At 41.4% G+C, this 115,343-nt stretch carries 102 protein-coding genes, 4 tRNA genes and 1 riboswitch (2 of these 107 running past the window's edge); of the genes, 34 read left to right on the forward strand and 72 right to left on the reverse strand.

What is annotated here, in order from left to right:
* The 5 genes from KJK34_RS00765 to KJK34_RS00785 form a co-directional block, all read right to left on the reverse strand.
* Positions 1-663, reverse strand: partial view of a choice-of-anchor I family protein gene (locus KJK34_RS00765; protein WP_223051938.1) — the 5' end (the start) only. The gene continues 3,825 nt to the left of window position 1, outside the view; only the first 663 of its 4,488 coding nucleotides appear in the window; its start codon is at positions 661-663; its stop codon lies beyond the left edge, outside the window.
* Positions 664-784: 121 nt separating this feature from the next.
* Entirely contained in the window at positions 785-1,501 is a 717-nt protein-coding gene (locus tag KJK34_RS00770; protein ID WP_223051939.1) for a hypothetical protein, read from the reverse strand.
* Complete coding sequence (locus KJK34_RS00775; RefSeq protein ID WP_223051940.1) at positions 1,498-3,234, reverse strand: M14 family metallopeptidase; 1,737 nt, start codon at positions 3,232-3,234, stop codon at positions 1,498-1,500. The genes KJK34_RS00770 and KJK34_RS00775 overlap by 4 nt, the downstream gene beginning before the upstream one ends.
* Positions 3,235-3,241: 7 nt before the next feature.
* A complete protein-coding gene (gene coaD, locus KJK34_RS00780) occupies positions 3,242-3,697 on the reverse strand; it encodes a pantetheine-phosphate adenylyltransferase (RefSeq protein WP_223051941.1) in 456 nt (151 codons plus the stop codon).
* Between the two features lie 3 nt (positions 3,698-3,700).
* Entirely contained in the window at positions 3,701-4,678 is a 978-nt protein-coding gene (locus KJK34_RS00785) for a D-alanine--D-alanine ligase (protein WP_223051942.1), read from the reverse strand.
* Positions 4,679-4,779: 101 nt separating this feature from the next.
* Here KJK34_RS00785 and KJK34_RS00790 point away from each other — a divergent pair, with 101 nt between their 5' ends.
* Genes KJK34_RS00790 through KJK34_RS00800 form a run of 3 tightly spaced genes read left to right on the forward strand, consistent with a single transcriptional unit; the run spans position 4,780 to position 7,616 of the window.
* Positions 4,780-5,394, forward strand: a complete 615-nt coding sequence (locus KJK34_RS00790) for a PASTA domain-containing protein (RefSeq protein WP_223051943.1) — start codon at positions 4,780-4,782, stop codon at positions 5,392-5,394.
* Complete coding sequence (locus tag KJK34_RS00795) at positions 5,363-6,427, forward strand: RluA family pseudouridine synthase (RefSeq protein ID WP_223052305.1); 1,065 nt, start codon at positions 5,363-5,365, stop codon at positions 6,425-6,427. Before KJK34_RS00790 ends, KJK34_RS00795 begins: the two co-directional genes overlap by 32 nt.
* Positions 6,428-6,482: 55 nt before the next feature.
* Entirely contained in the window at positions 6,483-7,616 is a 1,134-nt protein-coding gene (locus tag KJK34_RS00800) for a peptidoglycan DD-metalloendopeptidase family protein (protein ID WP_317196850.1), read from the forward strand.
* Between the two features lie 134 nt (positions 7,617-7,750).
* Here KJK34_RS00800 and KJK34_RS00805 read toward each other — a convergent pair whose 3' ends face one another.
* The 7 genes from KJK34_RS00805 to KJK34_RS00835 all read right to left on the reverse strand — a co-directional run bounded on the left by KJK34_RS00805 (position 7,751) and on the right by KJK34_RS00835 (position 14,354).
* Positions 7,751-8,281: a YceI family protein gene (locus KJK34_RS00805; protein WP_223051944.1), complete on the reverse strand. Its 531-nt coding sequence runs from the start codon at positions 8,279-8,281 to the stop codon at positions 7,751-7,753.
* A 38-nt stretch (positions 8,282-8,319) separates the two neighbouring features.
* Positions 8,320-9,048 (reverse strand): pirin family protein, encoded by a 729-nt coding sequence (locus KJK34_RS00810; RefSeq protein WP_223052307.1) that lies wholly within the window; start codon positions 9,046-9,048, stop codon positions 8,320-8,322.
* Between the two features lie 380 nt (positions 9,049-9,428).
* Positions 9,429-10,019, reverse strand: coding sequence for a Crp/Fnr family transcriptional regulator (locus KJK34_RS00815; protein WP_223051945.1), 591 nt, complete (start codon positions 10,017-10,019; stop codon positions 9,429-9,431).
* Positions 10,020-10,079: 60 nt separating this feature from the next.
* Positions 10,080-10,607 carry a DUF4199 domain-containing protein gene (locus KJK34_RS00820; RefSeq protein WP_223051946.1) on the reverse strand — a complete coding sequence of 176 codons (528 nt, stop codon included), beginning with the start codon at positions 10,605-10,607 and terminating at the stop codon, positions 10,080-10,082.
* Positions 10,608-10,714: 107 nt separating this feature from the next.
* Positions 10,715-11,170 carry a helix-turn-helix transcriptional regulator gene (locus KJK34_RS00825; RefSeq protein WP_236937555.1) on the reverse strand — a complete coding sequence of 152 codons (456 nt, stop codon included), beginning with the start codon at positions 11,168-11,170 and terminating at the stop codon, positions 10,715-10,717.
* 45 nt (positions 11,171-11,215) lie between these two features.
* Positions 11,216-13,423, reverse strand: a complete 2,208-nt coding sequence (locus KJK34_RS00830) for a redoxin family protein (RefSeq protein ID WP_223051948.1) — start codon at positions 13,421-13,423, stop codon at positions 11,216-11,218.
* Positions 13,424-13,448: 25 nt separating this feature from the next.
* Entirely contained in the window at positions 13,449-14,354 is a 906-nt protein-coding gene (locus tag KJK34_RS00835) for an ABC transporter ATP-binding protein (protein WP_223051949.1), read from the reverse strand.
* 100 nt (positions 14,355-14,454) lie between these two features.
* Between KJK34_RS00835 and yaaA the strand changes: the two genes are divergently transcribed.
* Entirely contained in the window at positions 14,455-15,213 is a 759-nt protein-coding gene (gene yaaA, locus KJK34_RS00840; RefSeq protein WP_223051950.1) for a peroxide stress protein YaaA, read from the forward strand.
* A 52-nt stretch (positions 15,214-15,265) separates the two neighbouring features.
* Here yaaA and KJK34_RS00845 read toward each other — a convergent pair whose 3' ends face one another.
* From KJK34_RS00845 to KJK34_RS00865, 5 genes are all read right to left on the reverse strand, one after another.
* Positions 15,266-16,861: an MDR family MFS transporter gene (locus tag KJK34_RS00845; RefSeq protein ID WP_223051951.1), complete on the reverse strand. Its 1,596-nt coding sequence runs from the start codon at positions 16,859-16,861 to the stop codon at positions 15,266-15,268.
* A 1-nt stretch (position 16,862) separates the two neighbouring features.
* Entirely contained in the window at positions 16,863-17,942 is a 1,080-nt protein-coding gene (locus tag KJK34_RS00850; RefSeq protein ID WP_223051952.1) for an HlyD family secretion protein, read from the reverse strand.
* Between the two features lie 7 nt (positions 17,943-17,949).
* On the reverse strand, positions 17,950-19,311 hold the full coding sequence (locus tag KJK34_RS00855; protein ID WP_223051953.1) for a TolC family protein: 1,362 nt from the start codon (positions 19,309-19,311) through the stop codon (positions 17,950-17,952).
* On the reverse strand, positions 19,301-19,924 hold the full coding sequence (locus KJK34_RS00860; protein ID WP_223051954.1) for a TetR family transcriptional regulator: 624 nt from the start codon (positions 19,922-19,924) through the stop codon (positions 19,301-19,303). The genes KJK34_RS00855 and KJK34_RS00860 overlap by 11 nt, the downstream gene beginning before the upstream one ends.
* Positions 19,925-20,080: 156 nt before the next feature.
* Positions 20,081-20,662: an anthranilate synthase component II gene (locus KJK34_RS00865; protein ID WP_223051955.1), complete on the reverse strand. Its 582-nt coding sequence runs from the start codon at positions 20,660-20,662 to the stop codon at positions 20,081-20,083.
* Positions 20,663-20,952: 290 nt separating this feature from the next.
* Here KJK34_RS00865 and epsC point away from each other — a divergent pair, with 290 nt between their 5' ends.
* The gene (gene epsC / locus KJK34_RS00870) at positions 20,953-21,768 is read left to right on the forward strand and encodes a serine O-acetyltransferase EpsC (protein WP_223051956.1); all 816 of its coding nucleotides are present in this window, start codon (positions 20,953-20,955) and stop codon (positions 21,766-21,768) included.
* A 14-nt stretch (positions 21,769-21,782) separates the two neighbouring features.
* A complete protein-coding gene (gene cysK, locus KJK34_RS00875; protein WP_223051957.1) occupies positions 21,783-22,691 on the forward strand; it encodes a cysteine synthase A in 909 nt (302 codons plus the stop codon).
* 69 nt (positions 22,692-22,760) lie between these two features.
* Here cysK and KJK34_RS00880 read toward each other — a convergent pair whose 3' ends face one another.
* The 3 genes from KJK34_RS00880 to KJK34_RS00890 are packed head-to-tail and all read right to left on the reverse strand — an operon-like array spanning position 22,761 to position 24,475.
* Positions 22,761-23,330 (reverse strand): YceI family protein, encoded by a 570-nt coding sequence (locus KJK34_RS00880; RefSeq protein ID WP_223051958.1) that lies wholly within the window; start codon positions 23,328-23,330, stop codon positions 22,761-22,763.
* Positions 23,331-23,365: 35 nt separating this feature from the next.
* Entirely contained in the window at positions 23,366-24,004 is a 639-nt protein-coding gene (locus KJK34_RS00885) for an NAD(P)H-dependent oxidoreductase (RefSeq protein WP_223051959.1), read from the reverse strand.
* 18 nt (positions 24,005-24,022) lie between these two features.
* Complete coding sequence (locus tag KJK34_RS00890) at positions 24,023-24,475, reverse strand: MarR family winged helix-turn-helix transcriptional regulator (protein WP_223051960.1); 453 nt, start codon at positions 24,473-24,475, stop codon at positions 24,023-24,025.
* A gap of 139 nt (positions 24,476-24,614) precedes the next feature.
* Between KJK34_RS00890 and KJK34_RS00895 the strand changes: the two genes are divergently transcribed.
* From KJK34_RS00895 to KJK34_RS00955, 13 genes are all read left to right on the forward strand, one after another.
* Positions 24,615-25,160, forward strand: coding sequence for a TlpA disulfide reductase family protein (locus KJK34_RS00895; RefSeq protein ID WP_223051961.1), 546 nt, complete (start codon positions 24,615-24,617; stop codon positions 25,158-25,160).
* Between the two features lie 34 nt (positions 25,161-25,194).
* On the forward strand, positions 25,195-25,806 hold the full coding sequence (locus KJK34_RS00900; RefSeq protein ID WP_223051962.1) for a thioredoxin family protein: 612 nt from the start codon (positions 25,195-25,197) through the stop codon (positions 25,804-25,806).
* Between the two features lie 14 nt (positions 25,807-25,820).
* On the forward strand, positions 25,821-26,132 hold the full coding sequence (locus tag KJK34_RS00905; protein WP_223051963.1) for a rhodanese-like domain-containing protein: 312 nt from the start codon (positions 25,821-25,823) through the stop codon (positions 26,130-26,132).
* A 272-nt stretch (positions 26,133-26,404) separates the two neighbouring features.
* Complete coding sequence (locus tag KJK34_RS00910; RefSeq protein WP_223051964.1) at positions 26,405-27,097, forward strand: Crp/Fnr family transcriptional regulator; 693 nt, start codon at positions 26,405-26,407, stop codon at positions 27,095-27,097.
* Between the two features lie 131 nt (positions 27,098-27,228).
* Positions 27,229-27,648, forward strand: a complete 420-nt coding sequence (locus KJK34_RS00915; RefSeq protein WP_223051965.1) for a DM13 domain-containing protein — start codon at positions 27,229-27,231, stop codon at positions 27,646-27,648.
* 2 nt (positions 27,649-27,650) lie between these two features.
* Positions 27,651-28,544, forward strand: a complete 894-nt coding sequence (locus KJK34_RS00920; protein ID WP_223051966.1) for a hypothetical protein — start codon at positions 27,651-27,653, stop codon at positions 28,542-28,544.
* Positions 28,545-28,549: 5 nt separating this feature from the next.
* Positions 28,550-28,984 carry a YHS domain-containing (seleno)protein gene (locus KJK34_RS00925; protein WP_223051967.1) on the forward strand — a complete coding sequence of 145 codons (435 nt, stop codon included), beginning with the start codon at positions 28,550-28,552 and terminating at the stop codon, positions 28,982-28,984.
* A 26-nt stretch (positions 28,985-29,010) separates the two neighbouring features.
* On the forward strand, positions 29,011-29,469 hold the full coding sequence (locus KJK34_RS00930) for a YHS domain-containing (seleno)protein (RefSeq protein ID WP_223051968.1): 459 nt from the start codon (positions 29,011-29,013) through the stop codon (positions 29,467-29,469).
* An 8-nt stretch (positions 29,470-29,477) separates the two neighbouring features.
* The gene (locus KJK34_RS00935; RefSeq protein ID WP_223051969.1) at positions 29,478-29,864 is read left to right on the forward strand and encodes a DoxX family membrane protein; all 387 of its coding nucleotides are present in this window, start codon (positions 29,478-29,480) and stop codon (positions 29,862-29,864) included.
* Positions 29,865-29,866: 2 nt separating this feature from the next.
* Entirely contained in the window at positions 29,867-30,355 is a 489-nt protein-coding gene (locus KJK34_RS00940; RefSeq protein ID WP_223051970.1) for a DinB family protein, read from the forward strand.
* Positions 30,342-31,052, forward strand: coding sequence for an NRDE family protein (locus KJK34_RS00945; RefSeq protein WP_223051971.1), 711 nt, complete (start codon positions 30,342-30,344; stop codon positions 31,050-31,052). The genes KJK34_RS00940 and KJK34_RS00945 overlap by 14 nt, the downstream gene beginning before the upstream one ends.
* 3 nt (positions 31,053-31,055) lie before the next feature.
* Entirely contained in the window at positions 31,056-32,090 is a 1,035-nt protein-coding gene (locus tag KJK34_RS00950) for a D-alanine--D-alanine ligase (RefSeq protein WP_223051972.1), read from the forward strand.
* Positions 32,087-32,737: a hypothetical protein gene (locus KJK34_RS00955; protein ID WP_223051973.1), complete on the forward strand. Its 651-nt coding sequence runs from the start codon at positions 32,087-32,089 to the stop codon at positions 32,735-32,737. Before KJK34_RS00950 ends, KJK34_RS00955 begins: the two co-directional genes overlap by 4 nt.
* Positions 32,738-32,793: 56 nt before the next feature.
* On the opposite strand, the gene KJK34_RS00960 is transcribed toward KJK34_RS00955, so the two are convergent.
* The 7 genes from KJK34_RS00960 to KJK34_RS00990 form a co-directional block, all read right to left on the reverse strand.
* The gene (locus KJK34_RS00960) at positions 32,794-33,213 is read right to left on the reverse strand and encodes a hypothetical protein (RefSeq protein ID WP_223051974.1); all 420 of its coding nucleotides are present in this window, start codon (positions 33,211-33,213) and stop codon (positions 32,794-32,796) included.
* Positions 33,214-33,219: 6 nt separating this feature from the next.
* On the reverse strand, positions 33,220-33,576 hold the full coding sequence (locus KJK34_RS00965; protein WP_223051975.1) for a YciI family protein: 357 nt from the start codon (positions 33,574-33,576) through the stop codon (positions 33,220-33,222).
* A 257-nt stretch (positions 33,577-33,833) separates the two neighbouring features.
* A complete protein-coding gene (locus KJK34_RS00970; RefSeq protein ID WP_223051976.1) occupies positions 33,834-34,220 on the reverse strand; it encodes a Crp/Fnr family transcriptional regulator in 387 nt (128 codons plus the stop codon).
* A gap of 156 nt (positions 34,221-34,376) precedes the next feature.
* A complete protein-coding gene (locus KJK34_RS00975; RefSeq protein WP_223051977.1) occupies positions 34,377-35,438 on the reverse strand; it encodes a WD40/YVTN/BNR-like repeat-containing protein in 1,062 nt (353 codons plus the stop codon).
* 13 nt (positions 35,439-35,451) lie between these two features.
* Positions 35,452-35,688 (reverse strand): hypothetical protein, encoded by a 237-nt coding sequence (locus tag KJK34_RS00980; RefSeq protein WP_223051978.1) that lies wholly within the window; start codon positions 35,686-35,688, stop codon positions 35,452-35,454.
* A 53-nt stretch (positions 35,689-35,741) separates the two neighbouring features.
* On the reverse strand, positions 35,742-36,590 hold the full coding sequence (locus KJK34_RS00985) for a helix-turn-helix domain-containing protein (protein ID WP_223051979.1): 849 nt from the start codon (positions 36,588-36,590) through the stop codon (positions 35,742-35,744).
* 60 nt (positions 36,591-36,650) lie between these two features.
* Positions 36,651-37,571, reverse strand: coding sequence for a LysR family transcriptional regulator (locus tag KJK34_RS00990; protein WP_223051980.1), 921 nt, complete (start codon positions 37,569-37,571; stop codon positions 36,651-36,653).
* Positions 37,572-37,666: 95 nt separating this feature from the next.
* On the opposite strand from KJK34_RS00990, the gene KJK34_RS00995 reads away from it, so the two are divergent.
* From KJK34_RS00995 to KJK34_RS01020, 6 genes are read left to right on the forward strand one after another with little or no spacing between them, the layout of a single operon-like run.
* On the forward strand, positions 37,667-39,109 hold the full coding sequence (locus KJK34_RS00995; protein ID WP_223051981.1) for an NADP-dependent isocitrate dehydrogenase: 1,443 nt from the start codon (positions 37,667-37,669) through the stop codon (positions 39,107-39,109).
* Positions 39,072-39,278 carry a hypothetical protein gene (locus tag KJK34_RS01000; protein WP_223051982.1) on the forward strand — a complete coding sequence of 69 codons (207 nt, stop codon included), beginning with the start codon at positions 39,072-39,074 and terminating at the stop codon, positions 39,276-39,278. The genes KJK34_RS00995 and KJK34_RS01000 overlap by 38 nt, the downstream gene beginning before the upstream one ends.
* On the forward strand, positions 39,268-39,528 hold the full coding sequence (locus KJK34_RS01005; protein WP_223051983.1) for a hypothetical protein: 261 nt from the start codon (positions 39,268-39,270) through the stop codon (positions 39,526-39,528). The genes KJK34_RS01000 and KJK34_RS01005 overlap by 11 nt, the downstream gene beginning before the upstream one ends.
* On the forward strand, positions 39,528-40,364 hold the full coding sequence (locus KJK34_RS01010) for a DUF6671 family protein (protein ID WP_223051984.1): 837 nt from the start codon (positions 39,528-39,530) through the stop codon (positions 40,362-40,364). The genes KJK34_RS01005 and KJK34_RS01010 overlap by 1 nt, the downstream gene beginning before the upstream one ends.
* Positions 40,365-40,370: 6 nt before the next feature.
* Positions 40,371-41,333, forward strand: coding sequence for an L-threonylcarbamoyladenylate synthase (locus KJK34_RS01015; RefSeq protein ID WP_223051985.1), 963 nt, complete (start codon positions 40,371-40,373; stop codon positions 41,331-41,333).
* Positions 41,334-41,357: 24 nt separating this feature from the next.
* Complete coding sequence (locus tag KJK34_RS01020) at positions 41,358-42,314, forward strand: sodium-dependent bicarbonate transport family permease (RefSeq protein WP_223051986.1); 957 nt, start codon at positions 41,358-41,360, stop codon at positions 42,312-42,314.
* A 57-nt stretch (positions 42,315-42,371) separates the two neighbouring features.
* Here the strand turns inward: KJK34_RS01020 and KJK34_RS01025 are convergent.
* Positions 42,372-42,445: transfer RNA gene (locus tag KJK34_RS01025), tRNA-Arg, on the reverse strand.
* Positions 42,446-42,560: 115 nt separating this feature from the next.
* On the opposite strand from KJK34_RS01025, the gene KJK34_RS01030 reads away from it, so the two are divergent.
* Complete coding sequence (locus KJK34_RS01030) at positions 42,561-43,073, forward strand: adenine phosphoribosyltransferase (protein ID WP_223051987.1); 513 nt, start codon at positions 42,561-42,563, stop codon at positions 43,071-43,073.
* Here the strand turns inward: KJK34_RS01030 and KJK34_RS01035 are convergent.
* From KJK34_RS01035 to KJK34_RS01050, 4 genes are all read right to left on the reverse strand, one after another.
* Positions 43,070-43,210: an SsrA-binding protein gene (locus KJK34_RS01035; RefSeq protein ID WP_223051988.1), complete on the reverse strand. Its 141-nt coding sequence runs from the start codon at positions 43,208-43,210 to the stop codon at positions 43,070-43,072. The genes KJK34_RS01030 and KJK34_RS01035 overlap by 4 nt on opposite strands.
* A gap of 95 nt (positions 43,211-43,305) precedes the next feature.
* The gene (locus KJK34_RS01040; RefSeq protein ID WP_223051989.1) at positions 43,306-45,363 is read right to left on the reverse strand and encodes a M56 family metallopeptidase; all 2,058 of its coding nucleotides are present in this window, start codon (positions 45,361-45,363) and stop codon (positions 43,306-43,308) included.
* Between the two features lies 1 nt (position 45,364).
* Positions 45,365-45,724, reverse strand: a complete 360-nt coding sequence (locus KJK34_RS01045) for a BlaI/MecI/CopY family transcriptional regulator (protein ID WP_223051990.1) — start codon at positions 45,722-45,724, stop codon at positions 45,365-45,367.
* 107 nt (positions 45,725-45,831) lie between these two features.
* The gene (locus tag KJK34_RS01050) at positions 45,832-47,049 is read right to left on the reverse strand and encodes an MFS transporter (protein ID WP_223051991.1); all 1,218 of its coding nucleotides are present in this window, start codon (positions 47,047-47,049) and stop codon (positions 45,832-45,834) included.
* 100 nt (positions 47,050-47,149) lie between these two features.
* Here KJK34_RS01050 and KJK34_RS01055 point away from each other — a divergent pair, with 100 nt between their 5' ends.
* Entirely contained in the window at positions 47,150-47,746 is a 597-nt protein-coding gene (locus KJK34_RS01055; RefSeq protein WP_223051992.1) for a DUF1684 domain-containing protein, read from the forward strand.
* Between the two features lie 53 nt (positions 47,747-47,799).
* Here the strand turns inward: KJK34_RS01055 and KJK34_RS01060 are convergent, their stop codons facing one another.
* From KJK34_RS01060 to KJK34_RS01070, 3 genes are all read right to left on the reverse strand, one after another.
* Positions 47,800-49,023: a homoserine dehydrogenase gene (locus KJK34_RS01060; protein WP_223051993.1), complete on the reverse strand. Its 1,224-nt coding sequence runs from the start codon at positions 49,021-49,023 to the stop codon at positions 47,800-47,802.
* Positions 49,024-49,030: 7 nt separating this feature from the next.
* The gene (locus KJK34_RS01065; RefSeq protein WP_223051994.1) at positions 49,031-50,218 is read right to left on the reverse strand and encodes a trans-sulfuration enzyme family protein; all 1,188 of its coding nucleotides are present in this window, start codon (positions 50,216-50,218) and stop codon (positions 49,031-49,033) included.
* Positions 50,219-50,373: 155 nt separating this feature from the next.
* Positions 50,374-50,484, reverse strand: a riboswitch (SAM riboswitch).
* 105 nt (positions 50,485-50,589) lie between these two features.
* Entirely contained in the window at positions 50,590-51,465 is an 876-nt protein-coding gene (locus KJK34_RS01070) for an EamA family transporter (RefSeq protein WP_317196851.1), read from the reverse strand.
* Positions 51,466-51,577: 112 nt separating this feature from the next.
* Between KJK34_RS01070 and KJK34_RS01075 the strand changes: the two genes are divergently transcribed.
* Complete coding sequence (locus KJK34_RS01075; protein ID WP_223051995.1) at positions 51,578-53,185, forward strand: S8 family serine peptidase; 1,608 nt, start codon at positions 51,578-51,580, stop codon at positions 53,183-53,185.
* 9 nt (positions 53,186-53,194) lie between these two features.
* Positions 53,195-54,133, forward strand: coding sequence for an NAD(P)H-dependent flavin oxidoreductase (locus KJK34_RS01080; RefSeq protein ID WP_223051996.1), 939 nt, complete (start codon positions 53,195-53,197; stop codon positions 54,131-54,133).
* Between the two features lie 32 nt (positions 54,134-54,165).
* Here the strand turns inward: KJK34_RS01080 and KJK34_RS01085 are convergent, their stop codons facing one another.
* The 3 genes from KJK34_RS01085 to KJK34_RS01095 form a co-directional block, all read right to left on the reverse strand.
* Positions 54,166-54,645 carry a hypothetical protein gene (locus tag KJK34_RS01085; RefSeq protein WP_223051997.1) on the reverse strand — a complete coding sequence of 160 codons (480 nt, stop codon included), beginning with the start codon at positions 54,643-54,645 and terminating at the stop codon, positions 54,166-54,168.
* Positions 54,646-54,705: 60 nt separating this feature from the next.
* Positions 54,706-56,124 carry an alkaline phosphatase gene (locus tag KJK34_RS01090; RefSeq protein WP_223051998.1) on the reverse strand — a complete coding sequence of 473 codons (1,419 nt, stop codon included), beginning with the start codon at positions 56,122-56,124 and terminating at the stop codon, positions 54,706-54,708.
* A 71-nt stretch (positions 56,125-56,195) separates the two neighbouring features.
* Positions 56,196-56,747 carry a hypothetical protein gene (locus KJK34_RS01095; protein WP_223051999.1) on the reverse strand — a complete coding sequence of 184 codons (552 nt, stop codon included), beginning with the start codon at positions 56,745-56,747 and terminating at the stop codon, positions 56,196-56,198.
* 36 nt (positions 56,748-56,783) lie between these two features.
* Here KJK34_RS01095 and KJK34_RS01100 point away from each other — a divergent pair, with 36 nt between their 5' ends.
* Entirely contained in the window at positions 56,784-57,281 is a 498-nt protein-coding gene (locus KJK34_RS01100; protein ID WP_223052000.1) for a hypothetical protein, read from the forward strand.
* A 144-nt stretch (positions 57,282-57,425) separates the two neighbouring features.
* Here KJK34_RS01100 and KJK34_RS01105 read toward each other — a convergent pair whose 3' ends face one another.
* The 4 genes from KJK34_RS01105 to KJK34_RS01120 all read right to left on the reverse strand — a co-directional run bounded on the left by KJK34_RS01105 (position 57,426) and on the right by KJK34_RS01120 (position 60,542).
* A complete protein-coding gene (locus tag KJK34_RS01105; RefSeq protein ID WP_223052001.1) occupies positions 57,426-58,253 on the reverse strand; it encodes an HAEPLYID family protein in 828 nt (275 codons plus the stop codon).
* A gap of 58 nt (positions 58,254-58,311) precedes the next feature.
* Positions 58,312-58,698 (reverse strand): hypothetical protein, encoded by a 387-nt coding sequence (locus tag KJK34_RS01110; RefSeq protein ID WP_223052002.1) that lies wholly within the window; start codon positions 58,696-58,698, stop codon positions 58,312-58,314.
* An 86-nt stretch (positions 58,699-58,784) separates the two neighbouring features.
* Positions 58,785-60,014 carry a diaminopimelate decarboxylase gene (gene lysA, locus KJK34_RS01115; protein ID WP_223052003.1) on the reverse strand — a complete coding sequence of 410 codons (1,230 nt, stop codon included), beginning with the start codon at positions 60,012-60,014 and terminating at the stop codon, positions 58,785-58,787.
* 105 nt (positions 60,015-60,119) lie between these two features.
* Entirely contained in the window at positions 60,120-60,542 is a 423-nt protein-coding gene (locus KJK34_RS01120; RefSeq protein ID WP_223052004.1) for a hypothetical protein, read from the reverse strand.
* 162 nt (positions 60,543-60,704) lie between these two features.
* Between KJK34_RS01120 and sucC the strand changes: the two genes are divergently transcribed.
* Complete coding sequence (sucC, locus tag KJK34_RS01125) at positions 60,705-61,898, forward strand: ADP-forming succinate--CoA ligase subunit beta (protein WP_223052005.1); 1,194 nt, start codon at positions 60,705-60,707, stop codon at positions 61,896-61,898.
* A gap of 179 nt (positions 61,899-62,077) precedes the next feature.
* On the opposite strand, the gene KJK34_RS01130 is transcribed toward sucC, so the two are convergent.
* The 4 genes from KJK34_RS01130 to KJK34_RS01145 all read right to left on the reverse strand — a co-directional run bounded on the left by KJK34_RS01130 (position 62,078) and on the right by KJK34_RS01145 (position 66,183).
* Positions 62,078-64,264, reverse strand: coding sequence for a bifunctional alpha,alpha-trehalose-phosphate synthase (UDP-forming)/trehalose-phosphatase (locus KJK34_RS01130; protein ID WP_223052006.1), 2,187 nt, complete (start codon positions 64,262-64,264; stop codon positions 62,078-62,080).
* Between the two features lie 131 nt (positions 64,265-64,395).
* Entirely contained in the window at positions 64,396-64,935 is a 540-nt protein-coding gene (locus KJK34_RS01135; protein WP_223052007.1) for a DUF4269 domain-containing protein, read from the reverse strand.
* 5 nt (positions 64,936-64,940) lie between these two features.
* Complete coding sequence (locus KJK34_RS01140; RefSeq protein ID WP_223052008.1) at positions 64,941-65,360, reverse strand: DUF1456 family protein; 420 nt, start codon at positions 65,358-65,360, stop codon at positions 64,941-64,943.
* Positions 65,361-65,388: 28 nt separating this feature from the next.
* Positions 65,389-66,183, reverse strand: coding sequence for an alpha/beta hydrolase (locus tag KJK34_RS01145; RefSeq protein WP_223052009.1), 795 nt, complete (start codon positions 66,181-66,183; stop codon positions 65,389-65,391).
* Between the two features lie 58 nt (positions 66,184-66,241).
* Between KJK34_RS01145 and KJK34_RS01150 the strand changes: the two genes are divergently transcribed.
* Positions 66,242-66,643, forward strand: a complete 402-nt coding sequence (locus KJK34_RS01150; RefSeq protein ID WP_223052010.1) for a TerB family tellurite resistance protein — start codon at positions 66,242-66,244, stop codon at positions 66,641-66,643.
* Here KJK34_RS01150 and KJK34_RS01155 read toward each other — a convergent pair.
* The 24 genes from KJK34_RS01155 to KJK34_RS01270 form a co-directional block, all read right to left on the reverse strand.
* Positions 66,640-67,560 (reverse strand): mechanosensitive ion channel family protein, encoded by a 921-nt coding sequence (locus KJK34_RS01155; RefSeq protein WP_223052011.1) that lies wholly within the window; start codon positions 67,558-67,560, stop codon positions 66,640-66,642. The genes KJK34_RS01150 and KJK34_RS01155 overlap by 4 nt on opposite strands.
* A gap of 10 nt (positions 67,561-67,570) precedes the next feature.
* The gene (locus tag KJK34_RS01160; RefSeq protein WP_223052012.1) at positions 67,571-68,338 is read right to left on the reverse strand and encodes an alpha/beta hydrolase; all 768 of its coding nucleotides are present in this window, start codon (positions 68,336-68,338) and stop codon (positions 67,571-67,573) included.
* Between the two features lie 47 nt (positions 68,339-68,385).
* Positions 68,386-68,973, reverse strand: coding sequence for a hypothetical protein (locus KJK34_RS01165; protein ID WP_223052013.1), 588 nt, complete (start codon positions 68,971-68,973; stop codon positions 68,386-68,388).
* Complete coding sequence (locus KJK34_RS01170) at positions 68,966-70,834, reverse strand: mechanosensitive ion channel family protein (protein ID WP_223052014.1); 1,869 nt, start codon at positions 70,832-70,834, stop codon at positions 68,966-68,968. Before KJK34_RS01170 ends, KJK34_RS01165 begins: the two co-directional genes overlap by 8 nt.
* A 124-nt stretch (positions 70,835-70,958) precedes the next feature.
* Entirely contained in the window at positions 70,959-71,546 is a 588-nt protein-coding gene (locus tag KJK34_RS01175; protein WP_223052015.1) for a hypothetical protein, read from the reverse strand.
* A gap of 36 nt (positions 71,547-71,582) precedes the next feature.
* Positions 71,583-73,571 carry an excinuclease ABC subunit UvrB gene (gene uvrB / locus KJK34_RS01180; protein WP_223052016.1) on the reverse strand — a complete coding sequence of 663 codons (1,989 nt, stop codon included), beginning with the start codon at positions 73,569-73,571 and terminating at the stop codon, positions 71,583-71,585.
* Between the two features lie 137 nt (positions 73,572-73,708).
* Entirely contained in the window at positions 73,709-74,371 is a 663-nt protein-coding gene (locus KJK34_RS01185) for a thiamine diphosphokinase (protein WP_223052017.1), read from the reverse strand.
* Between the two features lie 31 nt (positions 74,372-74,402).
* Positions 74,403-75,227 carry a DUF4249 domain-containing protein gene (locus KJK34_RS01190; RefSeq protein WP_223052018.1) on the reverse strand — a complete coding sequence of 275 codons (825 nt, stop codon included), beginning with the start codon at positions 75,225-75,227 and terminating at the stop codon, positions 74,403-74,405.
* A 38-nt stretch (positions 75,228-75,265) separates the two neighbouring features.
* Positions 75,266-76,093: a DUF4249 domain-containing protein gene (locus KJK34_RS01195; RefSeq protein ID WP_223052019.1), complete on the reverse strand. Its 828-nt coding sequence runs from the start codon at positions 76,091-76,093 to the stop codon at positions 75,266-75,268.
* 20 nt (positions 76,094-76,113) lie between these two features.
* Positions 76,114-78,489 carry a TonB-dependent receptor gene (locus KJK34_RS01200; protein ID WP_223052020.1) on the reverse strand — a complete coding sequence of 792 codons (2,376 nt, stop codon included), beginning with the start codon at positions 78,487-78,489 and terminating at the stop codon, positions 76,114-76,116.
* A 229-nt stretch (positions 78,490-78,718) separates the two neighbouring features.
* A complete protein-coding gene (locus KJK34_RS01205) occupies positions 78,719-80,941 on the reverse strand; it encodes an NADP-dependent isocitrate dehydrogenase (RefSeq protein WP_223052021.1) in 2,223 nt (740 codons plus the stop codon).
* 307 nt (positions 80,942-81,248) lie between these two features.
* Positions 81,249-87,407 carry a RemA C-terminal-like gliding motility protein gene (locus tag KJK34_RS01210; RefSeq protein ID WP_223052022.1) on the reverse strand — a complete coding sequence of 2,053 codons (6,159 nt, stop codon included), beginning with the start codon at positions 87,405-87,407 and terminating at the stop codon, positions 81,249-81,251.
* 222 nt (positions 87,408-87,629) lie between these two features.
* Positions 87,630-88,658 carry an endonuclease gene (locus KJK34_RS01215; protein WP_223052023.1) on the reverse strand — a complete coding sequence of 343 codons (1,029 nt, stop codon included), beginning with the start codon at positions 88,656-88,658 and terminating at the stop codon, positions 87,630-87,632.
* Between the two features lie 13 nt (positions 88,659-88,671).
* Positions 88,672-94,698, reverse strand: a complete 6,027-nt coding sequence (locus KJK34_RS01220) for a T9SS type B sorting domain-containing protein (RefSeq protein ID WP_223052024.1) — start codon at positions 94,696-94,698, stop codon at positions 88,672-88,674.
* Positions 94,699-94,919: 221 nt separating this feature from the next.
* On the reverse strand, positions 94,920-99,827 hold the full coding sequence (locus KJK34_RS01225) for a T9SS type B sorting domain-containing protein (RefSeq protein ID WP_223052025.1): 4,908 nt from the start codon (positions 99,825-99,827) through the stop codon (positions 94,920-94,922).
* Positions 99,828-100,103: 276 nt separating this feature from the next.
* Positions 100,104-103,172 carry a choice-of-anchor D domain-containing protein gene (locus tag KJK34_RS01230; RefSeq protein ID WP_223052026.1) on the reverse strand — a complete coding sequence of 1,023 codons (3,069 nt, stop codon included), beginning with the start codon at positions 103,170-103,172 and terminating at the stop codon, positions 100,104-100,106.
* 284 nt (positions 103,173-103,456) lie between these two features.
* Positions 103,457-105,016, reverse strand: a complete 1,560-nt coding sequence (locus KJK34_RS01235) for a T9SS type A sorting domain-containing protein (RefSeq protein WP_223052027.1) — start codon at positions 105,014-105,016, stop codon at positions 103,457-103,459.
* Between the two features lie 239 nt (positions 105,017-105,255).
* Positions 105,256-105,329: transfer RNA gene (locus KJK34_RS01240), tRNA-Arg, on the reverse strand.
* A gap of 56 nt (positions 105,330-105,385) precedes the next feature.
* Positions 105,386-105,460 (reverse strand) — tRNA-Pro (locus KJK34_RS01245).
* 7 nt (positions 105,461-105,467) lie between these two features.
* Positions 105,468-105,551 (reverse strand) — tRNA-Ser (locus tag KJK34_RS01250).
* A gap of 138 nt (positions 105,552-105,689) precedes the next feature.
* Complete coding sequence (locus KJK34_RS01255; RefSeq protein WP_223052028.1) at positions 105,690-106,271, reverse strand: hypothetical protein; 582 nt, start codon at positions 106,269-106,271, stop codon at positions 105,690-105,692.
* Between the two features lie 2 nt (positions 106,272-106,273).
* Positions 106,274-107,449, reverse strand: coding sequence for a THUMP-like domain-containing protein (locus KJK34_RS01260; RefSeq protein WP_223052029.1), 1,176 nt, complete (start codon positions 107,447-107,449; stop codon positions 106,274-106,276).
* Position 107,450: 1 nt separating this feature from the next.
* Positions 107,451-108,542 (reverse strand): AI-2E family transporter, encoded by a 1,092-nt coding sequence (locus tag KJK34_RS01265; protein WP_223052030.1) that lies wholly within the window; start codon positions 108,540-108,542, stop codon positions 107,451-107,453.
* Positions 108,543-108,660: 118 nt separating this feature from the next.
* Positions 108,661-109,299 (reverse strand): DUF4159 domain-containing protein, encoded by a 639-nt coding sequence (locus tag KJK34_RS01270; RefSeq protein WP_223052031.1) that lies wholly within the window; start codon positions 109,297-109,299, stop codon positions 108,661-108,663.
* Between the two features lie 81 nt (positions 109,300-109,380).
* Between KJK34_RS01270 and KJK34_RS01275 the strand changes: the two genes are divergently transcribed.
* Positions 109,381-109,992, forward strand: a complete 612-nt coding sequence (locus KJK34_RS01275; protein ID WP_223052032.1) for a hypothetical protein — start codon at positions 109,381-109,383, stop codon at positions 109,990-109,992.
* Here KJK34_RS01275 and KJK34_RS01280 read toward each other — a convergent pair.
* Together KJK34_RS01280 and tsaD are read right to left on the reverse strand one after the other, a co-directional pair.
* Positions 109,989-110,699 carry a 16S rRNA (uracil(1498)-N(3))-methyltransferase gene (locus KJK34_RS01280; RefSeq protein ID WP_223052033.1) on the reverse strand — a complete coding sequence of 237 codons (711 nt, stop codon included), beginning with the start codon at positions 110,697-110,699 and terminating at the stop codon, positions 109,989-109,991. The genes KJK34_RS01275 and KJK34_RS01280 overlap by 4 nt on opposite strands.
* Entirely contained in the window at positions 110,699-111,721 is a 1,023-nt protein-coding gene (tsaD, locus tag KJK34_RS01285; protein WP_223052034.1) for a tRNA (adenosine(37)-N6)-threonylcarbamoyltransferase complex transferase subunit TsaD, read from the reverse strand. Before tsaD ends, KJK34_RS01280 begins: the two co-directional genes overlap by 1 nt.
* Before the next feature lie 181 nt (positions 111,722-111,902).
* Here tsaD and KJK34_RS01290 point away from each other — a divergent pair, with 181 nt between their 5' ends.
* Positions 111,903-115,343: the 5' portion of a translocation/assembly module TamB domain-containing protein gene (locus KJK34_RS01290; protein ID WP_236937556.1), read on the forward strand. It continues 993 nt past the right edge of the window; the window shows 3,441 of its 4,434 coding nt (coding positions 1-3,441); it begins with the start codon at positions 111,903-111,905; its stop codon lies off the right edge, out of view.

Raw genomic sequence — 115,343 nt, forward strand, 5'->3', positions numbered from 1 at the left:
AACGCCATCCTGCACTGATGTGTTAAAGTTCCAGTAATGAATAAGCGTTTCAGATGGTACGGGTGTAGCCATAACTGCAAGGTTATCAAACCTGTTATTGCCGCTTGTACCGGCAGCGTTTGCACCGCCAAAGTTAATCTTGAAGATAAAATCTGGGTTGTTGGCAACACCTGCAATACCCGAAAAATCTACTGTTGAAAGTGTATAGCTTTCTGTAGGGTTAAATGTGGTTGTGGTTAAACCTGTAGTGCTGTAAGTAGCACCACCATCAATACTGTAACTATAGTATTGTTCGGTAGCGCCAGAGCCTGTTCTTGTTACAGCAAAAGTAACCATAACATTCTGGTAGCCCGTTGTTGGGAATGCAATAAGCAGGTCGCGCGTGTTGCTTGGGTTTCTTACCCTTAGCCCGTTTCCGGCTACGGCTCCCATTTGTGCATTAAGTATATCACCCGAAACATCGTCCATGTAACCGGCGCCTGTGCCCGGATAGGTTATAGATGTTTCCCCCGTAATAAGAGAATAATCAGCAGGTACATCTGTAAGGGTGCTGCTTACGGAATTAAAGTTCCAGTAATGCACCAAATCCTGCGCTGTAGCAGCGAATGTTACTAAGCAGAAAGCCAGTAACATAAGTGCTTTTTTTAGATAGTTGTTCAACATGATTTAGTAGTTTGTTAATAATAGCTACAAAAATCAGTGTCGTGTTTTAATTAAAGATTAACTAAAATGGAATGCTACATTAACTTAACCTGCAGTTGTGTTTTCTAAAAGTTAAGAATTCTTAAGGTAGTAATACAGGTCCAAATTTTATCAGCCAAAACCACCAACCTATTGCTGCGCCCAGCGGCCCGGCGAGCATAAAGGTGAGCCGTTCTTTTTTAGGGATGATGTAAAAAGTTACCCATAATAGTGTTACGGCACCCATAGATGCAAAAAGCAATGCTACCGACCAAGAAGGCCAGCCAAGCATTTTTGCAAGTTTTGGTTCGTCTCCGCGAAGGTTTGCGCCACGGCCACTTATATAAGCCGGAATTGAACCAAACAGGTTAAATACTTCACGAGACCAAAAGAAGGCAAGGAATATAAATATCCATTGCTTAAAGGAAATCCCCGTTGCTATGATGTCTTTTCGCCTGAACCATAAAAGTAGTGCACCTATGCTTCCTGTAAGCATAGTTTGCAACGGGCCCCCTAATGTTATTAAAAAAGATTCCCATCGTTTGGGATAATATTTATCTGTGAGTTTGTCAAAATGTTTTCGTTTATCCGAATCCTTGTCTTTTATTGCCTCTTTGTTGTCTTTATAATACTGTTTAACCTCCTCTATGCCTTCGCTATCTGAATAATTTACGTATGCATAGCCTAAGTGCGGATTAAAACCTAAAGATTTGGCAACAATATAATGCCCGCCTTCATGGCTTATTGTACCGATAACAGTTGCGAGTACAAAACCGAGTGTTAAGTAAAAGAATAATTTTGGATGGAATTCTAATTTCACAACATCTTCATTTTGCGATATACAGGATATTGCATATGAGATTTCTCATAATATTCAGAGTGGCGGTATATCCAGTCGAGTTGTGCTTCGGGACTGGCTGCAAATTTATTATCCTCTGCTTTCTTTTTTTCAAATTGTGCTTTTAAGGCTGCATTATCTTTAAGCAGTTGCGCTGCGGTATCCTCAAACACATAAGCAGAAAAATATTCTTTCTGTTGCAGGATGGCATCAAAAAAGTTCCAATTAAAGAAAGAATCAACACCCTGCGGTTCGAGCATTTCAACAATATATTTTACACCGGACTGGCTGGTGCTTACTATATAATCTCCTTTCCTGAACTTTACTGTTTCATAGCTTTTTTCTATCTGAACATTGCTGTGCGGGTAATGCCCTTCATAAGGATAAGGTGAGGTGTCATAGCTTTTAATGCGGTAGCTCTCCACTTTATATTCGGCATCTTTGGTTAATTGCTGCATTTTTATGCCGTTCAGCTTTAAAAGATCAATTACTTCCCACCATTGCTGCGGAATGATATATTCTCCCGGAATTTCAACTTTTATAACCGGTTTGTATTCGGTATAATAGGGGACATCCTTTTTAAATGGTTTGCTGCGGTCATAATACAGCCTGTCTGCACCTGTAACTTCACTCTTTTTATAACCGCCTTCATAACCCAGGAAAGGGAATTGTGTTACCTTTTCGCGGTCCGGCTGCCATTGTAGTGTATAGTTAAGCGAAGGCTTAAACTGTTGTAGGTTTTCGTTTCGCAGTGTTTTTATCTTTTTACTGTTCTTGTCTATGTACAGCAACGATTCCAGCATATACTCATATGTAACCTTTACCCGTGCCGGATACTCCTTTAGCATATGTGTTTCGGGCATAGAGCCCGGCACATTAAAAAGCGAAGCATAACCAGTAGAGTAGCGGGGATGATCCATAAACTTATCAAAACCACCATCCGGCTTGTCATCATGTACATTTACATAAGGCGTTGCCTCAATGCCTTTATTTTTAAGGGCAGCCAGTACTTCAGGCATCATTTCATCTGTAAAAAAATCGCCGAGTTTACTGCCCAGCTTTTGATGATGTGTTTCAATATAAGTTAGAGTATATTGGTAATCGGCACCATTGCTAACGTGATTATCTATAAAGATATCAGGTTGCACTTTATGGAAAATTTCTGCAAAGCTGCGTGCATTACGGGTGTCACACTTAACAAAATCACGGTTCAGGTCATAATTACGGGCGTTACCACGAAAGCCATAGCTTTCAGGACCGTTTTGGTTGGCGCGGGTATGCGAGTTGCGGTTAAGCGCACCGCCAATATTATAAACGGGAATATTCACAATTGCCGTGTTCTTTGGCGCTGCAATTTTACCTGTTGCCAAATCGCGGTACAGCATCATTGTAGCATCTATGCCATCGGGTTCGCCGGGGTGAATGCCATTATTAATGAGAAGTACTGCTTTTTCTTTATTTATCCTATCAAAGTCAAATACCTTATCAGGATTATAAATAACAATATGTAATGGCTCACCACTATCGGTAAGTCCCATTTCCTGCATACTGATGCTTTCAAAATCGTTATCCAGTTGCTTGAAATAATCAATAACCTCATTATAAGTGGCGGTTTGGTTACCGTTACCTTTTTCGTATGGCGTTAAATACATATTTTTTTGTGCAAAAAGGTTTGCCGTAACAATAAGCAGCAGGAGCAGGAGCAGGGTTCTCATTACTTTATTATTTTACCCTGACAGAATCAGGTACCAGTATGGTATAGTCGCCTCCATTGCGCAATACATCGCGTACTATGCTCGAGCTAATGTAAGATGTACGCGCAGCCGTAAGCAGGAATACCGTTTCTATTTTACTGAGTTCGCGGTTGGTGTGGGCAATAGCCTTTTCAAACTCAAAGTCGGCAGGGTTACGCAGCCCGCGCAATATAAATTTAGCGCCTACTTTCTGGCAAAGGTCTATTGTTAAGCCTTCATAGGTAATAACCTCAATTTTAGGCTCGTCTTTAAAGGCTTCCTCTATAAAACGCTTGCGCTCTTCTATGGGGAACATATATTTCTTTTCGGCATTTACCCCTATGGCCACAATTATCTTATCAAATAGCTTAACGCCTCTTTTTATAATATCATAGTGGCCTAATGTTATCGGGTCAAACGACCCAGGAAATACTGCTGTTTTCATAGTTTACTTATTCCTTAAAGCCAGTTGTATGGCGTTATCAAATAGTTCAGGCAGGGTAATACCCGCCTCGCGTGCCTGTTGCGGCAGTATACTTTCTTCGGTTAATCCCGGCACGGTGTTTACTTCCAAAAGGTGTGGTTCGCCATTTACAATTATATACTCACTACGCGAAAAACCATCCATTTTCAGTATCTGGTACACCTTTTTAGCTATTTCAGCTACTTTTGCGCTCATATCATCATCTATCCTTGCAGGGGTTATTTCCTGCGACTGCCCCAGATACTTCGCCTCATAATCAAAAAACTCATTTTCAGATACAATTTCTGTTATCGGCAGTACCTTAACTTCGCCCTTATAGTTAATAACACCTACCGAAACTTCTGTTCCGTCAAGAAAACTCTCAATTAATATCTCGCTGTCCTCTTTAAAAGCTTTCTCTATTGCAGGCATAAATTCTTCCTGCTCTTTAACTTTAGAAATACCAAAACTTGAACCTGATTTATTCGGCTTTACAAAACAGGGTAATCCTACTTTATCTAATATACTCTCAATATCTATTACATCACCCTGATTTATGTAATGCGAAACCGCAGTTTTTATGCCATAAGGTTTTAAAACACTAAGCAGGTCGCGCTTGTTAAAAGTAAGCCCTGCCTGGTAAAACCCGCATGATGTTTGCGGTATGCCCAGCAACTCCAGGTAGGCCTGTATAAGCCCGTCTTCGCCCGGTGTGCCGTGTATGGCGTTAAAAACCACATCAAAAGTTACCTTGTGCCCGTCATGGTCTACAGAAAAGTCGTGCCTGTTTACAGGGTATTCATTTTCATCATCATCAACCATTACCCACTTTTCTTTTAATATATGTACCCTGTATGGATGGTATTTAGACCTGTCGAGCGATTTATAAACAACATTACCGCTTTTAATTGATATTTGGTACTCGCTGGAGTACCCGCCCATAATGATGGCAACATTTTTCATTGGCCTGCGTTAGTGTTAGGTTTGTTAAACACAAAAATATCATTATTTATTCAAACTTATAAGTTTGGTATTATTTATATCTTTGCCAAAATTGTGGATACATGAGCCTAAAGAATTTCCTGAAGAGCAAAACTTTTGTCATACAGCTTGGCATAGCTGTCGGCATTATTATAATAGTAGTATTTGCAGCCCTTAAATGGCTGGACAGCACTACCAACCACGGACAGGAAATACCTGTGCCTAACCTTGCAAAGATGTCGGTTGATAAGGTAGGGACAACACTTGAAGCCATAGATCTTGAATATGTAGTACTTGACACTGTAGATTTTAATAAAGATTTTCCGCCTTACAGCGTAGTACAGCAGGACCCGCTGCCTAATGTTAACGTAAAGGAAAACAGGAAAGTGTATATAAAAGTAAATGCAGGAGGTTATAATGACATACGTGTACCTGACCTTGTACAGAAAACCTACAGGCAGGCTTTACCAACATTAAAAGCCGCCGGGCTGGATGAAGGTAAAATAACCTACAAGCCTTACCTGGCTAAAGATGTTGTGCTTGAAATGTCGCAGAACGGCAAAAAGCTGAAAGCAGGCGACATGGTAAAGAAAGCAAGTAAAATAGACCTTGTGCTCGGCGATGGTAAAACCGGCTATACCGAGGATGAAGAGGATACAGACAATAATGCACAAGACACAGAAACCGTTGAAGACTAATACCATTATAGAACAGCAGGAAGAAGATGAGCTGTACGAACATTTCCGTTTTGAAGCAGGCAAGGGGCAGGCACCCCTGCGTGTAGATAAATTCCTGATGAACCTTGTAGAGAACGCTACCCGCAATAAAATACAGCAGGCTGCGGCAGCAGGTAACATTTATGTTAATGATGTTCCTGTAAAATCGAATTATAAAGTTAAGGCTAATGATGTGGTGCGTGTGCTGCTATCGCACCCGCCTTATGAATACCTGCTTGAGCCGGAAAACATTCCGTTGGATATTGTATATGAAGATGACCAGCTGCTTGTGGTAAACAAACCGGCAGGTATGGTTGTGCATCCCGGGCACGGCAACTATTCCGGCACGCTGGTTAATGCACTGGCCTACCATTTTGAGAACCTGCCCATGAACAGCAGCGAAAGGCCGGGGCTTGTGCATCGTATCGATAAAGATACCTCAGGGCTTTTGGTTATTGCAAAAACCGAGCAGGCTATGGCTCACCTTACCCGCCAGTTTTCTGAAAAAACGAGCGAGAGGGAATATATAGCGCTCGTATGGGGCAATGTAGAGCAGGATAATGGTACTATTGAAGGCCATATAGGCCGCCACCCTAAAGACAGGATGCAAAATACTGTTTACCCCGATGGCAGCGAAGGCAAACCTGCTGTTACGCATTATAAAGTTATAGAACGTTTTGGTTATGTTACCCTTGTTTCGTGCAAGCTCGAAACAGGGCGCACACACCAGATACGCGTGCACATGAAGTACATTGGGCATACCCTTTTTAACGATGCCCGTTATGGCGGCGATATTATACTTAAAGGCACCACCTTTACTAAATACAAACAGTTTATAGAGAACTGCTTTAAAGTACTGCCACGACAGGCACTGCATGCCAAAACACTTGGTTTTGAACATCCTGTAACGAAAGAGTTTATACGCTTTGATACCGATATACCTGCTGATATGCAGGAGTGTATTGAAAAATGGCATGTATATTCTAAATCGCGTGAGTTTGAGGGGGATGATTAGCAACTAATTATTAACTTTTAACGATAACTGGCACAATTCCTGCTTTCTACTACGTGTGAAAAGCAGGATATACATATATATAGCAGGTACACTTCTTTTAATTTTTCTGGTATTGCAATGTTCGGGCTGTTCCGGGATACAGAAAGTTACTGATACCATTACAAACCCGACAGCAAGGGAAATCTATAAAAGGGAATTTAGAGATAACGAACAGGTATATAACAATTGGCAGGCTGCCTATCAGACTGCGCTTACTGACAGTACTACCGTAAGCCTACCTTATGTCGAAAAAGGAAAATTCAGTACGGATATTAATGAAGTTTATACGTATGACATCACGCTTGAAGAAGGCGAAGTACTCATTGCCGAGGTTATAAAAGACTCTTCAACACAACGGGTGTTTATAGAAGTATTAGGCTCTGATACAACCAAGCCAGAAAAAGCGGAAATCAACCGCACTCAAATTAAATATATTCCCGATGCTACAGGCACTTATAAAGTTATCATTCAGCCGGAAATTGCAGCCGATACACCTTTTACAATTAGTATTTACAAACGCCCGCAGTACAGCTTTCCTGTAGCGGGAAAGGGCAATGCGGATGTGGGCAGCTTTTGGGGTATGGAGCGCGACGGTGGAAAGCGTCGCCATGAGGGTATTGATATTTTTGCCAAAAAGGGTACACCTGTTGTAGCAGCTACAGATGGATTTATTACTTATACCGGCGAGCGGGGGCTTGGCGGCAAGCAGGTATGGCTACGGGATGGAATGTTTGGTAAATCACTATATTATGCCCATCTTGACAGTATTGCCGTACAGGGAAGTGCTACTGTAAAAACAGGCGACACACTTGGTTTTGTGGGCAACACAGGTAATGCAAGGTTTACGCCTCCACACCTTCACTTTGGTATTTACACCGGGCGGGGTGCTGTAAACCCTTTACCGTTTGTATTTAAGACCAATAAGCCTGAAGCTTCGGGATTTACATTTAATTACACTGCGCTGCAATTAAAAACAAAGGCAACAGCCAATTTAAGACAGGGGCCTTCAACTTCATTTAATACCATCGGGCAGCTTACCGCTAATGATACTATTCAGTTATTAGGGCAGCACCACGACTGGCTTCATATTATTACGAGAAACGGTAAAAAGGCATTCCTACACAAAAGCCTTGCCCGTGAAATAAAATAAAATAAAAAAGGGCTGCATAGGTTTCCATTTTGAGTGTAACAACGTGAAGCCGAGAAATCTCAATGTGTAAAGATTTCTCCACAAGGTCGAAATAGAATCCTGATACAGCCCTTAAATAATCAATAGCTTATATATTATTGCTTAACAAATTGCAGTTCAATATTAAGCTTTACTTCTTCGCCTACCAGTACACCGCCTGTTTCGAGCGCAGAATTCCAAATTAGGCCAAAGTCTTTACGATTTATTTTCCCGGTTACAGAAAGCCCGGCTTTTACATTACCCCACGGGTCTTTTGCTACACCGCCAAACTCAGCATCAAGCGTAACGCTTTTAGTTACACCACGCACAGTTAAATAGCCAGTAAGGGTATAATAATCGCCTTGGTTTTTACTGAAACCTGTAGAGGTAAAAGTTATTTCCGGATGGTTTTCAGCATCAAAAAAGTCAGCGCTTTTTAAATGCCCGTCCCTGTCGGCATTACCTGTGCTAACCGAATTTACCTGTGCGCTGAAAGTAAAAGATGCATTTTCAAAGTTTTCATCATTTGTTTCGGCAGCGGCTTCAAATGCTGTAAAATTGCCTGACAGGTTAGTAAACATCATGTGTTTTACTTTAAAACCTATTTCTGAATGTGAAGGGTCAATCGCCCATTTTGTTGTACTCATAATATTGTATTTTGAAGATTTGTTAATTTATTAGATCATTAAAACTGCCTTAGCGCCATTGGCACTTCCATCAGTAAAATTTCTGCATTTTCGGATGCTGCTGTAATATCCAGTTTTTTGGTATCCCAAACCCCTAAACCGTCTCGGCGGTTAAGGCTTATACCATTTATGGTAAAATCGCCTTCCAGTACAAAAGCATATACGCCGTTGCCTTCTTTCTTAATAGTGTAATCAGTGCTTACGCCATTATCAAACTTACCCATATGAAACCATGCATCCTGATGTATCCATACACCTTCATCATCAGCGTTAGGCGATAGTATCTGTTGCAGCTTGTTGTGCCTGTCGGCTTCATTCAGTGTTATCTGGTCATATCGCGGAGCAACATTACGCTTATTCGGGAATACCCATATCTGAAGGAATTTTGTAAGCTTGTCTTTATTACGGTTATACTCGCTGTGGGAAATTCCGGTACCGGCGCTCATAACCTGTATATCGCCTTTTTTAATTACGGCAGTATTACCCATGCTGTCCTGGTGCTCAAGGTCGCCTTCCAGCGGAATAGATATAATTTCCATATTATCGTGCGGGTGGGTGCCAAAACCCATACCTGCTTCTACACGGTCGTCGTTTAATACCCTAAGCACGCCAAAATGCATCCTTTCGGGGTTGTGGTAGTTGGCAAAACTAAAAGTATGATACGAATCAAGCCAGCCGTGGTTAGCATGCCCGCGTGTTGCCGCTTTATGCAAAACTGTATTTTCCATGATTAAAGATTTTGTGTTAGGTAAATGATTAAAACCGATTGGTTGCAAAGGTTCAATTTCATCAATGCTGTTCTTCAGGGCGCTGCCTGCCGCAGCAGTAGCAACAAACATACCTGTACCCATAAGTCCTTTTTTTATAAAATCTTTCCTGTTCATACCGTTGGTCTTTTAATATTATGGTACAAAGTTAGCATGCACAAAAAGCCTTCGCATTGAACTGGGACAAGAAAAGCAGCTGTCAGCAATTAGCTATCAGAAAATATTGACCAGGAATAGGGAAGAAGAATGAATTCCGCCTCTTATTTTTATAGATTAAAGTTATATTGATTGCCTGATTACTTTTGCCTAACACCTAATAGCTGAGGACTGACAGCTGTAAGCTAATGGCTTTTTGCCAGTTTGGCGCGTACTTTACTTAAAAATTCGGCTGAGATGCCAAGATAGGAAGCGATGTAATGCTGTGCCACACGTTGGGGCAGGGTAGGGTAGTGCTCTAAAAATTCGATATACTTTTCAGTTGCCGATTTTGCTATGGTATTAAAAAGCCTGTTCTGGGTAACGGCAAGGTGGCGTTGCAGCAGTATACGGAAAGCCCTTTCGAAGCGCGGTGCTTTTTCAAAAAGGGTTTCTTTAGCTTCGGGGGTAAAAATAAGGAATTCGCAATCTTCAAGGGTTTCTATAAATACGCGGCTTGGCTCATTTTCATAAATACTGAACGAAATATCGCTTATCCATGAATCTTCAACTGCAAATTGCAGTATCACTTCAGATCCGTTTTCATCAATATAGTATTTACGCACACAGCCTTTCACTACATAAGCCTCAAAATTGCATACCTCGCCTTCATGCAGCATTATTGTTTTTTTGGGCTCATTGCGGACTTGCAGCAGCGAATTGAAAATAGCAAGTTCTGCATCGCTAAAGGTAACATAGCGGCTTATGCTTTTATTGATACTGCTGTAGCTTTCCATATTGGTGCGGTTTCCTACAAATATAATGAAAGGCAACAAAAAAGTGCCCGAAGGCACTCATTATACATTTACTATTCTTTTCTTTTTGAGTATCGCAGCTACTAAAAGCGATATTACTATACCAATCGGCAGTATTTCGATATAAGTGTACAAAGCAGCAAATAGCGGATAATCGTCATAAAACTGTTCATATCCTTTTATCTGCGAAACTTCTGCGGCAATTTTCTCAGCAGGTTCGCCTGCCGCCGCAAGTGCCTGCCCATGCATCTCGGCCATTTTACCCCAAAAATCATCTAAGATGAAATAATATTCTATAAGCCATGTTACCACATAAATGGTAGAAGCAATAAGGCTTATATAAAGCCCCACAAGGAAGGCTTTTTTAAATGTGATTACCCCATTGTTGTATTTGTCGCGATAATTTTTAACCGCCACAAAAATAAGCGACAACCCAAGCAGCATAGAAGCGAAGCCGTAATACATGGCGCTCTGCATATCTATGGCTTCGGGAAAGATAGTGAATACGATAAAGCCGATAATACTGATAAACCCTGCAACGAGGCCAAAGGCCCATACATTTTTCTTCATAATAGTTTTGTTTAAGTTTTATACGGGCAAAGGTGCTTTAGTTGCAGTTTATATTGCTCATACTTTTGGGTGATTCTCTGCATTACAGGTATTTTCACACTAAAGTATCAGGCAATAATACCCATTTGCCTTGCCTTTTCCACCGCCTGCGTGCGGCGTTTAACTTCAAGCTTTTCATACAATTTAGAGGTGTGTGTCTTAACTGTGTTGAGCGATACAAACAGTTTACCCGCAATTTCGGCATTGCTTAATCCGGTAGCTAAAAGCTCAAGCACTTCTGTTTCGCGTGGGCTGAGGTTTAAAGCTGCAAGCGCTTCTTCATTGCGTACAAAATCATTTGTGTGTTTCACATAAACGGTTTTTTCTACCACTACCACCTCTTTTTTTGGCGTTGCAACTTTAAGGGCTACCCATATGCCAAGCGCGGTAAAGATAAGTGCTATTGCACCAAAGTATATATCCTGTGCATGGCTCATGATAAGCAGCCTTATTTCGAGCCAGCGCATAACAAACAGCAGTAGGGCAAGCGCACAGCCGTAAAGAATTACAAGTTTATGTTTCAAAAAAAATGCCCTGAACATTTTGAACTGTTTAGGGCAAAGATAAAATTATTTTTGTTCTTCAAGTCCCAGGGCCTGCCGCAGCAACTGCTCAAAAACAGGCTCTGATGGGTAAGGCATATCGGCATTAACCAAATTTCCTTCAGGATCTATAAGGATAAACCTCGGGATGCTTTCAGCATTGTAATCCTTGCTGAACTGTTTTTCATTTTTAATGTGCAATTGCAGTACCGATTTTGATTTTGTTTTGGCCTCTACCAGCCATTTGTCAACCCTTGCATCTACGCTGGCTGCAAGAAACTGTATGTTGTTATTTTTATATTTAACGGCCATTTTTTCAAAATAGGGCGACTGGTAAACACATGGCGCGCACCAGGTTGCCCAAACATCTATCGCTACATATTTACCACGGAAGTCGGCAAGGCTTACAGGCTGGTTATTCATTGTTACAGCATCAAACAATGGCGCTTCCATTCCTTTGGATAGCTTGTTTATAATTTCTTTTTTATAATTTATAATGTTGTTGTAACGCTCATTTTTAAACATTGGAGTATATACTACTGCAAGGCTGTCACGCTCTTTTTTATCAGAGGCTTCTTTTATACTTTTTTCCAGTTGCTTAAAAAGTATTTTGTCTTTAAAGTCGCCTACAGGCATTTTTGCAATAGCGCGCAAGGCTTTAGCGTTTTCACTTATATCCTCTGTATCCGCTTTAGTTATTTGAGACGAAACATAATTAAAATACTCATCGTTACTTAATAGCCCCTGCTCATTAAGCGGTACGGTTTTTCTTATCTCTGCTATTTCAGGGGTTTCTTTCGTTTCCTTGTCAGGATATAAAGCAGTCCTTTTTTTCAGGAAATCTTCCCATAAGTTAAGATAGGTAAGCGTGAGAATCTTTTTATTCTGCATTTTAAAATCGTCTCTCGGCACATAATTATCAACCGTTTTAAAGTTGTCAGACTCGTTCATCTTCTCCTTCCATTCGTCAACCAGTTCATTAATTATCTTTTCTTCATCATCCAGGCCAATATTTTCCTGAATATAATAGCTTACGCTGCTCCAACTGTATTTGTTATCTTTTTTATAGCGATTTTCAGCAAGGCGTGTTCCCGTTACTTCCGCATCGGCTGCCTGTCCGCGTTTTGTTACGGCAATGTGCAGACTGTCGTTGCTTGACATTACAACATTTATAGCTCCGGCTTCGCCTATCGCAACCTGGTATATATCCAGTGGCATATTCTTCTTTATCTCATAATGGAATTTATTGTCTTTAACATCTATTTCAGCAATAGTGTCGTTGATAAATGCGTCACGAACATAGAGTTTATTAATAGGCGTATCAGAGTCTATTATACCGGCAATTATAGTTTTGCCGTACGGTTGCATTACATCGGGCGTAAGGGTATAAGCCAGTAATCCGCCAAATACAGCAAGAACCCCAACAAGCATGCCTGCCCTTTTAGGCGTACCAAAAGCATATTTAAGCGTTTTGTGCCTGTACCACTGGAAACCGATATACAGCACTATTAAAGAACATAACAGGCTTACAATAGCCGAATAGGTAAACCAGTAGCCCAGTTCGCTGCCTTTTTTATAGGTTGATATTTTGCCAAGCACATCAATTGGGTACCACTCCGGAACGATGCCCATTGCGGTGAGGAAAAGATAGGCCAGCAACAGGAAAAAACCTACAAGTATAGACCATATAAAACTTGGCATTATTACCGATATCATATATTGGAATGCAGTAAGGTACAGCCCGGCAATAAACAGCCTTGCGGCAATAAGCAACGCGTCTGCAAGAGCAGGGGTAAGTGCTGCGTTTTCAGGTACCTCATTTACCATTGATATAATCCACCCGAAAAGATAGCAGCCTCCAATAAGAGATACTATACTGATCAGGTTCGCGGTAAGCACCACAGTGAATTTAGAAAAATAGATGGAGGCCTTAGTTAATGGCTGGGTTTCCATAAGCTGCCAACCACCGTTCTTATGGTCAAGCTGCGTTATCCTGCTTACGGTTATAATAATCATAAGCGGGAAAAAGAATGTAGCAAAAGGGTCGAGGCAGTTCTCTATAAACTTTATAAAGTAGTTATAAGGCAGCTGCTCGCGCTCATGCATTATATTTGTAAGGTTTACTATAGTTAATATAACAGGCGAAATAATACCTAAAATTGCTGCGGTTATATACAGCCCTGTACCTTTTTTCTTTATGTGTTCGGCTTTTAGTGCCGTTAGGAAATTTTGCATTGGTTTTGTTTTAGTTGGTTATACATTAACGGATGAGCGACATGAACCACTCTTCGAGCCCGTTGAGTATCTTAATTTCATAAATGCCCGCACCCGACTCTACAAGCTTTTTGGTAAACTGCGGAATTTCTTCCCTGTTAGGCAGTTCTAAAACAACTTGTGAGGTATTTTCCAGTACAGCCTCAGGATACTCTGCTAAAAGCCTTTCGTGCCATTCAGCAGCATTACTCAGTGTAAGCTGTATTTTACAAGCACCCGAAAACTTTGAAAGCTCTTCAATAGTGCCTTCAAACTTTAGCTTGCCGTGGCTTATAATACCCACGTGCGTACACATTTTTTCAATTTCCGCCAGCAGGTGGCTCGATACAAAAATGGTAATCCCTTTTTCTTTATTCAGCTTTACCAGCAGTTGCCTTATATCGCGCATCCCGTTTGGGTCTAAACCGTTAACGGGTTCGTCAAGCAACAGGATATCAGGTTCGTTTAGCAGGGTTATGGCTATTGCAAGCCTTTGCTTCATACCCAGAGAATAATACTTTACTTTTCGCTTTGCATCAGCAGCAAGATCAACCAGTTGCAGCACTTCCGCAATGCGGCTTTCAGGCACATTGCGCAGCTTTGCAATATATTTAAGGTTATTATACCCGCTAAGGTGCAGGTATAAGGCAGGGCTTTCTACAAGCGCGCCTACATTATTAAACACCTGTGGCAGCTGTTCTTTAAGCGGCTTACCGAAAATAGTTATAGCGTTTTCCTGTTCAGGCAAGATGCCTGTTAGCAGCCGCATAGTGGTGGATTTACCCGCGCCGTTAGGCCCTAAAAACCCGTAGATGGAACCTTTCGGGATGTTAAGCGAAACGTTGTCTAAAACTTTTTTGTGCCTTGAAAAACGGAAGTTAAGTGCATGTGTTTGTATTATGCAGTCTGTCATAGTAGTTAAGTTGGTGATTAGGTTTGCTAATATAATAAATTGCCGCCGTATGTTGTAATAGTTAACCTGCGGTAGTATATTTGAAGTATAAACGCAGAAAATGAAAATTGTTATATCTCCCGCCAAAACACTTGATTACGAAAGCAAACTGCCTACCCGAAAGCATACTATGCCCGCTTTCCTGGAGCAGTCTGAAACAATACAGGAAACCCTGAAAGAAAAGTCGCAACCGCAGCTTATGGAGCTTATGGATATATCTGATAAGCTTGCGGAGCTTAACTGGCAGCGCAACCAGGAATGGGCAACACCGTTTACAACCAAAAATGCCCGCCCCGCCGTTTATGCTTTTAACGGAGATGTTTATACAGGCCTTGATGCTTACACAATACCCACATCTAAACTGAATAAATTACAGGATACACTGCGGATACTTTCAGGGCTGTACGGGCTGCTGAAGCCATTAGACCTGATACAGCCTTACCGTTTGGAAATGGGCACTAAACTGGAAGTAGGGGAGCACAAAGATTTATATGATTTTTGGAGAAGCACTGTAACGGAAACGCTTAATAATGAGCTGAAGGATGATGAGTTGTTTTTAAACCTTGCCAGCCAGGAATATTTTAATGCCATTGATGAAAAAGCACTTAAAGTACCGGTTGTAACCTGCGAGTTTAAAGATTATAAAGACGGCAAGTTGCGTATGGTTAGCTTTTTTGCCAAAAAAGCAAGGGGGATGATGGTGCGCTACATTCTTGATAAGAACATCCGCTCACTAAAAGGCTTAAAAGGTTTTGACTATGACGGGTATCGTTACGACCCTAAGCTATCAGATAAAACAACGCTTGTTTTTACACGATAAAAAAAGGCTGTCTAAATTTAGACAGCCTTTTTTATGTAGTTATTGCACTTTTTTAATGCATTGCTTCGCTCATATCTACTTTGCTTTTGCCCCGCCTTACCAAAAGGATGAACGGTATGCACAACAGGAACAATATACCCAGGTAAAGAAATACATCCATGTAGGACAGTATGGTTGCCTGCTTGGTAACCGTACCATTCATAACGGCATAGGCTTTTTGCAATGCTTCATTTTCGGGTATGCCGCGCGACATGAACCCCATTTTTAATTGCTGCACACGCTGCTGTACCTCAAAGCTGGCCGTGTTAAGGTGTGATACAAGGTTAACCCGGTGCTCCTGAGAAAAACGTGCTATAAAAGTGGTAATGATAGCAATACCGAACGAGCCGCCAAGCTGGCGCATCATACCTGTAAACGCGGCACCTTCGCCAATACTTTTACCTTTAAGTGTTGATAGTGAAAGCGTAGTTATGGGCACGAACAGAAGCCCAAGCCCCATACCGCGAAGGATAAGCGGCCAGAACATATGTTCCTCTCCCGTATCATTAGTTATAATGTTATGCATCCAGAAAGTAAAGAAGAAAAATATAAGGAAACCTACAGCCACCATATAGGTTTGCGGTACGCCTTTCTGTATCAATTTACCGATAATAGGCATCATGAATGCTGTAGTAAGAGAGCTTGGTATCAGCAATAATCCTGTTTCTAAAGCTGTCCACCCCAGTATAGATTGTGTATATATGGGCACAATAAAAGTAGAACCATATAAACCGAATCCTAATATAAAGCACATTATCGTACCAATGCGCAGGTTACTGTCCTTTAATACGCTAAGGTTTACTATCGGGTACTTGTAAGTTAGCTCGCGCCATATAAACGCAAAGAACCCGAAAAACGAAACCAGGCTTAGTGTTATAATAGTACCGTCGGCAAACCAGTCATCCTGTTGCCCGTGTTCTAATACATACTGTAAAGAACCTATAAATGAAGCAAGGAAAACAATACCCCACCAGTCCACCTGGTTGGCTTTGAGTTTTTCGCCATACTTAGGGCTGCGCACATATATAAGTGTAAGAAAGGTAGCTATTATACCAATGGGTATGTTAATGTAAAATATGTAAGGCCACGAATAGTTATCTACTATATAACCACCAAGTGGTGGGCCTAATGTTGGCCCTACAATAACCCCCATGCCATATATGGCCTGAGCCATACCGCGTTTTGCAGCGGGGTAGCTTTCTGTAATAATAGTTTGCGCCGTTACCAACAGCGCACCGCCGCCCATACCCTGAATGAACCTGAAAAGGACAAGTTCCCAAATGTTGGTAGCATTACCGCATAAAAATGATGAAACCGTAAATATTATTATAGATGCCGCGAAGTAATTACGGCGCCCAAACTGCTGTGACAGCCAGCTTGTCATTGGTATAACAATAACGTTGGCAATGGCATAGGCAGTTATAACCCAGGCTACATCAGTTAGGGTAGCGCCAAGACTGCCGCGCATCTCGTTAAGGGCAACGTTAACAATGGTGGTATCTACAATTTCCAGAAGGGCGCAAAGCACCGCGGTAATGGTTATTATAACCCGCCGGAAACCATATTCTACCAAACTGTCGTCTGCTTGTACTGTTGGTGCTGCTGCCATATTATTTCAGGTGAACATCTACTTCCACGTTCATACCCGGGCGAAGCAGTTTCACTTTTTCTTTATCGTTACTTTCAGTTAAGTTTATCCTTACAGGCAGCCTTTGCACTGTTTTTACAAAGTTACCGGTAGCATTATCAGGCGGCAGCAACGAAAAGCGAGAACCTGTAGCAGGGGAGAATGAAGTTATAACGCCTTCAAATTCCGTATCAGGATAGGCGTCAGCCATGATACTTACTTTTTGGCCCTCGCGCATTTTATTTAACTGCGTTTCTTTAAAGTTAGCCACCACCCAGGCCTGCTCATTGTTTATGATATAAAAAACAGATTGCCCCGGCTGTACCAGTTGTCCCGGTTGAATATCTACTGTAGAGATCTGCCCGTTTACAGGGGCAGTAACCATAGTATAAGATAAGTTCAGTTTAGCCGCTTCAAGGGCTGCTTTGGCTTTGTCGATATTGGCTTTAGCCACTTCTGTCTGCTTACTGGAAACCGCCGAACGCGAAACGCTTATGCTGCGTTGCGACCTGCCTGCCGCTTCGGCCTGCTTCAGCACATTAAGCTGTGCTTCCGCTTCGCGTTTAGCGGCTTCAGCCTGCTCAAACTGCTGCTTGGTGATAGAACGGTTGTCATATAGGTTTTTGTAACGCTCATAATCGTTAGTAGCCCTCCAAAGCCTTACTTTAGCTGCTTCTATATTACCTTTGGTAGATTGTATGTTAGCATCAGAAACCGATACACCCGCACTTGCACTGCCAATATCGGCTTTGGCTACTTCATAGCCACCTTCTGCTGCGGCAAGTGCTGCCTCGGCCTCTTCCACACGCACCTGATAATCCTTATCGTCTATTACAAAGAGGGTATCGCCCTTTTTTACAAAGTCGTTATCTTTTACATACACCTTTGATATATAACCCGAAACCCTGGGTATAATTGGGCTCATGTTTTTTTCTACCTGTGCGTCATCTGTGGTTTCGTGTGCCAGCGAGTGTATGTATTTGTACGTTCCGTATGTTGCTCCTGCAAGTACCAGTACAATAAGTATGATAAGGAACTTTTTATTTGTTTTCTTCTTTTCCATTTTCCGATTAATTAGTTTGAGTAAGGTTAATTGTATTTGCAAGTTTTCCTGAAGCATTGAGCAGTTCATAATACCTTTGGGTTATATCTGCTTTAGAGAATGCTTCGTTAAGCTGTGCCTGTAACTTTTGCACGTCTGCTTCAAGCAGGTCGTTCGTGTCGCTAAGGCCATTGTCATATTTGTCTTTTACAATGCGGTAGTTTTCTTCTGCCTGTGTTACCGCCTGCGTGTAAACACTGTTTTGCTTTATGGCAAGGTTATAGTGTTCCAGTGCATCTTTAACCTGAACCTTAACACGGTCAGACATCAGCTCTACTGCCTGCCTTGCTTCCTCAGCACGGCTTTTTTCAGCAGCTACTTTTTTCCTGTTTTTAAATATTGATGAAATATCATATTTAAGCCCTACACCAAAGTTTACGGCATTATATACCTGTACTACATTCTGTATATCGAGCGCCACATACCCTGCCATAATTGAAACGGATGGATAGTAATCGGCCTGTGCCACTTTAATGTTGGCTTCAGCGGCTTTTTGCTGCCACCTGAGCGCTTCGAGGTCGTTGCGTTGGGCAACTGCCTCACGCTCGGTTAAAGTCGGTAACAGTGCTTTATTTTCCATAAAATAAGCATCGTCAGGAAGTATTTGTGTGTTCTCAGGTAGTTTCAGTAATATGGCGAGCTGGTAGTTTATAGTTGCCGCCTGCCTTTTGGCATCTTCCAGAGAGATCTCAATGTTGCTTGCCTGCAATTGCGCTTTTAATAAATCATTTCGCGCCAGCAGGCCGTTTTTTTCCATAGCGGTAAAATCAATAACCCTTTGGTTGGCACTGCGCAGGTTTTCCTGTATCAGCGTTACAGACTGCTCGGCTTTATACAGGTTTACATACAGCATTACTGCCTGTAATGCAAGTTGCTCTTTTGTGCTTGCCGCATTATACTGCTCTGCCTTGTGCAAATCTTCGGTAGCAGCAATGCTGTTCTTGAGCCTGAATCCGGAATACAAGGGCATTCCTAAACTGGCCTGTCCAAGCATAATCTGGTTTACTTCGGGCGATGATGTGGCTGTAGCGCCCTCTTCTGTTTCGCCTCCATTGTTTGCTACGGGTAATTTAAAGTTTACGGTAGGGCTTGTAAGCCTTTGGTACTGCCCTGAAATGGTAAACTCCGGGTAACGGTTGTTCTTTACATTATCAACAGCCAAAGCTGATGTTTCTACTCTTGTTTCTGCCATTGCAGCGGCTGTGCTGTTGTTTACCGCAAGGTTTATGGCTTCTTCAAGTGTAAGCGGTTTTCGTTCCTGCGCTGTCAGCGGTTGCTGTGCACCACAAAATGCCAGCAGTATGCTAAACAGAATTGTTTTAATTTTCATGTAATAGATATGCTTTAATAACTTGTTTGATGTGATTGGTAAGTTCTGTATTTATATAATTCTCATAGGCTTCATCAGTGGTTAACCCTAAAACCTCTTCATAAAAAGGCCTGTTCATCTGCAAATGGAAAAACGTACCGATTATGGTAGGGGGTATGAGAGGCGTATTGATATCTTTCCTAAAAATGCCCTGTTGCTGTCCTTCCTGTATTACCTTATTCAAAAAGTCCATGTTCTTTCTTTTTACTTCGGTATAAGCCTTAATGTCTATAGCGCGCTTTTTAATGGAAAGTTCAAAATGCAGTATCTGGTACATGCATTTGTTTTTGTTAATGCGGGCTATGTAAAGTTCAGTAAGCTTCATCATTTTTTCCAGAGGGGATATAGCTTCATGGGAAAGATTTTCAAGCTCCATCCGCATTCCTGAAATCCGGTAAATGATTAACGCTTCCAGCAGCTTTTCTTTCGAACCAAAGTAGTACGAAATCATAGCTACATTAACGTTTGCTTCTTTTGCAATATCCCTTACCGAAGCACCGTCAAAACCATCTTCGGCAAACCGTTTTTCGGCAGCCTGAAGTATGTCAATTTGCTTATCACTAAAATCTGTCATTGCTTATTCTGTAATTACATTACAAAATTAAACAATTGTTTAAATTAAGCGTTTGTTTAATTTTATTTTAACAAAAAAAGGTTTCGTAAATAGTGATAAGTAAAATTGATAGTGATATATTATGTTGCTTATTATGAATACTATAGGTTGAATAACCTAAAGTTGTTTTTTAAAACTCAACCAATTGCGTAGAATTCGTTTACCATGAGGCGTAAGCACAGATTCAGGATGAAACTGTACACCACGTACATCTAAAAAGCGGTGGCGTAATGACATGATATTGCCGTCTTCATCAACAGAAGTGGTTTCTAAAACATCAGGTAATGTGTAGGTATCGGCACACCACGAGTGATACCTCCCAACCGTTAACGGACTGTTTAACCCTGCATAAAGTGGTTCATCATTTACAGTAAAATCAATTTGTGAAGAAACCCCGTGATGCACCTGCTGAAGGTTTATCAAAGAGCCTCCAAACACCTCTGCTATTGCCTGCTGCCCCAGACAGATGCCCAGTATGCTTTTTGTGTCGGCAAACTCTTTAATTATTGGCTTTAACAATCCTGCCTCATCCGGTATGCCGGGGCCGGGTGAAAGCAGTATTTTAGAGAAGGGTTCTACATCGGCAAAAGTAATTTCGTTATTGCGTAAAACCGTTACATCACAATCCAGGTCTTCAAGGTAGTGCACAAGATTATAGGTGAAACTGTCATAATTATCAATAACAAGAATTTTTGCCATAGTAGTTTAAATTATATGCAAAAGTAAAAAACATTTAAGGCGGATATTAATAAAATTATAAATCTACTAATTTAGTAGAGTAATGTGTCGGCTCAATTACTTTTTTCTTTAAATTTGTTAGAAACTAATAACGTAATAAATGTTTTTAAGCCTTATGAACATGGCCTGCAACTGTTGTCCTCTTCAAACGAGAGGCTTTTGCCGTTATGTAAATGGAGTTTAAAAACCGGTACTTTAACAGCAAAGCTTCTCAGTAACGAGAGGCTTTTTTGTTTTTATAATCACAAATTATGCAACATCCCGTGTACACAGCTAACAAAAAGCAGCAGGCCAATCTTCCTGATAAAGAAGCAATGGCCGCTTGGATAGAAGACTTTTTTGAATGGCTTTTTTGTATTGGCAGTAAATACTGCGATTACAGCTATTTTGAAGCGAAACAGAAAACCCTCGAAGGTATTTTGAGAGAGCAGCTTGAGCTTTCGGGTTATCCAGAAGATAAAGTAAGCATTCTCATCCGTTTACTGAATGAGAAAACCATTGTGCTTCATCAAAAACTTGAAGATGACTTAAAAGCTATTTTTGAGTTTGACCCTGCTGCAAAGAGCAGGACGGAAGTATTGCTTACCTATCCGGGATTTTTTGCCATTGCCGTTTATCGGATAGCGCATGAGCTATGGCTAAATGCTGTGCCTGTGCTGCCACGCATGATGAGCGAATATGTGCACAGTAAAACGGGGATTGATATACACCCGGGGGCACAAATAGGCGAGCGGTTTTTTATAGACCACGGTACCGGTATTGTTATTGGCGAAACAACCGTTATAGGTAACGATGTAAAAATGTATCAGGGTGTAACGCTCGGTGCGCTAAGTGTGAGCAAAGCGGATGCCTCTGTAAAGCGGCAACCTACTATTGGCAATAATGTAACCATATATGCCAATGCCACTATACTGGGTGGTAATACGGCTATAGGCGACGACTCTGTTTTAGGAGGGAACGTATGGATAACCCACTCCGTTCCGCCGCACTCGCTGGTGTATCATAAAAGCGAGGTAGCCATAAAAACCCGTGAAACCTTTCCTGAACCTTTAAACTTTGTAATATAATTATCTGAATACATATGAAAGCAAATTCAATTTTAGAAGCCATAGGCAAAACGCCGCATGTAAAGATCAATAAACTTTTTGGCAACCATAATGTATGGATTAAACTGGAACGCAACAACCCCGGCAGTAGTATTAAAGACCGTATTGCGCTGGCAATGATAGAAGATGCAGAGGCCAAAGGTTTGCTAAAGCCTGATAGCGTTATAATAGAACCTACGTCTGGCAATACAGGCATAGGGCTTGCCTTAGTTGCTGCTGTTAAAGGCTATAAGCTTATTTTGGTGATGCCCGAATCTATGAGTGTTGAGCGCAGAAAGCTGATGTCTATTTACGGTGCAGAGTTTGAACTTACACCACGCGAGAAAGGTATGAAAGGTGCGATAGAAAAGGCTGCAGAGCTTACTGCAAATACACCAAATGCATGGTCGCCAAGCCAGTTTGATAACAATGCTAACGTTGAGATACACAAACGTACTACCGCCCAAGAAATTCTCGCTGACTTTCCGGATGGGATAGATTATATGATAACAGGTGTGGGTACCGGGGGGCACATAACAGGTGTTGCTGCTGTATTAAAAGAAAAGTTCCCTAACCTGAAGGTATTTGCAGTAGAGCCGGAAGCATCACCCGTATTGAGCGGGGGCGACCCGGGCCCGCATCCGTTGCAGGGCATTGGCGCAGGGTTTGTACCTTCAATTTATGAGAGCAGCCTGATAGATGGTGTTATAACCGTTAGCAGGGATGAAGCCTTTGACTATGCCCGCCAGCTTGCTGCTAAAGAAGGTATATTGGCCGGTATATCTACAGGGGCATCTTTAGCGGCACTGAATAAGAAAATAGCTGATATACCCGAGGGTGCAACTGTGCTTACATTTAATTATGACACGGGTGAGCGTTACCTTTCAGTAGAAGGTCTGTTTTAAAATCAGTTATATATAACAATAAAGCCCACCGCTTGCGGTGGGCTTATATTTCAACTTAAAATTCGGAAATTAAAACTGAAGGTTTACTGTCAGTTCAAAGTCATCATAAATTACATTGTCACCAAGTCCGTCAAAAATACTGCCTGATTTATACTCAATACCATACTTAGTCCTGTCTACTTTAAAAGATGTGGTAGCAGAGTTCTTGTTTACAGTAAGGTCAAAAGTTACAGGTTTGGTTATGCCTTTAATGGTTAGGTCGGCAGTTACGGTATAAACATTACCGCTTTTAGGCTTTACAGAAGTAAACACAAGGGTAGAAGTGCCATATTTATCAGTACCGAAGAAATCGGCTGCTTTAAGGTGGCCTTCAAGTTTTTCTTTACCTTCACCGGCTTTAAGGTCGGTTACTTCAATAGAGTTCATGTTAACGGTAAAGCTGCCGCCTGTAAGTTTGTTGTTTTTAAACTTAAGTACGCCATCTTTAAAGTCGATGGTACCACTGTGCTCTCCGGTAACTTTTTTACCTACCCATTCGATTTCGCTTTTGGCAGTGTTGATTTTTTTGTCCTGAGCCGAAGCGGTTATAGTGCCAAGGGCAACTACCAGTGCAAGTGCAATTGATTTTAAGTTTTTCATTGTTTTAACGTGTTAAAATTAATTTAGGTATTGAATTAAATAGTGATAAATAGTTCTTGTTTGGGTTTCCTAACCTTTTTAAGGTTCTGGAAGTTATCTTCGCTGTGGCGGTACCCCACTGCAGCAATTACAGATGTGGTAAGTCCTTTTTCATTCAGGTTAAGGATCTCATCTATCTTCTCACCGTCAAAGCCTTCCATAGGGGTGCTGTCTATTTTAAGGACAGCTGCTGCATTAATAAGGTTAGATAGTGCTATATAGGCCTGTTTACCTGCCCATGATTCATTTTCCTTATCATTCCGGCTGTCAATAGAACCTTTAATCATGCCCTCAAAATCTTTCAGGCTTTCTTTTTCTACATTACGTGTCTCGCTTATATTGTCCATATAGTCCTCAACATGCTCATCGCCCAGGTTTTTCTCCACAGCAAATATGAACAGGTGAGAAGCATCTGTAAAAACGTTCTTATTATTACCCATGGCACCTTCGGCAAGTTTCTTTTTGGCTTCGTCACTTTCTACCACTATAACCTTGTATGGCTGTAACCCGGCAGAAGACACACTTAGCTGAACCGCTTCTTTTAGTGTTTCAAGGTCGTTATTACTTACTTTTTTAGAAGCGTCATATTTTTTTGTGGCATAGCGCCAGTTAAGGCTTTCAATAAAATCAGTCATAAATTTTTTTGGTTTTAATTATCCCCTGTATTTTTCAAGGAGGTTATTTAATAAATGTAGTTCGTCAGTATCAAGATTAGCCGCATAGCTGTTTTCATGCGCTTCAACTTTAGGGTCAAGCTCTTTCAGCAGGGCAAGTCCTTTTTCCGTAATGGTAATATCCATTTTGCGCCTGTTGGCAGTACACACCTCACGTATTACAAGGTCTTTAAGCAACAGCTTATCAACCAGCCTTGTGGTATTGCTGGTCTTTGCAATCATACGTTCCTGTATTACACACATATTGGCAGGTTTGCCTTTTTGCCCGCGCAAAATGCGCAATACATTAAATTGCTCAGGAGAAAGGTCATAAGGCTTAAGCAGTTCATTAAAGCTTTCAGACAATATGTTTTGTGTGTATGTTATATTCAACAGCGTCTTTTTGCCTATTGGCATTTCCGTTGTTGATTTTATAGCATCTTCAATTTTCATAATTGTAAATACAAAATTTGTATGTACAAATGTAATGTATTTTATAGTTGTATATACAAATGTATTGTTAAAAAATATTTAAAATTTTTTAGCGCTCATTTTTTGGTTAATTTTATCATGCAGAATATAAAACATAAAAATGACGCATTATATAAAAAGAGCAGCTTTGGTATTGTTGATGCTTGGCTTTGCTGCCTGCAAAGGCGAGGAGGGATCAGCTACTGAAGAACCAGCGCCAAAACCAATGAAGGTTTATAAGAAAAATGGCATAAGTGTAAAATCATATGACTACTCCGGGCTTGAGTATTTCCTGACTAAGGATAACGATACTACCTATGTAGTTAATTTCTGGGCAACGTGGTGTGTGCCCTGCGTAGAAGAGCTTCCGCATTTTGAAAAACTCAACGCAAAGTATAAAGATGATAAAGTAAAGGTAATACTGGTGAGCCTTGATATGCCTAAGATGGTTGAGAACAAGTTGTTGCCTTTTATTAAAGAAAACCAGCTTAAAAGTGAAGTGCTGTATCTGCGCGACCCGGATGCTAACTCGTGGATACCCAAAGTAGATTCAACCTGGAGTGGTGCCATACCTGCCACACTAATTTATAACAGGGACACCCGCAGGTTTTTTGAAAAGTCTTTTAGCTATGAAGAGCTTGAAAAAGAGGTAAGCCTTATCAAATAGTAAATCAGAAACAATTAATCATAAGTATATAAAAATGAAAGCAGTAAAATTTTTAGGACTTTTTATAGCAGCAGGCCTGCTTGCAGCTTTTACCATTGCCAAACCTGCCGCAGGTTATAAGGTTGGCGATGTGGCTACCGATTTCAGCCTTAAAAACATTGACGGTAAAAAAGTATCTTTAAAAGATATGAAAGACGCCAAAGGCTATATCGTGATTTTTACCTGTAACCATTGCCCTTATGCCCAGGCGTATGAAGACAGGATTATAGCTCTTGACAAGAAATATAAAAAACTGGGTTACCCGGTAGTGGCTATTAACCCTAACAATCCTGCTAAGCAAAAAGACGACAGCTTTGAGAAAATGCAGGAGCGTGCCAAAGAAAAGAAGTTTACATTTCCGTACCTATTGGATGAAGGGCAAAAAATATACCCTCAGTATGGCGCTACTAAAACGCCCCACGTTTACATTCTGCAAAAAACTACAAAAGGCAACGTGGTTAAATACATAGGTGCTATTGATGATAATTATGAAGATGCATCTGCTGTAAAGGTTAAGTATGCCGAAGATGCTGTTAATGCATTACTTAAAGGCAAAGAAGCCCCTGTAAAGGAAACAAAGGCCATTGGCTGCTCTATTAAAGCATAAATAAGAAATTTTAAATGGATTTATCTCAAAACGAATGGTGGGAGCAGGCACAGCAGGATGAAAATGCCGTGATACTGGATGTGCGCACCGAAGACGAATGGAACCGTGGTATTATACCCGGTGCAATTAATATTGATATTTATAAAGGGCAGGGCTTTATTTACCAGGTAGAAGAGCTTGATAAAGATAAGAACTATTATGTGTATTGTGCCGCAGGCGCGCGTAGCGGGCAGGCGTGCAACATAATGAACGAGCTTGGCTTTAAAAATACTTATAATCTTGCCGGTGGTATTTCCCGGTGGAGCGGGCCTGTAACAATGCCCTGATATAATAAAGAAAGGGGCTGTCTCAAGTGCTTTTATCAGCATTTTGTCATTCCGACGATAGGAGGAATCTTAAAGAAATCAATCATTTAAGATTCTTCACTCGCTATCGCTTAGTTCAGAATGACACTTTTGAGACAGCTCTTTTTTGTTTATAGCTCTAAATAATTCTACAGAAACATCTCTCAACCAATAATTAACATATTTTTAATCGGAAATTTTACATTTAATATTAAATAAATGTATTTGTTGCTATTTTTGGTAAAAGCATTTTTATGTCAGCCGATTTAAAATTCTGGTACCTGAGAGACCATAAGCTTTTCAGGACACTCAGCTTTTCGCAGATAAAGCAGTTATGCATAATAACCGGCTATAAAAAGGCCGGCAAGGGCGATATTATTTATTTTTCCTCTACAGATGTGCCCCGGATCTTTTTCCTGAAAAAAGGAAACATAAAAATTGTTTCGGTGGATAAGTCGGGTAAGGAAATGATTAAAGATATTATCCAGAAAGGCGACCTTTTCGGGGAGCTTACCCTTGAAACAGACAGTGAGAGTTATGAATATGCACAGGCGCTTACCGATGAGATAATAATTTGCAGCTTCCTGCTCTCGGATTTTGAGAACCTATTGCTGAAACACCCTGAACTTGCCCTGTCTTATACAAAATTTGTAGGGCTGCGTATGCTGAAATGGAAAAATAATTACTCTAATCTTATCTCTAAAGATGCTAAGGCAAGGCTGCTGATGTTTATAAAAGACTGGGCAAAAAAAGAGGGCAGGGCCGAAGGGGATAAAGTATATATAGAAAACTACCTTACCCAAAATGATATTGCCCAGATTATATGCACCTCAAGGCAGACAGCCACACAACTGCTTAATGAGCTGGAAGAAAAACAGTTTATTACTTATACCCGTAAGCAAATAATAATCAATGATTTTACCGCTTTTGAAAAAATGGCAGGTTAATGATTGTGTCCATGCATTCTGCTTTACTGTACATTAAAATCAATTTTACTGACTTTTTTATACCGGATGTAAAGTAGCCGACAAATTGCTGTTTGCCGATGAAATAGCTTTGTATCATTAAACCGGATGATATGAAAAAAGCTGTTTTTTTATTTGCATGTATATTCACCCTCATATCATGTGAAGAAGAGGGCGAACTCACAGGGTCGCTTCCACCCGTTGCAATAGATGAAACTGCCACTCCGTTGTTTGAAGGCAGCTTTGAACCCACTTCTGGTATTAATGCAACTGGTAAAGTGAAGATTTATCTTGAAAACGGCGCACATAGGCTCGATTTTGAAGATTTAAACGTATCAAACGGCCCTGACCTTAAAGTGTACCTTTCTACGGCTGCTTATCCGCAACAGTTTGTAAACCTCGGTAACTTTAATGCTAATAATGTTTATACCATCCCGCAGGCAGTAAATGTTTCAGATTATTCCCATGTGCTTATACACTGCCAGCAATACAACCACCTGTTTGCTTATGCACCATTACAACCAATACAGTAATTATGAAACGCTTATTCCTGTTATTTGTTTTTATGGTTTTACAATCGGTAGCGGTTTTTGCTCAGGGTTGTAGTGATGCCGGTATCTGCTCTTTAGACAGTTACGTGCATGATAATGAAACGTTTAAAAATATTATTACGATAAGTCCGGGTTATGGCGTAGGAGATGCAGATGTAACTTATTTAACCGGAGCGTTGTCTTACACAAGGATTGTAAACCCGAAATGGACTTTAAACGGCAGGGTTACTTATTCTCAAGCTGATGGTAGTTTTGGTACCCGTGGGCAGTTTGGAGATGCTTTTGCAACCGCTGCTTACACATTTAAACAGAAAGAACTGAGCCGTTGGATAGTAAATTTTGGCGCTAAGTTTCCGTTTACACAGTCTAACCTCAAAATAAACGGATTCTCCTTACCGATGGACTATCAGGCAAGCCTCGGCACTTTTGATGCGCTTGCGGGGCTAAATTATGTATATGCTTCTTTAAGCCTTTCTGCTTCCGTGCAATACCCCGTAGTAAACATCAATAAAAACTCCTACATAGCTGAATTTTCAGGAACTGATGATTTTAATACGACCAACCTTTTCGAACGTAAGCCTGATGCGCTGCTTAAAGCGGAATATAATTACAACACAGGCAGGTTTAATGTAAGGCCATCTGCATTATTTATTTATCATTTGGGTGAAGATACCTATGAAGATATTTTCGGTAACAGACAGGATATATATGGTTCAGAGGGATTAACAGTAAACGGGGCTTTGGAACTTACATACAGTGCTGATAATAGAAACAGCATAGAGCTTTTGGCGGCTACACCTTTTGTGGTACGCGAAGAACGCCCTGACGGGCTTACAAGGGGTTTAGTACTAACCATTTCTTATAACTATAAATTTTAAAAAACATGAAAAAATTAATTGCACTAATGCTCCTGCTTGCAGCACTGCCGGTTGCAGCCCAACAAAAAGTAAATACCGATAAGCACGGTATAGCGGTTTCAGGTTATGATGTTGTCGCTTATTTTACAGAAAATACAGCCCGCAAAGGCAATAAAGACATTTCTTTTGAACACGAAGGGGCGACCTATCTTTTTGCTACTGAAGCTAACCGCAAGCTGTTTAGAGAGAATCCTGAAAAGTACCTGCCACGTTTTGGCGGCTGGTGTGCCTATGGTATGTCCGAAGGGTATAAAGCATCTGTAGACCCGAAAGCCTTTACAGTATATAATGGCGTACTCTACCTAAATTACAGTCTTGGGGTAAGGGAAGAATGGCAAAAAAATAAAGATGCCCGTATTAAAAAAGCCGAAGCCAACTGGCCTGCGGTATCACAAGAATAATTCTCACACTTTAAACTATTTATAAAATGAAAAAGTATATTTTTTTAATCGTGGCATTTTTATGTGCCTGTGCTGCCGAAGCACAAAACAAGGATGTTAAGCATTATAACCTGGAAAACAAATTAGCCATACAGGGCTATGACCCGGTTGCATATTTTACTGCGGGCAAAGCTGTAAAAGGTAAAAAAGAAATTACCGTTACACACAATGGCGTTTTTTATTATTTTTCATCTAAAGCTAATAAAGATGCATTTGTAAAGAACCCTGCTCAATATGAGCCACAATATGGAGGGTGGTGTGCCTATGCTATGGGCAGCAACGGCGAAAAGGTAGAAATAGACCCGGAGACCTTTAAAATAATTGATGGCAAGCTGTACCTGTTTTACAATGCCTACTTTAATAACACACTGAAAAGATGGAATAAGGACGAGAAGAACCTGAAAAAAAAGGCAGATGCTAACTGGAAAAAAATCACCGATAACTAACCTGCACCATGAAAAATATCTTTATTTGGGTATTAAGGCTTACAGCAGCCATAATACTATTGCAAACCCTTTTCTTTAAATTTAGCGGTGCACCCGAAAGTATCTACATTTTCAGTACGCTTGGTGCAGAGCCTTTCGGCAGGATAGCCTCGGGTATTATAGAACTTATAGCTGCTATTTTAATTTTAATACCAAGATATACCCTTTTTGGTGCACTTGCCGGGGCAGGAACTATGGCAGGGGCAATAATGGCACATTTATTTATCCTTGGAATATCGGTGCAGGGTGACGGCGGAGAGCTGTTTGCGCTGGCGCTTATAACTTTCTTTTGCTGTGCTGTGCTGGTTTACGTAAATAAGAATAAATTACTCACTATCTTTAAAATAAAAAAATAAGTATGCTTTTCCAGTCTGTTACACACAATCTTTCGCAACTTTCGGTGCTCCTGCAGCAAATGACCGATGAATTTTATACTATGCCCGTAACAGAATTAGGAGGGGCATCTGTAGGCGAACACATAAGGCATATTATAGAACTATATGAATGCCTGCTGAGCCGCTATGATGAAGGTGTAGTAAATTATGACGACCGTAAACGCGATAAAACCCTGCAAAGTAGTAAAACAGCTGCATCAGATCGTATCGATGTTGTATCAGTCGCTTTATTAAAACAGAATAAAAAGCTGATACTCCGGCAAATGGTTGGCGGCAGCATTATGGAGTTTGAAAGTAATTATTACAGGGAACTCCTGTATAATTTTGATCATACCATACACCATCAGGCATTAATAAAGGTAGCACTGATCAATATTAAAGATATTGCGATATCAGAAGATTTTGGTGTGGCTCCTTCAACTTTAGAATACAGGAAAAATGTGCACGGTTAGTTTTGTAAGGGCAAATAGTAAAGTAATCATTACTTCTAACCGCGATGAAAGGCGGGAGCGCCAGCCGTTGTTAATGCCACAAAGCGCACTTATAAATAACAAAAAAATATTTTTCCCGAAAGACCCTCAGTCAGGAGGCACATGGTATGCAATTGATGAGTTTGCCAATGTAGTGGTGTTGCTCAACGGGGCAGCCGGTAAGCATGAGCTAAAGGCACAGTACCGCAAAAGCAGGGGGCTTATTGTTTTAGAGATTATAAGTAAACCCTCGCCATTTGCTTATTGGAAAATTTTAAACCTTACAGATATCGAGCCTTTCACCATTGTTTTGTATGAAAAAGGAGATTTATTTCAGCTGCGCTGGGACGGACATATAAAAGAGGTCTATGTTCTAAATGCGGATAAAAGTTATATATGGTCATCGGCTACATTATATAATGATAAAGTAAGGCAGCAACGCGAAACATGGTTTCACGAATTTCTTGCTTCGGTAAAAGATATTAGCCCGGCTTTGGTAAGGGATTTTCACCAATTTACCAATGCAGAGGATAAACGGAATGGACTTGTTATAAACCGCGCCGAAGGACCTGTTACGCTCAGTATAACACAGACTGTTATAGAAGCCAATAAAGTAGATTTTGAATATACAGACCTGATTGAAGATCATAGTTATACCAAAACATTTATATCAGTTTAAAATTTGAGACTCTTTATACATAAAATACGGCATTGGGAATATTGGCCTTTTTGGGCGCTGTATTTTCCTGTTTTTTTTATCTGGGCCTGGTATTCATTAAAAGCGCGTAACCTGTTTTTCTTTAATGCAGCCAACCCTGCCATGCGCAACGGTGGTTTTATTATGGATAGCAAAATGCAGATATACAACCAAATGCCTGCGGGCTGCTATCCTAATACAGTACTAATTCCTGCAAATGCTGTTTTTAGCGAAGTAAAACAATTGCTGAGTCTGGAAAAAATAGTTTACCCCGTTATTGCAAAGCCCGATATGGGGCTAAGGGGCAGCGCTGTAAAAAAAGCTGACAATGAAGCGGTATTAGAAGCCTACCACCAAAAAGCAAGGTTTGACTATCTTGTGCAGGAATTTATACCTTATCCTAATGAGGCAGGGATATTTTTTGTGCGTTTTCCGGGCGAAGACAGGGGAAGGATTACAGGTATTGTTGCCAAAGAGCTGCTTACAGTTACAGGCGATGGTGCATCTACTATTATGCAACTCATAAAAAAAGACCCACGTTTTGAAATGCAGTTGAACACGCTTATGAAAGAAATGGGGTGGAGGCTAAACCAGATACCACAAACAGGTGAGAAGGTTAACCTTGTACCATTAGGCAACCATTGTCGCGGCGCAAAATTTACCGATGCAAGCCACCTTATTTCAGATAAGCTGAACGATGTAATTAATGCTATTGCTCTGCAAATGCCCGATTTTTACTTCGGTAGGTTTGATGTTATGTTTAATAGCTGGCAGGAGCTTGAAGGTGGTATAAACTTTAGTGTTGTAGAAGTTAACGGGGCCGCGAGCGAGCCCACTCACATTTACGACCCTGAACATAGTATTTTCTTCGCATGGAAAGAACTCATAAGGCATATTGGCTATATGTTTGAAATAAGCTCACAAAACAATCGTAGGGGCATACCTTACCTTTCCTTTTCTGAAGGGGTGGAGCAATACAGGCAGCACAAAAGGCTTGTAAAACAGTATGAAAAGCTATGAAGCCGAAGCTTAAAAATAGTATGGCAGGCTTTATGGTCAGTTTTATTGGCTCGATGCCATTAGGGTATCTTAATGTTATAGGTTACGGTATATATAAAGAGTACGGAGCTTTTGCACTTACAGAATACCTCTGCGGTATCCTTTTGGCTGAAGCCTTTTACCTTTATGGCATACTGTACCTGCTGAAAGACATAGGTTTAAAAAGCGGACTCATTAAAAAGCTTGGTATTGCAAGTATAATATTCCTTTTGTTACTGGCTTTCTTTTACTGGCCTTCATCGCAAAACTACCAAAATGATGAGTATGCCCCGGCAAAAATAATTGTAATACCTTTTTTGACGGGCTTAGTACTCAACGCTCTCAATTTTGCACAAGTACCGTTTTGGGCAGGATGGAACTTATATCTTTTAAGCAATAAATCGGTAGATTTTACGGCTAAGCTCAAACACTATTTTGTTGCCGGTGCAGTTACGGGTACCTTTTTGGGTATGCTGACGCTGGTTTTTTTACTAAGCGCAGTTCCCGAAAAAATTATAAGCCCTTCCGTCCTGCAATATACCTATCCATTTATTTTTATTGCGCTTGCGGCATACCAGTTATTTAAGCTCCTGCGATTGTTTTATAGCGGTAAAAATATTTCTGTATAATAAATAAAGGGTTGCCTCAATTTAGATAGGCATGCTAAATAATTGAGGCACTCTTTTTAATTTTTAAAATACCTTTTGTCTTTGGCAACATATGCTGCAAAGCCGAGCAAAGCTCCAAAAACCAGTATGTTCCTGAAGAAATTAACCATTTCGAGTTCCTGTTCTTTTGCAGTATTTCCTGTCATGGCAGTAGTAATGCTTTCCAGCCCGGTAGCCCGTGGCAGGTGTACCAGTAATGCCATCAGCAATACATAAAGCGCCATCAATGTATAGGCAAGCTTATCATATTTTGCTGTAACCGCACTTACTATAAATGCAAGGATGCAAACCATCGTAAAATAGTTCCAAAAGTATGGAAACGGCAGATAATCGGGAACAAAATCAGCACCAACATCCGGTTTGAATATATGCAGGCCTACGTATATCAGGAAGGATAACGGAAATATATACCTCCCCAGTTTTAAGACACGTTCCATTATACCTTAATTTAAAGGGAATTGTATAAGAGGCCTTATCTCTACGTTGCTTTCCGGATATTTGAGTATCGGGCAGTCTTTAGCCCAGCTTTGGGCTTCTTCTATATTTTCTGCCTTGCATATCAGGTAACCTGAAACTAATACGGTGTTCGCTTCTTTATGGGGTGTGTTGGTAATTTCACCATTATGATGAATTACTGTTGCATCATACTGTACAGGCGCTGTAGATATTAGTTTGCCCTGCAGGGCAATATTGCCTATCCAGGCTTGCCATTGGGGCATCTCTGCTGCCATGTCTTCGGGCTTTGCCAGATAACCGTTGTCGGCGCTCGCATTTCTGAAAATCAGGATAAATTCTTTCATCGTTACAAGAGTTTAAAGTTTATATAGCAAAATTGCATAAACCTTAAACCAAAAAAGATGACAAAAGTCTACACTTTACAGTTTGGATTTCAGCCTGCTGAAAACATCTTTATTGATACCGAGATATGAGGCGAGTGTTTTACTTGAAATCCGGTTTAAAAGATAAGGGCGGTTTTGCATCAGCCATTTAAGCCGCTCCAGCGCGCTCATTGAAACAAATGTATTTATCCTGTAAACCGAGTTTAGATATGACTGTTCTAGGATCTGCTGATAAGCAACATTAAATTGCTGCACTTTTTGCACCAGTAATGCAAAGTTATCTTTACTGATGCACAATAGCTGGCATGGTTCAATAGCCTTGATATTTTCATTAGCAGGGTTTCCGGTGGTAAGCTGTGCAGTTCGCTGCACCAGTTGTCTTCTATAATTAAATCCCTGATGTTTTCATTCATATCATCATCATGAACAAACACCTGCAGGCAGCCGCTAACAATAAAATAGATATGGCTACATGTTTTTCCGCTTGTAAGTATCAGCTCATTTTTAGCAACAGTTAAAGGTTCAAAATGGCCTAATACAAAATCAAGATTCTCCGGATTTTCACCCAGCCGTTTCCTTATGTGTGCCTCAAGAAATTCCTTCATGTTATACCAATTTTATAATCAATGGTTTGGCTGTTGTTGCATTTGGGAAAGGTAGCTAAAAATCTGGTTAAAATTTAGTTTGTATGCATAAATAAATACAGCAATAGCAGTCGCTATTGCTGTATACTAACTAAACTAATTTACACACACTGAAGTTTACTCCTCTAACTTAAAAACATTTACACCAATAGAGTATCCGTATATTTCCTTACCTTCTCTGTATATCCTTATTTTGTTGCAGGCAGTGCCCAAATCTATGGGTTTCCATGTTTTGCCGCCATCAAGTGTTTCATAACCGCTTCTCATTGTTCCCACATATCCGTGATTTTCGTCTATAAACCCTACACCAAACTCCCGTGCCCCGGCATCTTCCACAAGGTTTATTTCCTGCCATGTGTTGCCGCCATCAGTAGTTTTGGCAACACGCTGCTGTTTCACATCAGGGTTAGGGTTATACGATTGTATGGTAACATAACCTGTTTGGGGTGTTGGGAATGATACCTTCCAGGTAGTTTCAAAAGGCCTTTCCGACTGGTACACTTTTTTCCATGTCAACCCACCGTCAGTTGTTTTTAATATAAGCGCGTTAGATTGTGTGATGTCAGCATTGCTGGCAGCACAGGCGATACCGTTATTTTTATCAAACATTTTAATATCAAACAACATTTTGCAGTAATCGTCAAGGCTTTTAGATGTCCATGTCTCGCCTCCGTCATGCGATATCATAATGTTAGCAGGGCTGCCCACACGGCCAACAGCATAAACATGGTACTTATAATCTATTTTACCGTGGTTAATATACTGTTCCTTTACAATATCTATTGCACACAGTCCCTTTACATAGGGGCCTTTATAGGCTACAGGTTTCCATGTTTGGCCGCCATCAATAGTTTTATACAATGGTATTGTATCGGTAACATTAGGGAAATAATCAGTACCCACTGTTCCTGCAAAACCTGTTTTATTGTCTATAAAGGCAATAGTCCTGAAAAAGGAGCCTTTCTGTTCCAGTACTTTCTGCCAGGTTTGGCCACCGTTAGTGGTTTTAAATATTTTGCCATAACCGTTTACATACCAGCCTTCATTTTTGTTGATAAAACATATATCATCCTGCTTTCCGGCATAAGGTTCTGTATCAAGTTTTTTCCATTGCAGTTGCTGTGCAGCCAACAAGTTGCAGGATGCTAAAAATAATAATATAAATAATTTCTTTATCATGGTTTGTTATGGTTTATTTGAAAAAGTTGAGCAGGGATAAAACAATCAGTGTCATTGCGGTTATAACTTCTAAAAGTAATATAGCCTTTTGCCATAATGGCTTTTCACCCCATGCCTGTTTGGTATCAAAAGGATCAAAAGCAGGAGCAATTCCAAAATAAATGAGGGCATCCTCTTTTTCATCGCTAAATATAAGCTTGTAGCACCCAAAGAGGATAAAAGCAATGTGTAAAAATCTGTTATACATCATAATACATAAATATTATCGATGTAAAAGTACAGATGCCTGAGAGTGTTTATTTGTCAAAAATTGCTAATTTGTTTAAACCGGAAAGTTGGCGCCAAACCATATTGTTTTTTATATGCTTTGCTAAAGCTGGCAATATCGGCAAAGCCTGAAAGGTAGGCAGTATCAGTAACGCTGCTGCCTCCTTTAAGTAACTCATCGGCAAAAGAAAGCCGCTTTTTAAGGATGTACTGATAGGGTGAAAGCCCGAATGTTTTCTTGAACAGCCGAATAAAATGGTAGCTTGAGATATTTGCTTCTCCGGCAAGTGTGTGTAGTGTTATATCTTCTAGAAAATGGCTGTCGATATAATTACGTGCGTCATTTATAAAACTATACAGCCTTAGCCTGGTTTCCTCTTTTACTGCATCAAGTCTGTTAATGCGGGTGTAAATATCCATGCGGTCTTTCAGCATGCATTCTGCAAGCATATAAAACAGTTCTTCCGTTTTTGTAGCAGTATGGTTTAATAACGGCTGGAGGCGGCTGAATGCAATGCCCAGATTGGTACCGGCAGCATTATATTTTGTATAAGCTTCTTTACCCTTTAAAGTAAAGCTGTTTACATTATGATTAAAATGATAACCAGCCACTTCATCTATAAGTTCCGGAGCAAGGTCTATGCAAATTCCTTTTACGGGTATATAGCTGTCTATGGTTATAGATGATTCTGCCGCTGCATTACCTAAAAGGTACATGTTTCCGGTAACCTCTGTTTTTTTGCGTCCTGAATGATAAACCTCTTTGCCTGCTATTACAAACTTTGCAGAGAAAGGTGTAAAAGTCGTTGTACCCTCAAACTGTTGTACGTTAGAGAGGCGTATGTCACTATTGCCATATTTATAAATACTTTTAACTGAAAACATACTATAAATATACTACTGAATAAGTAGCAAACCTGTAAAGTTTGTTACAATAAGTAAAAATTAATACTGCTCATACCAGTTAAATTTATCGGCTATAATACGTTGGGTATGTTCGTTAAGATATTCAAGGTAGGCAGCAGCGGCAGGCGAATGGTTCTTGCCCTTCATCCATATAAGCGTCCATTGTGTGGTAATGGGTAATCCTTTTACATTAATAATCTGCAGGTCTTTATTCAGCAATTCGTTACGTAAGCCTATAAGCGGCATAACTGAATAACCCATACCGGAAATAATGGCCTGCTTAACCGCCTCGTTCGATTTTAGTTCCATCTTTTTAAGAAAGCGTATATTGTTGCGGCTAAGATAGTTCATCATGGTTTGCAGCGTGCCTGAGCCATCTTCCCTGAAAATAAGCGGAAGGTCTTTAAAAATAGTAGTAGTGTTCTCTTCAGGAAAAGCCCGCTCGGTATTACCTACAAGATATAGCTTGTTTTTAAGGAGTTCCATTTTCTCAATTTCCAGCTTGGGCGGCAATACCGACACCAGTGAAAAATCGACATCGTTACGGCTGAGGCTTTCTACAACATCACGTTTATTGGTAACATCCATTACCAGTTCTACCTCAGGGTGCAGTTTCAGGAAATCCGAAAGAAAATAAGGCATTACATATTTACCGGTTGATACTACAGATATTTTTATACTCCCCGTAAGTAACCCTTTATAGGCAGCCGTTTTATAGTTAATGGCATAAACCTGTTCTATTATCCTTTCGGCAGAAGCAGCGATTTCTTTTCCGAATTCGGTTATATAAATTTTTCTTCCAACAATCTCCGTCAGCGGCATATCAAACTGCGCCTGAAAATTTTTTAGCTGTATAGAAACTGCCGGTTGAGTAAGGTGCAGTTCTTCAGCCGCTTTTGTAATGCTAAGTGTTTCAGCTATTTTCAGGAAAATCTGCAACTGGTTTAGTGTATAATTCATAAAAATATTTAATGATTACTATATCAAATATAAATAAAAATTTATGAACATCGCCCTTTAACTTTGTCCCTGTACAAATCAAAAAATTTTCAATAATGAGTAAGAAAAAAATTACTGTAGCAAAAGGAGACGGCATTGGCCCGGAAATTATGGATGCAACTTTAAGCATAATTATGGCCGCCGGAGCCCAGATTGAAATTGAAGAGATTGAAGTAGGAGAAAAAGTTTATTTATCCGGTAATACCGCGGGTATTGCCAAAGAATCCTGGGATGTGATAAGGAGAAACAAAGTTTTCCTTAAAGCGCCTATAACCACGCCACAGGGCGGAGGCTATAAAAGCCTTAACGTTACAACCCGTAAATTTTTGGGGCTGTATGCAAACGTTCGCCCATGCATGAGTCTTTCACCATTTGTGAAAACCAAGCACCCTGACATGGATTTGGTAATTATCCGTGAAAATGAAGAAGACCTTTATGCCGGTATAGAGCACCAGCAGACGGATGAGGTGGTGCAGTGCCTTAAGCTTATAAGCAGACCCGGCTGCGAAAAAATAGTACGCTACGCTTTTGAATATGCAAAGCAGTACGGCCGTAAAAAAGTTACCTGTTTTACAAAAGACAACATCATGAAGCAGACAGATGGTTTGTTTCACCAGGTTTTTGATGAGATAGCAAAAGAATATCCTGAAATAGAGAACGAGCACTGGATTATAGATATAGGCGCAGCCAAAATGAGCGATACGCCCGAGGCTTTTGATGTAATTGTAATGCCTAACCTGTATGGCGATGTACTGTCTGACATTGCGGCTCAAATTGCGGGTTCTGTTGGTTTGGCGGGTTCTTCAAACATAGGCGAGGAGTGTGCCATGTTCGAGGCAATACACGGCTCTGCACCAAGAAGGGCAGGACAAAACATGGCAAACCCTTCAGGCTTGCTGCAGGGTGCAATTATGATGCTTAACCACATTGGCCAGCCTGAGGTTGCCGAGAAGGTACAGAACGCTTGGCTTAAAACAATAGAGGAAGGCATACATACTTATGACCTGTATAAAGAAGGCACAAGCACAAAGCTGGTTGGCACAAAAGAGTTTGCCGAAGCTGTAATAGCTAACCTGGGAGGTAAACCAAACCAGTTAAAGCCTGTGAGCTATAAAGTGGGCGACAGCATAAAACTGCCTAAGTATGTGCGCAGGCAGCCTGCCAAAAAAGACCTTAAGGGAGCCGACCTGTTCGTGCACTGGGGAGGTACTAATCCTGATGAGCTTGCAGCAATGCTAAAGCCGATTGAGAGCGAAGATGTTAAACTGACCATGATAACCAACAGGGGTATTAAAGTTTGGCCGGAAGGTTTTGAAGAAACTTTCTGTACAGACCACTGGCGTTGCCGCTTTAAAAACAAGAACGGCGAGAACATCAGCAAGCAGGATATTATCAGGCTGCTTGGCGAGGCAGATAATAAAAATATAGATGTGGTAAAAACTGAAAACCTGTACCAGTTCGATGGAAAAGATGCTTACTCTCTTGGGCAGGGCCAGTAAACAAATAAAAGTAACAGAAAGTGGGTTGTTAGTTTTGATTTCTTTTTTTATTGGGGCGGCAGCTTTGCTGCTGCCCTCTTTTAACCCGCTGGCAGCAGAGTTAAAGCCCGCTTTGCTGATTCTTGGTTGTTGTTTAATATTTAAAAATGTAACCACTAATGGAAAATAATTATAAACTCATAGAAGGAGATTTTTCAGTAAACGATGCCAGAGAGGTGGTATCGAGCCTATTGGAATATAAAATACAATTTCATAACAGGTTAAGCTTTAGCCACGAAATTAAAAAAGGTACACCCGATGAGCATTCTGTTAAGCGCAGGGAAGAGCTTATGCAGGAAAAAGAAAGGTTTTTGCAACACCTTGCCACCCTTGGCAGCGATGCTACTGTATCGATAAAAGCCGAAATCATTGTTAGCTGATGTTTAGCAACCGCACACTGCTTATTGTAACAAAACACCGCAAAGAACAGGTACTCGCCCCGCTTTTTGAAAAGGCGCTGGGCGTTAAGTGTATTGTTGCTGATAAGTATGATACGGATACATTAGGCACGTTTTCGGGCGAAACAGAGCGTAAAGACGATACCATTATTACGGCACGCAAAAAATGTAATGAAGCAATGGACTTATACGGCTGTGACCTTGCCGTGGCAAGCGAAGGATCTTTCGGGCCGCACCCTGCCATATTTATGGCTCCTGCCGATGATGAGCTGGTACTGTTTACCGACAGGAAAAACGGGCTCGAAATCTACGCAAGGGAACTTTCCTTGCATACAAACTTTAATGCATCAGAAATTAAGAGCAGGGAAGAACTGGATGCTTTTTTAAACCGTGTAAAGTTTCCTTCGCATGGAGTAATACTTAAAAAGGCACAGCAAAGCACAGAGGGAATGGTAAAAGGGATTACTGATCCTGACTTGCTTTATCCGCTGTTTGACAGCCTGCTGGCGCAAAACGGCAGTGCTTATATAGAAACCGATATGCGGGCCATGCATAACCCCACCCGTATGGAGGTTATTGCTACTGCCGCTGAAAAGCTGGTTGCTAAAATAAGTTCGCTCTGTCCGCAATGCGGTACTCCCGGCTTTGATATCACCGCAGCAGAACCCGGCCTGCCCTGTGGGCAGTGCAGGTATCCTACTGCATCCGTATTAAAATATGTTTACTCTTGCAGTAAGTGCAGCTATATAAAAGAAGCGCTTTATCCTCACAATAAGAAATTTGAAGACCCCATGTATTGTGATATGTGTAATCCATAATAGTTTATGACAACCAAGATAACAAAAAATATAGATACAGCCGCCGCAGCATTGCAATCAGGTAAGGTTGTGGCAATACCTACAGAAACGGTCTATGGGCTTGCAGGTGTTATATATCAACAGGAAGCCATTAGAGATATTTACAGCATAAAAGAAAGGCCAAAAGCAAACCCGCTTATTGTGCATACCTATTCTGCTGATACTTTACCGGAAATTGCCCATGATATTCCCGAAGCAGCTTACAAACTTGCAGACGTATTCTGGCCCGGGCCGCTCACACTCTTGCTGCGAAAGAAAAGCAACATACCCAATAATGTTACTTCAGGGCTTGATACGGTTGCTGTAAGGGTACCATCACACCCGGTAACGATCTCTTTACTCCGCACACTAAAGCAGCCGCTTGCTGCCCCCAGTGCCAACCCATTCGGGCGAATAAGCCCCACAAGTGCAAGGCATGTTTTTGATTATTTTGATGGTAAGATACCTTACATACTGGATGGCGGCACGTGCAGTGTGGGAATAGAATCTACCATTGTCGGGTTTGATGAGGGAGTTCCGGTAGTGTACAGGCATGGAGCCGTTACTGCAGCGCAGGTAAAAGACGTTACAGGAAATGTTACAATAAAAACAGCTTCAACCAATACGCCAAAGGCACCCGGAATGTACCCGAGGCATTATTCTCCGCGTACGCCACTTGTTGTTACCGATGATATACAAAAGGCTTTGGCAGGTTTTCGCGGATTAAGCACAGTAGTTATAGGGTACAGCAGGATGTGCAGGGACTTGATAGCTGAAAAAAAAATTGTGTTGCCCGAAAGCGGCAATTTCGAAGAGGCCGCCGCAAAGTTGTATGGAACCCTGCACTATGCCGACAGTATCAATACCGATATCATTATTGCTGAAAAGTTTCCTGAAAAAGGGCTTGGCAGCGCTATAAACGACAGGCTTATCAGAGCCTCAAAAAAATAGAAACATAACTCACCACAACCCAGTATGAACTTATCATTATTAGCAGAAAACCTCACCAACCCCGCTTTATTGTTTTTCTGCCTTGGCATTATTGCCGTTTATCTTAAAAGTGACCTTGAAATACCGCAAAATTCATCAAAATTTATATCGTTATACTTATTATTTTCTATTGGTTTTAAAGGAGGGCAGGAGCTTTCACACGAGCATTTCAGCAGCGAGATAGCCCTCTCCATGCTGTTCGGGATACTGCTTGCGCTTATAATTCCGTTCTACACTTTCTTTATCCTAAAAAAGAAATTCAGCATCGCTGACTCCGGTGCTATTGCTGCGGCATATGGCTCTGTTAGCGCGGTAACATTTGTAACGGCGGTAAGCTATCTCGAAATGCACGGGCTTAAGCTGGAAGGGCACATGGTAGCCATTATGGCACTTATGGAATCGCCCGCTATTATAGCCGGCCTTGTGTTGATATCGTTGTTTGACAGGGAGGGCAGCAGTGTAAGCAAGCGCAATGTTATAACACACTCGTTAACAAACGGCAGTGTGCTGCTTATTATGGGAAGCCTTATAATTGGCTATATGGCAAGCGCTGAGCAGGCGCAGGGCATTAAGCCTTTTACTAACGATATTTTTAAAGGTTTCCTTGCTATTTTCCTTCTGGATATGGGTATTGTAAGCGGGCGCAAGCTAAACACACTTTTCAGGGAAGGATGGTTCCCGTTTGCGTTTGGTATTGTGTTTCCGCTTGTTAACGGCTGTGCAGCGGCTTACCTGAGCGCTCTTGTTACGGATAATATTTCGAGCAGGTTTGTGTTTGCAGTGCTTGCAGCGAGTGCCTCTTATATTGCAGTACCCGCCGCTATGAAAATTGCAGCCCCAAAAGCTAACCCGGGCTTATACCTGCCTATGGCTCTTGGAGTTACCTTTCCGGTAAATATAACTTTAGGCTTCCCTTTATATTATCTGATTGCAGGATTGTAATATAGCTTAATGTATAAAAGCAAAAAACTCCCTAAAGATAATTAGGGAATTTTTTCGTGACCTCGACAGGATTCAAACCTGTAACCTTCTGAGCCGTAATCAGATGCGCTATTCAGTTGCGCCACGAGGCCGTTTGCTTAACAAAATCGGTTGTTTTTAATGAACTTCCGTGTTGTTGTTTGCGGGTGCAAATATAGAACAATAATGATTAACTTGCAAACGCATAACCAACAAAAACTTAAAAAAATGGATATACAAAACTATATACGTGAAATACAGGATTTTCCGAAACCGGGAATTGCTTTTAAAGATATCACACCTTTACTCGCTAACCCGGAAGCAACGAAAACCTGCCTTGACATGCTGCTTAAAAATCTGCGTGACGAAAAAATTGATAAGGTGGTAGGGGTAGAGAGCAGGGGTTTCTTTTTCGGGACACTAATTGCCAATGGGCTTAATGCAGGCTTTGTACCTGTGCGCAAGCCAAAGAAGTTGCCTTATGAAACCCTTACCGCGTCTTATGAGCTTGAATATGGGACAGATGTATTAGAAATACATACCGATGCTATAAAAGCAGGGGAGCGGGTTATTATTCATGATGATGTGCTTGCCACAGGCGGAACTGCCAAGGCTGTTTGTGAACTTGTAGAAAAGCTTGGTGGCACTATTGTGCAATGCAACTTTTTAATGGAGCTTTCGTTCCTCAATGGGCGCGAGAAGATTAAGCAATATAATGTTTTTGCTCCGCTTGTGTATTAGCTGAGTGCGCGGGTAGTTACATAATACTTCCAGGCAATAATTGCTTTCTGCAGTTTTGTAGCTTTTGCTAAATCCAACTGTTCTTTAGTATAATTGGGCAGCAGCCACTTGTTTAGTTTTGCTAGTAATTTAAACATAGCTATCTTATTGGGTTGTATAAAAATACAAAAAAAGCGGCTTTATTAAAGCCGCCTTAACTCATAATTAAGTATTTAAGATGAAGTAATCCGTTTTAAATTTTTCTCTGCCTTTCAGCTTCCTTTCTTTTTTCTTCTGCAGCTTTGCGCTTTTCTTCGGCCTGCTGCTTCTGCTCTTTAATAATTTGCTCCCTCCGCTCGTTAAGCATGTGCCTGCGGTCTTCCAGTTCACTTCTTCTTTCCTCTATAGCGGTACGGGCTTCTTCCATGGCTTCTTTTGCCGTTTCAAAATCTTCAAGTGAAAATTTAAAAGTCCTGAAATTTTCGTCTCCTAATTTGCGGATTTCAATTTGTGCTTTTTTCAGGTCTTCTTTTATCGTTTCTATTTCTTCAGGCGTCAGGTTACCCAAAGTTTTCAGCTGGTCGGCAAGTATAATTTCTGACGATTCAAAATTTACGTTTGCAAATTCTCGCATACGTGCAACTTCTGCCATCATTACATCATAATCAAGCCCTTCATTCCCAATATACATGTTCATGCGTGAAGGTACTGTTTCTGTAAAGGTATAGGTGGTAAAGCGGCCTGATTGCTCTCTTTTAGTAGTTACCTCCATAGCGCCGTTTTTACCTTCTTTACCATATTTCTTCCTGGCTTCTTTAGGTGTAAGCACTTTTACTTCGCTTAGTTCTTCATCAAGTGAAATTTTTATAGGCTCACCTTTCTCCTGCTTTACACCGTTTATAATTACAAGTGCATCTTTGTCGCCAAACTTCCAACTGCTTAATGACCAGTGTCCGTTAACGCCAGCCGGTTGCTGCACAGCCGTTTCTCCGAAGCCCTGCCTGTCCCTGATTGCGTTTCTGTCTTTCAGTATATCCTGCCTGTTAAGGAATAAGGTATCTTCATCAGTATTATTAACGTCAATACTGCCTGCACTGATTTTAAGCCCCTCCGTTACACCAAAGCCTGTTTTTACGTTACCGTTGTTGTCTGTAGTCAGTTCAACCGTAAAGGCTTTTATGGGCTTAGAGCCTTTAACTTGGTACACGCTCTCGTCAGTACCATCGTTAATGGTAACTTTTATGGCAGTTATCTCTCCTTTATCGTTACGGTTAATTGCGGAAAAATTAACATCAACATTATATTCCGACTTAAAGAAATTTTTCTCTGCTTCAAGCGCTTCGTCTTTACTATCCTTATTGACTTCAAGCGCAACTTTAGTGCTTTCAATATAAACAGATTTCTCTGCTTCTTCTGTTTGCTGTGCCCTTACTTCGAGCTGAAACAAAACCATAAAGGCAATAAGTACTGGTAGTACAGCGGCGTACTTCCACGAATTTCTCGTTTTAGATTGTTTTTTGTTAAGCATAACGATTCGTTTTTTGATTAATGATTGATAAAAGTGATTGATGATTGCAGTACATTCGGGCTGTACTGTTATTTTTAATAATGTTTTTTGATAGGCTTTTGTGTCGGCTATTTCTTTTATGGCTTGGGCATCGGCAATAAACTCAAGGTTTTGTGCCACTGCTTTTTTGTAAAGCCAGATAAAAGGGTTAAACCACAACAGTATGCAAAACAGGTTACTGATTATCATATCAGCAGAATGTTTTTGCCTGCTGTGTACTTTTTCATGGCTTAGCACATTTTCGAGTTCGTTATCTGTCAGTAACTTTGAATTATAAACAATGTAGCTGAAAAATGAGAACGGCGACTGTACAGTTTCGGAATCAATATATTTAAAGCCATTTTGCTTAATGATTTTTTCACCTTTTAGCATCTTCCTTACTAAATACAGCTGGTATAAAAACCTGAACAGGAAAAATACAGCCACTGCAACATAAATATAACCTGCTATATTGTACCAGTTAATGGGTTCCGGTTCGCTTTGCAGCGCTGCCATCTGCTGCATTTGCAGGTATTGTTGCAGTTCTTCAGGCGTTAGCTGCACCTGTGTTTTCTCTGTAGCCTCTATCCATACGGTATGCGTTAGTACCAGTAGCGGCATTACAGCTGATGTTACCAGCCCGGCCAGCAGAAAGCTGCGGTTAGAGGTAAAAAAAGTTTCTTTTCTCAGCAGGGTGTAGTAAGCTGTATAAAACACAGCCACCAGCCCTGATGCCTTTAGCAGATAGATGATAAGGTTTTCCATATCATTTCTTTTTTTCGATCATTTCGAGTATTTCGCGTAATTCTTCAGCACTTATCTTCTCTTCCTTCGCAAAAAAGGATACCATACTCTTGTAAGAGTTATTAAAGTAGTTTTGTATGGCGTTGTTCATAAACCCCTGCCTGTACTCTTCTTTCGTTATTACAGGATGATACTGGTGTGTGTTGCCATAAGCCGTATGCCCCACATAGCCTTTTTCTTCCAGGTTTCTTATAATGGTAGAAAGGGTATTGTAATGAGGCTTGTCGTCTTTAATTTCTGCAAGCACATCTTTTACAAAAGCTTTTTCCAGCTTCCATAAAATATGCATGATCTCTTCTTCCTTGTTTGTCAGTTTTTGCATGGTTGAGTATTTATACAAACAAAGCTAAAACTATTTTTTTAGTTTTCAAACTAAATTTGTAGTTAAATAACTAAACCGTTAGTTAAATATTGTATTGCAGAAGTAAATTATTTGTATTCAGTGCGTAAATTATATTGCAACAACACAATACATAACATGGCAAGCATACCTGCACTACCCATAACCACCCAGTTGGTGTTATAGCCCCATTCGTCTATTATACCCATACCCGCCTTTGCGCTGACTATATGTGCCATGCTGAACGTCATGGTATAAAATGCCATATACCTGCCTTCGTGGCCGCGTGGCGCCCTGCCCATAGCGAATGAGTTTGAAAAAGGAAAGCAAAACATTTCACCAAATGTCAGGAAAAGCAGCCCGACTATAAGCACACCCAGCCATACATTTAAAAGCAGTACATAAAAACTTAACCCCATTAAGAAAGAGCCCCACAGCACAATTTTAAGCTTTGCGACTTTTTTGCGCTCAAAGTAGCCTACAAAGGGCATTTCTAGCGCAAATACCAAAAGCCCGTTTAAAGACATAAGTAAACCGGTATGAAACTCTGTAAGCCCGTAAACCTCTTTATGGTATAGCGGCAGGGTGGTAAACAACTGAAAAAATGTTACAGCCGTTAAAAAGCTGCTGAGCAGGAAAAGCATATAAGGAAAGTCATGGAAAACGCTGTGATATCTATTGGTTACAACTGCATGGGCTGTATCTGTGGGTTGTTTCTTTTTCTCTTTTACCAAAAGCCAGAACAAGGTGATGGATATAATACAACTTGCACCATCTGCCCAAAAAAGTCCTTTATAGCCAATGCCAAGTATTATAAGCCCACCCAGTGCCGGGCCGGCGGCAAAGCCAAGATTAACGGCAAGCCTAACCAGCGTTAAGGCGCGGGTGCGGTTTTCGGGTTTGGCATAGGCGCCAAGCGATACAAACATAGCAGGGCGAAACATATCGGCTATAACCATAATCCCGAACATAGCGGCGCACATCCCCATAAAACTTGTAACGTGCTGAATAATAAAAAAAGCAATACCGGTAGTGAACAGACTAAAAACCATTATTTTGTAAAATCCGATTTTGTCTGAAAGTTTGCCGCCGAGCCACGAGCCAAGTAAAGAGCCTAAGCCAAAAAACACCATAACGGTACCTACCTCGTCATAATCAAAATGCAGATCTTCCTTCAGGTATTTAGAAAGGAAAGGGAGTACCATTGTGCCCGCCCTGTTGATAAAGGTAATGGCTGCAAGTATCCATATTTCGCGGCTAAAGCCCCTGAAGTTGTTAAGATAGCGGGTTATGGCAAGGCGAAACATGTTAAAAAAGTTAGAGTTGCAAAGTTACATATTTTGAACGCTAACCAATCGGGGTAATTAGCAGGTGAATTGTTATTTTTGTATTATTAAAATAAGAGCCATGAAATTAATCCTTATTATATTTTCCTTTTTATGTACTTTATCAGTGCAGGCACAATGCACTGAAGAGGCTGCTGTTGCTTTTCAGGAACAGCTTAATGCGAAATATGCTAATCCCATAGAATCGCCTCTTACTGAAAAAGACCTGAAAAAGTTCAAATCGCTTGATTTTTATCCGATAGATATGCAGTATTGCGTACAGGCAAAACTGGTACGTACCCCGGATGAAAAGCCATTTGAGATGCCCACCACTACAGAGCGAAAACCTATGTATGTTAAGTATGGCGAACTGCATTTTAAACTAATGGGTAAAGAATGCAAACTGGATGTGTTCCGCAATGTAGAACTGACTAAAAAAGAAGAGTATAAAGATCATCTTTTTCTGCCGTTTACAGATCTAACTTCAGGCAACGGCAGCTATGGCGGTGGCAGGTATATTGACCTTAAAGCGCCTGAAGGCGATATTATTTACATCGATTTTAATACAGCCTATAACCCTTATTGTGCTTATAACCACAAATATTCCTGCCCCATACCACCACAGCAAAATGATATTATGGTAGAAGTAAAGGCCGGGGTGAAGGAATATAAAAAGTAAAGCACCACTTAAAAGTATAAATGCCTTTTAGCGGTGCTCGTGCAAATAAAACATTAATCTACAAGTTCTGGCTGGTAATGTTGTGCCGCAACGGTTTCTATAAGGATGAAAGACGTTCCGCCAAACAATTCGCCAATTTGTTTCAGGTTAGTTAACGAAATAACTCCTGTAACATATGCTGAATGGTTATTGGTATATGATTCTTCAATAGTTACAAAATGGTCTTTAAGTACAATATTGTCTTCGTGCCTGTGCCTTAGCAATACCTTAAGGTAAACATCATGGGTTAAGCCGCTGCCTTCGCCGCGTTCTATCTTCTTATATTCATACTTATAATCATAGCTAAGCGCAGATATATCTGATAGTACTGCCGATGCGGTAGGGTGGGCGCCGGCGCCGCGCCCTACAAAAAAGTGGGTATCGGCAAATGCGGTTTTGGTAATTACCCCGTTAAACACATCATCTACATGATACAGCCTGTTTTCAGGGCCTACAAATTTGGGTAGTACAAAGGCAGTTATCTTACCATCCGGGTTTTTATACGCCTGTGCCACCAGTTTTATTTTAAGCCCTTTTTCTCGCGCATATTTAAGTTCAAGTTCTCCAATGTTATCTATACCAATATTTATAATTTCATCGGGTTTTGCTATATGTCCAAAAGCATGGGCTAGCAGTATTAGCAATTTATACTTGGCGTCAAACCCGCCTACATCCAGCAACGGGTTGCTTTCTGCAAAACCTTTATCCTGCGCCTGTTTTAGCGCTGTTTCATAAATCAGGTTTTCCTGTATGGTTTTGGTAAGTATGTAGTTGGTAGAGCCATTCACTATCCCTTCTATAGATTCTAAAAGGTCGTTATCATAATACTCTTCAAGGTTACGTATTATAGGCATACTCGCACAGGCAGCCGCTTCATACAGTAACGGCACATTATATTGCTTTTGCAATTGCAGCAGTTCTTCAAAATGTTCGGCAACCATTTTTTTATTGGCCGATACTACCGCTTTCCCTTTTTTAAGCGCTGCCGCCACTATTTCGAATGCTGCATCGGCATCATCTATAAGCTCTACCACTACATTAATGGTTGCATCGTTTAGTATTTCATTCTTATCATACGTAAAATGCTGTTTGTCAATTTCTCGCGGCTTATTTTTATCTTTAACGCATATCCTGCTGATATTAGCTTTTAGCCCCGGTGTTTTTTGCAGTACCTCATATAATCCAAAGCCTACGCAGCCAAACCCGAACAATCCTATATTTAAATTTTTTCTCGACATTTCCGGTTTAATTAGCTGTTACTACTGTGTTTTCAACTGCGTTCTTTTGCTGTAAAGCTGTTGCAAACGCCTGTTTTAAATCTTCAATAAGGTCATCTGCATCTTCAAGCCCTACCGATAAGCGTATAAGGCTGTCTGTAACCCCCGAGCTGTACCTTTTTTCTGCGGGGATAGATTTATGTGTCATTTCGCAGGGCAGGCAACACAGGCTTTTAACACCGCCCAGGCTTTCTGCCAGCTTAAAGAGTTTTGTTCCCGAAACAATGGCAGATGCCAGTTGTTTGTCATCTATAGCCAGGTCAAAAGCTATAACCCCGCCAAAATATTTTTGCTGCTTTTTGGCAATTTCATGGTTGTGGTGCGAAGGTAACCCTGGGTAATACACATTTTTTACCAGTTTTTCTTCCAGCATGTATTCTGCTATTTTTTGAGCATTTTCAGCGTGTTGCCTTATGCGTAGCGAAAGGGTTTCTATACCGCGTATAACCAGCCAGCTATCAAAAGGGGCCAGTATGGCTCCACTTGCATTTTGTATGAATTTTATCTTATCGCCAAGCTGTGGTGTTGCTGTAACCACAAGCCCGGCTATAAGGTCACTGTGGCCCGAAATGTATTTTGTGGCACTGTGTACCACAATATCGGCTCCCAGGTTTATGGGTTTTTGCGCCGCCGGAGATGCAAAGGTATTATCTACACACAGCACTATATTATGTGCTTTGGCTATCTGTGCAATAGCAGCAATATCAGATACTTTAAGGGTTGGGTTGGTAGGCGATTCTATCCAGATAAGCTTCGTTGCCGGAGTTACGGCGTTTGCTATATTGGCACTGTTGGTAGAATCTACATACTTAACGCTGATGCCAAATTTTTGGTATACGTGTGTAAACAGCCTGAACGCCCCGCCATAAATATCATCTACGGCTATAATTTCATCGCCTGTTTCAAGCAGCTTTACAACAGCATCTATAGCGGCAAGCCCGCTTGCAAACGCATAGCCATTACTGCCGTTTTCAAGTTGGGCAATGCAGTCTTCCAGCGCTTTGCGGGTGGGGTTGTTGCTGCGCGAATAGTCAAAGCCCTTATGTATGCCGGCCGCTTGCTGCACAAAGGTTGAAGTTTGGTAAATGGGCACCGATATGCTTCCGGTTAATGCATCTACAGGTATGCTGTGCAGTGTTAGTGTTTGCTCTTTCATTGTTCTTCAGATTTAGAAAATTTTTAAATAAAACATTTGAATCAGTCCGTAAAAAACTATCCAAATCCATTACCGGAAAGGGCATAAAACAAAAATGCCCTTCCGATAAGTCAGAAAGGCACATAATATCTCGAGCTATTATCTACTGGTTTCTAAACTTATCTTTCCACGCTTGTGCGCGGTTGAAAGTGGCACCTTATCCGCCGTATGCGGACAGGTTGCCAAGACGTCACAGGGTCAACTCCCTCGGTCTTTCTGGATAAGAATAATTTTCTAAAAGAACTTGCAGCAAAGTTAGAGCAGAAACTTTTAAATTTCCAAATAAAATTTTTAAAAATTTATATACTGCTGTAATTCAGTATTTTAAAATTCTAATAAACCTGTGATAGTGTTATGAAAAGTATTGCTGCAAGCGCAAGGAAGATACCTGCATAATTTAAAATCGACATCTTTTCCTTAAATATAAATACACCCGCAACGCTGCCTAAAACAATTACGCCAATATTCATACTGGCAAAAACGGTGGAAGGATTATCTGAAAAAGCACGGTGCGCTTTAAGGTAAAAAAGGATGTTACCAAAATTAAAAAGCCCGGTCAGTATCCCGAATAGGATGTTCCTGTAATTCAGCTTAGTATTGCAGGTGAGTACATCGTTAACTACAAATAGTACCGATATAAACAGTGCCCCCGCAAAAACAATGAATAGTGAGGTAGTGTAGGCTATTGTAGTATAAAGTGCAATTTGCTTAAAAAGTATATCTACTATACCAAAGCCGACAAGCACCACCGCAGGGAATATCCATTTTTTACTTTTAGCACCATCGCTTTTCATTAAAATAAGCCAGATAGCAGGAAACCCGATTATTAACCCCGTTATTTTTAAGATATTAAAATCTTCCCTGAAGATAAAGTAAGAAGCCAGTATAGGGATAATTAAAGAAAGCCGTTGTGCTGCGTCTGTTTTCACTATACCCATGTGCCTTATAGATGCAGCAAGGAATAAAAATATAGATGGCAACAGTATGGCAAGTGTGCCATATATAACCCAGGGCGCATCTCCATAGGCTTCTGCAACAGAAGGCTCAAAAACAAAATAGCAAAGCAACAGCGCAGCTACATAATTCCACATAACTACCTGCATAACAGAGACGGGGAACTTTCTTATCACTTTAAAGATAATTCCCACAGTAACACTGCATATTATGCTCAGTATGAGGTATAGCATCGGCAAAAAAATTTCGCGCAAAAATAACACGTTTTGGTGTAACAGCGGCAATTATATCGTTGTAATCTTTTGTATCTTTGGGTTTTTACACGTTAAGGTGTAAGAAACCCTTATGTTTATTTGCTGTAATGCTATGAAAAAAATTATCATATACCTGCTGTTATTTACAGCAGTTGTTGCCCGCGCGCAGGAAGACGCTTGGGTATATTTTACCGATAAGCCTGAGGCAGATTTTTATCTTTCCAACCCTTTGCAGATGCTATCTCAAAAAGCGCTGGACAGGCGTGCAGTGCAGGGTATAGCCTTAGATGTTACCGATGTTCCGCTGCATGAACCCTATATAACAGCAATATCTGGTGCCCCCGGCATTACGGTAATGGCGAAATCAAAATGGCTCAATGCTTTGCACATTCGAGGTACAGAGGAAGCCATAAATGCTCTTACGGAATTAGAATTTGTTGAATCCGTAGATTTTGCCAACAAACTGCTTAATACATCAGGGCGGCTGCAACAGCCGGAACAAAGGCAAACCGTAAACAAATTTTTAGAAACCCAGGCCGATTTTGATTATGGCGCCGCACAAAACCAGATAGTTATGCTGAACGGGCACCTGCTGCACCAGCAGGATTATGCAGGTACAGGTGTTACCATAGCGGTTATGGATTCAGGGTTTCCCGGGGTAGATACAGCAGCGCCCTTTCAGCGGCTGTTTGATAATGAGCAGGTGCTGGGTACTTATGATTTTGTAACGGAGTCGGAAGATGTTTACTCGGTTACCGATACACACGGCACACTGGTACTTTCTACTATGGGTGGCTACCTTGAGGGCGAATATGCAGGTACAGCACCGGATGCACTTTACTATTTATTCAGGACAGAGGATGCCGAAAGTGAAAACCCGGTTGAAGAATCCTATTGGGTGGAGGCGGCCGAGGTTGCCGATAGCCTGGGGGTTGATATTATTAATACATCGTTGGGTTATTTTAAATATGATAACCCCGCTTATGATTATACCTATGAAGATTTAAACGGGCAAACTTCTTTTATATCGCGCGGTGCTAATATTGCCTTTTCGCGCGGAATGGTTTGTGTAACATCTGCAGGAAACTCAGGCAACAGCGAAGATCCTTATGCAGCCATGCCTGCAGAGGCTACTACCACACTGGCAGTTGGGGCGGTAAACGCAGAAGAAATACGCTCTCCCTTCAGCTCTATTGGCCCGACTTTTGACGGACGCATAAAACCCGATGTAATGGCAAGGGGAGTTGCCTCGGCAGTGTCTAATACATCAGGATCAATTGTGGCGGCAAGCGGTACCTCTTTTTCAGGACCTATTACCTGCGGACTTGTGGCTTGCCTGTGGCAAGCGCTGCCGGAGCTTACCAATGCTGAAATTGTACAGCTTGTAAAGCAATCTGCAGACCGCTTTAATAATCCTGATAACGAATATGGCTATGGCATACCCGATTTTGCCCTTGCGCTTGATACGGCTTCGGCTCAGCAAATTGATAAAAAATCAATGCTAATAAGCCCTAATCCTGCAACAGATTTAGTACTAATTTCAGGTTTAGAAAGTGATGCCGAAATTCTTATTTATAACGGGCTTGGGCAGCAGGTGTATAAAGCCACAGTTGCAAAAAATAAACCTGCTTTTTCGGTACAGGCCTTGCCGGGCGGTATTTATACCTTTGTACTTCAGTCGGCAAAAAGCGCACAGTCAGGAAAATTAGTGAAACGATAATACATATAAATGAACAGAATAACACAACTTTTTAATATACAGTACCCTGTAATACAGGCAGGAATGATTTGGGCAAGCGGTTATAAACTGGCAAGCGCAGTGAGTAATGCAGGCGGACTTGGCATTATTGGTGCCGGTTCTATGTACCCCGAAGTTTTAAGGGAACACATAGAAAAATGCAAAAAAGCTACTGATAAGCCTTTTGCGGTTAATGTACCCATGCTGTACCCGGATATTGAAAAGATAATGGATATTATAGTAGAGGAGGGAGTAAAAATAGTATTTACCTCTGCGGGAAACCCCAAAACGTGGACAGCTTTCCTTAAAGAAAAAGGGATAACAGTTGTGCATGTTGTAAGCAGCGTTAAGTTTGCGCTGAAAGCCCAGGAAGCAGGAGTGGATGCTGTTGTAGCCGAAGGCTTTGAAGCAGGGGGGCATAACGGGCGTGAGGAAACCACCACCTTTACGCTGATACCTATGGTAAAGGAGCAGTTGCAAGTGCCTCTTATTGCTGCAGGGGGTATAGCCACAGGCAGGGGTATGCTGGCAGCCATGGTACTGGGAGCCGATGGCGTACAGATTGGCAGCCGTTTTGCCGCTTCGGTAGAGTCTTCCTCACACGAAAATTTTAAACGTGCCATAGTAGAGGCTAAAGACGGCGACACCCATGTAACCCTGAAAGAGCTTGCACCTGTAAGGCTTATAAAGAATAAGTTTTTTAATGACGTTACAGCGCTTTACGCCAAGTCGCCCACAGTAGATGACCTTAAAGCGCTTTTAGGCCGTGCACGTGCCAAAAAAGGCATGTTTGAAGGCGACCTTGAAGAGGGTGAGCTTGAAATAGGGCAGATAGCAGGGCTTATACATGACATTAAACCAGCCGCCCAGATACTACAGGAAATAATAGCTGATTTTGAACAGGCCAAAAGAGAGGCAGCGGGATTATAAATTCTTAGACTATCGATATACTATAAAAAGCATTACTTAGGTTTTTTTGTGATATTTAGCCCTGTTTTGTATCCTGTAAATATTGTTAGTAGTACTATTGTACCTAAAATAAAATATAAGTAAGAAGAGTCAATAAAAAATGGTTTGTACTCGATCTTGTTTGGCATTCTGCTTAAAGGAGGATGAACCGTCCAACTTGCTTGGGTATTTAGCATATCATTTAAAGATATAAACCAAGCCCATAAAAGTATAAATGCAGAGGCATAAATTAAAAAGTTTACATTTCTCAAATTGTTTTTAAATCCTGATATAATTACTCTTATCAGCATGATTATAAAACCTAAAAAGATAGCTCCGGTATATAAAATATCTATGTTTTTTATCACGAAGTAGCTATCATGTACATTTATATCAACAGTGCTTTCTTCAGATATATCAAATTTTAAAAAGACAATAGTCATTAATAACGGGAGACAAAACCATAAGACTTCTGCAACATATTTATTTCTCATACATCATAGTTTAAAAAAAGCCTGGAAATTCCAGGCTTAAAAATATATATAATATTTAATTTAAAACTTATTTTCCACTTCTGCGGCTTGTAGCATCAGGTAATGCAGGTCGGTATTTTTTACAAAAGGCTTAAGCAGGTCGCTGCCCGGGCCAAACATAGCCAACTCTACATAATCAGCAGAATGATCCATGCTTATCCAACCTACAGAGGTATATTCTTTCTGCATTTCGGCAAATGCTTTAAAAGGCAATTTTTTATAATTATAAAGCCCGTCTTCTTTGTCTAAATCGCCTGTGTAATGGCCTAAAATAAATTTAGCCTGCTCATCGGTAACGGTATGTGCGTTGGCATATTTAATTATTTCCTTTACTTTGGCAACTGTAAAATCAGGCTTTATTTCGTTAAGTACCCACTCGTTGGTTTGGGTAAAGTTTTGCAGGTTGTCAAAATTATCATTAGCCTCTTTGCCATAAATAATACCCGGGTTGGCGTTACCGTGGTCGGTGGTTATAATTACAAGTGTCTCACCATCTTTTTCGGCAAAATCCATTGCAGTTTTTACAGCCTCGTCAAAAGCAAGCTGGTCATAAAGCAAAGCGCCTAAGTCATTAGCATGCGCACCCCAGTCCACCTTACCTGCTTCCACCTGAAGCACAAACCCGTTTTTATGCCCTTTCATCTGGTCTATGGCTTTTTTTGCCATTTCTGCCAGCGTAGGTACTTTCTTTTCTGTTTCGTTGTTGCTTTTCCTGTCAAGGCTGTAAGGCATGCCTTCATCAGCAAAAACACCCAGTATTTTTTTACCAGCCTCAGCCTGCATCATTTCGTTGCGGCTGCGCACCACCTGCCAGCCTTTTGCTTTATAAGCGGCATACAGGTCTTTTTTATCTTTACGTTTGGCAGCATCAAAATAATTATTACCGCCACCCATCATCACATCAAAACCAAGCTCAAGGTAATCTTCTGCAATTTGCGGCATTGCATTCCTGCTGTCGCTGTTAACACAAAAGCCGGCAGGTGTAGCGTGGGTAATAGGCACAGTAGTAACACAGCCTGCCATTTTACCTGCTTTTTTAAACTTTTGCCATATCGGCAGGTGTTTTTCGCCTTTAGGCCCCACGTTTAATGAGCCATTGTTAACCCTTGCACCGCCACCCCAGGACGAACTTGCCGCAGCCGAATCGGTTACTATAGAACTCGCCGAAGCAGTATCCATAAGGGCACGTGCCACGCGGTTATCGCGATATAGCTGGAGCCAGTTAGAACCTTTACCGGTTTTACGGCTAAGGTACAAATCGGCCATGTTCAGCGTACCGCTGCTCATGCCGTCGCTTACAAGGAATATAATATTTTTAGCTTTTTTGTTTTTACCTGTAGTATCAAAATCTAATAGCCCTGTTGTTGTTTTAAAAGGCGCTGCAACGGTTGCCCCAAGTGTAAAAAGCGAGCCGTTCCTGAAAAACTTTCTCCTGTCCATTATAAAGTTCGTTATTTGCCAAATATAATAAACTCTGCCAAGAAGGTTTATTGCGGATTGTTATTTCTTGGTTATGTATTTTGTTCCGACCTTTTCCGGAAATTAAAGTATACAGCTATAATAAGCCCAGCCAGTGCGCCCATGTAGCTGAAGTTATGAATACTGCCTACAATTACAAAGCTGTTGATGTCTGTAACGCTTTCCGGTATATACCATCCTGCATATGGTTCAGGCTGATATATTATAATTATACTTCCATAAGTATAGCCTGCTATACCACTGATAATAGCAACGGCTATAGTTATTAGTATTGCCTTTACAGATGTTGTTATCATTGCTCTCAATAAGTTTTGCCTTAATGCCAGCATTGATAGGATAATACCAATAATAAACCCGACCCACCATGTAGCCATCCATCCTGTTACTGCTACCAAAAGGCGCAGATTTCGGATAGGTGTATCATTGCCTTCTAATAATCTGAACTGAATAAACTTGAATTTTGTATAATATTCAGGCGAAATGCTATACGTTATCTGGTCGTGTAAGATTCCGTATATGCCAGCAATCATAATACTTAATATAATAATGATAAAAATTGCAGCAATTTTTTTAGCAAGATTCATTGTACATTTTTTAAATTTGAAACAAACCATCCAAATATGAAAATTATTTTGAAAACCAAGGTATTGCTCATTGCTTTATTTTTATTACCACTTACAGGCAAAGCACAGGTAACGAACAATATGCCATCGGGCGATGGCAATAGCGATTACACATTTAAGTATATAAAATGCACTCCGGTATGCTGGAAAAATGCGTCAAATGAATTTAATATTTATCTAGAAAGAGAGGGCAGTGTGCACCTGTATACATTTCTGAGCGAAAAGGAAATTAATTTAGGTCGGTTACCTGAGTTTGAAATCCTGTGTTATTCAAAACATTTTTTTGTGTTGCACAGCTCTTCGGATATAAATTTTTACTTCATAGTTGGAAATAAAGCTGAAAAAGATTCAATAAATTTGGTAAGCAGTATTTATAAACCTACCCGTATTTATAGTGGCGCTGGTATAGCCCACCACACATGGACAAAAGATAAAGAAGGTAAGCCATCACTTGATAAACTAAAGGCAGCTAAAAGTATTTATGATGCTATGTAATTAAAGGGGCTATCTCAAAAGTGTCATTCTGAACGAAGCGATAGCAAAGTGAAGAATCTTAAGTGGTTGATTTTGTTAAGATTCCTCCTATCGTCGGAATGACAAAATGCTGGTAAAAGCACTTTTGAGACAGCTCCTTTTCTTTTAATGCTTAGGCTCATATATAAGCCTCAGAAATGAACTGAAGCGTTCGTTTTCACGGTTAACAGGGATGCCAGTTACAATGCCAATCATTAAATTATCGGCAAAGCCGACGCGCATCTGCGGCCTAATCGTCATGTCGAAATCACTGCCGTTTATTACCTTGTTAAACTCTATCCCTACAAAGTTTCTTGTACCGGGAATCATATAATGTATGTTAGAGTTTATCTCCCAATCGGTAACTGTTTCATTATGATTAAAATGATGCATTATTCTCGGGCCTGTATAAATGAGCGAGTGCAGATTATAGGGCCAGCTTTTGGCAATCACTAAAAAAGGATTATATACATTACCTGTAACCAACTGTGCGCTGTCATAACTGCTGAAATCAGTCAATTCAAATTCGTGTATGTACCCAATTGCCATAGATGTATTTATCTTATCGGATACAAAAAAAGAATATTGCCCTGCAAATTTAAAGCTCTGTAAGCGGTTGCCAGGTGCATTAGCATCGCTTCCGCTAACGGGATAATGAAACGAGAACGGAAGCTCCACTTCGAGCCCCAGTCTGTCGGCGGGCGCCCATTCATATTCCACTAAAGCAGTATATTCGTCATAAGTTGTTTTGTCGGTAAGACCGAGGCCGACGTTCCATTCCCGTTCGCCTTTTCGTGCCCCAAGGTCACGGATTAGGTCGATATAAAGTGGCTCTGCGTGCAGTACTTTAACAGGCAGCTTTTCTTCGCTATGTGTTATATTATCGGTTTGTGCAAAGGTTTGCAGGGTGGCAAAGCATAACGCAACGCCACCAAAAAATGGTTTAAGTTTCATGAGATTTTCCTGATTTATAAATTAATGATTTTGCGCTTTAGCAGCGCAGGCTAAAAATTTATATCAGGAAATCGGGAGGGGGAGAGGGTATTTCAAAGCAGTTTTCTGCCGTGTTTTCAATATAAAGATAAAACTTTTTACCTATTACTAAATCGTGCCCACCATTGTTTTGAAAGACAGCGGCAGGTATCAGGTAAAAAGTATTGCTTTTCTCTTTTTTAAATGAGCTTTCGGTATCATCATCGTCATATTCAGGAATAGCGTTGTCAAAATCCAGTACTTTTTCAACAATAAGCTCTATAACACTTTCCTGGTCGTTTATGCTTAGGTTGTCTTTTACCGCGTGAATATGTGCATCAGGAGCATCTACACTAAGGTTAAGGATGTACAGCGCCATAAAGAGGCTCATCCATCTTAACGTAAAGTGTACTGGCTTGTTTGGCATAGCGCAAAGCTAACCAATAAATTCAAAAAAAGAAAACCCGCCTGTATGACGGGTTTTCATAAAGTAAATATATAACCTGATTGTATTTACTCTGCAAGTGCAGGTACAGCATCAAAATCGAGCACTACCTGCCTGCGTATAATATCATCAAACGTTTCCCTTTCGCGTATAAGGTGGCCTTTGCCGTTTAGCCAAAGTACTTCTGCAGGGCGGGTACGCGAATTATAGTTGCTTGCCATGCTAAAGCAATATGCACCGGCATTACGAAAGCATAAAATATCTCCTTCTTTAATTTCCGCAATGCGGCGGTTGCTGCCAAAGGTGTCGGTTTCACATATATAGCCTACCACGCTGTAAAAACGTTCTTTGCCTTTAGGGTTGCTCAGGTTCTCGATATGGTGATATGAGCCATACAGCATTGGGCGAATCAGGTGGTTAAAGCCACTGTCAATCCCGGCAAAAACGGTAGATGTAGTTTGCTTAACCACGTTTACCCTTGCAAGGAAGTAACCTGCTTCACTAACAAGAAATTTACCGGGCTCAAAGCACAGGGTTAAGTCACGGCCGTATTCTTTACAGAAACTGTTAAAGCGCTTCGTCAGCTTTTTGCCCAGTTCTTCTACATTGGTTTGTATATCGTCTTTTTTGTAGGGTACTTTAAAGCCGCTTCCAAAGTCGATGAAATCCAGTTCTTTAAAGTTGGAAGCTGCTTTAAACAGTATTTCAGCAGCATATAGAAATACCTCTATATCCAGTATATCGCTGCCTGTGTGCATATGAATACCGTTTATGTGCATACCTGTATTTTCTACAATGCGCAGCAGGTGCGGCATCTGGTGTATGGATATACCGAACTTACTGTCAATATGGCCCACGGATATGTTGCTGTTGCCTCCAGCCATTACGTGCGGGTTAATACGTATGCAAACGGGCGTTGACGGATGCTTAGCCCCAAATTGTTCAAGGATGCTGAGGTTGTCTATATTTATCTGAACACCAAGTGCGGCTACCTCCTCGATTTCTTCCATAGATACACCATTGGGTGTATATATAATCTTTTCGGGGGCATAGCCTGCCATAAGACCTAATTGTACTTCCTGTATGGAAACGGTATCGAGCCCCGAGCCTAACTGTTTAAGGAACTTTAGCACCGATATATTACTAAGCGCCTTTACGGCATAATTGATACGCAGGCCATTTACTTTGCTAAATGCAGTTGTTAGCCTGTTATACTGCGCTTCTATTTTTGCAGCATCATATACATAAAGCGGACTCCCGAATTCTTCGGCAAGCTGCAATAAATGTGTAGTCTCCATTATTAATTGTTTGCAGCAAAATTAAACAGCAAAATCCTGCGGTACAAGATGCTGACAACTCTTTCACAAAATATAACAAAATGTTTTATTTATAACAATTATGTTTTATATCTTTTCAAAAGTCAGTATGTAACCATCAGCATAAGGCTGCGTAAAGCGCATGGTGTTTCCTGTCACATTTACACATCCAAAATCAATGTTGGAGATCTTTATTGTATTCTGGCAGGCTTCGGGCGAGTCTGTATTCTCCACATATCCGTAAGTATAATTACCCGAATCGAAGAAATCAGTCTTTGCCTCATCGGTATTATTATTTACTACGGTTACGGTATTATCCGTATTAAAAGTCCACTTCACTGCACCCGGTTCAAAATCGTCATCAATACCGGCTATAGAGCCGCTAACGTTTACAAGCTGCCATGTTGCCGGCTCTAACGGCTCACCAGAGTAGGGTAGCCTTCTGTCATCATCAGAGCATGATATAAACAAAAGGGCAAACAGCACAACGGAGAAAAGTTTTGTTTTCATGATTTAAGGTTTTTATTTATAAAGATGCAGCGCTTAAAGTTTGGTTGCGTTTAGTAATTGTTATCTATAGCTTTTTAGCAGTAAAATTTTTAAAAATACTTTCAGCCATTGGATGTATTTTGCTATTTTTGTTCCACTTTTAATAAGATAAACGCATTAATTATGAATTTACACGAATATCAGGGAAAAGAAATACTTGCCAGCCATGGCGTTCGCGTTCAGAAAGGTATTGTTGCTAACAATGCTGTTGAGGCTGTTGCCGCTGCAAAAGAACTTACAGCAGAAACAGGTACCCAGTGGCACGTTATTAAGGCACAGATACATGCCGGAGGACGCGGTAAAGGCGGTGGCGTTAAGCTTGCAAAAAACCTACAGCAGGTAGAAGAGATTGCCGAGCAGATTATAGGTATGGACCTTATTACGCCGCAAACTCCCCCTACAGGTAAAAAGGTACACAAAGTACTTATTGCCGAAGACGTTTACTATCCCGGAGAAAGTGAAACTTCAGAGTTTTATATGTCTATACTTCTTAACAGGGGTAAAGGCCGCAATATGATCATGTATTCTACCGAAGGTGGTATGGATATAGAGGAAGTTGCAGAAAAAACACCTCACCTGATATTTACAGAAGAAATAGACCCGGCTATAGGGCTACAGGGCTTCCAGTCAAGGAGGATTGCGTTTAACCTTGGCCTTTCGGGCAACGCTTTTAAAGAAATGGTACAGTTTGTACACGCGCTTTACAAAGCTTATACAGAAAGTGATGCTTCTCTTTTCGAGATAAACCCGGTTCTTAAAACTTCTGACAACAAGATACTTGCCGTAGATGCTAAAGTAGTACTTGATGACAACGCCCTTTACAGGCAGAAGAAATATGCCGATATGCGCGATGTGCGTGAAGAAAACCCGATTGAGGTTGAGGCAAAAGAAGTTGGGCTTAACTATGTTGACCTTGATGGTACAGTAGGCTGTATGGTTAACGGTGCCGGACTTGCCATGGCAACTATGGACCTTATTAAGTATGCAGGCTTTGAGCCGGCTAACTTCCTTGATGTGGGCGGTACTGCAGATGCAAAAAGGGTTGAAACGGCTTTCCGTATCATCCTTCGTGACCCGAACGTAAAAGCCATACTTATCAATATTTTTGGTGGTATTGTTCGTTGCGACCGTGTTGCCCAGGGTGTGGTTGACGCATACAAGAACATGGGTGATTCTATTAAAGTGCCGATTATTGTACGTTTACAGGGTACAAATGCCGAAATAGCAAAAGAACTTATAGATAATTCAGGCATGCCTATCCTTTCAGCTACCTTATTCCAGGAAGCTGCAGACCAGGTAAAAGCTGCTTTGAGCTAATACAATAATATTCTAAAATACAGGAAAGCCCTCACAATTTTGCGAGGGCTTTTTCGTTTTTTATACTGTTGGATTAAATAACTATGAAAAAGAATATTTATCGAAAATGCTCACGTTTTATTGATGAATGCTTCAGCTTCATTATTGAGTTTCTGTTTGACATTATTGAATTTTTACCTTCATTTTTCAAATTCTAAGCTCTTTTCGAGCTCTTTTAAAAAGCCCAGTACTTCCTCAACACTCTCCAGCCTGTATTTAGCGGCAGTATTGCCTTTACCCACTTTTACAGAATATTCATTTTCGCCTGTAAGCAATTCAAAAAGGTCTTCGTCTGTTTTATCATCGCCAAAGGCAATTACAAAATCATGCTCACCGCACAGAACGTTATTCTTGCAGGTAGTGCCTTTATGCGCCATATAGTGTTTTACCTCTATCACTTTGTTGCCGTCAATAATCTGTGTCGGTGTGTTGTGCATGTGGTTCTTGAGCAGCATTAACAACTCGCGGCTGGCGTTAAAGCCCTGCTTTTCATCTACATTGCGGTAGTGCCATGCCACACCAAACTCTTTAACCTCTACAAAGCTTTCAACATTGGTAGCTACATAGTCCTGCATAATGTCAATAACCTGCTCTTTCCATTCCGGTGTGCCGGCAATTACGGGTTCCCATTCTGTATTTTTAATATAGCCGCCGTGCTCGGCAATCATTCCAATGTTAAGGTGCCCCAAATGTTCCTGAAGGAACTCCCTGTTACGCCCGCTTACTATCCATACCTCATTTTTAGGGTCTGCCGAAAGGTGTGCCAGCGTTTCCAGCACATCCTGACCCGGTACTGCCATTTCCGGCCTTGCCTGCAGGTTTACCAGTGTGCCGTCAAAATCAAGCAGCAGCAGCCTTTTTTCTGAAGCTTCAAACTTTTGCAAAAGTATATTTCGTTCATCGCCGCTTAAAGTCTTAGCTTTGCTGTCGCGTTTGTGTATTTCTTCCGTTTCTTCCAGAAACCGTGACGCCCACCTGAAAACATCATGCTTTTGCAGGTAACGCTGCATGCGTTCCAGCCTTCGTGCCTGTTCTTCTTCTTCCATGTTCAGGGAGTAATAAAGCTTGTCGGCTATCATTTCGGCATCAAACGGGTTTATTGTGATAGCTTCCTTAAGTTCTTTCGCTGCACCTGCCATACTGCTTAAAATAAGCGCCCCACGCAGGTCTTTTCTTGATGCCACATACTCTTTTGCTACAAGGTTCATTCCGTCGCGCACAGGCGATATAAGCGCTACATCGGCACTTGTATAAAGTGCTATCAGCTTATCAAAATCAACCGATTGGTACTGGTACACAATAGGTGTCCATTTATAGTTGCCCATATTACCGTTAATGCGGCCTATGTTAAGCTCTATCATTCGTTTACGCTCGCCGTACTTCTTTATCTCTTCCCTCGATGGTACCAGCACCAGCAGGAATACTACTTTTTCTTTCCATTCAGGATATTTTTGCAGGAATTTCTCAAAAGCATTCAGCCTGTTGGTTATACCCTTGGTATAGTCGAGCCTGTCAACTGAAAATATGATCTTTTTATCGCCATACAGCTCTTTAATTTCATCGCGAAGGGTAACAACCCTTTCTCTGTCGAAAGCGTCGTAAAACTTATTAAAATCGATGCTGATAGGGAAGGAGCCCGCTTTGGTGCGGTGTGAATCCTGGCTGAAGAGGAAATTTTTATGCGGTATGCCCAGTATTTTTTCTACACATTCTGTAAAGTGAATGGTGTTGTCCCATGTATGGAAGCCTGCCACATTACTACCCAGTATTCCCTCTAAGATGTAACGCTTGGCCTTGTTAGGCAGTATCCTGAATATCTCAAAATTAGGGAACGGTATGTGCAGGAAGAAACCTATTTTGGCATCAGGATGATATTCCCTTACCAGCTTTGGCAGTCCTAAAAAGTGATAGTCGTGAATCCAGACAATATCGCCCGGTTCGTAAATACTGTTTATTTTTTCGGCAACAATTTCGTTTGCGGCTTTGTATGCTTCAAACCCATAGTCGGTATATTCCACAAAAGACGGGAAGTAATGAAAAAGCGCCCATAGCACCGAATTACTGAACACATTATAGAACTGGCGGTTAAGCTGCTTGTCTAAAAAAACAGGCTCAATGTCAAAATTCTTATCGTATTTATCTTTGTTTTCTTCCCATGTAGTTTTGTCAAAGTCGGCAACACCAACCCAGGTAAGGTTCACATTGCTTTTTTCTGAATAAGAAAGTACTGCCGTAGCAAGCCCTCCGGCACTTTGTGTAATTTTTACTTTTTGTTTCTGTTTTTTTATAGATAGTGGTAGCCTGTAAGATACTGTAATGATTTTCATGTAAGGTGTTTTGCCGCTGAGAATTAGCGGAACGGTTACCTTCAAAATTACAAAACCACGTCTTAACGCTTGTTTAACAAAGTGTTAGTTAACATTATTTTAGGAGGTTTTTATATATCTGTTAAAAACTGCTACTGTTTTTTATCAGACTCATAACGTAACAAGGCTTCATAAGGATTATCGCTTTTGAGCCCGAGTAAGTGGGCAAATGCAGGTTCTGTTTTGTAGCCTTGCTTTTTGAGCTTGATGATGCTGTTTTTAAAGTCGCTGCCTTTTTGTTGCAGTATGTCATATTCAATTATCATGTGCCGATAACCATATTGCCCGGTAACGGGAATATTCTGCCCGAAAATTTCAATTTCGAAATCTTCTATAACAAAGTTAGCTATGACAGAAGCGTGTCCGTTAATGTCAGCTTCACGCAAATTAAAATTTTTATATAATGAGAAGTAGTGACTGACAGTATTTATAAACAATTCTTTATCTTGCCAATAACAAACAATATCAAGGTCGCTGCTGTCGATATTTATTTCTAAAGGAATAGTACCTGCAAGTACCGGTGTGAAATTTTGTAAATAATGCATAACACTATAAGTCGTCAATATCCTGTAGGCTTTTTGCTGTACAGTATTACCTGACTTTAAATAGTTAATGTTATCCAGTTTATGCAACGGTTTTACAATTTTTTATTCTTACCATTATTAAACTTTACCTTTTGTACTACAGGCTCCTGTTTTTTAGGTTTAAAGGTTTTGCCTTTTGATGGTGCCTTACTTGCTGTTTGGCCTTTAGGCGCAGATGGTTTTTCTGTTGTAGCAGAAGATGTTTTGATTGCAGCTTTGTTTTTAGCCAGTATTTCCTGCGGATTTTTAGGATTTTCCTTTGTACCCCTCAGGTGTATAATAAGCCCGTTTAAAAAGTTACGCAACACCTGGTCACCGCACTCCATGTAATTTGGGTGGTCTGCATTACGGAAAAAAGCTCCGAGTTCAGCTTTGGAAATACGGAAATCTGCAAGTTGAAGTATTTCTACAATCTGGTCGTCCCTGAGCTGTAAAGCAACACGCAGCTTTTTAAAAATATCGTTGTTGTTCATATTCGTCTTTTTGCAAAGGTAGCTAATATTACCCGCCCTGTATCAGCCATAGGTAAGCTTCTGCAAATTGTTTGCTCCACAGGGCTTCGTTGTGCTTACCGCCCGGTATAATTTTCAGCTTTATGTTTTTGCCGTTTACCTTCCGCTTCAGCAGTTTTATCATTCTTTCAACATCACTTACCATTTGCTCACTTTCGCTGTCGCCTGCCATAAAGTATAGTTTGGCGTCCATCTTTTTTGTGTTCTCTGTCAGGCGATATATATCATCAGTAAACCAAAAAGAAGGCGAGAATATACCTGCTCCTGCAAAAACTTCAGGATATTTTATCAGGGCATAATAAGATAACAGCCCCCCGAGTGAGCTGCCGAAGATATAGGTATGCCTGCGGCCTGTCTTTACCCTGTAGGTAGTGTCTACATAAGGCTTAACTGTATGCACTAAAAAATCAACGTAATTATCTGCTTCGCCACCACCATATTCAGGGTTGGGGTAGGGCGTGAGTTCTTTTAGCCGGGTCTCATTACCGTGCATAATACCCACAACAATTACCTGTGCCTTCAGGCTGTCGAGTGTTTCATCTACGCGCCACTCTCCTGCAAACGCTGTTTCGTCATCAAACAGGTTTTGTGCATCGTGCATATAAATTACCGGGTATTTTTTATTGCTGCTATAGTAATTGTGTGGGAGGTAGATATAAATGCCTCTTTCTGCATTTAGTTGTGGTGACTGTAAGGTAATTTTAGTGATTGTACCGTTTGCTAAAGGCTGTTCACTTATGTTGCCGAAAGCTGCAAATGTTAATAACAAAATCAGAAGGCGCATATAAATAACTTTGATTTTTAACTTTAAAAAGATAAATTAGCTAAAAATACAAATTATCATGAGCACGTATGAAGAAAAATTAAGCCTGCTTTCAGAAATGATTGCGTTTGCCCAGATTGACGGGCAGGTGCATGAGCGGGAACACCAGTTTCTTTGTATTGTTGCTTCGCAGCTTAATGTCGATAAAAGTGATTTTGAAAATCTTTTTACGCACAAAGCTGAAAAAGTGATAATAAAATCGGAACACCAGCGTATTTTGCAGTTTTACAGGCTGGCGCTTTTAATGCATGCCGACGGTGTGTTGCATGAAAACGAGCAGATAGCCATAAGGGAAATGGGTGTTAACATGGGATTAAGCCCCTTTGCCATGCGCAGCGTACTTGCAGAAATGCAAAAATCGCCTTCAGGGCTTATAGACCCTGATATACTTTTGGCGCTTTTCCGTGCGCAGCATAACTAATTTTGCTGCGGAAAATCTCTGTTTCTTATATGCACATTCAGGTCTGAAGGCTCTACAAGCTGGAAGGTAGCCGATGCAAATTTTACCTCTCCATTGGTGGCATCAACCTCTTTAAGTATAAAAGTGAACATATCTGTTTTTGTAGCCCTTCTCCTTTTATAATCTACTACATACCGCAGTGTAAACTCAACCCAGTTATCATTGGCTATTATAGAGACCATAGGGTCGGTCTGGGCATCTTCAAGCCTGTATTTGCGTTGCAACTCCATCCACCTTTCGTGCGATTCATCAGAAAGCCCACCTGCTATAGCAAGCCCTGCCTTAAGTAATATCTGCTTTGCCTTATCATAATCACTGCCATACTGTACCGGTATTTTTACCTCATCCCACAGGAAAGGGAAATCGCCCGAATAATTAAAAACAGGTTCTTTAAAAACAAAGCTGTTGGCTATTAAAACAATACGCCCGTTATACAGGTCGCCATCTACCCATTGCCCGGTTTCCATAAGTGTGGTGCGCAGAACGCCTATATCCATAACATCACCTCTTATACCGCCAAGCTGTACCCTGTCGCCAGTTTTATAGAAGCCTCCGAACATTATGGCAAGCCACCCGGCAAAAGAGGCAATAACCTCCTGCAAAGCAAAGGCAATACCTGCGCCTGCCACCCCAAAAGCAACTGTGACACCGCCAAGCTTATCGCTAAAAACAATTGTAATGAGTATAATGGTGAGCACGTAGCCTAAAAAGTGCGAAAACTTGCGGGCACGGTAACGGTTATCGTTCTGCTTTATTTTTGAGAAAAGATTACGCTGTATAAGCCTGATGATAAACCATATAATACCTATACCTAATGCCAGGAAAACCACTTTGCCTACAACAGGGTTGTATAGTATATCGTTTAGAGTTTCGTCCATAGTTAGTGTTTTAGCTGTTACTTATCTCGTTTTGCATGAGCCACAGGTAAGCATCGGCAAACTGTTTGCGCCACGACTTTTCGTTGTGCCTGCCGTTGCGCACTATTTTTTTATAAACCTGCTCTTTATCCTGCACGCGCTCCAGTACAAGCTTTTCCATACGTTCAAGATCGGGCAACATATCTTTGCTTTCGTGGTCGCCTGCCATAAAGTAAATGCGTCCGCTTATAGTATTAGTATCTTGTATCAGCTTATAAATTTCCTCGCTGAACCAAAATGATGGCGAGAATACTCCTGCACTGCCAAATACTTCAGGGTGCTTTAAAAGCGCATAAAATGAAATGAGTCCTCCAACAGAGCTGCCAAAAATAGTAGTGTGTTCACTTTCAGGCATGGTACGATACGTACTGTCAATATGCGGTTTGAGCATGTTGATTAAAAAATTAAGGTAGTCATCAGCATGGCCCCCGCCATAGGCTTCGTTTTTGTATGGAGTAAGTTCGTCTATGCGGTGCACACTTCCGCCATGCTCAATACCTACAACTATAGCCTCGCTGTGCAGGTTGTTCAGTTTTTCTTCTACGTGCCATTCGCGTTTGTAGCTTTCTGCATGGTCAAAAACATTTTGCCCGTCATGCATGTAGATAACAGGGTAGTGCTTATCTGATTTATCATAGCCAAAGGGCAGGTACACCCATATTGTTTTGTCTGCATGCAGTTGTGGCGCATCAAGGTGCAGTTCTATTACTTTTCCTTTTTCAGGGTCTTTTTGTTTCATAAGATGAAGTTAAAGAATCACCGTGCAAATAGGAAATGCTTTAACTTTCATTTGACTGATTTGCAAAATGAATCTGTATCAATCTTAAGCGAATCACTCGTTGACTTTGAAATAAGATAACAGTTCTGCCGGTCTACAAAATAAACTTTGCTAAAAGTGCTATCGGTAACTGATACAATATCACTTCGGTTAAGTCTAAGGGTGTCAAGGCCGATAGTGTAATTACCGTTATAACACTCAACAATCTCGTGATGAACAATTTTAGCATAAAACTCACCATCGTCGTAAAGTGTAAGCATACCCATACGTTTGGTTGGATTTTGAACACTACACTCCGCAATCTTTTTTGCGAAAAATTTACCATCATCAAAACTCATCAGGAAGATAGTAGTGAATAGTGTAACTATCCAGATTATTAGTGGCTCGGGCTTAAAACGTTGATTGTACTTGTACTTATCATACATATTCTTTAATAAGGCAATAATGACGATTACAGTAAGAAGGAAAAATAGTCCTACTGTACCTGCAAGAGAGGCAACACCATCGGTATAATCTCCCATTTTTATTTGCGAACCAATAGTGCCAAACGCGAAAAGCAACAATAATATGTACTTAATTTTTGTGTTGCTATTCATCCTTATCCATCTTTACATTAAAAGACGGCGCTTTATAATCTTTATCAAGATAATCGGCAGGTATGGTTGTCATATTACCATCGCGTGCGGCACGGTAGTGCGGCGAAAGTATTTCTATACCTGCCTCGTTGCAGCAGTCCTGTATGTTTTGGTGGAGGTCGCTGTAAATGACAGCCTGCTTATTGGCATCTTTGGTATAGGCGTTAAGCTGGTAGGACACATAAAAATCGTCCAGGCTGGTTTGCAGCACAAATGGCTTCGGCTCTTTTAAAAGTAACGGTGTCCTGTCGGCTGCTGTGGTTAGCGCTCTATAAACATCCTGCCACGGAATATCATACCCCAGTGTTACGGTGGTATGAAGTATAAGCCCGCGCTCGGCAGTATCGCTGCTGTAGTTGATGGTGTGGCTGTTCATAACCGTTGAGTTGGGAATGCTAATAATCTCATTTTTAATAGTACGCACCCGTGTAACAAGCAAGGACTTTTCTATTACATCGCCCACTACATCGCCTATTTTAACCCTGTCGTTTATCTTGAAAAGCCGCATGTAGGTAAGTACCAATCCTGCAATAACATTTGACAGCGAGCCCATTGACCCAAATGTAAACAGGAACCCGAGAAACACCGATATGCCCTGGAATATCGGCGAGTCGCTGCCGGGCAGGTAAGGGTATATAAGTACCAGCATAAAAGCTATAATCAATACCCTTACTATCTGGAAAGTTGGGTTGGCCCAGTCAGGGTAAAAGCCGTTAATGGTGAGGTCGCCGCTTGCGATTTCGTTTTTAAGGAAGCGGGCAAACTTAAGCACGTACCTGAAAACAAAAACTATTACAATAATGGTTATCAGGTTGGGCAGGTAGTTCCACAGCCCGAAGGTTATCTTTTTGACAGGCGACAGGATATAGCTGAAAAGTGTTTCGGCAAAATTCTGCGTCCACGGGAAGATTCCGAAGAGTATAGGCAGCGCAATGTAAATAAGCAGAAGAATGACAAACCACTTTACTACTGTATTCAGCATTAGCAGCAATTGTATTTGCCTGCCTGCATCAAACAGGTTATAATTCTTTATATTAATGCCTTTAATACGCTTTCCCTCCTGGCTGTATATCTTTAATGCAGTCCACCTAAAAAGTTTGTTACAAAGCCTTATAATGAGTACCAATAGCAATATAACCAGTATGGCAAGGCCAATTTCCTTCGCGAGCGTAATAAAGCTGGTTTCTTTTTTATAGTGGGTTATGGCATCGCTTATAATTTTCCTGTAAGCCTGCGCCAGTGCTTCGGTTCCGGTATCATTCCAAAGGGCGTCATTTTCAGAAACGCTTACTATTATCGTTTCGCCCGCCATAACATCAAACGTATTTTCTGAAGGCACTACTTTAAGCGAATCACCGCTAAAGAGGTAATCGTCTCCCAGTACCTGTATGCGCTCGCTTATGGCATTGGCCCTGTCGCGGGCGGAAAAGCTGCCCAGTTTGCTGTATATGGTAAAGAGCGTATCTTTAAAAAAGCCGGTAACGGGATAGCCTTTAGCCGTAGCCCTTAGCGAATCAATACGTGCTTTTTTATCGGCAATGCGTTGTGCCTCGCGGCTGTTAAGCGCTTCTAGCTGTTGCTGTAGCTGCTCTTTTTTAAGGTTATCTGTAGTTTGTAACGATTGCAGTTGCTGCTGTAGCTGTACTTTTTTAACCGAATCGGCAAGGCGTTGCTGCTCCAGCGTTTCAAGCTGCAGTTTATAATTACGGATGCCGGCAGTGTTAACGGAATCAGCCTGCTTTATTGAGTCAGCCTGAGCCAATACGGGAAGGGCAGGGGCTATGAGCAGTAAAAGTAACAGAAAACGGAAAACTGGTTTCATTCCACACAAGGTTTAGTTTGCCTTAGCAAGATAGTGAAAAGTGGGTAAATATAAAGTCCTTAGCCGTTATTGGTATTTGGAACTTACTTGTAAGGATTAGTTCGTATAAGAATTGATTGAAAAACTAATAATTATCACCTATCAACCTGAGTTGCTCTAAAACAATATTTCCTTTATCAAAAAGAAATTGTACTTCGGATGTTCTGTTTTCAAGGTTTGTCATGTTATCATGTTTCATATACACACCTTTTTGAGTAATAAAGTAGAAAAAGACCTCATCTTTACCCGGCAAAGCAAATTTTTCAACCGTTGTATCATTACCCTTCAGATAATGATTGGCTTCATAAACCAGTCCTTTAGCGGCCACATCGATATTTTCATGGGAGCCTCCACCAATTATACCACCTCCGGAACTTAAGTATAAACTCGCATCTCCAGATGCGTAACTAACTACAGTAGCAACTTCATCATCTATACCCCAATCCATTATAAGCCCATATACTTCTAATGAATCTTTCAATGTGATACCAAGATTTTCGGTTGTTACAGTAAATGCCTGTTGCCTGAGCGCATTATATTTGTTTGTTGTTTCACCTGCCTTATCATTTACAATATCAGGTTTTTTCTCTTTATCATTAAATTTACAGCCTGCCACCATAAATATATTTATTAAGGCAGCGAATGATATTTTAAGTTTACTACTAATACTCATAACAATAATTTTTAAGGTTAATTAAAAAAAAATAATCTAAACCTTCTCCTGCAATACCTTAATTTCATCCCTTAGTTTGGCAGCCTGTAAAAAGTCCAGTTCTTTGGCGGCTTTCTCCATGCTTTTGCGCTTCTCGCGTATCAGCTTTTCTATATCGCCTTTTGCCATGTACGCAGTATCAGGTTCTGCTGCCGCTTTTACAGTATTATCATAATGGTAATCGCTAATCGGGCTGCGCGATAGTGCGCTTTCAATCTTCTTGTTCAGCGCCTGCGGTGTAATGCCATGCTGCACGTTATAATTGTGCTGCTTTTCGCGGCGGTAATTGGTTTCGTCTATCGTGCGCTGCATACTGTCGGTAATCTTGTCGGCATACATAATAGCCTTACCGTTTACGTTACGCGCGGCTCGTCCTACCGTTTGTATGAGTGAGCGGTTGCTTCGTAAAAAGCCTTCTTTGTCGGCATCCAGTATCGCTACGAGCGATACTTCCGGCAGGTCGAGCCCTTCACGCAACAGGTTAACGCCTATCAGCACATCAAAAAGCCCTTTGCGTAAATCCTGCATAATCTCCACACGTTCCAGCGTATCCACCTCACTGTGAATGTAACGGCAGCGTATCGATACTTTTGTGAGGTATTTGGCAAGCTCTTCTGCCATGCGTTTGGTAAGCGTTGTTACCAGTACACGCTCGTCAAGCTCCACGCGCTGCTGTATTTCTTCTATAAGGTCGTCTATCTGGTTCAAGCTCGGGCGTATTTCTATAACAGGGTCAAGCAGCCCGGTGGGGCGTATTACCTGCTCTACATAAACGCCGCCACATTTTTGCATTTCATAATCGGCAGGGGTGGCACTTACATATACCACCTGGTTTTGCAATGCCTCAAATTCTTCAAACTTCAGCGGGCGGTTATCCATCGCAGCCGGCAGTCGGAAGCCATACTCCACAAGGTTTTCCTTACGCGAACGGTCGCCGCCATACATAGCGTGCACCTGGCTCACGGTAACGTGGCTTTCGTCTATCACCATCAGGTAGTCTTTCGGGAAGTAATCCAACAGGCAGAACGGGCGCGTGCCGGGCAGCCTTCGGTCAAGGTATCGGGAGTAGTTCTCGATACCGCTGCAATAACCCAGTTCGCGAATCATTTCGAGATCAAAGTTAGTACGTTCCTCAAGCCGCTTTGCTTCAAGATGTTTGCCTATTTCCTTAAAATAATCTACCTGCTTAACCAAATCCTGTTGTATTTCCCAAATTGCACCCTGAAGCACATCGGGGCTGGTAACGAACATATTGGCAGGATAGATGTTAAGGCGGTCATACTTTTCCAGTACCTGGCTTGTTTTGGCATCGAAAGCTTCAATTTCTTCAATTTCATCACCAAAAAAGTGGATGCGGAAAGGCTCATCGGCATAGCTGGGGAACACCTCTACCGTGTCACCCTTAATACGGAAAGTACCGGGTGTAAAATCGGCTTCGGTTCGGCTGTACAGGCTCTGTACAAGGCGGTGCAACAGCTTGGTGCGGCTTATTACCTGGTCGCGTTCTACAGATACCACATTTTTTTGGAACTCTACAGGGTTACCGATACCGTAAAGGCACGATACGGAAGCTACTACTAACACATCGCGCCTGCCCGAAAGCAGGGAAGAGGTAGTGCTGAGACGCATTTTTTCAAGCTCCTCGTTAATAGAAAGGTCTTTTTCTATATAAAGCCCCGTTACGGGTATATAGGCTTCGGGCTGGTAGTAGTCGTAATACGAAACAAAATACTCAACGGCATTATTCGGGAAAAATTGCTTGAACTCGCTGTATAGCTGTGCCGCCAGTGTTTTGTTATGCGCCAGTACCAGCGTTGGCCGTTGCACCTCTTGTATAACATTGGCCATTGTAAACGTTTTACCGGAACCTGTTACACCTAAAAGTGTCTGGTACTTTTCGCCCGACTTTAAGCCTGCACTTAGTTGTTTTATTGCCTGTGGCTGATCGCCCGTAGGTTTATAATCACTTACTACCTGAAATTTCATTTTCTTAGCTTTACTACAAAGATAATGAATACTTGGTGCCTATTAAAACAAAGTCGGGTGTGGGATGTCCGGAGTCCGAAATTAATTATGTCAGTTTTAAATTGGTAATTCCTTCTTTGGGGTTTAGGGGGCTTAATCTAATCAAAACATTCCATTAGCAGCAGATCGCCTTCGCGGTGTTCTATAATCACCATTCCGTCATTAAGAGCTTCGTTGCTACTGCCGGTGCGGTAGCCTATGGTAAGCTCATCATCCGCCAGTTCATATTTAAGGTTTTTGCTGTGTATGCCCGATACTTTGCCTATTGGTATCAACGAAAGGGGAGTACCTGCGGGGTACCACTTTTGGTATTTTTGCGGCAGCAGGAAAATTTTACTATGGTCGTCAAGCACCACTATTTTTAGCTTATCGCGAAAGCGCACAATATTGGTAATATTGGTTATGGTGTGGTCGGCACGTTTACCGGTAGCCCATATAACATTTACGGCAGGAAATCCACGGTTTATTAAATACTCAAAAGCTTTTTCAAGGTCGGTTTTATCCTGGTCGGGGGTGTGCACAATTTCCAACGGGTATTGCAGGCTCAAAAACTGCTCGGGGTTAAAATCCCTGTCAAAGTCGCCAAGCAGTACATCTACTTTAATGCCCAGTTCAACAACGCGGTGCATAGCGCTGTCCAGCACTATAACCAGAGGCGACCATTCCAGCAACTGGCCCATCAATTCGCGGCTGCATTCGGCTCCGTTGGCAATAATTAAGGCAGGCTCCTGATCGTCGCGTACAATATGGTGTGAAGACATGTATATCTTTTAGCTGTAAAAATACAAAATACTATTGCACTATATATTCTAAAGATGATACTTCGGATAAGCGGAAGTATCCGTAAGCATAATTGTCGGGGTTATTTACGTTGATGATATTTCCTCTCAATTGTGCCGGGGCAACCTGAAACGGCCCTATATTCCCTTCGGAGGTTGTAGTGAAAATTTTACTCATGTAGTCGAAGTATCTTTCTGAAATGCCAAAAAGCCTTATGTTTAGCAATTCACCCCTGCGCAGGTTATCAAAAATACGTACGGTATTGGAGTTATTACCATCTGTAAAATTATCGTCAAAAACGGCATATTGCGGCCCTTTTTCATCACGGAAAAAGCCATGCATATAATAATTCTCTATACCGGGAGGGTCATCAAAATATGCTCTTATTACCTGCTGGCCTTCTAAAAAACCATCCTCTGTCTGTTCTGCATACTGTAAATCAGGCACCGGCATAAGGGTTTCTGTAGCAGCATAATGATTATCATCATAACCAATATGTAGTGTGTACGTTTCACCAATTACAGGCTGAAAGTTTTCGCAGGCATAAAACCCCGGGCTGTCGGGGCCTATTTCTGTAAACTCATAAAAGTTGCCGCTTTGTGAACGAATATACACATTGGCACCCTGCACCGCAGGTATTTCGGTGGCATAATAATTTGTAGATGTAGTAAGCTTTACAAGTTGCCAGTTACCCGAATCGCCTTTATGCCAATTGATGGAGGCATCAACCACAAGGCGCGGCTCTGAAGAAGGAAGGCCTACATCTACCACATCTTCGCATGCGGTAAAAAGCAGGCCTGCCATAAGTATTATCAAAGTAAAGTAGTTCTTTTTCATAGCAGTTGTTTGACTAACTGCCTCAAATACAGTGCCGATTATTGTATGGTATAATTGGTTTCAACCACTTCAGAAAGGCGGAAGTAACCCAACGGATAATTATCCTCATTTGTAGTGTTAATAACGTTACCCCTCACGGTAACAGGAGGTGTCTGGAAAGGACCTCCGCCCGAACCGCCTTCGGCAATGCTTATCAGGATGTTCATGTAGTTAAAATGCTTTTCAGATATTCCGTAAAACTTTATGCCTACATTCTGGCCTGCTTCAAAATCTTCATTCCAAATAAAATTAAACATTTCATTACCCTGGAAAAATTCATCGTCAAGCACATCATAATCAGGAAAAGGAAGTACTTCTGTATCAAAACGTACCATATAAAAATTGTCTTCGGCACCGTTATCCATCCACTTTATGCGGACTTCTATGTCTTCACCAAAAAAACCTGCATCATTTTCCTGTACAATGTCTGTTATATCCGGCACTGCATAAAGCGTTTCTGTTGCCGTATATTGCTGCTCCTGCCACGTAATATTCAGCGTATAGCTTTCGCCTATTACAGGTTCAAAGTTGGTACAGGTATATATCCCTGTGCCGGGTTCTTCGGCAAAATTAAAAATTGTACCCGTGCTGTTGGTTACCTGTACAACAGCGCCGCTTGCCACAGGAATTTCTTCTTCATAATAATAGCCTGTTGTAGTAGTCAGCTTTATGCTTTGTGTTGTGCCATCGGTACCTTTAACCCAGTTAATAGAGGCATCTACCACCAGGCGTGGTGGCGCGGTATTTAAATCTACATCTACCACATCTTCGCAGGACGCAGCAAAAGCAGTTATGAGTATAAGAAGTAAAAACTTTATATTTTTCATGATGATGTTAGAATTATGTATTAAAACCTGAAGTTATAGGTTACACTCGGAATTATACCGAATATACTTAGCCTTACCGCCTCGTTGGCACCCGAGTCTTCATTTTGCCTGAAGGTGATAGAGGCTGCGTTTCTCCTGTTGTACAGGTTATAGATGCTGAACACCCATTCGCCCTGCCATCCTTTTTTCTTTTCTGGTTCAGGAGTATAGGTAGCCGATACATCAAGGTGGTGGTAAGCCGGAAGGCGTTCTTCGTTACGTTGCCCAAAACTTGGTACAACAATGTCGCCATATACATACTGCCCGTTAGGGTAGGTTACCGGCTGTCCCGACTGTAATGCAAATATTGCCCCGAAAGACCATTTATTGTCAAGCTCATAAGAACTTGTAATGGATAGGTTGTGCAGCTTGTCATAACCGGTTTTATACCATTCGCCGTTATTAATACCTGTTTCTGTAGATGTGCGGCCCGGTGTCTGCTGCTCAGAGCGCGAAAGGGTATAAGATATCCAGCCTGTAAGCTTGCCTTCATTTTTACGGATAAGCATCTCAAGTCCGTAGGCGCGGGCGCGACCGTTAAGTATTACCTGCTCTATGGCGTTGTTGGCAATAAGGTCGGCGCCGTCTATATAGTCAATCCTGTTCTGTATCTTTTTATAAAATGATTCAACCTCAAGCGTGTAAGCATCGTTACTGAAGTTCCTGAAGTAGCCCACCGCAACCTGGTCTAGCAACTGCGGTTTTATGTATTTGCCGCTGGGCGCCCAAACATCAAGCGGGGTAGGCGATGCTGTGTTCGATATAAGGTGCAAATACTGCGCCATGCGGTTATAGCTTGCCTTTACCGACTGGTTATCATCTATTTTAAATGATATGGCTGCACGTGGCTCAAGGTTGTTAAAATCAGCAATGGTTTCGCCACTGCCATAACGCTGTGTGCCTATCGGGTCGGCCTTTTCGTAAATTTTCAGGTTCTCATCATAAGTAACCGGCTGGTTATTGGCATACAGGTTAAGGGTTTGAGAACCCAGCCTGTAAAACATACTGTACCTTAAGCCATAGTTTACCGAAACCGTTTCAGAAAGTTCGTGTTCTGCATCGATATACAATGCAGGCTCAAAAGCATATTTTTTGTCGAGCTTTTCAGGATTAACAGATGAGCTTTCATCTGATGGTGTTACCTCTCCCGGATTAAAATCATAATACAGCGCATTTAAGCCGTAGCTAAGTTTGAATTTATCAGATATATAGTGCTTTAAATCGTACTTCAGGTTGAAGTTCTTAATGCCTGAATCCCAGTTTAACCCTATAAAATCAAGTTCCAGGCCGTAGTAGTAATCGCTGTAAATCATAGACAGGTTAGCAAACAGCTTTTCGTTGAACAGGTGGTTCCACCTCAGGTTAACAAAAGAGTTACCGTATATGTTATTAAAGTTGTCGCTGATATTAAACAGGTCACGACCAAAATAGCCTGACAGGTAGAGGCTGTTGTTGTCATTAAGCTTATAGCTTAGTTTGGTGTTAAGGTCATAAAAATAAGCTGAGTTCTCATTATCTGCCAGCTTAAGGAACAGGTGCGCATAAGAAGCGCGCCCACCCACAAGAAATGAACTTTTGCCTTTTACAATAGGGCCTTCGGCAAGAAGCCTGCTTGATATAACGCCTATACCGCCGTTCATGTGGAATTCGTTGCTGTTACCTTCTTTTTGGTAAATATCCAATACAGATGATACCCTGCCGCCATAACGTGCCGGTATGCCGCCTTTATAAAGCTTCAGGTCTTTAATAGCATCTGAATTAAAAACGGAGAAAAACCCGAAAAGGTGGGAAGAGTTGAATATTGTGGCTTCGTCAAGCAATATAAGGTTCTGGTCGGCAGCGCCACCGCGCACGTTAAACCCCGAAGAGCCTTCGCCTGCATTGGTAACGCCCGGCAGTTGCAGGATGGACTTAAGTACATCTACTTCGCCAAGCACTACAGGCATTTTTTTTATTTCCTGTATAGAAAGTTTGTTAACGCTCATCTCGGGTTTTTTGATGTTGGCCCTGTTAACGTTTTCTGTAATAACCACTTCATTAAGTTCTTCGCCCGGATTGAGGGAAAAGTTTCTACGAATATCCTGGTTAAGCTCTATTGTTTCCTGTAGTGTACCGAAGCTGACAAAGCTTACCTGAACGGTATAAGTACCGGCAGGAAGTGAGATAGAGTAAAAACCATACTCGTTCGTGGCTACTGCAATATTCGCTTCAGGAATGTAAATAGATGCACCTATCAGGGTCTCGTTGCTTGAGGCATCGGATATGGTGCCGCTGATGGTAAACTTTTGCTGTGCATTTGCAAAAGCAAACAGCAACAAAGCTATTACCGTAAGGTAATTCCGCAAGGGTAAAATCATGATTGGAATGTGTTTGTTTTGATTTGATTGATGTTTGAACAAATTATATATAAAAGCACAAAAGCTTTTACGGCTCTTGTGAACGTATTTTAGACGACTCTTATTGTATCATGTTACAGTATTTAATGTTTTTTTAACAAACCAATACCTACTTTATATTTCATCCTTAGCATGATTAAATTATAAAATGTGTGCAATAAAAAAGCTGCCTCGCGGGGCAGCTTTTCTGTTAATTTAGTTTTGCAAGTATTTCGTTAAGCGTTGTGCTTGGCCTCATCGCGGCAAAAGTTTTTTCTTCTTCCGGGTGGTAATAGCCACCTATGTCCTGAGGTTTGCCTTGGGCATCAATAAGTTCCTGGTTTATTTTAGCCTCGTTAGCCGTGAGCGCCTCTGCTATTGGTGTAAAAGTGTTTTTCAGTTCAGTATCCTTATCCTGCGCTGCCAGTGCCTGCGCCCAGTACAGTGCAAGGTAAAAATGCGAACCCCTGTTATCTATACCACCCAGCCTGCGTGCAGGCGATTTATCATTTTCAAGGAACTTTTCATTTGCCTGGTCAAGTGTTTCAGAAAGCACAAGTGCTTTTTCGTTTCCGAATGTCTGCCCCAGATGCTCTAATGAAACGCCAAGTGCAAGGAATTCGCCTAAAGAATCCCAACGCAGGTAACCTTCTTCGATAAACTGCTCTATGTGCTTTGGCGCAGAGCCTCCCGCACCTGTTTCAAACAGGCCGCCACCGTTCATCAACGGAACAATAGAAAGCATTTTTGCTGAAGTACCAAGTTCGAGTATCGGGAAAAGGTCAGTAAGGTAATCCCTTAGCACGTTACCGGTAACTGATATGGTATCCTGTCCGTTTTTAATTCTTTCCAGAGTGAAGTTTGTAGCCTCAACAGGGTTCATAATCCTTATGTCAACACCTGTAAGGTCATACTCTTTAAGGTATTCATTAACTTTCGCGATTATTTCCCTGTCATGCGCCCTGTGCTCATCAAGCCAGAATACTGCCGGGGTATCGCTTAGCTTAGCCCTGTTAACGGCAAGCTTAACCCAGTCGCGGATTGGTGCATCTTTCGTCTGGCACATCCTGAAAATATCTCCGGCGCCAACTTTCTGCTCCATTACAGTTTCTCCGGCCTGGTTTATCACCCTAACCGTTCCTTCGCTCTTAAGCTGGAAGGTTTTGTCGTGAGAGCCGTACTCTTCCGCTTTTTGAGCCATAAGCCCAACGTTTGGCACGCTGCCCATTGTGGCAGGATCAAAAGCGCCGTTTTCTTTACAAAAATCTATAGTGGCAGTATAAACACCGGCATAACACCTGTCCGGTATTACTGCAAGTGTATCCTGCTGTTTGCCCTGTGCATTCCACATCTGGCCGGATGTGCGTATCATGGCAGGCATAGAGGCATCCACAATAACATCAGACGGAACGTGCAGGTTAGTAATACCCTTATCAGAGTTTACCATAGCTATGGCAGGGCCATTTTGCATGGCGGCATCCAACGCAGCTTTAACTTCGGCTTCCTGTGGTGTACCTGCAATTTTTGCATATACATCGCCAAGCCCGTTGCGGGTATCTACACCCAACTCGCGGAAAAGCCCGTCATACTTTTCAAAAACATCTTTAAAGAATACTTCTACTATGGCTCCGAAGATAATAGGGTCTGACACCTTCATCATCGTAGCTTTAAGATGCACTGAAAATAATATGCCCTGTTGTTTTGCTACTTCAACCTGTGCGGCAACAAACTCTTTAAGAGCGCTTATGCTCATTGCAGAAGTATCTATAACCTCTCCCGCTTTTAATGGAGTGCTTTGTTTTAAAACTGTTACACTACCGTTATTATCAACGAATTCTATCTTTACATCATCAGCATTTTGCATGGTAGCCGATTTCTCGCTGCCGTAAAAGTCGCCATGCTCCATACTCGCAACGTGGGTTTTAGAGCCTGAAGACCACGCACCCATGCTGTGCGGGTGTGCCTTTGCATAATTCTTAACGGCTTTAGGCGCCCTGCGGTCAGAGTTTCCTTCGCGCAGTACAGGGTTTACAGCCGAACCAAGCACTTTTGCATAACGTGCCTTTATCTCTTTTTCTTCATCTGTTTTCGGCTCTTCAGGATAGTTAGGCACTGCATAGCCCTGAGACTGTAATTCTTTAATGGCCTCTTTAAGCTGCGGCACAGATGCCGAGATGTTGGGCAGCTTTATAATATTGGCTTCCGGTGTTTTGGCAAGCTCACCAAGTTCTGCAAGCGCATCACCAATTTTCTGCTCATCTGTTAGATGGTCGGGAAAGTTTGCAAGTATCCTGCCTGCAAGCGATATATCGCGTGTTTCTACAGCAATACCGGCAGGTGCGGTAAAAGCTTTAATGATTGGAAGTAATGAATGGGTAGCCAGCATTGGGGCCTCATCAGTTATCGTGTAGATAATTTTTGATGCATCAAACATTTGTTAAAGGTTTTTATTGCGCTTGTATAATGCGCATAATTAACAGAAATAGTTGTTGTTTGTTCGGGTTGCTTAAAATATGGGTGTAGGGGCAGTATTATTAAGATAAAAGCCTTTAAACCTGCATTTAAAGCAAGGTTCGCAAATATAGGAAAATATAACAAGAATGAGTGATGACAATTTGGCAAAAAAACGTTGTAGTAATTTTACATTTCGCAATTTTCAGGATGTTGAAATGGCCCCCAGCGGTATATAAAAATAACCCCGGGACTCAGCCCGGGGTTATTTAGTTGGATGTATGGATGATTTAGAAAACAGTTTTCTTAGTAACTGTACCTTTATCGGTAGCAATACTTATTATAAGCATTTGGTCTTTGGCTTCTATTTCATTTAATGAAACTTCAGAAGCACTGTTGCCATTTTTGTTTAGCAGCACCCTGCCGTGAATATCATATACGGTTACTTTTTCTATAACAGTATTTACAGATGAAACGGTAAGTACATTTTTGTTATCATAAACTATAACATCTGTAGCTGCCTGCTCATGCTTGTCAGTATCAAGTGCGGCGAACTGGTAGCTAACGCTAAACCTTTCGTTAAACTGACCTGCTTCTGTAGTAAAGGTATAATCACTTTCGGTAATATCTGTTACTATGCCGGTTGTGTTATCGGTAAGATAGATCTGCTGGCCTTCGGCAAATAATCCGTCTGTATTATTAAGTGCAAAGGTATAAGTACCTGCTGCGGCAGTATTATAGCCTAACGGCACTACATCTGTTGCAGTAAATACTTCACGCGCCTGTATGTTAAGCAGGTTTTCTCCGGTTATAGAATAAACATTTAGAGGGCCATCGCCAATAAGGGCTTTACCATCCCAGCCATAGTCAATTCCGTTTGTGGTTACGTTGCTGTATGCTATAGCCATTTGGCTGAACAACCCGTTATCATCAGTCAGGTTTAACCAGAAGCGTGAAATATCGACAGGATTGTTTTCCTGATTTGTCCTGAAGAACTGGCCGTTGTTTACATTTCTCCTCATGCTGTTGTTAAATACTACCGAGCCGCCGGTTGCCTGAACAAAGAAGCCCTGGCCAACGTTGATTACCCATTCTGAAGGGTCTCCTGTAAAGGTATCAGAACCTGTATCGCCGCCCGGTGCCTGATTTGCTGTATAGGCTGCCATGGTTATGGTTGCATACGTACTTGTGGTAGCACTGGTATCGTTACGCTTGCGGAAGAAATACAGTGCAGATGACTCCTGTAGTGTAGTCTCGTTAGCAGCATAAAAATCATAAATGTTGATTGGCGAAGGGTAGGGGTTACCTACAAGGTTATAACCATTTGCGGTAACCGACATTTCTACTGCATAATCACCATTGTTAAGTGTACCTTCAAATGTGCCTGTCCACTGTACACCCGGTGTACCATCTACATAAGCAGGGTGGTTGTTTGGCATACGTATCAGGTAAGAAAGCCCGGGCTCGAAATCATTTGTCATTGGGTCTATACCTGTATAAATGTCAAGTGTTTCGCTGTAATCGTAAAAACGTGTAGGAACCGTCATTGGAGAAAAATCGTGCAGGTTTTGCCCTTCTACCGGTGCCGACCATAGAGTGTAATCAAGCCTGTATAGCGGTGAACTGGCTTTAAGCGCCCTCACTTCACCAATATTGGCAACATCATTTACCTGTATTACGTTGGCATTATCTTCTATGATAAAGTTTTCTGCAGCGGCGTTGTTTATAATCTGGTTTACAACTGTTATAGAAGTACCCGTAGCCACTGTAAATGTACCGCTGTTAACGGTTATGCTCTCAGGAGCAAATTCTCCGTCGGTAGCTGTATTATAATCTGTTGCAATCACTACACCTACTGTATTGTCAATTTCTATCGGCGTTACACCGTCAGATTTAAATTCAGGTATCCACTTTGCAGTACCATCTACTATTGTCCATGTAATGTCTCCGGTAGTTGTAACAGGTATTACGTTAGAATTTGCTGTAACACAGCCATCGGTGTACGCACGAACCCTGTAGTAATATGTTGTAAACTGATCAAGGCCTGTTACATCAAATGAAGTAACATTATCCACGTCAAGGTTTTGATAACCGGCTACAAAATCGGGTACAAAACCGCCGTCAAAATCATGCATACCCAGGTTACCAACATAATCCTGATCGTACAGATCCCATTCAGTAGTAAGAGTGGTAAAGGCATCAGCACCTGTACCTGTAGGGTTTTGTGTAACACCTCCAAAAACGTTGCTCCTTCTTACCAGTGTCCTTTCAGATGTACTATAGCCGTTAGCCCCTGTCCAAGCAGAACCGGGATCGTTTCCAATGCGGCCTATAATATCAACGTAAGAATTAGTAGAGATTTTGAAGAGCGCAACGGCATCATCCCCATTATAGTTTGCTATGCTTGATGCAATAGCACTGCCTCCATATATAGCTGCCTGTGCATTTTTATATATAATAGTTGCACCATCTTCTAATGTACCTGAAAGCGTTACGTCACCAAAAGTATCATTTGGCGTACTACTACCATTAGAGAACAGCAGTAATTTGTAATCAGACAGGTTTACAATACTACCTGTACCATTATAAATTTCCAGGTATTTATTATTGCTGCTGCCTTCTATATACTCTGATATAAAAAGGTCGTCAGCATATTCATATCCTCCAAAATCAGGATTAGTACTTACTTCAATAATATATCCGTCGGCATTTTCAACCGGCTCCCATGTTGCAGTAAAGCCAGACTTGGTTATTGCCTCCCCCGCTGTGGCAACAGGGGCGCTTATAGCTGTTGTGGTAAACTGCTGCTGTGCACTGTAAACAGTTATGTTATCTGCATTGGTAGTATAAGCTTTGTAATAGTAAACTGTACATGGTGCCAAGCCTGTTACAGATACACTGAAGTTACCTCCGGCATCTATACCATCTCCAATAATTTGTGTACCTGAACCATTACTAAAGTTATTTACCGGGCTGTACTCAATGCCGTAAGTTGCGATAGCACTACATGCACCCTCGGTAATTTGCGCAGCAAGTGTTGCTGAAACCATTGTAATATCTGTAGCGGCTCCGGCTGTTGCTACCGCAGGTGTATTAATACCATTGGCTGTAGTGTTAAGTTCTAAGAATGCAGCTTGGTACGGAGCTTCTCCGGTAATTGTAAGCACATCGGCATAAGCCTGAGCCAAAGCCGGGGTAAATTTTACGTAAACGGTAGTTTCTTCTCCGTTATAATTGGTAATCTGTAATGTTGGGGTATAAGATCCACCTTCTGTAAGCGAGAAGCTGTACCCTTCAAAAGCAGGAATGTTTAGCACTGCATTGCTCATATTCGAGCCACTGAATGTAAAGTAGCCTTCACCTTCGCCATTTAAGCAAATGTCGCCAAAATCAAGCATGGCATCAACAAGGGTAAGGTAAGCCAGTGTTTCTGTCTGTACAGTATTTGAATTTTCTGATGTACACGCGGCAACCGCCCTGACCCTGTAATAATATTGGGTGGCAGGAGTAAGCCCCGTTACCTCCTGAGATGTACCTGCTACTGCAAGGTTGCTGTAACCTTCCACTAACTGCGAGTGTGAAATCTTAAAATTATCAAGCTGGTACCTTTGGTTATTGGCAGTAGGCGAAGTAGTTTGTATGCGTATTTTTGAGTTGGCGGTACCATTTGTTATGGTTACTGAATAAGTAACAAAATTATCCGTCAGTGTTATGTTGCTGCCCACCTGAGTGAAAGATACACCGTTAGCGGCATGTAATACCTGTAATACAGGAGCATTACCATTATAAACTTTCGCATCAAAGGTAAACGTGGCTACACCTCCGTTACCTGATATATCAATTGTAGGAGTGGTTATATCTCCGGCACCGCTGCCGTTACTTAGCCTTATCTGTCCGTTCTCCCTGTATATTCTTGAACCTGACCATCCTGATACAGTTGTATAATTATTAAGCGTGTTGTTAGCTGCAATGTCGCTGTCTGTTTCACCTCCTGTAGGTGCGCTGAAACCTGAGAAGTTTTCTTGAAGCACTGTAGTTTCAAACTGCGGAGATGTACCCACATCTAGCCTGTACCCTGTAGCACCTGTTATAGCATTCCAGTTGGCAGTAAAGCCAGTTTCGGTAACACCGGTAGCTGCTGTTGCCAGCGGAGCGCTTATTACTTCAGTACTAAATGTCTGCTCGCTGCCATTGTGAGTGCCTGCGTTATCTGTCGCAAAAGCCCTGTAGTAGTATGTTGTACAGGCATTTAATCCGGTAATTTCTACAGAATAATCAGAACCGGTAAAGTTACTGCCTGCTACCTGCGTTCCGGTGCCTGCTGTAAAGCCCTGTGTAGTGCTGTATTCTATACCGTAAGCTGTAATTTCAGAGCAGGCTTCTGTTGCCTGTCCTGCAACGGTTGCTGTAAACTGAGTAACATCTGTTGCAATGCCTGTAGTAACTGTTGCAGGGGTATTGATTCCTGTTGCAGAAGTGATATCAAATGTAAGCAGTTCTGTTACTGTACCGCCGTTATTATAGCTTATCAGAATATCTGTTGCACTGTAATCTGTAGCTGACGTTGGTGTAAAATGCACCTCGATGGTAACCTCTGCACCACTAAAACTGTTAAGTGTGTAGGTACCGTTTGTAAAGCTGCCGCCGTTAAGGCCAAAGCTAAAACCATTTAATGGTAAATATCCGCCTGCGCCATCAGGCGTTGCAGAGCTTACTGTAAGTGTTACAGGGCTGTCAAAATTTTCTCCGCTAAATATTATAAAGCCAGATGCGTTTGTGTCATTAAGACAAACTTCGCCAAAAGTAAGGCTGCTGTTTACAGGTACAAGGTAAGGATCTGTAGCTTCACTTGTAGAAGCAGTTGTTACAGGACCAAAACCTGTTTGCACACCCGAACCGTTTTGTGCATTCACCGCAAAATCATAGCTTGTAGATGGTGTAAGCCCGTTAACTGTAACATTAGCCCAGTTAGTAACATTAGCCCAAACAGGTGTTGCTGATATGGTGCCATCTGTATTTAAAAATCCTGATATCACACCTCCGTTTATACTTACAGCATATAATGTAGCGCCGTTACCATTAACTGTTACCTGCAATGAAGATGTTGTTGCACCGTTAACCGTTGGAGCTAAAGGTGTTGCTGCAAGCGTCCAGAAGCTGGCGTTGCTACCGGTTGCCGAACCTCCGACAGCCCTGAAGTTGTAAAGTGTGTTAACTGACAGGCCGGTTACTACAGCACTGATGTTTTGAGTGCCTGTAACTGAAGATGGCGTTGCAGATATAGTAGAGCCATAACCTGTTGTTAAACCGTATTGGAAAGATGCTGCGGTTGCATTACCGTTAGTTACACTGCCATTTAAGGTTGCCCCGGTTGTAGTTATGGCTGTTGCTGCATTTGTAGTAACTGTAGTTACAAGTCCTGTACCTGAAACGGCTACGTTTTGAGTGGCGCTTCCTGAACTTAAAGTAACGTTACCGGATTTTGCTCCTCCGCTTTGAGGACTAAAGCGCACATAAACAGGAACGTTTGTTATAGTGCCTGAGCCAAAGTTGATAGACACTGATGCAGCGTAACCTGAAGACTGGCTTAAACTAACCTGAAAGTTAGTGTTAGGCGCACTTACTGTAACATTAGAGGTAAGGCCGCTACCCGAAACAGTAAAAGAACTGCCTGTGCTGTTAGCACCAACCACTACAGAACCAAAATTTGATGTAAAACCTGTAGTATTTACCGAAAGTGATTGACCACCCAGTTCAACATTATCTATATAAACCCTCCTTGATGTAGAAGTGTTAGCAAAAGATTGATAAATACCAAAATAAGAAGATGTTGTGTAAGAGTTATCTGTTAGGGTACCGCCGGCAATGGCAGGTGTTGAAGCATAAGTGAATCCTGCAGAGGTATATAGTTGCCATACGCCGCTTGAACTCCTTGTTATCCTTATATTAAGGCCATTTTGTAAAGCTCCGGTGGCATATGTTGCTGTAGAAAAATCTCCCACTTTTGTACCTGTTCCAGTGCCGGTTTTTTTCCAAAGCTCAATTTTATCACCAGAACCATTTGTACCAAGCTTTAAGAAGTATCCGGTCCAGCTGCTGGTTATATTACCTGTTACAGCAGTATTAGACATTAATATAACCCCAAAATGGTTAGTACTTGACGGATCAAAATCCGGTGATGCAAGAGAAAACTTCCATTCGCTTACTTCAGTACTTGGTGTAGTTAATGCGATATTACCCTGATTTGAATTTGAAGCAAGATAATTACCATCGGTTGCTGCATTACCACTTGGTACAGGTGAATTTGTTATAACTGAAAAGCCGGAGTCTCCAGACCAAACCGGATTTGCTGTAAAGTTTCCATCAGTGAAGTCATCAGTCTGCCCCCACGAGAAACAAGACAGAAAAACGAATAATACAGTGAAAATTTTTTGATGTAATCTTTTCATCATAAAGGTTTAAATTAATATTTGGATAATTTGAGGAAGGTTGGTAATCAACCGGATACAAATATTAACTTCCTGTATTAACTAAAGCTGTTATTTATGTGAAAAGACCGTTATTATACTGTTAAGTGGTTTAATGTTAATAAATTAGAAATATTTTGGAAGAATTTTGTTAAACAATATAAGATTACATTATAAATAATAGATTCTGTAAAAAATACAGCATCAGTTTAGAATAATTTTATATGATTTTACATTTTTGCCATTACCTATATTTAATATATAAATACCTTTTGTGTTACCTGCAATGTTAATTGAATTTATTGCAGTACCCGATTTTACTTTTTGCCCTACCATATTATATACTTCATATTCGTAATTACTGCTGGTGGTATTATCAATATATATAGTTCCGGTTGTAACAGTAGGATATACAATTAGTTTTTCTTTATCAAATGTATCAGCGTGTAAAGCCCAAGGATTTTCCGCCTCCGGGCCACCCCATATCTGCGTGGCAAGGTGCGGGTTGTCAATAAACGGATTGCGGTTCCCCTGCATTTCCTCCAGTACACTGTTACGGTTCAGTTCATAAGCACTTACAGGGTCTTCGGCATTCCACTCTAAAAAAATATCGGGCATATCCATATTATAGGTAGCATCATCAAAACCAACCACAACTGCAAGGCAGCGCGACTGGTAGCGCACATACATATACATCATCATGCGTGCAATATCACCCTTCCATTCGTCGCCGGGGTAAAAATAACTTCCGTTAACCACTGCCGCATTACCGGAACCTTCGGTAAAACGTTTATTGCTCCTCATGTTGTTCATATAATAATCTATAGCCCTGAGGTGGTGTGCGTCAGACCCCGGCCCGTCAAACTCAAGGTTCGGGTTGCCGAGTGAACGCGGATAAACATGTTCCCTTACCCACAGGCCTTCGCAGCTTGTGGTGTGGCAGCTAAAGTCTTTATCGCGTGTCCTGTCGTTATCAGGGTCATCATCCGTATCATTATACCCGTAAATAAGGAATACATTTTCCGGATTTTCCGGGTCAAGATCGGCTAATTTAAGTGCTGTCCATACTTCGGGAGTATAAACCAGCTCATTGGTATGTGTATCTGTTATTAAATCGGCCAGTTCATTTTTCAGTGCATTACCACTAAGTTCAAAGTTTATTGTATTGTAATATTCCGGTATCTGTGCAAGTGCACAAAAAGGCAGTAATAATAAAACGTAAATCCTTTTCATTAGTTATTTTATTTTATCGTAGCAGTGAGAAGTGGGCTTTAAACTCCCTGTTACTGCCATCTGAAGATGTATATAATAGTTTGAACCAGTAGTCGGTTGCCGGAAGCTGTTCGCCGTTAAAGCTACCATCCCAACCGTTAGCTCCAGGTTTCACAACCGATACCACCTTACCATACCTGTCAAAAATATAAATTATTGCATTATCCTGTCCGCTAAGCCCTTTGATGTTCCAGGTGTCACGTATACCGTCACCGTTGGGGCTGAAAAAGCGGGGATAATCAAGTGCATATACTTCCAAAACTACCGGGTTACATCCGTTTTTATCATTTACTATTATTGTATAGAATCCTTCTGTAATTCCTGTAAACACATTATCATCCTGAAAAGGCCTTCCGTTAAGGCTGTATTCATAGTCGCCTGAACCGCCTGTTACATCAACTGTAATCGTTTGCCTGAACTGGAAATCGGTTTCCACTATTGCAGTAGCTACCGCAGGTGAAGAAACACGTACAGTTGCTTCAGCGCTTGCTGTACAACCATTGGCATTGGTTACAGTTACCGTATAATCGCCCGGTTCTATAACAATAAGAGTGTTTGTAGTGTTAGGCAATGTTTCACCATCTTTCGTCCATACAAAACTATTAACGCCTAAAGGCAGTCCTGTGTTGATAATAATTGCATTGTTCTCACCGGTTTCTAAGTCACGGCACAGGTAATAAATATCCTCAAGTTCAGGCTCAGGTAATGCAATTACATTTACCGTAAACTCGGCTGAAGCAGTACATTCGGCACCTACCGTATAGCTGATAGTGACCGTACCATCTGTAATACTTGTAACAAGTCCGTTTTCATCTACTGTGGCTATATTGTCATTGCTGCTTGTCCATATTCCATCCAGTACAAGGTTTTCAAGTTGAGTAGTATCGCCTGCACAGATAGTGCCATTTCCTGTAATTATACCCGGATCAGGCGCTGGCGCTGGAGGGTTATTAATAGTTATGGGTTCTGAGTCTTCAGTACAACCGGCAGCATTCCTTACGGTTATGATATATGTTCCCGGTACTACATCAGGGAAGGTTGCATTAGCCTGATAGGTTACACCCGAATCTATACTATAACTAAAGCCGGGGCCTCTTGGCGAGTTGACTTCAATTTTACCAAAGGGGTTGTCACAATCCGGCTGTAGTGCTGTAACTACAGGTAGTGCAGGAAAAGAAGGCTGTGGCGGTACTACTTTTGTTACCGGTAATGAAACGCAACCATCAGCATTCTGTACCCTTATCACATAAGAACCCGGTGTCAGGTTAGTAAATTCGTTGCTGGTTTGGTAGGTTGCACCATTATCTATACTGTACTGCAAGCCTGTACCTGTAGGTGATGTAACAGTAATACTGCCTGTAGTTGTTGTACAGTCGGGGTTTACAACATCTGCAACGGGTACTCCTGGTGTTTGTGGTGCAAGGTTTATGGTTACAGGTGTAGGGTTTGCCGATATACAACCTGCTGCGTTACGCACATATACATTATATGTTGCAGGAGCCAAACCAGTAAATGTTGCAGATGATTGATAGTTGATACCGTTGATACTGTATTGTATTCCTGCACCGGTTGGCGACAGTACGGTTATACTGCCCGTAGTGCTTCCGCATGATGGTTGGTTAGCGAGCACTACTGCATCGGCAGGAATATTTGGCACGGTAGTTATAGTTACATTTACCGGTGCTGAGGTACAGCCCGACTGGTTACGTACTACAAGTTGGTACTGACCCGGAGTAAGGTTAGTAAATATGTTACTGTTGCTATATGTACTTCCGTTGTTTATACTGTATTCCAACCCTGTGCCGACAGGTGAAGTAATTGTGATACTTCCGAAAGGATTGGTACAGGTGGGATTAGTTTGTGTATAACCTGCCTGCTGAGGCACGGCAGGAGCAGCGTTAATGGTAGCTGTTGCCGGATTTTCTGATATACAACCTGCACTGTTTTTCACAAATACGCTGTAGGTGCCGGGAGTAAGCCCGCTAAATAGGGTGCTGCTCTGGTAGTTAATGCCGTTTATACTATAGGTTAATCCGGTTCCTGTAGGTGCAGTTACCGTTAGGCTTCCAAATGGTGTAGTACAGGTAGGTTGTACAGCTGTTACAATAGCATCAGCAGGTATAGCAGGTGCAGGGGCAATGGTTACCGAAATTGGCTGCGAGGTACATCCTTCAGCATTCTGAACTACTAAGCTATAGTTATCAGGTACTAAACCGTTGAATTCAGCTTGCGGAACAAAGGTAGTACCACCGTCTATACTGTATAAAGTGCCTGCTCCAGTTGGCGAATTAAAAGTAATAGCTCCTGTTGTGTCATCACATCCTAAAGCTGTAACAGAATAGGTTGGCTGTGCTATTCCCGGTGCCGGGTTTACCGTAAAACTTACAGGTGTAGACATACAGCCATCTGAATTTTGCACGGTTACATTATAGGTGTTTGGCGTAAGTCCGCTGAATACTGGCGAGCTTTGGTAAGCCCCGCCGATGCTGTATTGCAGCCCTGTACCTGTTGGTGATGTAATGGTGATGGTTCCCGTAGCAGTAGTACAGGTAGGCTGCGTTATGGTAGAAACGGCCTGAGCCGGAGCAGCAGGTGCAGGGTTTACTGTAACGCTTACAGGCGTAGAGATACAGCCATCAGAATTTTGTACAGTTACAGAATATGTGTTAGGCGTAAGCCCGCTGAATACAGGTGAGGTTTGATATGCCCCACCGATGCTGTATTGCAAGCCCGTTCCGGTTGGAGATGTAATGGTGATGGTTCCCGTAACAGTAGTACAGGTTGGTTGCGTTACATTAGTAACAGCCTGAACCGGAGCAGCAGGTGCAGGGTTTACCGTAACGCTTACAGGTGTAGAAATACACCCTTGGGCGTTTTGTACAGTAACGGAGTATGTATTAGGCGCAAGCCCGGTAAATATAGCCGAGCTTTGGTAAGCACCGCCGATGCTGTACTGTAGCCCTGTTCCTGTTGGTGATGTTATGGTGATGGTTCCCGTAGCTGTCGTACAGGTTGGTTGCGTTACTGTAGCAACGGCCTGAGCCGGAGCAGCAGGAGCAGGGTTTACCGTAACGCTGGCAGGAGTAGAGATACAGCCATCAGAATTTTGTACAGTTACAGAATACGTATTAGGCGCAAGTCCGCTGAATATAGCAGAACTTTGGTAAGCACCCCCGATGCTGTACTGTAGCCCTGTTCCGGTTGGCGATGTTATAGTGATGGTTCCCGTAGCTGAAGTGCAAGTTGGTTGCGTTACTGTGGCAACGGCCTGAGCCGGAGCAGCGGGGGCAGGGTTCACTGTAACGCTGACAGGTGTTGAAATACACCCTTGGGCGTTTTGCACAGTTACGTTATATGTATTCGGCACAAGTCCACTAAATATAGGAGAACTTTGATATGCCCCGCCAATGCTGTATTGCAAGCCCGTTCCGGTTGGTGATGTTATGGTGATGGTTCCAGTAACAGTAGTACAGGTTGGTTGCGTTACAGTAGCAACAGCCTGAGCCGGAGCAGCAGGCGCAGGGTTTACCGTTATGTTGACAGGCGCAGAGATACACCCATCCGCATTTTGAACGGTTACGTTATACGTATTCGGCGCAAGCCCGTTAAATACTACCGAACTTTGGTATGCCCCGCCGATGCTGTATTGCAAGCCCGTTCCGGTTGGTGATGTAATCGTAATAGTTCCCGTAGCAGTAGTACAGGTTGGTTGCGTTACAGTAGCAACAGCCTGAGCCGGAGCAGCAGGTGCTGGGTTTACTGTAACACTTAACGGAGTAGAGATACAACCTTGGGCGTTTTGTACCGTTACGTTATAGGTATTCGGCGTAAGTCCGCTGAATACTGCCGAAGTTTGATACGCCCCGCCAATGCTATATTGCAGTCCTGTTCCTGTTGGAGATGTGATGGTAATGGTTCCCGTAGCAGTAGTACAGGTTGGCTGCGTTACTGTGGCAACGGCCTGAGCCGGAGCAGCAGGCGCAGGGTTTACCGTAACACTTACAGGAGTAGAGATACAGCCTTGGGCGTTTTGTACGGTAACGGAATATGTATTCGGCGTAAGCCCGCTGAATACTGCTGAACTTTGGTAAGCCCCTCCGATGCTGTATTGTAGCCCTGTTCCGGTTGGTGATGTAATGGCGATGGTTCCCGTAGCTGTCGTACAGGTAGGTTGCGTTACTGTAGCGACTGCCTGAGCAGGTGTGGCACTATTTATTATTGTTATGTTTACAGGCTCTGAAATACAACCTGAAAGATTTTTAACGGTTAATGGGTAAGTACCCGGAGCTAAATTATTGAATGTGGTCGTAAACTGGTATGTACTGCTATTGATACTATAGGAAAGCCCAAATTCCAACGGTGCTGTTACAGTAATACTTCCTGTAGCCGATGCACAGCCGGGCTGTGTAACATTTACCTGTGCAGCATCGGGTGCTTCAGTAATATTAAGCTGTGCGGCATTGCTGATAAGTTCGCAGGTAGTAGAGGTGAGCACACAATAATACTGGTTTCCGTTAAAGCTGAAAGGCGCGTCCAGCACATTAAGTGTAGCCGTTGTTGCACCCGAATAGTTAGTACCATTGGTAACATTTACCCAGTTGCCGGCGCTGTTAAGTACCCTCCATTGGTAGGTATAACCTGTACCTGGAGGCACAACCGTAAAGGATGCATCTTCGTTTTCGCAGATATATTCAGATGCAGGGCCTGTAAAATCAGGTGTTGGTGCACTTACAGGGTTAGCAGTGTGCTGGTCAAGGTCTGTACAAAATTCTTCACCATATACAAACCAGTCATTTACATTAAACTGAACTTTTGGCGCAATTGCATCGGGTTTGCGTATCAGGGTATAACCCCTTCCGGATAAATCACCTGAACCTAATGGTATTTCAACATTATCAATAAGAGTTCCATTTTTAAGCAGCTCAAATTCATCATTTGCATTTATACCATTAGTTAACGGAAAATCAGTAGGAATGCCCGGACATGCTGTGGTTATCTGGATAGCAACTATAAAAGTGTCTCCGGGTGCTATTGTACCCGTTAGGCTCATGTTATAGCTTGGTGGGCCTATGCCAATATCACCATATCGCAGTAATGTATAGCCGTTAAGATTAATAGGGTTTGATGTTGGGTTGTATAATTCTATGGCACCCGGCACTCCGTTATATGCATCAAATATTTCTGAAATGTAAACATCGCTTTCACATTCAGACGCTAAAACTGTAAAACTGCCTGCCGTGTCATTACAGCCGGAGCCGTTTACTACTATTACTCCTGTAGAAGCACCTTCGGGTACAAGGGCAATCAGTTCTGTATCTGATAGTGCGGCAAATGTTGAGGTAATGCCGTCAAAAGTAACCGATGTAGCTTCATTAAATCCGGTTCCCGTTAAGGTAACCAATGTATTTTCAGGCCCTGAAACAGGAGTATAGGAGGTAACATCAACAGGGCAGAGTGGGGCAGAGGCATTTGAAATAACACCGTTTAAAGTAAAATCATCCAGCACCACATTACCACTACCTGTTGGAGAGTTATTAAAGCTTACGGTAACAGTAACTGTGCCCGTTAAACCTGTTACAGGTGTACTAACAGCTGTATTTCCTGTAGATGCCCCTGTTGTGGGTACTGACCCATTACCAACCTGTGTACCATTTATAAAAAGATTCCATGTTTGGGCAGCTGAAGGTGACCTCTTTCTCCAAAAATTGAATGAGGTTATGTCTAACTGCTTACCTGCCGCTACATTAAATGTTAGTGTAATTTGTGTTGTTGGGGTAGTACCCGCATTTGGCGAAGTAACTGAAAGTGCTATACTGTTAGATGCCCCGTTAATGTTAAGCCAGTTTCCGGTATTGTTGGTCCATGAGGAGCCGGAAAGGTTTGGGTTTAAGATATTTGGTGTACCTGTATAGGGGTTATTGGTTATAACCGTATTGCCAAAGTTATGCTGGTAAACCTGTCCGTAAAAAGCAACAGGCAGCATAAAGGCAAAAAAAAACAAAGCGAGGGTGCTTTTAATAAGTAACGTATTGTTTTTCAATACCATTTTAGTTTGAGTTAAGACTTTATTAACAGGCCAAAATTAAAAGTTTTTGATAGCCGACTTATTATCAAAACATTATTTAACTATCGTTCAAATGTAAATAAATTATTAACTCAATATATATAAAAAGTAAAGCCGCTAAATTTTAGCGGCTTTACTTACATTATAGTTGTACTTTGTTATTGTTCTCTGTTTATATATACCCAACCGGTTTTAGAATCGCTTGCAGTTTCAACAACATAGAAATAAGTTCCTGTAGGCAGCTCATCACCACTATCAGATTGACCCATCCACTCATTTATATAATTGCTCCTGCTGTACACTTCTTTACCGTAACGGTTAAATATGGTTACTTTGGTAGCACCTAAACCTGTAAGGTCAAATGTGTCATTATCACCGTCGTTGTTAGGAGAAATACCTCTTGGTATCATACAGAATGTATGCTCAACACTAAAAGTATATGTTGCTTCGCAACCTGCTGCATTTGTAACCGTAACAGTAAACTCAAGCGGATACTGTGAAGCGTCTATATTATTGTTTAGGGTATATGCGCTTGCATCAAAGGTTTCTTCGCTGCCCACAACATTGTTACCCCTTCTCCAGGTGTAGCTAACTATTTCAGAAGCACTGCCTGTAACAGCTGTTTCCAGCAGGTAAGTAGTACCAAAAGTGGTTTCAGTACAACCCTGTACACCTGTTACTACCGGTGGGGTAGGCACTTCATCAATAATGATAACCTCAGTTTCAGATGTACAGCCATCAGGATTTTGTACTGTTATAGTGTAGCTGCCGGGTGCAAGGTTATCGAAAAAGCGTGTTGGCTGATAGTTAGCACCGCCATCAATGCTGTAGCTAAATCCGGCTCCTGCAGGGGCAATCACTTCAATCATACCTGTTGTTATAGTACAGGTAGGTTGTGTTTCTATATAAGTAGCTACTTCTGCGCCTGTAGGCTCGTCTATTATAACATCTACTGTAGAGGTACATCCGTCAGCATTACGAACAGTTACGGTATAAATATCCGGTGCTAAACCTGTAAATAAAGTTCCGCTCTGGAATGTTGTGCCGTCTATACTATATGTAAATGTAGGATCTATAGGTGCTGTAATTTCTATTGTTCCTGTTGCAAGGGCACATGTTGGCTGTGTAACAGTAGTTACAGCAACGGCAGGGCCGGCAGGAATATTATTAATTATAATGTCTGAAGTTACAGATGTACACCCTCCGGCATTCTGAACGGTAACTGTGTAAGTCTGTCCCGGTGTTAAGCCGGAGAAAGTAGTAGCCGACTGGAATGTAGTACCATCTATACTATAAGTCAGTCCGGCTCCTGTTGGTGCGGTAACTTCTATAATACCCGCTGTTGTACAGGTAGGTTGCGTAACTGTTACGGCTGCCACATCCGGTGTTGTTGGCGCAGGCTCAACAACTATACCTGATGTCGAGGCAGTACAATCCATAGAGATCATAACAGTAACAGTATAAGTACCCGGAGCTACATTAAATATATTGCTCAACTGGAAGTCAGTACCATTAATACTGTACATGGTAGTTGCCCCTATAGGTGAAGTAACCTCTATAGTTCCTGAAGTTTCGCCGCACGCAGGGTTAGTAACGGTTACAACAGGTGCATCAGGCAACACAGGAGCTTCGTTAATGATGATAGCATCTGTAACAGATGTACATCCGCCCGCGTTTTGTACAGTTATAGTATAACTACCTTCTGTAAGTCCGCTAAATGTGGTTCCTGTCTGGAAATCGGTTCCGTTAATGCTGTATTCCAGTCCTGCACCCAGTGGTGCTGTAACTTCTATTATACCCGCTGTAGTACAGGTTGGCTGTGTTACAGTAGTTGTTGCAACAGCAGGTGCTGTTGGTGTAGCATCAATTGTTATGTTTGCAGTAACCGATGTACAACCGTCTGTATTTTGCACTGTAACTGTATAGGTTCCCTGAGTAAGCCCGCTAAATGTAGTACCTGTCTGGAAATCTGTACCGTTAATGCTGTATTCAAGCCCTGCCCCAAGTGGTGCGGTAACTTCTATTATACCTGCTGTAGTACAGGTTGGCTGCGTTACAGTAGTTGTTGCAACAGCCGGTGCGGCAGGAGCGGCATTAATAGTTATGTTGGAAGTAACCGATGTACATCCCTCTGCATTTTGAACTGTTACAGTATATGTTCCCTGAGTAAGTCCGCTAAATGTAGTTCCTGTCTGGAAATCTGTACCGTTGATGCTGTATTCAAGTCCTGCCCCAAGCGGTGCGGTAACTTGTATAATACCTGCTGTAGTACAGGTTGGCTGTGTAACTGTGGTTGTAGCTACTGCAGGAGTAGAAACAGGAGTAAGGATTATATCCGTAGTTTCAGAAATACATCCGTCAGCATTCATTACCGTTACGGTATAAGTACCTGCTGCAAGTCCGCTGAAAGTAGTTCCTGTCTGGAAATCTGTTCCGTTAATGCTGTACTCAAGACCTGCGCCAAGAGGTGCTGTAACCTGTATTGTACCTGTAGTTGTGGTACAGTTTGGTTGTGTTACGGTAGTTGTTGCTACTGCAGGTGCATTAGGTGCAGGGTCTATAACAATATCAGCAGTTTCAGATGTACATCCGTCTGCGTTTTGTACTGTTACTGTATATGTACCTGCAATCACATTATTAAATGTAGTTCCTGTCTGGAAATCAGTACCATTAATGCTGTACTCTAAACCTGCCCCAAGCGGTGCAGTTACTACTATGCTGCCTCCTGTAGTACAGGTAGCCTGTGTAACAGTAGTGGTAGCTATTGCAGGGCCTGCAGGTGTAGGGTTGATGATTATATCAGAAGTTTCAGATGTACATCCGTCTATATGGCTAACAATTACCGTATAGGTACCCGGTGCAAGGCCTGAGAATGTTGTTGTGGCCTGAAAGTCGAGCCCGTCTATGCTGTATGTATAATCAGCGCCAAGCGGAGCGGTAACCTCTATAATGCCTCCTGTTGTACAGGTTGGCTGTGTTACAGTTGTTGTGGCAACAGCCGGAATTACCGGAGCATCATCAATAACTATTGGTGCTGTTACAGATACACATCCTAAAGCGTTTTGAACGGTTACTGTATAAGTACCTCCTGCAAGGTTCTCAAATAACGGGCTTGTCTGAAAATCTGTTCCGTTAATGCTGTATTCTAAACCGGCCTCTAACGGAGCCGTTATCTCTATACTTCCCGAAGCTACTGTACAGCTTGGCTGGGTTACCGTAGTAATGGCTACATCGGGCGCAAGCGGCGACGGAGGCACTATAACCGGCATAGTTGATAAACATCCTGTAGAGGACTGTATATATAAAGTATATGTACCCGGATTTAATCCTGTAATGGTAGTATTGGCGCTAAAATCAGTTCCGTTAAGGCTATAAGTTAAATCATCACCTATAGAAGCTGTAATTTGTATGCTTCCGCTGTTTGGCGTACAGGTTGGCGCGGTAGGTATAACTACTGCAACAGGCAGCGGAGAAACAGTTAATTGAGCCGCATCGCTTATTAGTGTACACGAAGCAGATTCTATTTCGCAATAGTACTGGCTGCCGTTAAGCGACATCATTGCATCCAGTACAGTTAGTGTATTGGTAGTAGCTCCTGAAAAGTCGGCTCCGTCAGTAACGTTAACCCAAACGCCTGAAGCATTAAGTGTTTTCCACTGGTAAGTAAAACCTGTTGGGTTGGTTATCTGAACTGTAAATACCGCTTCTTCACCTTCGCAAACGCTTTGGCTTACCGGCTCTTGTACTATTACATTAGAAAGCTGAATATTATGGATACCCAGGTTTGTGCAGTTGTCAATATTAGGATCAAAGTCAATAAAGTTCCAGTCTCCTGTATTATAAGTAACATTAGGTGCCTGAGCATTTGGTATTCTTATAACATCATAGCCTGTATCGTTAGGAGCTCTTGCTATATCTATAATTACACCGCTTTTGCGAAGTTTTATCTCATCATTAGCATTGATACCTGTTGAAATACTTGCCTGTGGTGTGTTAGAACATCCCGGAGTATCTCCAAAATTACTTATAACAAGATAAGTAGAAAATGGCGCTATAGAGCCAGGAAGTGTTACCGTTGAAGATGGTGCTGCATCGCCAATTGTACCATACCTTTCCAAAACATATTGTCCGCCAAAGGTAATTGTGTTAGGTGTAGGGTTGTATAGCTCAATCATGCCATAACTACCGGGGGTATGGTCATATAGTTCTGATATAAATACTTCCGTAGAGTTGCCAAGATCAGGGCAGTCTGAAGCTAAAATGGTAAATGAAGCTGTATCTGCCTCACAGCCATTACTTGTAATTGTTATAGGGCCAGAAGTTGCATTATGCGGAACTACCGCTTTAAGCATTTCATTAGAAACAACGGTAAAACCAGCAGCAGGGGTACCGTTAAAAGACACGGCTGTTGTGCCTGTGCCTGCTGTAAAGCCACTACCGTTTATGGTTACCACTGTTTCAGCCGGACCGCTTGCAGGGCTTATAGAGGCTACTGTTGGCGGCACACACGCATCGGTTACTGTACCGTTAAGTGTAAAGTTATCTAAAGCGAAAGAACCGTTTCCTAAAGGATTGGTAAGGGTAATAACAACATTTACAGTGCCAGTAAGCCCGGTAACAGGGTTTGTAACGGCTGTAGTACCTATTGCAGCACCCGTAGAGGGTACTGTACCACTACCTACTGCTGTGCCATTAATGGCCATGCTCCAGTTTTGAGGGCCTACCGTAGAGCGTTGCCTCCAGAAGTTATATGATGCTATACTTAATTCTTTACCCGGTGCCACATTAAATGTAAGTGTCATTGTGGCTCCCGCAGTAGCAGCCGGATGCCCAAGTGCCTGGCCTGACTGGCCTGTATAGCTTACCCAGATGCCTAAATTATTTGTCCATTCAGAATTTGAGATATCCGGACTTGAAACTGTTGGCGCAACTGTATACGGATAGCTCGTTATTGGCGTAGTGCCAAAATCGTGCTGGTAAATTTGTGCAGTAGCGCTAAGGCACAACATGAGCATGAGTGCCTGCAACAATCCCGATAATTTTAGTCGCGATGTAGTTTTTTTCATAGATGATTCTTTTTTGTTTACTATTGCTGAAAATGCCGCGCAAGTTACAAGAACAAATTAATAAGTTTATTATGACAGCCTTATTTTATTGTTATGTATTTTGCGGAACCTGATTATATTGGGCTAAAGTACCACATTAAAAGCCAAAATTGTGATAAAGAAAACATTATGAAAGCATAAAGTTTTATAAAAGGTAATGTTAAGTGTCTTAAAATCAGATAAATAAAAAAACGGGAGGCATGCCTCCCGTTCCTTTTAAATTTATGTTGTAAGCAATTATTTTATAACCACTTTTTTAGTAACAACATTTTCACCAGATGTTATAACCACCATGTAAACACCTTGTACGGCATTTTCCATTTTTAGGCTTTCCCTTCCGGTTATTTTTTTAGAAAGTACTTTTTTGCCAAGTGCATCAAATACAGTTACATCAGCGTTAGCTTCTGTAGACGGAAGCTCTACCATAAACTCACCGTTGTTAGGGTTAGGATAAAGCATTACTTCTGAAGAACCGGCAGTAAAGTTGTTTTCTTTGGCATCTTTAGTATCTTCTGCAGGAAGCATTGCCTGCCTTGCTGAAGAACCAGAATAACAATCCCAAGCTATATCATCTATGAGAGTCCTGTTACCACTGTTCTCTATTTCAATAGTAACATCGCCTGTTACATTGATTACTTCAGAGAACTGGGTAGGAGTAGTGCTTGATACTGTAATATCGCCACCAAACTGAACACCGTTTACAAATACCTTAAGCGTAGAGTTGTTGCTGAATACCCTTGCATAGTTAAATGTAAGTGTACCGATACCGCCTGATACAGCAGTTACGTTAGTTAAAGAACCATTCCTTACACAGATAGCATCATCATTAAGGTTTTGGTCAGTCCTTGCGTCTGTAGCAGTCCAAACAACACCATTGTCACCAGTCCAGGTCCTTGTAGTATAGTTACTTTGGTTTGTACCCATGTTGCTGAAAGATTCAGAACCACCAATACACGGAGCTTCAGTAGTCTGTAGTTCATCTATAATACTTGTTGCAGAATATACCGGGCCGCCAAAGCAGTCAACAGAGTTGTAAGTAAAGATGTATACAGGGTAAGCAGTTGAAGCAGCAAGATCAGCTACAGAGAAGCTTGCGCTGCTGCCTGAATATACTACAGTAGCATCTCCAAGAGTACTTCCGGCAGTATAAGTTGTACCATCTACAGGCGTACCAACAGTTGTACCTGATATAAGTACTAAAGCAAGGTATCCGTCAGCGGCAGAGTTACCTGTAACAGTTACATCAGCAGATGTATCAGTAACATTAGCATAGTCAACAGATCCGTCAGCATCAGGAGCAACACATGCAACCTGTGCAGTAGCATTAAGGTTAACAACACAGTTAGACTCGTCAGCGTCATCGCTAACTATTGTAAGTGTAGCAGGATATACCGCAGCGGCAGCGCTGTTAAACCTTACAGTAACATCCTGAGTTCCCTGAGGAGCTATAACAAAAGATGTATTTACCGGGCTAACAACAGCATAAGTACTGTCGCTAACAATCAGATCGCTAATAGTAAGATCTAAAGCACCCCTGTTTTGTATTGTAAATGTACGCTCGTTATCTACACCTGCAAGTACGTTACCGAACTCAAGGTTAAAGTTGCCACACTGTTGGGCAGAAAGGTTGCTGTCAAGAAGTTGTATTTCCTGAGTAGTTGGTACCTGGTAGCAGTTCCAAACCACGTCATCAATAATAGTCCTGTTGCCACTGTTTTCTATTTCTACAGTAACATCTCCGGCTACGTCAACAACAACTGAATATTCAGAAGGTGTAGTTTCTGAAACTGTTACGTCAGAACCGTACTGAACACCGTTTACGAATACCTTAAGTGTAGAGTTACCAGTAAATACTCTTGCATAGCTAAAAGTAAGTGTACCTATACCGCCTGTTACCGGTGTAGTGTTAGTAAGAGAACCTGTCCTTATGGCAATAGCATCGCCGTTAAGTTCCTGGTCTGTCCTTGCGTCAGTAGCTTCCCACTCAACGCCGTTATCGCCTGTCCATGTCCTTACAGCATAGCTGCTAAGGTTGCTTCCCATGTTAGAGAACGTTTCGTTAGCGCCAATACATGGAGCAACAGGAGTAGTAAATCCGATTATTGCAGGGTTGGCAGCATAAAGCGGTCCACCTGTACAGTCAACATTATTGAAAGGGAAAACAAACACATTGTAGTCGCTGTCCTCTTCAAGGCCAGATAGTGTAAATTCAGCAGCAGCACCAACATAAGCTACAACACCTCCACCAAGAGTATCGTTAACAGCATAGTTAACAGTATCTGAAGGGTTAGCAGTAAGAGAGCTGTTAAAGCTGATTACAGCAAGATAGTTATCAGCTACTGTACCTGTTACAGTAATATCAGCAGATGCAGCAGTAACGTTGGTTGCATCTATCTCATCAGTATCAGCAGGAGCAACACATGCACCAAGAGCTGTACCGGTAAGATTAACTACACACTCAGCCTCGTTGGCATCATTGCTTGCAATTGTAAGGGTAGCCGGTTTTTGGCCTGCTGTAGTACCTTCAAAACGAACAAGTACTATAGAAGAATTGGATGGAGCAACAGAGAATGAGCCTGTTGGAGAAACAACTGAATAGTTGATGGTGTCACTTAGTGTAAGGCTGCTTACATTCAGGTTTTGTGTACCTGTATTTTTGATGTAAAATATAGCATCATTGTAAGAGTTTACCGGGTGAGAACCAAAGTTTACAGTAAGGCTCTCGCAGTCAAAGTTATTGTTACCTGCATCAGCTATCTGTAATTCAGGTGCAGAAACGGCAGAATAGCAGTTCCACTGTACGTTATCAATTACAGTCCTGTTACCGCTGTTTTGAAGTTCTATAACAACATTGCCAGAAACATTTACTAACTGGGTAAAAGTAGTTGGAGTCTCTGAAGAAACAGTAATATTACCACCATACTGAACACCGTTTACAAAAAGTTTTAAAGTTGAGTTTCCTGAAAAAACCCTTTTATAGTCGAAACTGATAGTACCTACACCGCCTGTAATTGTAGAGGTAGTTTTTACAGTACCTGTGCGCACTGCAATTGCCTTACCTATTAAAGTCTGGTCGGTCCTTGCATCAGTAGCCTGCCAGCTAACACCGTTATCACCTGTCCAGGTGCGTGTAGCGTAGTTTGTTGCGGCAGTGCCAATGTTAGTAAATGATTCTGAACCACCTCCTGTACATTCTACAATGGCAGAAGATGCCCCGAAAATTCCCGTTATGGTATTCAGGTTACCAAAAGAAAGCCCGGTAATACCAGCGAAGGCAAGGGCTATTAATAATCTTTTTTTAAACATAATAATTAAGATTAAGAGTTGGATAAATAGTTGTTTTAAAGCTTTTTATACCTGCAGGGTTTGTTGCTTTAGTATCCAAAATTAATCTTAAAGCCATTTACTAAAACGTTTTTTTAGCTAAGAATTTATTATGTTAATGTTACTAAAAAACTGATTATTAACTATTTAATAAATATTAATTAGCTTCATAACTACATTATTACGGCAACATTAATAATTGTTAATAAAAAAAGCAGCGGGCCAAATTAAGGCACACTGCTAAATTTTTTTATGGAGTAAAAAACTTATTTTTTTATAAATTTTACCGACTCAAATCCGTTTATTATAATTGTATAAACACCTGAAGGTAATTCTTTTACAGCCAAAGGCTCACCCTGCTGTACGGTTACTTGCTTAACCATCTGCCCTAAAGTATTATAAACAGTACATTGCATATTGTCTGTACCGGTAGCAGATAAGTAAATAATATCGGTTGCAGGATTAGGGTAAACATGCGGCTTTACCGATTTTGGAGTTTGCACATCCATTGTTGCAGCGGCTATTTTAGCTAAAAACGGATAATATTGCCCTGTTGCTGATGTATGTGTTATACTTCCGAATGTAATATCGCCAAAGGCCATACCTGTCATATATACGTCTCCGTTATTGTTTACTGAAACTGCATCTGCACGATTAAAACCGTCTCCTGTGGCTGTAAAGGCTTTAACTATTTCGCCGTCAGGGTTATACTTTAATACAAGTACATCCCTTCCTGTAGTGCCGCTGTTAGTGCTTATACCATTGCCCCAGTTAATGTCTATTGCAGTTGAGCCTGAAAAATAAACATTCCCCTGGCTGTCTATATCCAGAAAGTTTCTGTGTCCCGGAACTGCTATACCACTGCCCGGCACTTCGCGCACCCACACAAAATTACCCTCTGCATTTAGCCTTGCAACAAAAAAGTCTTCAAAACCGGACACCGGCCCTTCCGCCTGTATAGTATCAAACAGTATATTTTCAAAGAGGTTACCGCTTAAATAGACTTCATCAGGCGATTTGGTTACCACCTGCATAGCGGGGCAGGTTATATCTTCTAAGAACTTTACCCACTGGTAAACACCTGTGTTGGAATATTTGGCTATATAGGTATCATAAGCAAATCCTGAGTCTTCAGTGACACCTGCAAAAGTAGCATTAAAGTTACTACAGGAGCCGGCGCTGTATATGTTGCCTTCACTGTCAACACTTAAAGACGTTATCCTGCCTACATTTAACTGCTCAATTGTGTAAAGAAAATTATTGAATTTAGAATATGCTGAAATATAGGAATTCATGAAGTTACCATATCCTATATATATGGTGTCGTTTTCATCAACTGCAATTGCACTGAATTCATTCACATCGCTGCCTTCTGTTTCGTTCAGCTCAATAGGCTCATACCATACTAAATCTCCCTCTGCATTAAACTTAGCCAGCAGCCATTTTTCTCCGTTTGTTGTAGTGAGCGTTACATCATCTACTGTAATGGTTTCTATATAGCTTAAAGCCATAATGGTATTGCCTTCCGAATCTGCCGCTATGCAGTGAGATGCTGCCTTACCCGTAATTTCTTTAATAAAAGCAGGCTCGCCATCGGCTGTATATTTTATAAAGTGGAGCTTGCCCATTATACTGTTATAGGGCACAGCATCATCTTTAAACCCTAAAAAATATACATTGCCCTGTGCATCAGTAGTGGTAGAATAGCCTACCATTTGAGGGTTCATGCTGAGGTTTATAGCAGGTGTTTTTATCCAAGCAGCTTCCTGGCTATATACTGCTGCTCCAAAAAGTAAAGTAAGTGCTAAAGAAGTAATTTTTTTCATGATACTATTTTACTTCAAAAGTATAATGTCATTACGTTATATGTATTGCTTCTTTATTATTTGCTACCTGAAAATTAGTATAAAGGGATTGTGGATGAGTATTTGTTATCAGTAGGCAGCGTAATAAGTAAAGAAAAAGTAAAAAGTAAGTAAGAGAACTGACACTAAATGTATAGAAAAGTCTATTTGTGTGCTGCTATAAAATAGAAAAAGCCCTGTAAAACAGGGCTTTAAGGTAGTGATCGCGACAGGATTCGAACCTGTGACCGCCTGCTTAGAAGGCAGGTGCTCTATCCAGCTGAGCTACGCGACCCTAATACGTTACACGCATTAAAAATAAATCCCGCCTTAAGCGGGATATGCAACTTGTCGGGGTGGCAGGATTCGAACCTGCGACCTCCTGGTCCCAAACCAGGCGCGATGACCGGGCTACGCTACACCCCGAAAGAAGCGGAGAGACAGGGATTCGAACCCTGGCGACGATTGCTCGCCGACAGATTAGCAATCTGCTCCGTTACCACTCCGGCACCTCTCCTTAAGCATCAAGGCTTAGCCTTTTTGCGGTTGCAAATGTAACTTTTTTATTCTAATAAGTGCAACAATTATGGTAAGTTTTTTTAATTTTTTTACAACCTAAATTTAAAGTGTTTAACACTCAATATACTACATATTTTTATTTTAGGCATTTCAGGTAATTTTTAAAATACACTTCAGGAAAATATTCCCTTTTCATAGTTTCACTGTCAATCTCAGAACGTATAGGGTAATCAACTGTCTCTGTAGTGTATTTAACCCTGATAAAAGTAATATTAGCTGACTCTAAGTCTTCTATAGAGCCTTTTGTAAAGAGAAACGTACCTGACAATACCCTTAGGTTATTTTTTTCGGCTGCGTCATATATAAGCCCTGCACAACTGTCGTCAACAGCACTTATAAATGTTACTACTTTACCATTAGTAAGCTGCACATATATTTTAGAATTTTTATCCAGGCAATAAAGTTTCGGGAAATCTTTGCTTTTTGCCAGCAACTGAAAGTTAAGCAACGGTGTACCGCCACTGTTGGTAAGCGAAAAGAACATGAACTGTGCACTGCCGCCAAACACTTTTTCATACATCAGGTATTCGCGGGTGGTTTTAAGTTCTGTGCCGTCTTCATTATTTTCTACAGTAAATTCACAATCCTTGTTATCTGTCTGGGCAGTTGCGTTAATTGTATAAGTAATAAGCAGTAAAAGCAGTAGCAGTTTCTTCATTATTAAATTTTGCTGCAAAGTAACACAATTTTATCATTATTAAGATTAGTGGTAAAGAAAGCATACCTGTCGCCACCATCTTTAAGTTTCCATTTCTTTCGCAGTTCGGCCACTGCGACAGGAAAGTTCCGGGTGGTAATGTTGAGTTTTTGCCCTTCAAGGCTCTTCATCTCTTTTTTGCCATAGTGCAGCACTCCATCAATTATAAACCGCCTCCCGGGAAAACCAATTAATTTATCAGAGGTAAAAAGCTGGGTATGTTTATGCAGCTTATTAATCTCAAAATGCTTACCAACAGCATCAAAAGCCCCTGATTTCATAACGGCACTGTTAGGCTCATACAAATAATGTTGAGGGAGGCTGTAAATGGCAATACCATCATCATCATTATGCAGCACATTAAAAACTTCATTACCCTCTTTTGTAATATTGATGGTCTCGGCTATTACATCTCCGGCATAACCTTTTTCAAGTATCCAGAGTAATTCTTTTACTTCATTATCTAAAGCAATAATATGTACTTGCTTTACGCTGTGCAGTTCATTAAGCCCGGCAGTAATATCAAGTAACGGTGCTGTCTTAATTATAATATTTTTGCTATAGCTGAAATAATAGTCAAGCAGCTCCGGCACGTTGGGCAGGCAGTCTTTCAGCAAAAAGACTTTACCTTTTATGTCATTCCTGCGCGACGGATCTATATAAATATAATCCCACTGCTCATTCAGCATTTTTAATGTTTCGGTACTGTCGCCGGGTATGCATTCTATATTGTCAGCTTCCAGCATTTTAAAATTATGCTGTGCTATTGCAGAGAGCTCAAGACTCATTTCGCAGTGCGCTACCTTTTTAAAGTTTTTGGAAAAGTAAAAATCGTCTATCCCAAACCCACCGGTTAAATCTATAAGGCTGTCGCCACTTACAAGAGAGGCTTTATACTGTGCCGCCTTTTCTGAAGATGTTTGCTCTACTGAAACTTTGGTAGGATATATGATATGGTCTGTATTGAACCAAAGCGGCAGCTTGTCTTTTGCTTTTTGTCGTGCTGCAACCTGGTTGAGAACCTCTGCCCACTCTAAAAAAGGGAATGGGTTCTTTTGCAGGGCAAGCGCTGTTACATCTGAGGTTGTATTTTCTCTTATAAAACGTTGTACTTCCGGTTCGAGTAATTTCGGGTTCAAATTACAGGTCTTTGGTTAACATTTTTACGACACGGTTATGTGGGAAAAACTCTTTCGCAATAACCTTTAATACGGTATAAAGCGGTACGGCAACTATCATCCCCAATATACCGAAAACAAAACCGCTTGCCAGTATAACAAGGAATATTTCCAGCGGGTGTGAGTTTACACTGTTCGAGAAGATAAGCGGTGCGCTCACGTTGTTATCTATTACCTGTGCTATGCTGTAGCCTATAACTACATAAAGGGTGGTAGACAGCATTTCGCCCTGTGTTTCGGGCCCCATAAGGCCAAGCATGGTTAGTACTATTACCAGCGCGGTAGCAATAAGCGGCCCTACATAAGGTATAATATTAAGGAAGGCAGTTATAAATGCAATTATAAATGCATTTTCTACCCCAAAAATAAGCAGCACTATAAGGTATAATACGAACAATATGCCCATTTGCAATATAAGCCCAATAAAATAACGGCTCAACAAGTAGTCAATTTTGCGCAGTGAGCTTAAAATCCTGTCGGCGTGGTCCATGGGTAGAAGCTTTCTGAAGCCTTTATCCATCTGCTTGTAATCTTTAAGGAAGAAAAATGTGATAAAAAGTACAGAAGCAAAGCCGATACCAAACCCGCTTAATATGCCCAGGAGTGAGTTAATAAACTCAGGGATGAAATTAAAATTCAGCTTAGATGTAAGGTTAGAATCACTAATTATTTTTTGGGTATCAATATCATATCCGGAAAAATAGTCATTAACCTGGTTAACAAGGTTAACTACATCCTGCTCAAGTTTTGCAGTATCTAATAAAGAAAGGTTTTCACTTTGAGAAATAATGAGTGGCACGAACAGCATAATAAACCCTGCCATGAGCAGTATAAAAAATGCAAGCGTGGTTATAACAGCCGCAATATGCGGAAATTTAAGCTTCCGCTTAAGAAAGCCAACAATAGGGCTGGCAATCATGGTAACAATAAGTGCAATAAACAGGTATATTAGTACTGCTTTTATCTTAAATAAGAACATGAGCAGTATATAAACACCCAATGCTATGGCTAATGCCCTTAGTATTCCGTTTGCAATAGTTTTAGAGGTTATCATGTAGTTGCATTTTGTACCGAATGTAAAAAAAATATTGCTAAAGTGCGGGGCATTAATACAAGATTAAGAAAAGTAAAACTTACAAAGCAGGTTTCGTTTAAGCTAACTCTTTTGCAAATCAGTTATTAAAAGCGTAGTTGACAATATTAGCACCCATTTTTAATGCTTTTTCGCGTACTTCTTTCGGGTCGTTGTGCACTTCCTGGTCTTCCCATCCGTCGCCAAGGTCGGTTTCAAGCGTGTAAAGCAGTACCAGCCTGCCTTCAATAAAAATACCCCATGCTTGTGGCGTTTTGTTATCGTGCTCGTGTATTTTGGGCAGCCCTTTCGGAAAGGAGAAAGGCCCTTTAAAAATTTCATGGCTTACTGGAACCTGTACCAGTTCTTTATCCGGGAATATCTTTTTTATCTCGCGGCGAATGTACTGGTCCATACCATAGTTATCATCTATATGTAAAAAACCGCCCGAAGTGAGGTAATTCCGCAGGTTAACCACATCATTATCATTAAAAACCACATTACCGTGCCCTGTCATGTGCACAAAAGGGTAGGAGAAGAGCTCCGGGCTGCCGGCTTCTACCGTTGCAGTGCGGGTATTAAGTTTTGTGCTGATATTCTGGTTACAGAATTTTGCAAGGTTAGGCAGCGATGTAGGGTTACCATACCAGTCGCCCCCGCCGGAGTATTTGAGAACGGCAATTTCCTGAGCCATTGCAAGCACAGGTATCAGGAGCAGTATACAGAGTAGTTTTTTCATTTAGTCAAAATGTTTGGTAAATATACTTAAACTTTAAAAAACTATATATATTTGGAAAATCTAATTAACCAACTAAAAAATATGGAACTACAATATATTGTAATTGCATCTGCGTTTGCTGTGGTGGTAGGTATGCTGCTGTATCTGATAAAAATTCAGAAAACAAAACAACAGGTCACAGGTATATCAAACTCGGTTGAATTGCGGGCTTTTGAGCTGGAAATGCGTAATATTTCCGATAAAGAAAAGGCGCAGCTCCGCTTGAACTATGAAAATATAATCAGCAGAAATAAGCTTGAATTTGAAAAGCAGCTAAACCATATTAAGGAAGATTGCCGGCTACAGCGGCAGAATGAGTATGATAAAGGATATGCTATGGGATTAAAAGCTTCTAACATCACGGTGCAGATAATTCCGTACAAAGAGGTAGCTAAAGATGATGGTATCTTTTTTAAAGAAGATGTTGTTATTGTTGGATATAAATACCAATTGCTGTGCAATGGGATACCCTGCCTTCAATCGCATTTAGAAATTACGGAAAGGATTTATGTAAAAGACCTTAAAGACGAAACCATCAGGACAATTGTAAAAACGTTGGAAACAGTTATACAGATGATACCTAACTCTAACATGAAGATGGTAGGCAGCTTTAATGATTTAGGCAAAGAGCTGCTTTCTATGAAAAAGAATTAAACACCTTCATTCACAAACGCAACACTGTGTGCTGCCACAATAGCGGCAGTCTCGGTACGCAGGCGGGTATTGCCTAATGATACGGCAGCAAAACCTTTTTGTAGTGCCTGTTCAATTTCCGTAACCGAAAAATCGCCTTCAGGACCAATGAGTATGGTGATTTTCTGTTTTGGGCTAATAGCTGTTTTAAGCAGTTTTTTGTCGGTTTCCTCGCAGTGCGCTATAAAAAGCTGTCCATCGTGTGCTGTGTTTACAAAATCTTTAAAGGCAACAGGCTCATTTAATTGAGGCAGGTAATACTGTAACGACTGCTTCATGGCACTTTGCAGTATCTTGCCAAAGCGATCGGCTTTGAAAACGGTACGTTCGCTATGCTCGCAAATAAGCGGGGTAATTTCGCTGATGCCGATTTCGGTAGCCTTTTCTAAGAACCATTCATAGCGGTCGTTCATTTTGGTTGGTGCCACGGCAAGGTGCAGGTAGTAGGGCAGGGGCTCATAAGTAGTTTCTCCTGTAATAGTTACGATACATTTTTTATCGCTTGCAAGGCTTATCTCTGCCGTAAACAGGCTGCCTTTGCCGTTGGTGAGCTGTATGGCGTCGCCTTCCTTTTTGCGTAAAACCTTTACAATATGCCTGCTCTCTTCTTTATCAAATGTAAAAAAAGTATCGGCATTGCTAATATTTGGGTTATAAAATAATTGCATTACAGGGCTATCCTTGCTTTAGATGCTACTGCGCTATCGTTAAACATTTGTTTTTTATACTTGTGGTAACCCACGATACCAATCATGGCGGCATTATCGGTAGTATATTCAAATTTAGGGATATAGCTTTTCCAGCCATATTTCTTTTCGGCTTCCTGCAAGGCGGTGCGTATACCGCTGTTTGCGGAAACACCTCCACCAATGGCTACCTGCTTTATACCTGTTTCGGCGACAGCCATTTTTAGCTTTTCCATTAAAATTTTAATAATGGTATATTGTATTGAGGCACAAATATCATTGCGGTTTTGCGCTACAAAATCAGGATTTTCGGCAACGTTTTTCTGTATAAAATACAGTATCTGGGTTTTAAGCCCACTAAAGCTGAAATCAAGCCCCGGTACTTTTGGCTTGGTAAAGGCAAATGCTTTAGGGTTGCCCTCCTTTGCATATTTATCTATCAGCGGTCCGCCCGGGTAAGGCAGCCCCAGTATCTTGGCACTTTTGTCAAAAGCTTCACCCACGGCATCATCGGTGGTTTCGCCAATTACTTCCATATCAAAGTAATCGTTAACCTTTACAATCTGGGTATGCCCTCCGCTTATCGTCATGGCAAGAAACGGGAAAGTTGGCTTGTCATAACCTTCCTCATCAATAAAATGGGCGAGTATATGTGCCTGCATGTGGTTAACGGCAATTAGCGGTACCTGCAGTGCCATAGCCATACTTTTGGCAAAAGAACTGCCCACAAGTAACGAGCCCATGAGCCCGGGACCCTGTGTGAATGCGACTGCGCTAAGCTGTGTACGTTCTACACCTGCTTTTTTTAGTGCTACATCAATAACCGGTACAATATTCTGCTGGTGCGCCCTCGAGGCAAGCTCCGGCACTACGCCACCATATTCTTCATGAACTGCCTGGCGTGCCACAACATTACTCAAAACTTTTTCGTTCTGTAGTAGGGCGGCGGCGGTATCATCGCACGAACTTTCTATTGCTAAAATATATAAAGGTTTTTCTGTCATAATCAGGCACGGTATTTGGAATAGCAAAAACAGGCTGTTGCAGTTTTACAATTAACAAATTTGCATACTTTTGTTCAATAATTGCCGGTAGCTGCCATCGCACAAATTTAAAACAATTAGCAGTATCAAAAAATTTAAAAAAATACTCATACGCACATTAATAGGTCTCATCCTGCTTTTATTGCTTTTGGGTATTGCTTTGTCGCTGCCTGTGGTGCAGACAAAAATAGCGCAGTATGCCACAAAAACCCTTAATGAAGACTTTGGTACCAACATACAGGTAGATAAAGTTGCCATTTCTGTTTTTGGTACAGTAAAACTGAAAGGCGTACTGATACTGGACCATCATAACGATACACTTATTTCTGCCAATCGAATACAAACCAATATTTTAAGTTTCAGGCAGCTTACAAAAAACCACTTCGGCTTTGGCACCATTCGCGCAGAAGCGTTAATCTTCCACATGAAGACTTATAAGGGCGAAGACTCCAGCAACCTTGATGTTTTTGTAAAATCGTTCGATAACGGCAAACCGGGCGATGGTTCTTTCCGCCTAAAGGCGGATGAGCTTTTTGTAACCAACGGGCGTTACAGGCTTACCAATGAAAACGCCGTAACCGCTAAAGTGCTCGATTTTACAAAGCTTAACGGCCAGCTTAACGGCTTTTCCATAAAAGGTCCAAATGTTAGTGCCGGTATAGTTAAGCTTTCGCTTAAAGACCACAGGGGGCTTTTTGTAGAAAACCTTTCGGCAGATTTTAGCTATACTTCCACCAATATAATATTGAATAACCTCGACCTGCTTACTACCAATTCAGCCTTGCAGGGTAATGTAAAGCTTACCTATACCCGCGAGGATATGAAAGATTTTGTTAATAAAGTTAAGTTCGACTTTCAGGTACATAAGGCCGCAGTAGCTACCAAAGACCTTAATTACTTTTATAATGAGTTTGGCGATAACCGCAAGTTCTACCTTTCTACAACGCTTAAAGGCCCGCTTAACAACTTTGTGCTTCACAACCTTAAACTGCTTGATGCCCGCAACAGCGAAATTATAGGTACTGTAAATTTCCGTAATCTTTTTGATAAAGAAGGCCCCGGCTTTTATATGGATGGCAATTTTGACCGTGTAGCCTCAGAATACGGAAACCTGCGCGAAATAATGCCACGTATTTTAGGCAAGAGCCTGCCTGCAGTACTTGAAAAGCTGGGCAGGGTAGATATGCAGGGGCATGTAACACTTACCAAACAATACTTGGACACCAATTTATATGTGCTTTCTGAGCTTGGCGAAGGAGAGGCAGATGTAAATATAACACAGTACAATAAACCTTCTGAAGCGGTATATAAAGGAGAAGTTTACCTTAATGGCTTTAATGTGGGTGCGCTGCTTGATAATAAAACGGTAGGTACAGCCACGGCGCACTTATCTGTAAACGGCAAAGGATTCAATAAAGAATCTTTAAACACCATGATTAGCGGGCACATAGACCAGCTTGCTTTTAATGGGTATAATTATAAAGATATTACTATAGACGGTACTATGAAATGGCCGTTTTTTAAAGGCAATATAGACAGTAACGACAAAAACCTGCTGATGTCTTTTGATGGTATGGCTGATATGAGCAGGAAAAGCAGCTTTTTCGATTTTCATGCGCAGGTAGATTATGCCGACCTTGTAGCGCTTAAGCTGATGAAGAAAGATACCCTGTCTATCTTTAAGGGAGACCTTATGCTTGATGCTACCGGTACCAATTTAAACAACCTTGCAGGTAAATTACAAATAACAAGGCTTTCATACCAAAACAGCAGGGACAGCTACTATTTTGAAGACTTTTTAGTCGAGTCGTCTTTTGATGAAGAGAATGTGCGGACTATTACATTTAACTCAACAGATATTGTAGAAGGTCGTATAAGAGGCAAGTTTGATACAGGCCAGTTGCCAAAACTGGTAGAGAATGCATTGGGCAGCCTTTATACCAACTATTCGCCGCATAAGGTTAAGCCCGGCCAGTTTCTTGATTTTGATTTTACTATCTACAATAAAATTGTGGGGATAGTATTGCCGGATGTATATGTAGGGCAAAACACAAGGCTGAAAGGTAGCATAAATGCTGATAAAGGTGATTTCGATTTAAATTTTGATTCCCCTAACATAGCGCTGAACAACAATACCTTCAATAACATCAGTATCGATATCGATAATAAAAACCCGCTGTATAATGCTTATATCCGTATGGACAGCCTTAGCTCAAAAAGCTATACCATATCCGATTTTAACCTTATAAATGTAAAATATAACGATACGCTTCAGCTAAGGGCAGAATTTAAAGGCGGGCGTGAAGCTAAAGACTATTTTAACCTTAACCTGTACCACACGATCAACGAACAGAATAAATCGGTAGTGGGCTTTAAAAAGTCAGAGATCAATTTTAAAGATTACCTGTGGTACATTAATGAAGAAGATGAGCAGGATAATAAAATTATCTTCAACAAAAAACTGACCGATTTTACTATTGATAAAATATCCATTTCGCATAACGAGCAACGCATGGAATTTATGGGTACAATTAAGGATTCGACCTATAAAGACCTGAAGCTGACTTTTAACGATGTAGCGCTTGAGAAGATTACACCCTCGCTTGACAGCCTTGAATTTGGTGGAAGCATAAACGGTGATGTAACCCTTAAGCAAAAGCGAGATGAATACCAGCCTCAGTCTATGCTTACCATAAACGGGCTGAGGATGAACAACCATATTTTAGGCGACCTCGACCTGCAGATATACGGAGACCGCAACCTGCGAAGGTTCAATGTGAGCTCTACCATTTTTAAAGAAGATGAAGAAAAGCTATATACCTATGGTACAATTGATATTGTGAACAGGCAGACCGAGCTTTCGCTTGATGCTATTTTTACTGATTTTGATATCAGCTTTCTTGAGGTATGGCTAAAAGGCGTTTTTCCTGATATAAGAGGTGTTGCAACAGGGCGTGCGGCTATTGTGGGCAACGTTAAAGAACCTGAGATAGACGCAAGGTTTTACCTTCAGGATGCGGGGCTTAGGATTGGCTACCTTAATACGGATTATAATTTCGAGCAAAATTCGGTATTAGACCTTACGGAAGAGGGTATATACTTCAGGAGGCCGAAACTGACAGACACAAAACATAATACATCGGCTTACCTTAACGGCAAGGTTATCCATAACTTTTTTAAAGACTGGGCACTTGATTTAAGCCTGGAGTCAGACCGCATTCTGGTTCTTGATACTCAGGATAGCGACGATGCATTATTTTATGGTACGGCGTTTATTAAAGGTACTGCCAGTATTACGGGGCCTACCAATGCATTATTTATTCAGGCCAATGCAGAGTCGGAAGAAGGTACTGATATAAAAATACCGCTTAACAATACAGGTGCTGCCGGTACAACGCCTTATATCGACTTTCTTAGCCCTGAAGAAAAAAATAATCCTGATTTAAACTATATCGCCAATACCAAGACCTACAAAGGCCTTGAGATGAAGTTTGACCTGAACATTACTCCCGATGCCAACATCGACATTATAATTGATAAGAATTCAGGCCATGGGCTTTCTGCAAGGGGTAACGGTACTATG

It is taken from the genome of Flavobacterium coralii, from assembly GCF_019891545.1.
GTDB lineage: Bacteria > Bacteroidota > Bacteroidia > Flavobacteriales > Flavobacteriaceae > Flavobacterium > Flavobacterium coralii.

Coding starts and splice junctions, on each gene's coding strand:
- KJK34_RS00775 (WP_223051940.1), bottom strand. CDS start 3,234: ATGAGAACCCTGCTCCTGCTCCTGCTGCTTATTGTTACGGCAAACCTT.
- coaD (WP_223051941.1), bottom strand. CDS start 3,697: ATGAAAACAGCAGTATTTCCTGGGTCGTTTGACCCGATAACATTAGGC.
- KJK34_RS00785 (WP_223051942.1), bottom strand. CDS start 4,678: ATGAAAAATGTTGCCATCATTATGGGCGGGTACTCCAGCGAGTACCAA.
- KJK34_RS00790 (WP_223051943.1), top strand. CDS start 4,780: ATGAGCCTAAAGAATTTCCTGAAGAGCAAAACTTTTGTCATACAGCTT.
- KJK34_RS00795 (WP_223052305.1), top strand. CDS start 5,363: ATGCACAAGACACAGAAACCGTTGAAGACTAATACCATTATAGAACAG.
- KJK34_RS00805 (WP_223051944.1), bottom strand. CDS start 8,281: ATGAGTACAACAAAATGGGCGATTGACCCTTCACATTCAGAAATAGGT.
- KJK34_RS00810 (WP_223052307.1), bottom strand. CDS start 9,048: ATGGAAAATACAGTTTTGCATAAAGCGGCAACACGCGGGCATGCTAAC.
- KJK34_RS00815 (WP_223051945.1), bottom strand. CDS start 10,019: ATGGAAAGCTACAGCAGTATCAATAAAAGCATAAGCCGCTATGTTACC.
- KJK34_RS00820 (WP_223051946.1), bottom strand. CDS start 10,607: ATGAAGAAAAATGTATGGGCCTTTGGCCTCGTTGCAGGGTTTATCAGT.
- KJK34_RS00830 (WP_223051948.1), bottom strand. CDS start 13,423: ATGCAAAATTTCCTAACGGCACTAAAAGCCGAACACATAAAGAAAAAA.
- KJK34_RS00835 (WP_223051949.1), bottom strand. CDS start 14,354: ATGACAGACTGCATAATACAAACACATGCACTTAACTTCCGTTTTTCA.
- yaaA (WP_223051950.1), top strand. CDS start 14,455: ATGAAAATTGTTATATCTCCCGCCAAAACACTTGATTACGAAAGCAAA.
- KJK34_RS00845 (WP_223051951.1), bottom strand. CDS start 16,861: ATGGCAGCAGCACCAACAGTACAAGCAGACGACAGTTTGGTAGAATAT.
- KJK34_RS00850 (WP_223051952.1), bottom strand. CDS start 17,942: ATGGAAAAGAAGAAAACAAATAAAAAGTTCCTTATCATACTTATTGTA.
- KJK34_RS00855 (WP_223051953.1), bottom strand. CDS start 19,311: ATGAAAATTAAAACAATTCTGTTTAGCATACTGCTGGCATTTTGTGGT.
- KJK34_RS00860 (WP_223051954.1), bottom strand. CDS start 19,924: ATGACAGATTTTAGTGATAAGCAAATTGACATACTTCAGGCTGCCGAA.
- KJK34_RS00865 (WP_223051955.1), bottom strand. CDS start 20,662: ATGGCAAAAATTCTTGTTATTGATAATTATGACAGTTTCACCTATAAT.
- epsC (WP_223051956.1), top strand. CDS start 20,953: ATGCAACATCCCGTGTACACAGCTAACAAAAAGCAGCAGGCCAATCTT.
- cysK (WP_223051957.1), top strand. CDS start 21,783: ATGAAAGCAAATTCAATTTTAGAAGCCATAGGCAAAACGCCGCATGTA.
- KJK34_RS00880 (WP_223051958.1), bottom strand. CDS start 23,330: ATGAAAAACTTAAAATCAATTGCACTTGCACTGGTAGTTGCCCTTGGC.
- KJK34_RS00885 (WP_223051959.1), bottom strand. CDS start 24,004: ATGACTGATTTTATTGAAAGCCTTAACTGGCGCTATGCCACAAAAAAA.
- KJK34_RS00890 (WP_223051960.1), bottom strand. CDS start 24,475: ATGAAAATTGAAGATGCTATAAAATCAACAACGGAAATGCCAATAGGC.
- KJK34_RS00895 (WP_223051961.1), top strand. CDS start 24,615: ATGACGCATTATATAAAAAGAGCAGCTTTGGTATTGTTGATGCTTGGC.
- KJK34_RS00900 (WP_223051962.1), top strand. CDS start 25,195: ATGAAAGCAGTAAAATTTTTAGGACTTTTTATAGCAGCAGGCCTGCTT.
- KJK34_RS00905 (WP_223051963.1), top strand. CDS start 25,821: ATGGATTTATCTCAAAACGAATGGTGGGAGCAGGCACAGCAGGATGAA.
- KJK34_RS00910 (WP_223051964.1), top strand. CDS start 26,405: ATGTCAGCCGATTTAAAATTCTGGTACCTGAGAGACCATAAGCTTTTC.
- KJK34_RS00915 (WP_223051965.1), top strand. CDS start 27,229: ATGAAAAAAGCTGTTTTTTTATTTGCATGTATATTCACCCTCATATCA.
- KJK34_RS00920 (WP_223051966.1), top strand. CDS start 27,651: ATGAAACGCTTATTCCTGTTATTTGTTTTTATGGTTTTACAATCGGTA.
- KJK34_RS00925 (WP_223051967.1), top strand. CDS start 28,550: ATGAAAAAATTAATTGCACTAATGCTCCTGCTTGCAGCACTGCCGGTT.
- KJK34_RS00930 (WP_223051968.1), top strand. CDS start 29,011: ATGAAAAAGTATATTTTTTTAATCGTGGCATTTTTATGTGCCTGTGCT.
- KJK34_RS00935 (WP_223051969.1), top strand. CDS start 29,478: ATGAAAAATATCTTTATTTGGGTATTAAGGCTTACAGCAGCCATAATA.
- KJK34_RS00940 (WP_223051970.1), top strand. CDS start 29,867: ATGCTTTTCCAGTCTGTTACACACAATCTTTCGCAACTTTCGGTGCTC.
- KJK34_RS00945 (WP_223051971.1), top strand. CDS start 30,342: ATGTGCACGGTTAGTTTTGTAAGGGCAAATAGTAAAGTAATCATTACT.
- KJK34_RS00955 (WP_223051973.1), top strand. CDS start 32,087: ATGAAGCCGAAGCTTAAAAATAGTATGGCAGGCTTTATGGTCAGTTTT.
- KJK34_RS00960 (WP_223051974.1), bottom strand. CDS start 33,213: ATGGAACGTGTCTTAAAACTGGGGAGGTATATATTTCCGTTATCCTTC.
- KJK34_RS00965 (WP_223051975.1), bottom strand. CDS start 33,576: ATGAAAGAATTTATCCTGATTTTCAGAAATGCGAGCGCCGACAACGGT.
- KJK34_RS00970 (WP_223051976.1), bottom strand. CDS start 34,220: ATGAAGGAATTTCTTGAGGCACACATAAGGAAACGGCTGGGTGAAAAT.
- KJK34_RS00975 (WP_223051977.1), bottom strand. CDS start 35,438: ATGATAAAGAAATTATTTATATTATTATTTTTAGCATCCTGCAACTTG.
- KJK34_RS00980 (WP_223051978.1), bottom strand. CDS start 35,688: ATGATGTATAACAGATTTTTACACATTGCTTTTATCCTCTTTGGGTGC.
- KJK34_RS00985 (WP_223051979.1), bottom strand. CDS start 36,590: ATGTTTTCAGTTAAAAGTATTTATAAATATGGCAATAGTGACATACGC.
- KJK34_RS00990 (WP_223051980.1), bottom strand. CDS start 37,571: ATGAATTATACACTAAACCAGTTGCAGATTTTCCTGAAAATAGCTGAA.
- KJK34_RS00995 (WP_223051981.1), top strand. CDS start 37,667: ATGAGTAAGAAAAAAATTACTGTAGCAAAAGGAGACGGCATTGGCCCG.
- KJK34_RS01000 (WP_223051982.1), top strand. CDS start 39,072: ATGGAAAAGATGCTTACTCTCTTGGGCAGGGCCAGTAAACAAATAAAA.
- KJK34_RS01005 (WP_223051983.1), top strand. CDS start 39,268: ATGGAAAATAATTATAAACTCATAGAAGGAGATTTTTCAGTAAACGAT.
- KJK34_RS01010 (WP_223051984.1), top strand. CDS start 39,528: ATGTTTAGCAACCGCACACTGCTTATTGTAACAAAACACCGCAAAGAA.
- KJK34_RS01015 (WP_223051985.1), top strand. CDS start 40,371: ATGACAACCAAGATAACAAAAAATATAGATACAGCCGCCGCAGCATTG.
- KJK34_RS01020 (WP_223051986.1), top strand. CDS start 41,358: ATGAACTTATCATTATTAGCAGAAAACCTCACCAACCCCGCTTTATTG.
- KJK34_RS01030 (WP_223051987.1), top strand. CDS start 42,561: ATGGATATACAAAACTATATACGTGAAATACAGGATTTTCCGAAACCG.
- KJK34_RS01035 (WP_223051988.1), bottom strand. CDS start 43,210: ATGTTTAAATTACTAGCAAAACTAAACAAGTGGCTGCTGCCCAATTAT.
- KJK34_RS01040 (WP_223051989.1), bottom strand. CDS start 45,363: ATGGAAAACCTTATCATCTATCTGCTAAAGGCATCAGGGCTGGTGGCT.
- KJK34_RS01045 (WP_223051990.1), bottom strand. CDS start 45,724: ATGCAAAAACTGACAAACAAGGAAGAAGAGATCATGCATATTTTATGG.
- KJK34_RS01050 (WP_223051991.1), bottom strand. CDS start 47,049: ATGTTTCGCCTTGCCATAACCCGCTATCTTAACAACTTCAGGGGCTTT.
- KJK34_RS01055 (WP_223051992.1), top strand. CDS start 47,150: ATGAAATTAATCCTTATTATATTTTCCTTTTTATGTACTTTATCAGTG.
- KJK34_RS01060 (WP_223051993.1), bottom strand. CDS start 49,023: ATGTCGAGAAAAAATTTAAATATAGGATTGTTCGGGTTTGGCTGCGTA.
- KJK34_RS01065 (WP_223051994.1), bottom strand. CDS start 50,218: ATGAAAGAGCAAACACTAACACTGCACAGCATACCTGTAGATGCATTA.
- KJK34_RS01075 (WP_223051995.1), top strand. CDS start 51,578: ATGAAAAAAATTATCATATACCTGCTGTTATTTACAGCAGTTGTTGCC.
- KJK34_RS01080 (WP_223051996.1), top strand. CDS start 53,195: ATGAACAGAATAACACAACTTTTTAATATACAGTACCCTGTAATACAG.
- KJK34_RS01085 (WP_223051997.1), bottom strand. CDS start 54,645: ATGAGAAATAAATATGTTGCAGAAGTCTTATGGTTTTGTCTCCCGTTA.
- KJK34_RS01090 (WP_223051998.1), bottom strand. CDS start 56,124: ATGGACAGGAGAAAGTTTTTCAGGAACGGCTCGCTTTTTACACTTGGG.
- KJK34_RS01095 (WP_223051999.1), bottom strand. CDS start 56,747: ATGAATCTTGCTAAAAAAATTGCTGCAATTTTTATCATTATTATATTA.
- KJK34_RS01100 (WP_223052000.1), top strand. CDS start 56,784: ATGAAAATTATTTTGAAAACCAAGGTATTGCTCATTGCTTTATTTTTA.
- KJK34_RS01105 (WP_223052001.1), bottom strand. CDS start 58,253: ATGAAACTTAAACCATTTTTTGGTGGCGTTGCGTTATGCTTTGCCACC.
- KJK34_RS01110 (WP_223052002.1), bottom strand. CDS start 58,698: ATGCCAAACAAGCCAGTACACTTTACGTTAAGATGGATGAGCCTCTTT.
- lysA (WP_223052003.1), bottom strand. CDS start 60,014: ATGGAGACTACACATTTATTGCAGCTTGCCGAAGAATTCGGGAGTCCG.
- KJK34_RS01120 (WP_223052004.1), bottom strand. CDS start 60,542: ATGAAAACAAAACTTTTCTCCGTTGTGCTGTTTGCCCTTTTGTTTATA.
- sucC (WP_223052005.1), top strand. CDS start 60,705: ATGAATTTACACGAATATCAGGGAAAAGAAATACTTGCCAGCCATGGC.
- KJK34_RS01130 (WP_223052006.1), bottom strand. CDS start 64,264: ATGAAAATCATTACAGTATCTTACAGGCTACCACTATCTATAAAAAAA.
- KJK34_RS01140 (WP_223052008.1), bottom strand. CDS start 65,360: ATGAACAACAACGATATTTTTAAAAAGCTGCGTGTTGCTTTACAGCTC.
- KJK34_RS01145 (WP_223052009.1), bottom strand. CDS start 66,183: ATGCGCCTTCTGATTTTGTTATTAACATTTGCAGCTTTCGGCAACATA.
- KJK34_RS01150 (WP_223052010.1), top strand. CDS start 66,242: ATGAGCACGTATGAAGAAAAATTAAGCCTGCTTTCAGAAATGATTGCG.
- KJK34_RS01155 (WP_223052011.1), bottom strand. CDS start 67,560: ATGGACGAAACTCTAAACGATATACTATACAACCCTGTTGTAGGCAAA.
- KJK34_RS01160 (WP_223052012.1), bottom strand. CDS start 68,338: ATGAAACAAAAAGACCCTGAAAAAGGAAAAGTAATAGAACTGCACCTT.
- KJK34_RS01165 (WP_223052013.1), bottom strand. CDS start 68,973: ATGAATAGCAACACAAAAATTAAGTACATATTATTGTTGCTTTTCGCG.
- KJK34_RS01170 (WP_223052014.1), bottom strand. CDS start 70,834: ATGAAACCAGTTTTCCGTTTTCTGTTACTTTTACTGCTCATAGCCCCT.
- KJK34_RS01175 (WP_223052015.1), bottom strand. CDS start 71,546: ATGAGTATTAGTAGTAAACTTAAAATATCATTCGCTGCCTTAATAAAT.
- uvrB (WP_223052016.1), bottom strand. CDS start 73,571: ATGAAATTTCAGGTAGTAAGTGATTATAAACCTACGGGCGATCAGCCA.
- KJK34_RS01185 (WP_223052017.1), bottom strand. CDS start 74,371: ATGTCTTCACACCATATTGTACGCGACGATCAGGAGCCTGCCTTAATT.
- KJK34_RS01190 (WP_223052018.1), bottom strand. CDS start 75,227: ATGAAAAAGAACTACTTTACTTTGATAATACTTATGGCAGGCCTGCTT.
- KJK34_RS01195 (WP_223052019.1), bottom strand. CDS start 76,093: ATGAAAAATATAAAGTTTTTACTTCTTATACTCATAACTGCTTTTGCT.
- KJK34_RS01200 (WP_223052020.1), bottom strand. CDS start 78,489: ATGATTTTACCCTTGCGGAATTACCTTACGGTAATAGCTTTGTTGCTG.
- KJK34_RS01205 (WP_223052021.1), bottom strand. CDS start 80,941: ATGTTTGATGCATCAAAAATTATCTACACGATAACTGATGAGGCCCCA.
- KJK34_RS01210 (WP_223052022.1), bottom strand. CDS start 87,407: ATGAAAAGATTACATCAAAAAATTTTCACTGTATTATTCGTTTTTCTG.
- KJK34_RS01215 (WP_223052023.1), bottom strand. CDS start 88,658: ATGAAAAGGATTTACGTTTTATTATTACTGCCTTTTTGTGCACTTGCA.
- KJK34_RS01225 (WP_223052025.1), bottom strand. CDS start 99,827: ATGAAAAAAACTACATCGCGACTAAAATTATCGGGATTGTTGCAGGCA.
- KJK34_RS01230 (WP_223052026.1), bottom strand. CDS start 103,172: ATGTTTAAAAAAAGATTATTAATAGCCCTTGCCTTCGCTGGTATTACC.
- KJK34_RS01235 (WP_223052027.1), bottom strand. CDS start 105,016: ATGAAAAAAATTACTTCTTTAGCACTTACTTTACTTTTTGGAGCAGCA.
- KJK34_RS01255 (WP_223052028.1), bottom strand. CDS start 106,271: ATGAAGAAACTGCTACTGCTTTTACTGCTTATTACTTATACAATTAAC.
- KJK34_RS01265 (WP_223052030.1), bottom strand. CDS start 108,542: ATGATAACCTCTAAAACTATTGCAAACGGAATACTAAGGGCATTAGCC.
- KJK34_RS01270 (WP_223052031.1), bottom strand. CDS start 109,299: ATGAAAAAACTACTCTGTATACTGCTCCTGATACCTGTGCTTGCAATG.
- KJK34_RS01275 (WP_223052032.1), top strand. CDS start 109,381: ATGGAACTACAATATATTGTAATTGCATCTGCGTTTGCTGTGGTGGTA.
- KJK34_RS01280 (WP_223052033.1), bottom strand. CDS start 110,699: ATGCAATTATTTTATAACCCAAATATTAGCAATGCCGATACTTTTTTT.
- tsaD (WP_223052034.1), bottom strand. CDS start 111,721: ATGACAGAAAAACCTTTATATATTTTAGCAATAGAAAGTTCGTGCGAT.